Here is a 90,230-nt window from a genome sequence, read left to right as displayed (position 1 = left end):
GCCGCCAGCAGCAACTCAGCCGCGGGCGCGCTCTGGGACTGCGCGGCGAAATGCAGCGGCGTCATGCCTGCCTTGTCTGCCAGGTCCGGATCCGCCCCGCCCGCCAGCGCCTCCCGCAGGCCAGCAACGTCTCCCTGCACGGCGCAGTAATGCACCGCCGATCGACCCATCCAGTCCAGCCCCTGACCCACATCCACCATGGCGCCCATCCTCTCCGAGCTTGACGAAGGAGATAGGGGCCCCCCGAACGGCCGTCGTGCGGTGCTGCGACATCCGCACGGCGGCGTCTTCGAGTACGTCGGCCCGTGACCGTGTGATTCAGCCGTCGTCTTTTCCCGCGACGCGTCTGGGTTTGGTGGCCTGCTTGTGGCGGGCGGGTCGAGTGTAGGGCGCGCCGGTGGCGAGGACGCGTCCCACGTCGTAGTGGGTGGCGGGTTGCCGGTTCTTCGATCGGGGTGGTCGGCCGGGGCCGGGCCGGGTGGTTTTTGGTGCACCGGCTGGTGTGCCGGTCTTCGCGCGCAAGTTCCTGAACCTGCGCCGAACCCTGGCGGGGGTGAGCCTGTTCGGTTCCGCCAGTCGCTCCCACGGTCGGCTGAGATCCCGTGCGAGCGGACGGGCAAGGCGAAGCTGATCGTGTGCGGCCAGGACGAGCCAGGTCCACCGGTCGGCCGCTCCCGAGTCCCGGATCTTGGGCCGGGTCCAGCCCAGTGTCCGCTTCGGCAGGCGGAAGATGTGCTCGACGTCGAACCTGCGCAGGAACGCCTGCCAGCACCTGTCGACATCCTCGGGGCGGGCGTCGGTCCGCGACCACCAGAGCCAGACGGGCTTGTTCACCCCGCCGCTGGGCAGTTTCGCGACCGTCAACCGGATCATGGTGCCCTCGATGATCCGCAGCGGACCTTCGTGGTCGGTCCATGCCGCCCGACGAGTCAAGCGCGGGTGGAGCCGGTCCCACGCCTGCGCGTTCGCAATTCCATACCGGTCGGTGTTGGCCATGGTCACCGCGGCGACTTCGCCCCAGTTATCGGGCCGGCCGAAGACGAACTCACCCCCGTGCTTGGGCGGACGCCCGCCCTGCCGAATCGCGTCCAGCAGTGCGGTCCACGAGGTTCGGCCCGTCTTCAGTGCGGCGACAATCGAGTAGGGCCAGCCGGGCACCATCTGGTGCTTGCCTTCACCCCTGCCGAAGGTGTGACAGAAAGAGCGGTCCGAGCAAGTATCGGCGTCCGGCCGCAGCCATGGTGATACGTCCACGGCCAACACCAGACGGCCGTCTGCCGCCCGAGGCAACACGGGCCTCGCCGACCGTTCCAGCCGGCCCCGCACCGGACAGCTGCCGTCCTCGATGCACCTCGAATGTGGGGCGGCCCGAAGCCCTGGCAGATTTCCTCCACACCCACAACCACTACCGCTGCCATACCGCGCCCGACGGGCATCCACAGATCGTCATCCCCTACGGGAGGGGATCCGAGTCGACGGCCCAGCACGCCGAATCAGCGTCACCTACTCTGATCCACCCGCCGGGTTACGCGGAACGCACTTCTCGGCCGCACCTGAGAAGTCATCTCATTTGGTTGAATCGGCAGACTGTGGGCCCTTGCTGGGGATTAAAGCCCTCAAGGGCAAACGGGTGGCATCAGATCACTCTCGCTGACGGTGTACGTCAGCAGGGGATAGACGAAGTCCGTTTCGTTGTTCTCGCGGCGTCGCAGTCGGTAAAATTCCCGCTTCTGCTCCTCGTCGGCCGACGTGAGGACCACACCCTGTGGAAGGTACGTACGTCCATCACGAAACCGAACGAAAGTCTTTGACGTTCGAAACGTCACACCCAGCCATTGGGTGTCCGCCGGCCGGGCGGGCGCGGCCAAGACGATTTTATGCCTGAGGCGTCGATTCAGGTCGACGGAAAACGCGACGACACTGTTGTGGGCGAGGGGGATCTCGAACTTCTCGCCATCAGACCCCTTCGATTCGAAGACCAGCTTCCTCGGCGGGTTTGCGTCGGGGTGTTGGTAGCAGGAGAAGACGGCGATGAATGACTCGTCGGCCAGATCGAGAGCCTGGTCGGAATGGCTGCCCATGCTGGTGTAGGCGTTCGTGTAGGTCTCGATCAAAGCGTTGTTGAAACCGACCGAAATATCCGCACGCTCCTGGACCTGTCGCGCCAGTCGTTCATGCACCGCCTGGAAGCGCTGCGTCGGGCTGCTGTACCGAGTGGTGGTGCGTACGAGGGGGACACCACCCGTCTCGTCGATCCTGGTGAGCGCAGCGCCTCGCCGACCCTTTCCCACGTCTTCCAGACGAGTCGACGCGGACAGCTCCGCGAAGAGGTTCTCCTCGGTCGGCAAAACGTACGAGAGGATCCCGTCCGGGATCCTAGAGCCGAGGGGCAAGGTAATCTCCCGTGTTCATGCTGAAAGGAAATCTGTCGCCGTAGTCGATGAAGGAGGAGGACCGGTTCTCCTCTGCGTACAGCCTGCGCAGCTCGTCCATGCCGGCCGGCGTGGGAGGCTCCAGCTTCACCGAGGCTCCGGCGGCATCTCCAGCGGCATCTTCGGCGACTTTGAGGAAGGTGTGGCCGTTCTTGTGGACGGCTTCGGTGCTCGAACAGCGCACCACGTACCCCAGGCGCGTCGGGAGCGACTCTGCTCCCAGCGTCGAGGGCCGGACCTCATGCGTGTACAGACGGTTCGTGGACAGCGGCATGAAGAACACGGAGCCGGGGTGGAGAGTCAGGCTGAACTGAGCGGGGAGCGCGCTCCCGTCGCGTTCTTCGGCCGTGTCCTTGAGGCGGAAGTGGAGCTTGGTCAGACCGCTGACGCCCTTCACACCGTGGTCGAAGGCGTCTTCGGCCAGGGGCCGCAGTCCGTCGAGCCGGTCGTAGAAGGTGCAGAAGGCCATGATGCCGTTGACGGGCATGTCCTTGGTCTTGTCGGCGTGGGCCGAGATCTTGGCCTTCGACTGCTTGCGCTCGGCCGTGGCAAGGGTGTTGTGGTAGATCTGGGCGAGGACGTGATTCAGCGGCGCCTGGCCGCGGAAGACGGTGGCCGCCTCGCGGTTCAACTCCTCGACGATGTGCGTGTCGATCGGGCGGAAGTTCTCGGTCGGCCCCGAAAGGTTCGTGGAGCACCGGAGCAGGCGGAAATGCAGTTCGTCCCCGTCTCGCGTGACGGGTGTCAAATAGATTCCGCTGCGATGGGCCGTTCCGGGCTTGGTGGACTCCGTCAGGGACTGGAACGCGTGCTCCGCACGGATCCGCCCGAAGTGATCGGCGTCGGTTTCGAAAAATCGGCGGTAGTACACACCGACGCCGTGTACGCGGAGGGGAACCCGGCCGAGGTCGACGGGGGTCCAGGGTTCGTCGCCGTCCTCGCGGTAGCCGTGGGACAGCTCCCGTATGACGAACACCCGCGCAGCTGTACTCAGTTGGCGACTGCTGACCCTGGACATGTCGCCGCACAGGTAGACGGTCTTCCGCGCGAGGTCGGTCGAACCGGAAGCAAGGTCCTCCGGCGTGACGACGGTCCCGAAGAAGTCCCTGATCGATTCGTCGTCATGCAACAGTGAAGGCGCGACCAGAGTGTTGTTCGCATCGTCGATGCACGCCTCTGCCAGTTCCGTCGTACACATCGAACGGTACCCGCCTTCGCCGACCCTGAGGGCTTCCTCGAAATCGTGGACACGGCAACGGCCCGCACTCTTTCGTTCGCGTTGCGAGACGTGATCGAAAGGGGACGGACCGCTGAACCTTGATCCTCTCACGGTGGCTCGACAGCGGGCAACGGGTTTCGCTGTACGGTGCCGCGCCCGTTCACCTGCACGGCGAGCAGCACCGCCACTCCCCCTCCCCCTTACCGGTCCAGTGCGGCGAGCAACTGGCTCGCGCGCCCGTCCGCCGCGGCGAAGGCGAGGTGGTCGTGATAGTCGCGGGTCTCGACGATCAGGCCGTTCCTGACACGCAGCACTTGGATGTTGGCGGTGCGGAAGGTGCGGCCGGTAGCGGGATACAGGCCCTCGTAGTCGAACTCGGCGATCACCACCTCGGGGTCGCCCGTCTCGTGGACGCGGATGTTCTCGGCACGCAGGCGAATCGCGTCAGAGGCCCCCAGAGCCTCGAAGCGCTTGCGGAGCTCCGCCCGGCCGCGGAGGCGACGAGGGGGAACCGGCGAGAAGACGATCTCCACCTCGGCGTCCTCCGCGTAGAGCTCGGGGAGTTCGCTCCACTTGCCCGCCGAGATGAGGCCCGTCAACTTCCCGAAGATCTCGCGGGGCGTAGCTGGTGCGGACACGGCTGACCTCCATGATCCCGCCGCCTATAATCGGATAGGCGACTCCGGTTCTGACGATACGGATAGGCCACTCCGTTTGTCCAGGCATGGCGAGGCTCACGTGACGACAGAACAGACTCCCCCCGACACGGGCGCGAAGCCCCTTCGCGCCGACGCCCGGCGGAACCGCGCACGGCTGTTGGAGGTCGCCGAGGCGGTCTTCACCGAGCGGGGCACCGGCGCCTCCACGGAGGAGATCGCCCGGGAGGCGAAGGTCGGCATCGCCACCGTGTTCCGGCATTTCCCCACCAAGGAAGCCTTGTTGGAAGCGGTGCTCGTCCGGCGACTGCAACGGCTGGCCGAGGAGGGGCGCCGCCTGCTGACCGAACTCGGGCCGAAGCACGCCCTCTTCGCCTTCTTCGACCTCGTACTGGATCAGTCTCCCGTCAAGAACGCCTTCGCCGCGGCGCTCTCGGATGCGGGAGTCGACGTCCGGGCCGCCACCTCCGAGGCCGGGCGCGCCCTGCGCGAGGTGCTCGTCGCCCTCCTCGACGGAGCCCAGCAGGCCGGCGTGGTGCGACGGGACCTGGAGGTGCCGGAGCTGACGGCGATCCTGGTGGGCACCTGCCGCATGCTGGAGCACCTGGACGGCCACCCGGAGTCCGCGAAGCGCGCCCGAGCGGTCGTCCGTGACGGGCTGAGGGCGCACCCCGGGAGCCGGTGAGGACATCGTCCGCGACGCGGGCCACCGGTTCGACGAGACCGGTCTGACCTGCCTGGATCCTTGCCTCTGCCCGGATTCTTGCCCCCGGCTGGACCCTCGGCGGGGTGCTCGGCTCGGCATCCGGCGACGTGAGAAAGAACTGCCGGGCCGGCGTACTGAGCCGCGGGCAGCGGCCCGACCTTCCTGGGAGGTGTGGTTGATCACCTGGCGCCGGTGCCGCGTTCGACGGCGCCCGACTACCCGACGCGGGCCCCGCCTGGGAGCCTGGTCGGGTGACGGAGACCACCCCTTACGACGCCGACCGTGCCCGATTCACCCGCCAGGCGCTGGCACGCCTGGCCCTGTGCGATCACGCCGCGGCTGTCGCCGATGGCGCGGCGGGCCTGGTCGCCACCGGGAACGACCCCGACACCGGCCCCGGGGGCCGGGTCAGCCAGGCGTTCCAGCTCATCGAACTCGCGGAGCGCGCGTTGGTCTCGGCCGTGACCTACGAGCGGGAGCGGGGCAGTTCCTGGGCGGAGATCGGTCAGTACCTGGGCATCGGTCCGGCGGAAGCGGAGGCACGCTTCGCCGCGGACCTGGAGGGTTGGGCCACGGCCTTCGACGTGCCCTACCGGCTCGACGACACCGGCCGCAAGCGCGTGCCCCAGTTGCCCACCGCCGCCTACGACCCCGTTTCGGCGTGCGGTCGGCTCGACACCTGGGCCAGGAACCGGCTCGTGCTCGTCGACGACAAGCACCCGGTCAGTTCGGGCCTCGTCATGGCGACACCGGAGACGTAGCGCTCCCGGTCACGCCGAGGGCCGTGCTCCGGGGGACCGGCCTCCTCGGTAGCGTGATGGTCCACCGCATGGAGCGACCATGCGCCGGCTGGTCCGTACGAGGGCTTCCGGCGGAAAGTGAATGAGGCTGCTATGAGTGAACCGACGAAGCCCGAGGTCGACCTTCCGGAGGGTGACGCCCCCACCGAGCTGACCGTCCGCGACCTCGTCGTCGGGGACGGGCTCGAGGCGAAGCCGGGCAGGGTGGTCCGGGTTCACTACGTGGGGGTCACCTTCGAGTCCGGGAAGGAGTTCGACGCCTCCTGGGACCGGGACCAGCCGTTCAAGTTCGCCCTGGGCGGTGGCAGGGTCATCAAGGGCTGGGACCGCGGGATCAGAGGGATGAAGGTCGGCGGGCGGCGCGAGATCATCGTTCCCCCGCGCCTCGGTTACGGCGACCAGTCGCCCTCGCCGCTGATTCCGGCGGGCTCGACGCTCGTCTTCGTGGTGGATCTGCTCTCGGTCGCGGTCTGAGGCCCGCTACTGCCCGGCCCGCCGTGCGGGCGGCGGGGCCGGTCGTCCCGGCGCCGTACGAAGACCGCGTGGCAGTCGACGCGACGTACTCCACCACCAGTCGGCGCGATCCCGACGCTCCGGTACGTGACGCGGTCGGCCACCCGACCGTTCCGGGCACGGATCATCGGGTCCCGGGAGGGTGGTGATTCCTACGGTGAAGACATCAGAGGAAGGACACGCACCCTTGCTGGAGCAGCTCAACCAGGCGCTCGACCACATCGAACGCCGCCTCGAGACGGAGGCCGACCGGGAGGTCGACGTCGCCGAAGTCGCCCGGATCGCGATGACGTCGGAGTACCACTTCCGGCGCCTGTTCTCGGCGCTCGCCGGGATGCCGCTCTCCGTGTACGTGCGGCGCCGGCGCATGACGCTCGCCGGGGCCGAGGTGCTGGGCGGGGAGCGGACGCTGCTCGATGTGGCCGTGCGGTACGGGTACGGCTCGGGCGAGGCGTTCGCCCGGGCGTTCCGGTCGGTGCACGGCATCGGACCGGGCGAGGCCCGGCGTACGGGTGCGACGCTCACGGCACAGCCGCGCATGTCCTTCCGTGTCGTCGTCGAAGGGAGCACGACCATGCGGTATCGGATCGTCGAGAAGGAAGCGTTTCGGGTCGTCGGCAGGAAGGCGCGGGTCCCCCTCGTCCACGAGGGGGTCAACGCGGCGGCCGCGGCCCACGTGGAGAGCCTGGACGAGCAGGCGATCGTACGGATGAAGGAGCTGGCCGACGGGGAGCCGGAGGGGGTCCTGTCGGCGGTGGTGCACCTGACCGACAGCCGGGAGGAGGGCGCCGAGGTGGACTACTGGATCGGCGTGGCCACCGGCCCCGAGGCGGCCGCGGAGGAGCTCGACGCGCTCGACGTGCCGGCCGGGACCTGGGCCGTCTTCGACAACCACGGGCCGTATCCGAGCGCCCTCCAGGAGCTGTGGCGGGACGTGTTCACGCAGTGGTTCCCCTCGAACCCGTACGTGAGCCGTCCGGGCCCGGAGCTGCTGCGGACGCAGCCGGTGGAGATCGGCACGGAGACGGACTCCCAGCTGTGGGTCCCGGTCGAACGGGTCGGCAGGAGCGGCGGGGCGTGAAGGGCCGGGCCTGGGCGTCGCCTCCCTGGTGGGAGGCGACGCCCAGGCCCGTGCCGGCGTCCAGGTCCATGCCGACGCGCGGTGCGTGCTTCGGGAGGAGGATGCCGTGCTGGCGCCGCCCGCGTGGCCGCGGCGCCGGTTGATCGACGGGGTTCCGGGTCCGGACCGGTGTTCCCTGGCGGGGCGTGCCCGACGGGTACGGGCCGTGGGGTCAGGGCCTACGATCCGTTTCGCCGAGGGCAGCGGAACGGCATATGGCAGCGGCCCCTCACCCGGTTCCAGGCCTTGGCCGAGGCGATGGATGCGGTCACGCGGGACCTGAACGTCGTTCCGGAGCGAGTTCCACTCCTGTCTCACCGCTCGTTCGGGCGCTCTGTTCGAGCCGGCGGGCGCGGTTCTGTGCGGGGCCTCCAGCGGGGCCGGTCCGGCCTGACCTGACCGTCCTGGGAACGGCGGGTCCTCTGCCTTGCTGATCTTCCGCGTCACGGCGTCGTTCCGGCACGCGCCGCCCGGTCCGCCCAGGCCTTCCGGCAGGCGCCCTAGTTTCCCTCGGCTTCGCCCCTCCGTCCGAGCGGGCGGCGTTGTTCCTCGCGGCCCAGGCCCGGGGACTGGCGCTTGGCGCTCATGCCGCGTTCGTCGTCCGCGGCCTCGCCCCGGCGGCTCTGTTCCGCCTCCTCGGCCTCTCGGCGCGCCTCCGCGTCGCCGCTCTCGCCGACGGCTTCGGAGGGTGTGGTTCGCGGCGGCCTGTCCGCGGGCAGGGTGCGTCGGCGCTCGTGGTGGCCCATGGTCTCCTCCTGTCGCGTGCGGTGTCTCGTGCGGGCCGCCTCCTGCGGAGGGGCCGGCATGGGGAGCTGCTGCCCCTCGCTGTCAGGGTGAAACACCCCGTACGGGGGCCAGTACGAAGGTGTGCCCGGCGGGATCCATGTAGCGGCGCGCATCGGTGCGCCGGTCCGTCCGGGTGCCGTTCTGTTCGGCGGTCACCGGGCGGGCGCCCAGGGAGACCGCTTCGCGCTCGGCCTCGTCGAGCGCGTCGGGAGCGACGACGATCCACAGATGGGCCTGCTGGGAGTCGTCCGGCCTGGGCCAGCTCGGCGGCGCGTGGCCGGGGTCGCGGTGGATGCCCAGGACGATTCCGGTGGCGTCGGAGACCAGCAGGAGGTCGGGGTCTCCACCGCTCGGCTCGACGGTGGCGTCGAGCAGCTCGGCGTAGAAGCGGGCGAGGGGTTCGGGGTCGGTGCTGTCGAGGACGAGGACGGCGGTCTTGGAGACGGTCATAATCTGCGTCTGCCCGCTCACGCCCTTTGCAGACAAGGGGAGTTGTCGTTCTGCCGTCGTCCGGGCGTGGGCGATGCCCGTGACCCCCTCTGGTGAGGGGCGGCTCGACGCGGTGTCTGCGGGACCTGTGAGCATCCGAAGTCGTGCGTATGCGTCGGCGACCCCGGCTCCGGGACCTCTGCGGCTTGCGGTACGGCCGAAGCGTGGCGCGGTGCCGCGTGCACCAGGCTCCGCGTTCACCTCGGTCCGGTGCTCGCCTCCTCGATCTCGACCCGTCGCGCCCTGGCCCCGGCGCAGTCCGGGTCCATGCCGAGTGCCCGGTCCAGGTCCGCGAGCGCCGCGTCGCCGTCCTCCCCCGCCGCCGCGACGGTGCCCGCCCAGCGGCGGGACGCCTCGGGTCCCTCGTCGCAGGCGTCGATGCCGTCGCGCAGGACCGCGGGCAGCGCTTCGCGCGGGTTGGCGCACAGCAGGTGGTACGCCTCCTCCGGGCGCGCCGCCCGCCAGCCCTCCCCGGACCAGCGCAGGTGCCGGGTGAGGCCCCTGCTCCCGGCCTCGTCGGGCCGTGTGGCACCGCGCGAGCCCTTCGTGCGCGGCCCGCCGGCGGTCGGCGGACGTGGTCCGCTGCAGCATCGGAGCCCGTACGACCTCGTGGTACCGCGCCCGGCCGCCGAGGACGTCCACGAACGGCAGGGCCCTCAGCCAGCCGAAGAGGTCCGCGCCGGCCTCGTCGGCCACCGCCCGGAAGCCGTCCGCGTCCAGGTGGCGCGGCAGCGCCCCGGCGAGGGGCGTCGCCCGGCGCACCTGATCGCTCTCCCACTTCAGGAACCGCTCGACCGCCGTCGTGCCGGGTCGTCGACGGCGCCGGCCTGCGCGGCGCTCTCCGCCAGGGTGGAGACCAGGACGGGCAGGCCCCGGGAGAGCCGCAGCACGTCCCGCACCACGGGCTCGGCCACCACCCCCTCGACCGCTCAGGAAGCTGCGGGTCTCCGCCTCGGAGAACGGGGCCAGCGGCAGGTCGACGACGAGGTCGGCCCAGCCGGTCGGCGCCCTCCGCGATCCGGCCGGGATCGAGCGCGCCGGCGAACGGCCCGACGACCGGCAGCATGCCCGGGCCGGTGAGCGCCGCCTGAGCGGTGGCGCGGGCGGCCGGAGAGGGCGCGTCCTGTCCTGTCGGGTCGCCGCCGATGGTGGACTCGGCCCCGTGCCGGCGTTGCCGCGGACGTGGAAGAGGAAGCGGTACGCCGGGTCCTCGGTCCCCAGGGCGAAGTTCCGGCGTTACGTGCCGGGTTCGGCCCCGCGCCCCAGGAACTCGGCGCGCCTGCGTCGCTGGATCAGCTCGCGCATCGACGGTCTCGGGGCGTTCGGGGCAGTGGCCATGCGGCTCAGTCCGGCAGCGGCGACGGCGGTTCCGGCAGGGGACCGTCCGATGTGCGGGGCGGCCGTGCGGCTCCTGCGTGATCTTCCGGCGCGGCAATGGCGGGGGGCGGCGGACGTTGTCCGGCGTCCGGTCAGGCCCGGCAGCCGTACGCGGCGGCCACCTCCTCCAGTCCCTCCGCGCCGCCCTCCGCCCGGGCGAGGAAGAGCACCCGGGCCGGGAGGCCGGCCGCCGCGTACGCGGTGAGACGGTGATGGCCGTCCAGTACCGCGCCGACCAGCCACCGTTCCTCGTGCCGGGCCTCCACGTACCGGTCGTCGATCCAGCCGAGGACCACGGCGGCGGGCCGTTCTCCGGCCGCCAGTGCGGCCGCGTGCCGGGCGACGGTCGTGGGGTCGAGCGCCTCCGGCGGCTGCGAGGGCAGGACGGCGCCGTACGTGCGCGGCACCCGGCCGCCCGGTACGGGCGTGGTGAGTTGGAAGTGCGCGACGCCGGGCCAGTGGTCCTCGGGGCGGTCGTCGTACGCGGAGTCGTCGCCGTCCTCCTCCGCCCGGGTCGCGACACGGCGGTACCACCAGGACCGGGCCGGCTCCGTCACCCGCTCCAGCGGGAGGTCGAGCAGGAGGGCGTGGTAGTGACCGGTCTCCAACTCGCCGAGCACGGGGCTCCATTCGAGGAACAGCGCGGTGTCGAGCCGGTCCAGGGCGGCCAGCCGCCCGCGCATGCGGGCCGCGATCCGGGTCGCCTCCTCGTCCGGCCAGTCCAGCAGCGTCAAACCCAGCTCGCACGTGCCGCAGGACGAGCCGACCCGGTACAGCGGCTTCCGGTCGAACGTCAGCGACCGGTCCCAGCGCGGCCAGGAGGAGCCGGGCGACGGCGGGTCGAAGGCGACCCGGATCCGGCCCGCGCCTCCGTCGACGGAGAACCGGGCCCGCGTCCCGGACCCGACGACGAGGTTCCGCACCGCGACGGGCGCGCGTTCGGTGCGGCCGTCGGCCCAGACGGCGCGTACGGCCGCCGCGTGCTCCGTCCGGCTCGGCCGTTCCGGCAGGAGCGGGTCGCGGCCGGTGAGCCGTACGAGGGCGTGGTGGACGTCGTACACCCGCTCCTCGTCGCTCTCGGCGAGCCGTCGGAGCAGGTGCGGTACGGCGGCGGGGTCGCCCATCAGCTCCAGGGCGACGGTGAACGCCGTGTGGTCGAGGCCGGTCACCTCGGACAGCCGCCCGGCGATCGGTGCCGTCCACTCGCGCGCCCCGAGCCGGCCCAGCGCGAGCGCGGCGCGGCCGCGCGGGGCGGCGGGATCCGACAGCAGGGCGCCGAGGCGCGGCGCGAAGGACAGGTCGCCGGAGAGCCCCATGGCGTCCACGAGTCCGGGCGCGGGCGGGTGGCCGGTGCGAGCCTCTTTCCCGTCGGACGGCGGGGTGGGGTCCGCGTACGCGCGCAACAGTTCGGCCGGCAGCCGCAGCCCGCGTGCCACGGCGGTCCGCAGCAGGTCCCGACGGTCGTCGGCGGGGAACACGGGCTCGGCGAACAGGCGCAGGAGCACCGCGTCGCCGGGATCGCCGAGGGTCCCGAGGAACCGGGTGAGGTACCTGCCGAAGGCGGCCCTGTCCGTGTCCGATCGGTACAGCTCCTCGGCCGCCTCGGCGAGGCGGTCCGGCCGGTCGGTCTTCAGTGCGTGCGGCGCGGACCACGGGTCGTCGGCGCGCAGTGCGGCTCGGAGACGCGCCCGGGCCGTGTCGTGTTCCCCCATGCGGGCAGTATCGGCCACGACCGGGCGGCGCGGCGTCCGGGGTGTGGACGGCGCGTGTTCAGCGAGGCCTGCGCCCGATGGGGCCCGTCAGGTCTCGCACGGGCCGGGCGGGCAGACGGGCAGACGAGCAGACGAGCGTGGGCCGATGCGGCGGTCCCGGCCTGTCGTCGCCTCAGAGGAGGTCCCGGCGGTCGTCCTCGGTCACCGTCGGGGCGACCGGAGGGACGACCATCCGGCGGCGGCGCAGGATGCTCGTGTACACGGCCGTGCCGATGATGCCGACGGCCATGCAGATCAGCCCCACCAGGTCGAGGTTGACCCCGTCCATCTGCCAATCGGTCGCGAACGTGAGGATGGCTCCCACGCCTATCAGGATGATGCAGATTCCCAGACCCACGGTTCCTCCCTTGTCGGATCGAACGGGTTCCGGGTACCCCGCCCCGCCGATCTCATCCCCGGCCGACGGCGGTGGTCGCCGCCGGGTCCTCCGGTGCCACGACGACGGTGTGTGTTTGCCGGGCAGGCTGCCGGTGAGGCGAGAAGGGGTACCGGATTCCATTCACCGACTGGGGAGTCATGGAAAGCTTTGTTCGACTGGCCATCGTCCTCAGCGGCTCGACGCTGGCGGCCCTGACCGTCGGCCGGGCGGCGGACCTCCTCGCGCGGTACGCGGACGCGCGCCGGCCCGACACCCCGCTCTGGGGGTTGTTGAGGCGCTGCCGCACACCGCTGTACGTCGTCCTGTTGTGCGCCGTGTTCCGGTGGTCGTACCGGGCGACGGACTGGGCCCCTCTCCTGGCGCACGCCGAAGCGCTCGACCACCTCCTCCTGTTGTGCCTGATCGGAGGGGGCGCCTGGCTGACGGTCCGCTTCGTCTCGGCCGTCGTCGAGTCCTCGTACGCGCGCTATGCCGGACGCACGCGCAACGCGGCACGGCTGCGTCGCGTCCGTACCCAGGTCACGCTGCTCACGCGGGTGGTGTCGGTGGCCATAGGCGTGATCGCGGCCGCCTTCGCGCTCGTCACCTTCCCCTCCTTCCGGGGGCTCGGCACGTCGCTGCTCGCCTCGGCCGGGATCGTCGGCATCGTCGCGGGCGTCGCGGCGCAGTCGACCCTCGGGAACCTCTTCGCCGGTTTCCAGATCGCCTTCGGCGACATGGTCCGCATCGGCGACACCGTGGTCGTCGACGGGGAGTGGGGCACCGTGGAGGAGGTGACCCTCACCTTCCTCACCGTCCGGACCTGGGACGAGCGCCGGGTCACCCTGCCCGTCTCGTACTTCACCTCCCGCCCCTTCGAGAACTGGTCGCGCGGCGGCAACGAGCTGACGGGGACGGTGTTCGTCCACTGCGACCACTCCACGCCCGTCCCGCTGATGCGCGCCCACCTCCGGGAGTTCCTCGACCTCTGCCCCGGCTGGGACGGCCGGGCGTGGGACCTCGCCGTCACCGACACCTCCCCGACCGGCATCACCGTGCGCGCCCTGGTGACCGCCAAGGACGCGGACGACCTGTGGACGACCCGCTGCGCCGTCCGGGAGGAACTCGTCGCCTGGCTCACGCGGGAACACCCCGCCGCCCTCCCCCGCATCGTCACCGCCCCGGCGGTAGACGCGTCACGGTCCTGACGTGGGTACGCGGACGACGCCCGCCACCTGCTCGACGCGCTCACCGCGCCGTGCCCGGCCGGTGGACCTACGGTGGCGTCATGAGCGACCCGGAGAAGAACAAGGCCACGGCCAAGGCGTTCTACGACCTGATGTTCAACCAGTGCCGCCCCGCCGAAGCCGTCGACCGGTACGTGGGCGCCACGTACATCCAGCACAACCCGCACGTCGGCGACGGCAAGCAGGCCTTCGTCGACTACTTCGAGCGCATGGCCGCCGAGTACCCGGGCAAACACGTCGAGTACAAGCGCGCCTTCGCCGAGGGCGACCACGTCGTCCTGCACTGTCGCCAGATCTGGCCCGACGAGGAGTACGCCGGCATCGACATCTTCCGGTTCGACGCCGACGGCAGGATCGTCGAACACTGGGACGTCCTCCAGGTCGTCCCGTCCGCTTCCCAGAACGACAACACCATGTTCTAGGGGGGTGTCCTGCCGGGTGGTGAGGGCGTCGCGCGTCCGTGGCGAACGGCGGAGTCCCGTCAGGTACGGCGCGGCACTGGGCGGTGCCATCGCCCTGTGCCGCCCCTTCCCGGCTCCGGACGTCCACGCCCCATGAGCGGTGTGACGCCCGTCACGTCGCATGATGTCACGTCTCGGCGATGAGCGGTGTCCTGAGGGCATGACCTCACACAACACGTTCCACAAGGTCGTGGTCCTCGGCGGCGGTTACGCCGGAACGCTCGCGGCCAATCGCCTGCGGACGCGCGACGACGTCGCCGTCACCCTGGTCAATCCGCGCCCGGAGTTCGTCGAACGCATCCGGCTGCACCAGTTCGCGGCCCGTACCGGAGACGCCACGATCGACTACCGCACCCTGCTCGGCAAGGGCATCGAGCTGGTCGTCGACAGCGCCACGCGCATCGACGCCAACACCCGCACGGTACGGCTGGCCTCGGGACGCGCACTGGAGTACGACTACGTGATCTACGCGGTCGGCAGCACCGGGGAGCCCCCCGCGTCGGTGCCCGGCGCGGTCGAGCACGCGGTGTCAATCGCCGAGTTCGAGTCCGCGCGGCGGCTGCGCGCCAGGTTGGACGCGTTGCCCCTCGACGCGCCGGTCACCGTGGTCGGCGGCGGGCTGACCGGCATCGAGACGGCCGCCGAGCTGGTCGAGCGGGGGCGCGCGGTCACGCTGGTGTGCGGCCGTGCCCTGGCGCCGACGTTCAGCGCGTCCGGCCGCCGGTACATCGCCACATGGCTGTCCCGGCACGGTGTTTCCGTGCTCCGGCCCGCCGCGGTGAGCGAGGTGCGGCAGGACGCGGTCGTCCTCGCGGACGGCGGGGTGCGTCCGAGCGCGCTGACCGTCTGGACGGCGGGTTTCGGCGTGCCGGACCTGGCGGCGGCGAGCGGGCTGCGCACCGACGCGCTCGGCCGGCTGCTCACCGACGAGACGCTGACCAGTGTCGACGACGACCGCATCGTCGCGGCCGGCGACGCCGCCGCGCCGTCGGGGCAGCCGCTGCGGATGAGCGGTTACGCCGCCGGGCCGCTCGGGGCGCGGGCAGCCGACACCGTGGTGAGCCGTATCGCGGGCACCGAGCCGGCGGTGATCGACCTGGCCTTCACGGGGGCGTGCGTCAGCCTCGGCCGGCGCGCCGGCATCCGGCAGCTCGCGCGCAAGGACGACACCGCGGTGAATCTCTACATCGGCGGCCGCATGGGTGCGGCGATCAAGGAGGTGACCTGCAGGTTCGTGGTGGCGAAGCGGATCCGCCGCGAGGCGGACAAGCCGGGTTCCATGAGCTGGCCCAAGGGCGGCCCGCGCCCCGCGGGGACGGTCTCCCCCGCGGAAACGGCCTCCTCCGCGGGGGAGGTCGCCTCCCCGTGAGCACCGAGGAACACGCCGAGCGGTTCACCCTGTTGCGGCCGCTGCTGTTCACGATCGTCTACGAGATCCTCGGCTCGGCGACCGAATCCGACGACGTCCTGCAGAACAGCTACCTACGGTGGGCCGAAGTGGACCTCACGACGGTGCGGGACACCAAGTCGTATCTGGCACAGCTGGTGACCCGGCAGGCGCTCAACGCCCTGCGGACCGGCGCGCGGCGCCGCGAGGAGTACGTCGGCCCCTGGCTGCCCGAGCCGTTGCTGCTCGCCGAGGACGACGCCTCGGCCGACGTGCTGCTCGCCGAGTCGGTGTCGATGGCGATGCTCGTGGTGCTCGAAACGCTCTCCCCCGACGAGCGTGCGGTGTTCGTGCTGCGCGAGGTGTTCGGCTTCGAGTTCCGCGACATCGCCACGGCGGTGGGGAAGACCGTGCCGGCGGTACGTCAGGTGGCCCACCGTGCCCGCGAGCACGTCCGGGCGCGGCGCAGGCGCTTCGAACCCGTCGACGCCGCCACGACCGCGCGGATCACCGAGCAGTTCATGGCCGCGGCAGCCACCGGCGACCTGGACGGGCTGCTCTCGCTGCTCGCGCCGGACGTCACCTGGACCGCCGACAGCGGCGGCAAGGCCACCGCGGCGCGCCGTCCGGTGGTCGGCGCGGAGAAGGTGGCCGCGGTCCTCATGAGCCTGTTCCGCCGGGAGCGGCTGGTGGACCTGAGGGTCGAGAGGGTCAACTGCAACAACGCGCCCGCCCTCGTCCTCGGCGGGGAACGTCTGGAAGGCGTCTTCCTGCTCGAGATCGCCGACGGGCGGATCACTCACTTCTACGCCGTCCGCAACCCGGACAAGCTCCTGGCGGTGGCGGTCCCGCGTCGGATCAGCCGATACGCGACGAGCGAGGAGTCGACGTGACCGAGACGCAGGTGGTGGTCGCCGGCGCGGGGCCGACCGGGCTGATGCTCGCGGGCGAGCTCGGACTCGCGGGGGTCGACGTGCTCGTGGTCGAACGCCTCCCGGAGCCCCGCACGAGGGAGTCGCGGGCCGGGGGGCTGCACATCCGCACGCTGGAGGCGCTCGACCAGCGGGGCATCCTCGACCGTTTCCTCGAACGCGGCCGGCGGAGGCGGAACGTGCACTTCTCCGGACTGTGGCTCGACGTGTCCGACGTGCCGACCCGGCACCCGTACCTCCTCGTCATCCCGCAGAGCGAGGTGGAGCGGCTGCTGGCGGAGCGCGCGGCGGAGGTCGGGGTCCGGCTGCGACGCGGCGCCGAGGTGGCGGGGTTCACGCAGGACGGAGGGGGTGTCACGGTGGAGCTCGCCGACGGGTCGCGCGTCCGGGCCGACCACCTCGTCGGCTGCGACGGGGGCCGCAGCACCGTGCGCAGGCTCGCGGGCGTCGACTTCCCCGGCACCCCGGCCACCATGACCGCTCTGCTCGGTGACGTGGAGCTCGCCGAGCCACCCTCCGGCGACATCTTCCAGGAGCGGCGCGAGCACGGCACCTTCTCGGTGCTGTCGTTCGGCCAGGACTGGTTCCGGGTCCTGACCAACGAGTTCGACCATGTCGCCGACCGGGACGAACCGGTGACCCTGGAGGTTCTCCGCGACGCCCTGGTCAAGATCGCCGGCACGGATTACGGGATGCACTCGCCGCGCTGGATCTCCCGGTACGGCGACGCGGCGCGCCAGGCCGGCTCGTACCGCGAAGGGAGGGTCCTCCTCGCCGGCGATGCCGCGCACATCCACTTCCCGGCGGGGGGCCAGGGCCTGAACACGGGCGTGCAGGACGCGGTCAACCTCGGCTGGAAACTCGCCGCGGTCGTCCGCGGCCAGGCCCCGGACCGGTTGCTCGACACCTACCAGTCCGAACGCCACCCGGTGGCCGCCCGCGTCCTGCAGAACACCCGCGCCCAGACGGCACTGTGGCGGGTGGACGCTCACACCTCCGCCCTCCGTGAGGTGCTGGGCGACCTCGTCGGCATCGATCGGGTGCGGCTGCGCCTGGCCGGTATGACCACGGCGACCGACATCAGGTATCCGATGGAGGGGACGGGCGAACTCCTCGGCCGGCGCGTCCCGGACCTCGCCCTCGACCGCGGCCGGGTGTACGACCTGCTGCACTCCGCCCGCGCGGTGCTGCTGGACCTCGCCGGCCATCCGTCGCTCGACGCCGTCGCGGCCGGCTGGGCGGACCGCGTCGATCTCGTCCGCGCCCGTCCCGCCGAGGGCTCCGATCCCGGCGCGGACGCCGTCCTGATCCGTCCCGACGGATACGTCGCCTGGATCACGCGCACCGGCGGGCGGCCGGACCCGGACGCTCTGCGGACCGGTCTGACGAGGTGGTTCGGCCCGGCCGGTCCGCTCGTCGGCGGGTCCGGTCGGCCGCATCAGGCGGCGCCGGACCGGAATCGGTCGGCCAGCCAGCTGCGGTAGTCCGTGAGGGCGAGGTGCGTCCCGTCCGTCGCGGTGAGGGCGTTTCCGGATGCGGCGGCGAAGGGTCCCGCGGTGTCGTCGGTGACCACGGGGCGGCCGTCGCCACGGGCGGCGAGGGTGACCCTGCCGAGTTCGTCCAGGGGGAGGACGTCGGGGCCGGCGACGTCGCGGATGCCGTGGAGGGGGGTGCCGGCGGCGACGTCGGCGACGGCCCGGGCGGCATCGGCGGCGGCCATCGGCTGCAGCGGGGTGGCGGGCAGCCGGACGGTGGTGCCCTCCGTCGTCCAGGACATGATCTCTTCGAGGTATTCGAAGAACTGGGTGGCGCGGACGATGGAGTACGGGACCGGGCCGGTCGCGAACAGTTCCTCCTGGAAGACCTTGGCCCGGTAGTAGCCGAGGTCGGGCACCCGGTCCACGCCGACGACGGACAGCAGGACGGCATGGCGGACGGCGGCCTTCCCGGCGGCGGCGAGGAGGTTGCCCGTCGCGGCCCGGAAGAAGTCGGCGGAGGCGTCGTCGGCCGTGGGCGACTGCGTCGCGTCGATGACGGTGTCGACGCCCTCCAGGGCGGCGGCGAGGCCCTCGCCGGTCAGGAGGTCCACTCCGGTGGAACGGGCGTGGGGGGCCGCTTCGTGCCCGGCCGCCGTGAGGGCTTCCACGATCTTGGAGCCGATCCGTCCGGTTCCGCCGATCACTGCGAACTTCATGTCGCGCCTTCCTGGGGGGGAGTTCGAGGGGTGGTCGTGCAGGGTTTCGGTGCCATGGAGTGCCGTGGGGTGGGGACCGGGACGGTCCTGAGGGATCAGCCGAAGATCGCGGTGGGGTCGCCGGTGTACCAGGTGTTGTCGATGCGGAGCCGGCGGATGACCCAGCGGTCTCCGTCGCGGGCCAGGTCCACGGCGTAGGGGTTCTTCAGCAGCGCGTGGACGGCCGGGTCGGCGACGAGCAGGTGCTGGGCTTCCACCAGGGCGGTCAGCCGGGCGGTGTCGCCGTCGACGGCGATCCGCGCGTTGGTGACCTGGTGGGTGGTGTCCACGCGGCCGGTGAACATGGCCAGGACGGTGGTGACGATGGTGTCGCGTCCGGACATCAGCGGCGGTTCGGCTCCCCACTTGGCGGCGGCCGGGCGGAAGTCCAGCTCGGCGTCGGCGGCGAAGGCCGAGGCGAACAGCTCCTTGTCCTTGAGGTCCTGGCCCAGGGCGAAACGGTGAAGGGCGTCGATGATCTCCGTACGGTCCCGGAGTTCCGCGACGACCGCGGCGGTGTCGTGCGAGGGGGCGGTCAGGGCGCGTTCGTGGGTGACGTACATGATGTTCTCCTGTGCGGGTCAGGGGTCCTTCCGACACCTCTGATCCTGCTGTGGTCCGGACGGGGCATCAATGCGCGCCTACGCAAAGGTCGTTAAGCCCCGGTTGACGATGAAAGGGGTCGGGGATGCTGGAGCGACACGAGCTGGAGGCGTTCCTGACGCTCGCCGAGGAGCTGCACTTCGGCCGCACCGCCGAGCGGCTGCACGTCTCCACGGCCCGGATCAGCCAGACCATCGCCAGGCTGGAGCGCCGGACGGGCGTCCCGCTGTTCCACCGCACCAGCCGCCGGGTGGAACTGTCCTTGGTGGGGCGGCAGATGTACGAGGAGATGCGGCCCGCCTGGTCCCGGATCACCGACGCCTTCGAGCGGGCCGTCGACGCCGGGCGCGGCCTGAGCGGGCTGCTGCGGGTCGCCTTCAACGGACCGGCGGCGGGCCAGCTGCTGGTCGGGGCCACACAGGCGTTCCGTGCCCGGCATCCCGACTGCGAGGTCCAGATCAGGGAAGCGCGCCTGCCGGAGGTCCTGCCGTGGCTGCGCGACGGCGAGGTGGACCTCGCGCTGACCTGCTTTCCGATGGACGGGGAGGGCGTCGTCATGGGGCCGGTCCTGGTGCGGGAGGCACGGATGCTCGCCGTCCCGGCGGGGCATCCGTTCGCCCGCCGCGCGACCGTCTCCGTCGAAGACCTGGCGCGCGTGACCGTGCTGCGGATCCCCGAGGCGCTGCCGGAGCCCCCGCGCCGGGACCGGACGCCGGACCGGGCACCTGACCGGACGCCGGCGGGGAGGCCGATCGCGGGAAGGCCGGTCGTCCCCGGCCCGTCGGCCCGGACGTTCAACGAGGTGCTGACCCTCGTCGGTGCCGGGGAGGGCGTCTTCACCGTCGGCGCCCACGCGAGGCGCTACTTCGCCCGCCCCGACGTCGTCTACGTCCCCTTCGAGGATGCCGAGCCGGTGGAGTGGGGCCTGGTGTGGCTCGCCGACGGCGCGACCGCCCGCGTCCGCGCCTTCGGCGAGGCGGCTCTCGACCTGGTGCAGGCGCCCGCTGCGCCGGTTCCCTGACGGCCCCGAGACCGGCCATCGCTGGAGATTCCGCGGCACCTTCCCTCTTGTGCCTTCGATCCCAAGACGTGGAGGCGCACAGGTGCCTTCGATCGGAACGCTGCCCCGTCACCCGCCGACCGAGACCGATGAGGCCGTCGGTGGGAGCGGCGGCGGCGAGGCGGCCGGGTGAGCGCCGCGCGGTGGACGCACGGCGAGCATCGCGCACAGGGCCGCGAGGGGGATTTCCGCGACCACGGCCATGACGACGGCGGTGGCGAGTTCCGCGCCGGGGGCCGCGGTGGCGAGGTCGACGCAGGCGTCGGCGACGAGCAGCAGCGCCGCGGCGGCCGCGGGCACGCGGTGGCGGTGGTCTCCGTGCAGCAGACGACTGCCGGCGGTGATCAGTGCGGCGGCCTCGAGAGCGTCGAGCGTGACCCAGGCGGCGGCCTCGGCGGGCGGCAGGGTGGCGGCGAGGTAGCCGAGCCAGGGCAGCAGAACGAGGCCCGCGCCCATGAGCACGCGTCCCTGCCGACGGGCGGCGCGGGTCGGGCGGGAGGAGCCGCGGGGCGCGGAGCCGGCCGTGGGGCGGCTGCGGGTGGGGGCGCCGAGGGCGACGTGGGTCATGGCGGAGGTCTCTTCCGGTGTCATGAACCCGGCCGTCGGGCTCGTGATCCACCCTGCGTTTTCCGTCGGCGGAAGTCGGTAACACCACTGTCCGTCCTGGGGTGGTGCTGGTTGCACCCCCTTTCCGGGCAGCGGTTTCATGGCAGGCGGCAGTGGCTGGCGCCTAGTGTTGGATCATGAAGCTCCCGCCCGCGACCCGACGCGCGCTCGGTCGCCTGACCCGCGACACGTCGTTCCTCGCCCTGGGGGTGCCGCTGCATCTCCTCACGGGTTTCCTGCTGTTCATGGTCTACGGCCTCGTCTGGGAGGTCGTCGAGGGGCAGGACGACAGCGCGCCGGTGCTCCTGGGGGTGGCCCTGGTCCTGGTGGTGCCGACCGGGCCCGCGCTGACCGCGGCCCAGCGCCGGCGGTTCCGGCGGCTGCTCGGCATCGAGATCGCCCGTCCGGGATGGCGGCGGCCCTGGCGGCAGTTCGCCTATCACTGCCCGGCGGGGTTGCTGCTCGGCGGGCTCGAAACGCTTCTGCTCGCGGCGCTGTCGACGGGCCTGGCCGCCGCCACGGTGTACGGGTGGGTCTGGGCGGTCCCCCGGCAGTGGCGGATCGACCATCCCGGCTACACCACCCAGGCGTTCTACGTCACCGTGGCCGGTCTCGCCGTGCTCGCCGCCGTCCCCGCCCTCGCCGCTGCCCTGGTCCGCTTCGAGGCGCACCTGGCCCCCGGTCTGCTGGGACCCGACCCGAACGAGGACCTGGCGCGGCGGGTGGCCGATCTCACCGAGAGCCGGGCCGGTGCGGTGGACGCCGCGCATGCCGAACGGCGGCGCATCGAGCGGGATCTGCACGACGGCGCCCAGCAGCGTCTGGTGTCGCTGGCGCTGAATCTGGGCCTGGCCAGGGCGACGCTGAAGGATCTGCCGCCGGAGGCGCTGGAGGTGATCGACGCGGCACACCGGGAGGCGAAGGAGGCGATCGAGGAACTCGACCAGCTCGTCCGCGGGCTGCATCCCGCCGTACTGGACGAGCTGGGGCTGGACGCGGCGCTGTCCGGGCTCGCGGCCCGGGCTCCCCTGCCCGTACGGCTGCGGGTGGATCTGCCGCGGCGGGCGGCCCCCGCCGTCGAGGCGGTCGCGTACTTCGTGGTCTCCGAGGCGCTGACGAACGTGGCCAAGCACGCGCGGGAGGCGACCCGGGCGGAGGTGACGGTCACCCGGCTGGGCGGGATACTGCGCGTGGTGATCGCCGACGACGGTACGGGCGGCGCCGATTCGTCCAAGGGCAGCGGACTCAGGGGGCTCGCCCAGCGCGTGCGGTCCGTGGACGGAACCTTCAGGATGACCAGCCCCGTGGGGGGCCCGACCATGATGAGCGTGGAGCTGCCGTGCCCGACTTGAGCCGTATCGCGTCCGACCCGAACCGTGCGGAGCCGGACGGGAGACGCGTCGTGATCGCCGAGGACTCCGTGCTGCTGCGGACCGGGCTGGTCAAGCTGGTGGAGATGGCGGGATTCGAGGTGGCGGCCGAGACCGGGGACGCGCCGGGGCTGCTGGCCGCGGTCGAGGAACACCGGCCCGACCTCGTGGTGGTGGACGTCCGCATGCCGCCCGGTTTCACGGACGAAGGGGTGCGCGCCGCGCTGTCGATCCGCCGCGACCGGCCGTCGACCGCCGTGCTGTTGCTCTCCCAGTACGTGGAAGAACGCTACGCGGCCGAGCTGCTCGCCGCCCACACCAGCGGGGTCGGCTATCTGCTCAAGCAACGGGTCGTGGACGTGGAGGAGTTCGTCGAGGCCCTGCGGCGCGTGGCGGGCGGGGGCACCGCACTCGATCCGCAGGTCGTCGCCCAGCTGCTGGTGCGGCGGCCGAGCGATCCGCTGGAGCGGCTGACGGCCCGGGAGCGGGAGGTGCTGGCCCTGATGGCCGAGGGGCGTTCCAACGCGGGCATCGCCGACCGGCTCGTGGTCAGCGAGAGCGCGGTCGCCAAGCACATCAACAGCATCCTCGCCAAACTCGACCTCCCCAGGGCGGACGCCGACCACCGCCGCGTACTGGCGGTACTGCGCTTCCTGGGCGTGGCGGACCGCTGATCCCTCCGCTCGTCGGCCCGCAGGGCTCCGGCGTCCCGGCCGTCCCCGTGCGCCGGGTGGCCCCGTGCGTCAGGTGGCCGTGGGCCAGGTGCGCAGCAGGGCGGCGATCCTCCCGGCGGTGCAGGTGGGGTCGAGGAGCAGGTCCTTCAGCGCGAGGGCGTCCTGGCGGGCCGGCTTGACGGGGACGCCGGCCGCTGTGAGGTACATGACGCCGGTCGCGGCGGCGACGGCCAGGTTGGAGCGTTCCAGCCAGCGGCACCGGCCCAGGGTGTGGATCAGGGCGGCGGCCTTGGCGTAGGGGCCGTCGTACACCGGCTGTTCGAGCACCTCGGCCCGGTGGCGGGCGACGGCCGACACCGGGACGCCGTAGTCGTCGGGGGACGGGTCGTCCGCTCCGGCGGCCTCGGCGACCTGCAGGATCCAGGGAACGTCGATGTGCAGTTCCATCAGGCCGCGCGCGTTTCCCGGGACGCCTGCTGGGCCTGCTCGGCCTCGTCGAAGAGCGCCTGGTGTTCGGCCAGGAAGCGGGCGGCCGCGTCCACCGCCCGGGCGCGCAGGCCGCTGGCGTCGTCCTGCACGAGCCGGGCGAGGTAGTCCCCCACGCTCAGCCCCAGGTCGGCGGCGCGCTTCTTCGCGAGTTCCGCCACGTCCTCGTCCACGCGTGCGCCCAACTGTGTCTTCGCCATACCCGCATGGTAACAGCCGTTACCACGCGGGCCAAGGGCCCGGGCCCCCGGCGCGGCCGTCAGGCGTCCGGCGGGTCCGGCTGGTGCTCGTGGACGATCTGCTGGGGGCGGAAGCCCAGGCGGCGGTTGACGGCGAGCATGCGGGTGTTGTCGTCGGCGTCGTCGATCAACCTGTCCATGACCGATCGCTCGGCATCCCTCCCGTAAAGACGCGGGTCAGGTCACCCGCCAGTTGATCACCCGTCGCCGTGTCCGTCCCTCCGGCGCCGCGGGCGTGACCCCGACCGGATCCGTCCCGGGGATCTCCTACGCTGTGAGTGATCGACGGCCTCCGTGCCCGGCCGAGCTGCCTCGTCACCGCCGCACGGAAGGTCCGACCGAACACTCAGGGGGCGGCAGGGGGCATGGACTCCTCCTTCGTCGCGGTGCGAAAGGAATCTCCATGAATCTGCCTGCAACAGGCAGGCGCGTCCTCGTCAGTGGCGCGTCGCGTGGCCTCGGGCGCGCGGTGGCCCAGGCGTTCGCGGCCAACGGCGACCGGGTCGCCGTCCACTTCGGTTCGCGCGCCGAGGACGCGCGCGTGAGCCTGGAGTCCCTCACCGGGACGGGGCACGCGCTGGTCGGCGGCGACCTCGCGAACCCGGCGCAGGCGGCTGCCGTGATGGACATGGCGGCGGAGGGGCTCGGCGGGATCGACGTGTTGGTGAACAACGCGGCGGTGAACTCCCGTCACCCCCTGCCGGAGACCTCGTACGAGGAGTGGGTGGCGGTGTGGCGGCAGCACGTGGAGGTCAACCTGCTCGCCACCGCGAACCTGAGTCATCTCGCCGCCCGGCTCATGATCGAGCAGGGCACGGGAGGCCGGATCGTGAACATCGGTTCCCGTGGCGCCTTCCGGGGCGAGCCCGACCATCCGGCGTACGGGGCGACGAAGGCCGCCGTGCACGCGCTGGGCCAGTCGCTCGCCGTCTCGCTCGCCCCTCACGGCATCGCCGTCGCCTCGGTCGCCCCCGGCTTCTTCGCGACCGAACGCGTCGCTCCGCGCCTGGAGGGACCCGAGGGTGAGGCGATCCGGGGGCAGAGCCCGTTCGGCCGGGTGGGGTCGGCCGAGGAGATCGCGGCGGCGGTGCTCTGGCTCGCCTCCCCCGCCGCCGAATGGTCCTCCGGCACGATCCTCGACCTCAACGGCGCCTCCTACCTGCGCAGTTGACGGTCGCGTACGAGAGCGATCCCGCCTCCCCGACCCGTCCCGTCAGCCCGTCCCGTCAGCCCGCACCGTCGGCCCGCACCGCCTCCCGTCCCGTCGGCCCGCCCGTCGCTGTTCCGGAGCGGCGGGTCGGCGAGGCGGGGGGGGGACACGCCGGTCAGGGGCCCGGTGTGTGGCGGATGACCAGGAGAGCGACGTCGTCGTCGTTGTCCGGGGGGCGTGCGCGGGCGAGGAGTTCGTCCGTGAAGGACTCCAGGGGGCGGTGGATCAGGGAGGCGGCGTGGCGGCTGAGGCCGGTCAGGCCGTCGTCGAGGCCACGGGCCGGGGATTCGACCAGCCCGTCGGTGTAGAGCAGGAGGGTCGCGCCGGGCGGGATCTCGGTCGTCGCGTCGGGGCGGTCCTGGTCGGAGGCGATGCCGAGGAGGACTCCGTGGCCCTCGGTCAGGTAACGGGCGACGCCTTCGTGGGTGACCAGGAGCGGCGGGGGGTGGCCGGCGTTGGTCCAGGACAGCTCGCACCGGCCGTCGCGCTGTGTCATGCGGGCGAAGACCATGGTGGCCAGGGAGACTTCGGCGACGTCCATGGTGGCCCGGTCGAGCCATTCGACGATCTTGCTCGGCGGTTTCTCCTGGGACAGGGCGTAGGCGCGCAGCATGTTCCGCAGCTGGGCCATGCCGGCCGCGGCGTCCAGGTCGTGGCCGACGACGTCGCCGACGGCGAGGGCGGTGGCGCCGTCCGTCAGGGTGAACGCGTCGTACCAGTCGCCGCCCACCTGGGAGGCGTCCGGGGCGGGCAGGTAGCGGGCGGTCATGGTGTGGGCCGGGGTGTAGGGCAGTTTCGGCAGCAGGTGGCGCTGCATGGTCTCGGCGACCTTGCGCTGCCGCTGGTAGAGGCGGGCGTTCTCCAGGGCGAAGCCGGCGCGGCGGGCGATGTCCTCCAGGAGGACGGTGTCGGTCGTGGTGAACGGCTGTGGCTGGTCGGCGCGGCCGAGGGTGAGGGCGCCCAGCACCTCGTGCAGGCTGCGCAGGGGGACCATGACCGCCGAGTGCATGCCGGTCGCCTCGAAGAGGCGCCGCTGCTCGACCGCGATGCCGGAGTCGGGCGACCCCTGGTAGGTCTCGGGGCCGGCGAAGGAGGAGGCGACGCCGCGCAGGGCGCGGGACAGGGGCATCGAGGACTCCTGCGGCACCGGCGGCATCGGCCCCTGGAGGTCGTCCCGGAAGGCCACGCCGCCGTCCTCGGCGTGGGCCACGGCGAAGCGCCACACCTCGTCCCTCTCGCCGATCAGGTCGATGACCGCCCAGTCGGCGAGGCGGGGCAGGACGAGGTCGATCAGGCGGCGCAGCGCCTCGTGGACGTCGAGGGTGGAGGTGAGCAGGGTGGTCGTCTCGGCGAGCAGGGCGAGCCGTTCCAGTTCGGAGAGGTGCGTGCCGGCGAGGGGACGCCGGGCGGGCCGGTCGGCGGGTCTGGTGGAGTGGAAGAGGACGAGCGTGGCGGACGGGCGGGCGTCGAGCCGGCACGGGGTGGCCAGCCACGACACCGGCAGCAGGGTGCCGTCGCCGCGTTCGAACCACTCGCCCTCGCCCTGCTCCGTGCGCTCGGCGAGGGTGCTCTCCCGCATCCGGCACTGGGTCCGCGGCACTCTCGCCCCCGCCGCGGTGCGGTGCAGCAGGTCGTGGGCGTCCTGGCCGAGCAGGGCGGCGGCGGGGCGGCCGAGCAGCTTCTCTCCGAGTCTGTTGACGGCGACGATCAGGCCCTGCTCGTCCGCCAGGTAGGCGCCCGAGCCGAGGGCGTCCAGGGTCGTGGTCACGGCGTCCTGCGGACCGCCCGAGCCCGTCATGGCGTACACCTCCCGTCGTCGGGCCCTCCTTGTTCCTGCGGGTGCCCCCTGGGCGACGGGTGATGCCCGCCGAGGGCCCCGTCCGGGCTGATCGACAGTGCCTTCCGGTACAGGTCCGGGCGGGGCGCGGAGGGGGCGGGCGGGGACGGGCTGCCGCCTCCGGGGAGCCGGGCCGTGCGGAGGCCCTGGTACCGGCCGGGGAGCGGCGGTGCGGAGAGGCGCAGAAGTGTCTTGTGTCCGGTGCTTCTCCTGCAGTGGGGTGTCCCCCATGAAGCCGTCCCCCGTGAAGTCGTTCCCGGTGAAGTCGTTCCCGGTGAAGAAGAGAGGTGTCGCGTCACTGACCGCCGCCCTGACCGTGGCAGCCCTTCTGTCGGCAGGTGTGCCGGAGCAGCGCGCGGTGGCCGCCGAGGCCGGTGCCGGTCGTTCCCCGGCCCTCGCCGGGTCGGCGTTCCTGCGCGGGGTGGACCTGGACACGGTGACGATCCCCGAGCTGCAGGCGCGCATGAAGCGCGGGCACCTGACCTCGTCGGAGCTGACGCGGGCCTATCTCCGCCGGATCGAGGCGATCGATCCGAAGATCGACGCGGTGCTGCGCACCGACCCGACGGCCCTGGGGCAGGCAGCCGCCAGTGACCTCAGGCATCGCCTCGGAAAGGTCCGCGGTCCGCTCGACGGCATTCCCGTCCTGCTGAAGGACAACGTGGACACCCGGGACATGCCGACGACGGCGGGGTCGCTGGCACTGGCCGGAAGGCCGCCCGGCACGGACGCGGAGCTGGTCGGGAGACTACGGGCGGCGGGGGCGGTGGTCCTCGGCAAGGCGAACATGTCCGAGTGGGCCAACTTCCGTGCGGCGAAGCCGACCTCGGGCTGGTCGGCGGTCGGCGGGCAGACGCACAACCCCTACGTCCTGGACCGCAATCCGTGCGGATCGTCCTCCGGTTCGGCCGCCGCCGTCGCCGCCTCGTTGGCGCAGGTGGCCGTCGGCACCGAGACGGACGGCTCCATCGTGTGCCCGGCCGGAATGAACGGCGTCGTCGGCCACAAGCCCAGCCTCGGGCTGGTCAGCCAAGCGGGGATCGTGCCGATCTCCGCCGAGCAGGACACGGCCGGTCCCCTGGCCCGCAACGTCGTCGACGCGGCGATCGCCTTCTCGGTGCTCAGCGGTCACGCCACCACGGACGCCGGCGGCGCCCCCGGCCGCACGGAGGCGTTCCCGCGCCCCGGTTCCCTGCGCGGCAAGCGGATCGGCCTGTGGCGGCTCCCCTCGCTCGGTGCCGACGTGGACGCCCTGATGACCCGGACCGCGGCGCGGCTCCGTGCCGCCGGGGCACAGGTCGTCGAGGTGACACCCCCGTACCAGGACAGGCTCGCCGAGCTCGAGTTCCCTGCCCTGCTGAGCGAGTTCCACCGGGACGTCGACGCCTACCTCGCCTCCCGCAACGGGCCTCGCGACCTCGCCGGCCTGATCGAGTTCAACCGCGCGCATCCGGCCGAGCAGACCTGCTTCGCCGGTCAGGAGCTGTTCGAGCAGGCCCTCGCCGCGCCGTCGACCACGGACCCGCGCTACCGGGCCGTGCGCGCGGAGCTGAAGGACCTGTCCCGTCGTTCCATCGACGAGACCATGGCCGCCCACGACCTGGACGCCATCGCCTCCCCGGCGAACCCGCCCGCCTGGACGACCGACTGCGCGCGGGGCGACAACGACGTGATCCCGTCCTCCACTCCGGCCGCCGTCGCCGGCTACCCCTCGCTGTCCGTACCCGCCGGATTCGTCGGCGAGCTGCCGATCGGGCTGCTCCTGATGGCCGGCGATCGCCAGGACGAGGGCCTGCTGTCGCTGGGGGCCGCGGTCGAGCAGCGGCTCGACGCCCGGCGCGCGCCGCGGTACCTGCCCTCGGTGACGTCTCGCGCCACGGCCGGGAGCTCCCTGGCAGGTCTTGGCGGGGGCTCGCTCGACCTGAGGTGATCAGGTGACCGCGGCGCCCGGACGCGCTCGCCCCGCTGCCCCCGCTGGCCCAGCTGGCCCCACTGGCCCCGGGGAGGAGTTCCACGATGCGCGGTCCGGCGGGGTGGACGGTGGCGATCCGGTGAGGTGGACGGTGGCGCGGTCCTGCCGTACCGGACGGCAGGACCGCGCCACCGTGTGAGCGCGTCCGGCGGCTACTGGACGAACGGCAGGAGCAGGTCCGCCGTCGACTCCGCGTGGATCGTGAACCGCTCCCGCGCCTTCGCCGGATCGCCGTCCTCGATCGCCGCGACGAGCGCGCGGGGCTGCTGGTCCGGCATGCGGCGCGGCTCCACTCCGCCGGGATGGTCCGCGAGGAGCCGGGTCAGCTCGCCCTGGATGCCCTGCTCGGCCTCCAACAGCCGCTGGGATCCGGACAGTTCGGCGATGTACAGGTGCAGTCCGGCGTCCAGGGTGCGAGAGGCCTCCGCGTCGGCGACCGCCTCGACCGTGGCGGCCTCCAGTTCGCGCAGTCTGGCGAGGCTCGCCTCGGAGGCGCGGCGCGCGGCCCGGGCGGACGCCTCTCCGGACACCGCGATCCGCCAGGCCGTCAGCTCCTCGATGTCGGTCCGCGTGTACGGGTGGAGAGCGGTCAGCTCCCGGATCCGGCCGAGGACGTCCGGGACCACGTAGGTGCCGGCGTGGTGTCCGCGCCGGGTCTCGATCAGCCCGTCCTCCCGCAGGACCGCCGTGGCGTGCCGCACGGTCATCACGGCGACCCCGGACATCTCGGCAAGGGCCTTCTCCGGAGGGAAGCGATCGCGTCCGACCAGGATCCGCGCGCCGATGAGCTCGTTGAGCCGCCGCGCGACGGCCTCCGCGGCTCCCGCCGAGCGCACCGGCGCGATGTGCTGCTCCCAGCCCTTGTCGTCCATGAAATCCACCCTCTAGATTTCGCACTTCACCTGCACGTCGCGAGCAGCGGGAGAGCCCATGAGCACGACCGAGCCCACGGCACCGGCGCCCCTCATCGGGATACCCGTGCGCCTCAGCGACGCGCACGCGCCCGGCGCCGACCAGCGCGTCCTCGAGGCGAACCGCGTCTTCGACGACGTCGTCGCGCTGATCCGGGCCGCGGGCGCCGAGCCCGTCCTGTTGCGCCCCTCCTCCGACGGAAGCCCGCCCGACGAGCGGCTCGCCGACTGCCGCGGCTTCGTGGTGCCGGGCGGCGGGGACGTCGACCCGGCCCTGTACGGGGCCGACCCGCGGCACCCCGCGCTGTACGACGTCAATCCCGCGCAGGACCGGCTCGACACGGCCGTCATCCGGTACGCCCTCGACAACCGGCTGCCGCTCCTCGGCATCTGCCGCGGGATGCAGCTGCTGAACGTCCTCCGGGGCGGCACGCTCCACCTCGACCTGCCGAAGACCTCCGTGGAGCACGACCCGCGGAACGGCGAGGAGTGGACCGTCCACGAGGTCGCGCTCTCGGCCGGCAGCGCGGTGGCCCGGGTGTTCGGGCGCGACCGGATACCCGTGTCGTCCGGTCACCACCAGGCCGTCGACCGCGTCGGCGACGGCCTGCGGGTCTCGGCCCGCGCCGACGACGGATGCGTCGAGGCCGTCGAGTCCTCCGCGGGACCCGGGTTCCCGCGCGCCGGCGCGTGGACCCTCGGGGTCCAGTGGCATCCCGAGGCGTCCGTTCCCAGCCCGGAGCTGCGCCTGCCGCTGTTCCGCGCGCTCCTCGAGCAGGTGCGTCCCGGGGTGGAGGCAGGAGCCGGGCCGCGTCCGTGAAGTCCCCTCGTCGGGGACGGATCGCGTGGGGCCGTGCGGTCCGCTCCGCGCGGGAGATGATGGGCGGGAAAGACTGAAGAGCGAGATCAGGAGCTTCCATGGCGAACCGGGTTCACCGCCCCCGTGAGGACGCGGAGGTCGATTTCATCCTCAGGATGAGCGAAGTCCCGGTCCTCGCGTACTTCATCGGGACATGGCCCAAGGCGATCGAACCCAGCCGGGCGATGGACCTCGTCGTCGGTGCCGTCGCCGACGAGTACGCGGGCCGCCTGGCGGCCGTCCGCATCGACATCACGCGCTGTCCGGCCGCGACCGGGCGGTACGGGATCACCGGGGCCTCGTCCTACGTCCTGCTGAAGGAGGGGCAGACGGTGGCGCACGGCACGGGGCCCACGAGCACCGGCGAGATCCGGGAGTTGCTGGAGGGGCTTCTCTGAGAGCCGGGTCCCTCCCGGGGCGGGCGACGGCCCCTGCGCCTTCGCGGGTGCACGGGGGCGCCTCGCCGGGGGGCCTTCCCCCGCGCCGCCGGCCTCGGCGCGTCGGTCTTCGCCGGGGTCCGGGGATCAGAGGCGGGGCCGTACGGGGCCGCGCAGTCGGTTGCCGGTTCCGAGGGGTCGTTGCCGGCCCAGGAATGGATCCACGGTTCGGTGAACTCGGTGCGGCCGAGGTGGCCGCCCCCGTCCCGGTCGAGGCGGTCGAAGACGTCGCCGAGGTCGACGCTCTCGCGGTGCGCGTGCCGACCGGTCGCCGGTGCTCGGCGGAGGAGATACGGCCGTCGACGGTGTCGAAGACGGTCTCGGCGGTCTCCGCGACGACCTCGCGCATCGTGGGCAGCCGGTCCCCACGGCGAGGACCTCGTCCAGGTCGACCCTGCGTCACCGGCGGTGCGCGTGCAGGGTGGTGCGGAGCCGTGCCGCCCAGGCCCTCGGGTGGGTGGTGTTGCCGTTGTGCCCGCCGGGGAACGTGAGGACCGGTCGTTCGAGCAGCGCCCCTAGGCGGTGGGCGGCCCGGTGGTCGAAGACCGTGGGCGGGGTGGTGCGCCCGACGGCCGGCAGGATGCGGGTCCTGGTCGTACGGAGGCGGTCGCGGCAGCCGGGGTCGGTCCGCAGCGTGGTGAACTCCTCGGCGATGAAGCGGGCGAAGTTGCGCCGACGCTGTTCGTCCATCGGCTGCGGGGTCAGGTCGGGCTCCGCGTCCGGGTGGGCCGGGTCGATGCCGACGGACTTCGCGATGGCCGGGAAGGCCGCGGGCAGACCGCCCGTGGCGAACAGGTCCTGCAGCTCGGCCAGTTCGCGGCGGTGGGAGTCGGCTTCCGCGTCGAGCAGCCAGGGTGCGACGGGCTCGTGGGCGATCAGGGTGTCGAGTTGGTCGCCGTGCTCGGCGGCCAGGTGCAGTCCGATCACCGCACCGAAGCTGCAGCCGAGCATGAGGGCGGGGCCGTCGGTCACGTGCGCGAGGAGACGGTGGGCGTCGTCGGCGTGGTCGGCCATGGTGACCGGTCGGTCGGGGTCGTCGGGGGTGCTGCGGGACAGTCCCCGGCGGTCGTAGGTGACCAGGGTGAAGTCGTCGGCCAGGGCGTCGACGAGGTCGGTGGTGCGCCGGGCGTCGCCTTCGCCGCTCTGCGCGATGAGCAGGAGCGGGCCGGTTCCGCGCTGTTCGAAGTGGAGCGCGGCGCCGTCGACGGGCAGCAGGCCGGTGGTCGGCATGGGTTCTCCTTGCGTCGGTGATGCCCTCACGCTAATGCATCACTTCAGATACATCAATATCAATGCATCTGAAGCGATGCATCTTGAGCGATGTACCTTGGTCCGATGAACGGCATGGATCTGGCCCTCCTGGGCCGCACCCTGATGAAGCTCGGCGAAGCCGCCATCCCCACCGAGGGCATCGGCGTCCACGGGACGAGCACGCAGTCGGTGATCATCGTCGCGGCCGACATCAAGGCGCATCCCGGCACGCCCGTCAAGGACATCGCCACGCGGACCGGTTTCCCCCAGAGCAAGGTCTCCGCCTGCGTCGCCCGTCTGCGTGAAGCCGGCGCGGTCGAGACCCGCACCGACCCCGCCGACCGCCGGCGCACCCTCATCGACCCCTCCCCGGCCGTCTCCCCCCGCGTCGCGGAAGTCCGCTCCGCCGACATCGACGGCGTTCTCGTCCGTGTACTGGAGGACCCCGCACGCCTGGAGGAGGTCAAGGCCGCGCTGGGCGTCATCGCCGAACACCTCGGGCCGAGCGCCCTCACGCGCATCGGCGGCTGAATCCGTCGGCGGCCCCGGGCGGGACGCGACCCCCGCCGGTCACTCCACCGGCCAGGTGTGGGCCGGGGCGTTGAGGTGCATGAAGTCGATGTACTGGCCGGTCATACGGCGCAGGGCCGCGGGCCGGTCGAGGTGGGCGATGTCGTGGAGGTGGTGGAACATCTCCGCCTGCCACACCGCGCCGTTGCGGGCCGCCACGCACCGCTGCTCGACGATGCCGAGCAGCGGTTCGCGCCACTGCGCGTCCAGCCCCAGGGCCTCCAGACCCCGGTGGGCGAGCGGAAGGAGTCGGCGCAGGACCAGTTCGGTGGCGGGCACCTGGCCCGTGCCGGGCCAGAAGAGTTCGGCGTCGATGCCGCGCCGGGCCGCCGTGTGCAGGTTCTCCTCGGCGGCCGCGAACGACATCCGGGTCCATACCGGCCGGCCCTCGTCGACCAGGGCGCGGACGAGGCCGTAGTAGAAGGCGCCGTTCGACATCACGTCGGCCACGGTCGGTCCGGCGGGCAGCACCCGGTTCTCGACGCGGAGGTGCGGGACCCCGTCGACGACCGCGTAGACGGGGCGGTTCCAGCGGTAGACCGTGCCGTTGTGCAGGGTGAGTTCGGCCAGGTGGGGGGTCTCGCCGCGGTCGAGGGTCTCCTCGGGGTCCTCGTCCTCGCAGAGCGGCAGGAGCGCCGGGAAGTAGCGGGTGTTCTCCTCGAAGAGGTCGAAGACGCTGGTGATCCAGCGTTCGCCGAACCACACGCGGGGCCGCACTCCCTGGACCTTGATCTCGTCCGGCCGGGTGTCCGTGGTCTGCTCGAACAGCGGGATGCGGGTCTCGCTCCACAGTTCCTTGCCGAAGAGGAAGGGCGAGTTCGCGGCCAGCGCGACCTGGACGCCGGCGATGGCCTGGGCGGCGTTCCAGTACGCGGCGAACTGCTCGGGCGCGACCTGGAGGTGGAACTGGGTGCTGGTGCAGGCCGCTTCGGGCGTGATGGTGTCCGCGTAGGTCCGCAGCCGTTCCACCCCGTCGATCTCGATGAGGAGGTCCTCGCCGCGTGCCGCGAAGATCTGGTCGTTGAGGAGGTGGTAGCGCGGGTTCTCGGACAGCGCGCCCCGGTTCACGTCCTCGCGCTCCAGGGTCGGGAGGGTCCCGATCATGACCAGGTGCGCGCCGATGGCGGCGGCCTTCTCCTCGGCGTGGTTCAGGGCCTTGCGGATCTCCTCCTCCCACGTGTCGGGACCGCCCTCGGTGAGGCGGCGGGGCGGGATGTTGATCTCCAGGTTGAACCGGCCCAGCTCGCTCGACCAGGCCGGGTCGGCGATGGCCTCCAGGACCTCCGAGCCGCGCATGGCGGGCCTGGCGGTCCCGTCGACGAGGTTCAGCTCGATCTCCAGGCCGACCCGCGGCCAGTCCGCGTCGAAGCGCGCCTCGCGCAGCATCCGGGCGAGGACGTCGAGGGAGGCGCGCGTCCTGTCGCGGAAGCGGCGGCGGTCGTCACGCGTGAACGTCAGTGCCGGGACGTCACGGCCCATCGGATCCTCCCGGGGCTCGGCGGCGCGGATCCTCCTTCCTTCAGCGTGCCACCGGGAGACGGGCCGCGCCCGGCGCCGACCGCACCCTCCCCCCGGAGGGAGCGGAAAGGCCAGGTGGGGGCCTGATGCCGCCGGTGCTCCGCCGGATTTCCGGCCCGTCCGCGGCGAGGACGTGCGGCCTCGGCCACGGCGGGTTCCGGCCGCCGTCCTGCCGCCGGAGCCCGTCGGACGGAGACTGGAGGAGGGAGAGCGGCCGGGTGGACGAGCGGGGCTTCCACGTGGCGGCACGAGACGTTTCCCGCGTCTTCACACGGATACACCTTCCAGGTTGACATGCTCACTCCTAACCTGCCGCTTGCACCGCTCCCGTAGTCATCACCCTCAACCGGAGGTAGCCGTGTCCGGCGCGCCCAGGAAACGCCGCACCGCCCTTCTGTCCGCCCTCGGTCTCGCGGCCGCCTCGATCGGCCTGTGGGCCGGCTTCGGCGGCACGTCGCAGGCCCAGGCGGCGGCGACCGTCCCCACCCCCGACCACGTGGTCGTCGTGGTCTTCGAGAACCACGCCTACAGCCAGATCATCGGCAGCTCCAGCGCCCCGTACATCAACTCGTTGAAGAGCGGTGGCGCCAACCTCACCCAGTCGTACGCCGAGACCCACCCCAGCCAGCCCAACTACTTCGCGCTGTTCTCGGGCTCCACCCAGGGCATCACGGACGACTCCTGCTACACGCCGGGCTTCTCCTCCGCGCCGAACCTGGCCTCCGAGCTGATCGCCGCGGGCAAGACCTGGAAGAGCTACAACGAGACGCTTCCCAGCCAGGGATCGACCACGTGCAGCAGCGGCAAGTACGCGCGGAAGCACAACCCGTGGTTCGGCTTCTCGAACGTCCCGACCTCCTCGGCGTACACCATGGCGCAGTTCCCGACCGACTACACCACGCTGCCGCAGGTGTCGTTCGTGATCCCGAACCTGTGCAGCGACATGCACGACTGCTCCGTCGGCACCGGTGACACCTGGCTGAAGAACAACCTGGGCGCCTACGCGACCTGGGCGAAGACCCACAACAGCCTGCTCGTCGTGACCTTCGACGAGGACAACCGGCTCGCCGGCAACAAGATCGCGACCGTCCTGTACGGCCAGCAGGTGGTCCCGGGCTCGACGTCCGCGACCACGTACAACCACTACGACCTGCTCCGCACGATCGAGGACATGTACGGCACCACGCACGCCGGCCAGGCCGCCAACGCGACCCCGATCACCGGCATCTGGACGCCGTGACGTGTACGTAGCGGACAGTCGCAGCAACCCCGCGACGGCCGCGACGGCCGCCGCCCGGGACCTCGGTCCCGGGCGGCGCGCCGCCGTCGCACCGACCGTGCTCGCGCTCGGCACGGTCAGCCTCGTCACGGACGTGTCCTCGGAGATGGTCACGGCCGTGCTGCCGCTCTACCTGGTCGCCGGTCTCGGCCTCTCCCCGCTCGGATTCGGCCTCCTCGACGGCGTGTACAACGGTTTCAGCGCGCTCGTCCGGCTCGTCGGCGGCCATCTCGCCGATCGCGGCGGCCGGCACAAGTCGGTGGCGGTGATCGGCTACGGCCTCTCCGCGCTGTGCAAGCCCCTCCTCCTGGTGGCGGGTTCGCTGCCGCTGATCGGCGCCGTGCTGGCCGCCGACCGCACCGGCAAGGGCCTGCGGACCGCGCCGCGCGACGCGCTGATCTCGCTCGCCTCGCCGGAGGAGTCGCGCGGCCGCGCCTTCGGGGTGCACCGGGCGATGGACACCGCGGGCGCCCTGATCGGCCCCCTGGCCGCCTTCCTGATCCTCCGTCAGGCGACGGACGGTTACGACGCCGTGTTCACGGTCAGCTTCTGCGTGGCCGCGGTCGGCGTGCTCGTCCTGCTGCTCTTCGTACCGTCGCGTCCCCGGCCCCTGGCCGTGCCGCCGGACGGCGCGCCACGTGCCTCGCTCAAGGCCGCGCTCGGGCTGCTCCGGGTTCCCGACGTGCGCCGACTCGCCCTGACCGCGCTTTTGTTGGGGCTCGCCACGGTCAGCGACTCGTTCGTCTACCTGCTGCTGCAGCGGCGGCTCGGCGTCACCGACCACTGGTTCGCGCTGCTGCCGCTCGGCACCGCCGCCGCCTTCCTGCTGCTCGCCGTGCCCCTGGGCCGCCTCGCCGACCGGATCGGCCGCCGACGGGTGTTCCTCGGCGGCCACGGCGCCCTGCTGCTCGTGTACGGGGCGCTGCTCAGCGGCTGGCAGAGCCCGGCGCTCCCCTTTCTGGTCCTGGCGCTGCACGGCGGGTTCTACGCGGCGACCGACGGCGTCCTGATGGCGGCCGCGGCCGACTGCGTACCGGCCGAACTCCGCTCGTCGGGGCTGGCGTTGGTGCAGACGGGGCAGGCGCTCGCGCGGTTCGGCTGCTCGATCGCGTTCGGCGCGGCCTGGACCGCCTGGGGTGACCGCTGGGCGCTCGGGGCGGCGACCACCGTGCTCGCGGTGTGCGCGGCGGCGGCGTTCGTGCTGCGGCCCTCGACCCCGAGCACCGCCACGGCCCCGACCACCGGCACGGTTTCGGAGGAATCACCCGTATGACCCTGCGCACCAAACTGTTCGTCCTGCTCGCGGCGATCGTCGCGTTCGGCGGTGTGGCCGCCGCGTCGCTGCTGCACGCGGCGGACCGGGCCGCCGAGAAGGACCGTCCGCGGGCGGGCGGCCCCGCGATCGACTCCGGGCGGGTCTCGCTCGCGAGCGGCGCCGACCGCCGGATCGTCTTCCGCAACATGGCCTGGGGCCCGCACCGCGACGAGCTGGTCACCGTACCGGCCTCCGCCCCCACCGGCCCGCGCACCGCGTCCGGGGTGAAGTGCCTGCGCTTCCACGCGGCCGGCGGCACCGGGATCTGTCTGCAGGCCGTGCGCGGCGCGGTGGAGGACGGCTACCGGGCGGTCGTCGTCGACTCGGCCCTCCAGGAGCGGGCCCACTACCCGCTGCCCGGCATCCCGACCCGCGCCCGGGTCTCGCCGTCGGGCCGGCTGGTGGCGTGGACGGTGTTCGTCGGCGGTGACTCGTACGCGAGCGCGAGCTTCTCCACCCGTACCGCCGTCCTGGACACGTCGACGGGCCGGCTCACCGCGTCCCTGGAGGAGTTCCGGGTGGTGAAGGACGGCAAGGACCACCACGCCGCCGACACCAACTTCTGGGGGGTCACCTTCTCCCGCGACGACCGGCACTTCTACGCGACCATGGCGACCGGCGGCCGGACCTACCTGGTGCGCGGCGACCTGACGGCCCGTACCGTCACCACGCTCCACGAGAACGTCGAGTGCCCGTCGCTCTCCCCCGACGAGACGCGGATCGTCTACAAGAAGCGCGTCGCGGGCGCCCCCGCCGACGCGCCCTGGCACGAGTACGTCCTCGACCTCTCCACCCTGCGGGAGACCGCGCTCGCCGAGCCCCGCAGCGTCGACGACCAGGCCGTCTGGCTCGACGACCACACGGTCTCCTACTCGCTGCCGGGCGACTACGGCGCCGACCTCTACACCGTCCCGGCCGACGGCTCGGGCTCCCCGAAGCGCCTGCTGACGGCGGCACTGGCCCCGGCGTTCCTGGAGTGACGGGGCGAGGACCGGGGCGGACCCGTCCGGCGCCGAGCCGATCACGACCCGGCTGTCCGGGGCCGTCTCAGTGGTGGCGCGTCCGGAGGGAGCGGAGCGAGCCTAGGGCCGCGCGGGCCGCGTTGGCGCCGGGGGCGCCGTGGACGCCCCCGCCGGGATGAGCGCTGGCCGAGGCGAGGTACAGGCCGCGGACCGGGGTCCGGGGACGACCGCTGCCGGGGAACGGGCGCAGGACGAGCTGCTGGTGGAGCGCCGTGGTGCCCTGGTTGACGGCGCCGCCGACGAGCGCGGGGTTCAGAAGCTCCAGGTCCGGGGGCGCCAGGACGCGGCGGGCCACGATCGCGTCCCGGAAGCCCGGCGCCAGGCGCTCCACGCCCGCTTCGACCCGGGCGGCGAACACCTCCTTCTCGCGTTCGTCCCAGCGGCCCGCGAGGCCGTCCTCGCCCGCGTCGGCCCGGACGGACTGCGGCACGTGCGTGTAGCCCCACGCCGACTCGGTGCCCGCCGGGGAGCGGTCCGGATCCGCCGTGGTCATCTGCCCGAGGATGGTGAAGGGGACGTCCGGCACCCGTCCCGTGGCCAGCTGGGCGGCGAAGCGGGTGAGTTCGTCGACCCCGTCGACGACGTGGACGGTGCCGGCTTCCCGGGCGCCGGCGAAGCTCCACGGGATCGGGCGGGACAGCGCCCAGTCCACCTTGAAGGTCGCGAAGTCCCACTGGAACCGGCGCAGATCGGCGCGGACCGGTGCGGGCAGGTGCCGCCGGTCCACGAGCCGCCCGTACAGGACGGGGGCGGGGACGTCGGCGAGGACCGCCCGTCGTGCGGGGAACCACCCCCCGTCGCCGGTGCGCACGCCGACCGCGCGGCCCTCCCGTACCGACACCTCCGTGACCGTGCGGCCGCAGCGCACTTCGCCGCCCCGCGCGTACAGGCGGGAGACGAGGGCGTCGGTGAGGCCGGCCGCCCCGCCCGCCGGCACCGGGAACCCCTCGTCCTGGCCGAGCATGCACATCAGCCATCCGAAGCCGCCGCCGAGGGCGGACTCCGGGCCGAGGTCGGCGTGCAGGGCGTTCCCCGTGACGAGGAGCCGTCCGCCCTCGCCCGCGAAGTGCTCCTCGCCGAAGCGGCGGGCGGGAAGCAGCATGGTCCGCAGCAGCCGGAGGACGTCCCTCGGCCCGTGCCCGGTCACGAGTCCGAGGCCGTTCCGGACCGGCGGGAAGGGGGTGAACAGGGCGCCGACGAGGTCGTCGCGGTATTCGCTCCACCAGTGGTGGAGGCTTTCCCAGGCGGCGCCGTCGCCCGGCGCGAACGCCTCCAGCGAGGCGGCTGTGCGGTCGAGGTCCCGGCTGAGGAGGGCGCCCCTGCCGTCGGGCAGCGGGTGGGCCACGACGTACGGCGCGTGGCGCCAGCGCAGGCCGTGGCGGTCGAGCCCGAGGCTCCGCACGACGGGGGAGGCCGCCGCGAGCGGGTAGAAGGCGCTGAACAGGTCGTGGACGTAGTCGGGGTGGACGCCCCGGTCGCTCCGTACCGCGCCGCCGGGCACCTCCCGGGCCTCCAGGACGACGACGTGCCAGCCGGCGTCCGCGAGGATGTTGGCCGCCACCAGTCCGTTGGGGCCGGCGCCGACGACCACCGCGTCCGACGCCGTCATGACCGGTCCCGGGCGCCGTTCCCGTCACCGGGGCCCGGGGACGGGTGAGCGTCGTCGGAGCCCGAGGAAGGATGCTCGTCGCCAGGCGCCGGGGACGGACGACCGTCGCCGGAGGCGCCCGCGCGCGGCCGGCCCCGGGCGGAGGCGGTGGCCTCTTCCAACCGGGCCAGCAGGTGCCGGTGCCGCCAGCGCAGGACCAGGTCGGCTCCCGAGTTGTGCCAGCGGGCCGCCGGGCCCCTGAGCGGGTGCTCGTCGACGAGGACCAGGGTGTGGCTGCCCCAGGGCTCGACGAGGAAGGAGATCCGGGCGGAGCCGAGGTGTGTGACCGCCTCCAGCTCGAGCCGGCGGATCGGCTCGCACCGCCGCGAGATCGTCCGCCCGTGGTATGTCCACGGTCCCAGCTTCAGGGTGTAGCCGAGCTCGGCGTCCACGGCGGGCCAGTGGTCGTCCCGCTCCCAAGAATCGTGGGCGCCGACCACCCAGCGCGCGTACCGCTCCCCGTCGCTGAGCACCTCCCAGACTTCCTCGGGCGTCGCTTCCAGGACCCGGTTCCACTGCGCCACATTCCTCAACTCCTTCGGTGGTGCGGGGACGAGCGCCCCCTGGACGGCAGGTGCCGCGTCGCGGTCCGGACGGCGGCCGCCGAGGCCAGCGCGGCCGTGCATCCGGCGACGCGCCGCACGGCCGTACGGGCTCCCGCATGCCGTCCTCCGGCGACCGAGGCGGTCGCGTCCGACGGCTCGTACAGGACGCCCCGTGTGATCGGGGCCGTGCCGGGCGCGTCCAGGTAGACGCGCCCGGTGCGCCACCGGACCAGGCTCCGTACGGTCTCGGGGGCGAGGGCGTGGGCCCAGGGCAGGAGCCGGGATCCGGGCCCTACGTGGACACGGCGGCGCGGCCGGGCCGCGGCGCGCACCACGGCCCGGGCGACCCGCTGCGGAGTGGCGACGGCGGGCAGCGAGCGGAGGCGACGTCCCGTGTGGTTGGCCGCGTGCCGGAAGAACGGCGTGTCGACGCCCGCGGGCAGGATCGTGCACACCGCGACGGCGGTGTCGCCGCTGAGACGCAACTCCTGCCGCAGCACCTCGTCGAGCGTCGCCAGCGCGGCCTTGGACGCGGCGTACGCGCCCATGTACGGCGCCACCACGGCGCCGCCGAGCACCGAGGACACGTCGATCAGGGTCCCGCCGCCCTGTCGGCGCATCACCGGCAGGGCGGCGCGGGCGCCGTGGAAGGCACCCAGCACGTTGGTCTCCCACAGCCGGCGCACATCGGCCGGCGGCACCCGGTCGAGACGTCCCAGGACGCCCACCCCGGCGGCGTTCACCCAGACGTCGATCCGGCCGAACCGGTCCACCGCGGTCCGCGCGACGCGCTCCGTCGCGGCGAAGTCCGTGACGTCGGCGGTGACGGCCACGGCCTCGGCCCGGGGATGCGCCTCCGCGCACCGGGCGGCCACCTGGGCGAGGACGTCGGCGCTGCGGGCGGTCAGGACGAGCCGGGCGCCGCGCGCGGCGAAGGCGGCCGCCGCGGCCCGCCCGATGCCGCTCGACGCGCCCGTGACCACGACGACGGTCCCGGGTCCGGGCTCACGCGTATGTCGGTTCACGGTGGGCGTGTCACCGACATGGGCCGATTCATGCGGCGCTCCCGGACGGTGTTCCCGGATCCGGGAACACCTCACGTGGTTCCTTGTGCACCGTCCGCGACCGCCCGGGCGCCCTCTCCTCCGCCCTGGCGTGTTCCCCAGGGCCGGTCGGCCTGCCGGCACCGGGCGGTTCGCGGGGGGCGGCGGCCCGTGGAGTCAGGACACGGAGACGGGCAGGCACACCACGAGCACGCACAGCTCCGACGGGGAGGTCGAGGCCGGCGGCGTGTCCGGCTGGGTGGCCGGTACCTGGCTCGGGGAGCCGGTGGCATCCGTGGGGGCGGGGGGCTGCGCCGGTGTGTCCGTCGTCCCGGTCGTGCCCGTGCGGGCGGGGGGCGAGGCCGGCGCCGGGGCCGAGGAAGCCGGTGAGGTGTTCCGCGGCTCGGGGGCCGACGGCTCCGTCCGGTGGACGGGGGCGGCGGCATGCGCCCGGGAGACCGGCGGCGTCGTACGGAGGGAGGTCGTGGCGTACTGCCGACGCGACCGGTCGGGCACGGACGACTCGGCCGGCGGCGCGGACGGGACGACCGAGGCGCGGTGGGCGTCGGGCCGTACGGAAGGGGGAGGTGTCGCCTGCTCCGCCCGCTCGTCGACGGCGCCCGCTCCCGGGTCCTGCGGCGCCGTGGCCGCCTGGGCCCGGTCGCCGGACTGCCGGTCCATCCCGCTCACGGCCAGGCCGCCGCCGACGAGCGCGACGGCGGTCGCCACCACGGCCCGGCGCTGGTTCTTCCTCCAGCGGGCGCGCTGGCGGCGCCGTGCCGCCCGTCCCTCCGCCGACGTCGACGCGCCCATGAGCTCCGCCGGCGCGTCGCTTCCGGAGGCTCCTTCCGGGGCGGCGCCTTCCAGGACCGCGCCGACGGGGATCTCGTCGAGGAGCCGAACGTCACCGTCGTGCCATGTGCCCGAGGGAAGGGTGCCCGACGCGGACGCCGCACCCGTCGTCGTTGTGGCCACCGGGGCGGGGACGATGCGACCGCCGGTGGTGGTCGGAGCGATGTCCGGGGCGTAGGCGCCGCAGCCAGGGCACACCAGGGCGCCGTTGAGATGTCGGCGGCACGACGAGCAGTAGTCCATCTCCGTCTTTCGGGGTCGACGTGCCTGCCGCGGGCCCGGGGGACCTACGACACGGTCACGTTTGCAAACGGATTCGAGCGGTCTGCAACGCTAACCAAGCTTTCGAAAGACTGTGCGCAGCCTGTGTGATGCTCCTGTGCAGGATCCCGGGCACCTCGGTCCCGCCTCGACTTGCCCACGAGCGGGTGAGGGGTCGACCACGCGTGCGGACACCGCGTCACGATGCGGCTCTCCGGCCTCCGACCAGCTGAGGCCCTGCCGAAAGGCCCTCCGGTGAACCGTCGTCGTACCTTCGCGGCAGCTGCGAGTACGGCTTCTTCGGCGCCCCCCACCGCCCCGTTCCGGGGCGTTACCACGGGCCCCTCGTCGCCACCGATCGCCACTGAACGCCGTCGACCGCCACTGAACGCCACGACCGACCACGAGGACGCTTTCCGCCCGGGACGAGGACCGCCTTCCTCCCGGGCGGAACCCGTGATCGAACAGCGGCGAGGGGTTAAGGGCGCCCAACCAGGTCAGACGCACGGGCGAAAGGAGTCCCCTTCCAGCGGTTCAGGAGGACGCGATGAGCAATCCCCAGCAACCCGCACAGCGGCGGAGCGGCAAGGGAGCGGGCACGCCGGAGGAAGCCGCGGCCCTCAAGGCGCGGCAGAAGCCGGGAGGCGCGGAGAAGTCCTCGGGGCGCGCCCACGGCACCGACAAGGGAGACCGGGGCGGCGGCGAAGGAGGGGGCACCCCGCCCGATCAGAAGGGCACGGGTGCTTGATCGACGACCCTGACGGCAAGGCCTGCCCCGTCACCCCGCCCCTCGGCGGCCGGGCGGGGCAGAGCTCCGCGGGATCCGCGCTCCGGCCCCGGCGGCCGGTCACCGTGGGCGCTGGTGCTCCGGAACCGTCGCCGCGGGTGCGGAGACCCCGTCGGTACGGGGGACGGCGAGCGTCGCCGGGTGCGCGGTGTGCGTGTCGAGGACGGCGAGCGCCTGGGCGTCGTCGCGGTCGATCAGCCAGTGGAGGGTGGGGCCTTCGAGAAGGTCGGGGCCGTGGCGGGCGAGGAAGGCGAGCGCCCGGAGCACGATCCGTTCGATCACGCCGTGCAGCAGCTCCCGCTTGGAGCGGAAGCGGTGGTGGAACGCCCCGAGGGGACACCCGCCTCGGCGACGACGGCCCGGGGGTGGCCTCGGCGACGCCGTCACGGATCATCACGCGGATCGCGGCCTCGACGAGTTGTTCGCGGCGCCCGTCGGCCGAGTGGCGGGCCCTGCGGTCTCCCTGGGGCGGGGCCGGGCGGTGGATCCGGCAAGCGGGTCGCGGCGACGAGACCGGGAGGGGGGCCGGGTGGTGGGTCTGGCCGGTGCGGGTGAGTGGCTGGCGTGCGCGGGTGGCCGACGTACGCGGGTGGCCGACATACGCGGGTGGCCGACGGTCACAGGAAGGCGTGGCCCTCGCCCCGGTAGGTCGGGACGACGTCGACGATCCGATCGCCCTCGACCAGGTGCAGCTCGTTCACCCGCTCGCACAGTTCACCCGCTTTGGCGTGCCGGAACCACACGCGGTCGCCCAGCCGCAGGGCATCGGCCGCCCGGCCGGTGAGAGGGGTCTGGACCTCGCCCGCGCCTTCGCGGGGCAGCAGCCGCAGCCCCGTCGGCCGGACCGGCAGGGGCAGCCGGTCCGCACCCGCGGGTCCGGAGGCGGTCCAGCCGCCGCCGAGGACGGTCACGTGGCGGACGCCGGGCCTGCGGACGACGGGCAGCACGAAGTGGGCGGCGGGCGACGGCCGGAAACGCCGGTAGTGGTCGAAGAGGCCGGGGGCGTACAGGCCGGACCCGGCCCCGAGTTCGGTCACGGCCGGTTCGGCGGAGGTGGTCTCCAGGCTGCCCGTTCCGCCGCCGTTGACGAACTCCAGGGGTGCCAGGGCCCGTACGGCTCCGACGGCGGCGGCGCGGCGCTCGCGCAGTTCGCGCGTGGAGACGCGCTGCACGAGCCGGACGGCCGCGCGGGCCAGGGCGGGACCGGGCTGGTCGTCGCCGACGCCGGCGATCTGCCCCTCGTACGCCATGAGGCCGACGAGCCGGAACCGTGGCCGGGCGAGCACGGCGAGGGCGAGGTCACGGGTCTGTTCGGGCGAGTGCAGGGGCGAGCGGCGCATGCCGAGGTGAAGGCGTCCGCCGGCCAGGCGGAGGGAGGCGTCGAGGTCGAGGCAGACGCGCAGGGGCGGGCCGTCCGGACCGACGACGGAGGCGATGAGGTCCAGGTGTTCCACGGAGTCGACCATCAGGGTGACGCGCTCCGCGAGCCGCCGGTCGCCCGCCAGGTGCCGCAGGGCGGGGGCGTCGGTCGTCGGGTAGCCGACCAGGACGTCCTCGTGTTCCGCCGCGAGCCACAGGGCCTCGGGGAGGGTGAAGGCCAGGACGCCGGAGAAGCCGGGCAGGCGCAGGACGTCGCCGATCAGGCGACGGCAGCGCAGCGATTTGCTGGCCAGGCGGATCGGCTTGCCGCCGGCCCTGCGCACCATCTGGGCGGCGTTGGCGCGCAGGGCCCCGAGATCGGCGACGGCGAACGGCGGCTGGAGGTCGGCGGTGGCGCGTTGCAGCTCGGGGAAGCTCGCGGGTCGCGGCGCCGGGTTCGCGCTCCGGTCCGTGGGGTGCGTGGTTTCCGTGGCGGGGGTGGAACGTCCCATGGGGTGCGGGCCTTTCTCGGGGCCGGGACCGGGACCGAAGCCGGCTCGGGTGGCGCCCACCTTCTCTTGGACGGTTGTCCGGGTCAAGCGTCCTGAAGGCTTGACTTGGGCGACCCGCCGAGTTCAGGCTTCCGGGGACCGCGACCCCGGCCGCGTGCCGTCGAGCGCGCCGACGAGCACCATCGGCCCCTGCTCGTCGATCCGTCGATCCGTCGATCCGCCGATCCGTCGGCCCGATCAATCCCGTCGAGAGGACTTCCCGCATGACCGAGGTGTGGCGCAACTGGTCCGGCAGCGAGCGGGCCCGCCCCGTTCGCGTCCTGCGGCCGACGCGTACGGAGGAGGTGGCCGCCTCCGTCGCGGAGGCGGCACGGGACGGGCTGAGGGTCAAGGCGGTCGGCTCCGGGCACTCGTTCAGCGGCGTCGCCGTGGCGCCCGGCGTCCAGGTGCGGCTGGACCGCCTGGCCGGTCTGAACTCCGTGGACAGGGAGAGCGGGCTGGTCACGGTGGGGGCCGGGATGCCGCTGTGGCGGCTCGGTCCGCTGCTCGCCTCCCACGGACTGGCCCTGGAGATCATGGGCGACATCGACCGGCAGACCGTCTCGGGTGCCGTCTCGACCGGGACGCACGGCTCGGGGCTGCGCTTCGGCGGCATCGCCACCCAGGTCAGGGCGCTGCAACTGGTCCTGGCCGACGGCTCGGTCGTCCGCTGCTCCGCCGACGAGCGACCCGAGCTGTTCCGGGCCGCGCGGGTCGGCATCGGGGCGCTCGGCGTGGTCACCGAGGTCACGCTCCAGTGCGTCGACCAGTTCGCCCTGCACGCCCGGGACACCGCGATGCCGGTCGCCGAGGTCCTGGACCGGGTCGACGAACTCACGGAGGACAACGACCACTTCGAGTTCTTCTGGTTCCCGCACAGCGAGACCGCGCTGACCCGGCGCTTCCGCCGGCTGCCGGCGGACGCCCCGCTGAAGCCGATCGGCGCCCTGACCCGCCGTGTCGACGAGACGGTCAGCGGTCTCGGCTTCGAGGGCCTGTGCCGGCTCGGCACGGCGGTCCCGGCCCTGGTGCCGCCGATCGCCCGGTTCGCGGCGCGGGCGATGTCCGCGCGCGAGTGGACGGACCTGTCCCCCAGGGTCTTCGCCTCGCCGCGTGACGTCCGCTTCCACGAGGGCGAGTTCGCCGTCCCCCGCGAGCACGCCGTCGACGCGCTCCGGGAGATCAAGCGGTGGATCGACACCACCGGGGAGCGGGTGTCCTTTCCGCTGGAGGTGCGGTTCTCGGCCGCCGACGACATCTGGCTGTCCACCGCGCAGGGGCGGGAGAGCTGTTACATCGCCTTCCACCAGTACCACCGGATGCCGTACCGCCGTTACTTCGAGGCGTGCGAGGACATCCTCGGCTCCTACGGCGGCCGTCCGCACTGGGGCAAGATGCACACGCTCGACGCCGACGCCCTCCGTCCCCGCTACGAACGCTTCGACGACTTCGTCGCCCTGCGCGACGGCCTCGACCCGACCGGGGTCTTCGCCAACCCCTATCTCGACCGTGTCCTGGGGCTCGCCCCCGAGGCCGTACCCGTCCGCGACCGCGTCGGGCTCCCTGCCTGACCGCCGCCGCGCGTCGGCTCCGCCGGCCACCAGACCGCGGGGCCGATGTCCCGGACGAGGGCCGGAACCAGGAGCGACCGGACCACGAGGGTGTCGAGCAGGACGCCGAAGGCCACGATGAAGGCGATCTGGACAAGGAACGCCAGCGGGATGACGCCCAGCGCGGCGAACGTGGCGGCGAGGACGACTCCGGCCGAGGTGATGACCCCGCCCGTGGCGACCAGGCCGCGGCGCACGCCCTCCCGCGTGCCGTGCAGCACCGTCTCCTCGCGCACCCGCGACATGAGGAAGATGTTGTAGTCGACGCCGAGGGCGACCAGGAAGACGAATCCGTACAGGGGGACGGCCGGGTCGGTCCCGGTGAAGCCGAGGACGTGCTCGAACACGAGGGCGGAGACCCCCAGCGTGGCCAGGAAGTTGAGCCCGACCGTCGCCACCAGCAGGACGGGCAGCAGCAAGGAGCGCAGCAGGCCGACGAGGATCACCAGGATGATCGCCAGCACGACGGGGACGATGAGCGCCCTGTCCCGTTCGGCGGTGACCTGGGTGTCGTACCGCTGGGCGGTGTAGCCGCCGACGAGGGCGTCGCCCTCCGGTACGGCGCGCAGGGTGGCGCGGAGGCGCCCGACGGTGTCCTTGGCGGCGTCGGAGTCCGCGGCGTCCGCGAGGGTGACGTCGATCCGGACGCGGCCGTCCGCGACGAGCGGCCGTGCGGTGCCGGGGGCGGCGAAGAGGACGGCGGAGTCGACTCCGTCGACGGCCTGGGCGGCGGCGCGCACCTCCTCGGCGGCCGCCTCGTCGGCGATGACGACGGCGGGGTTGCCCGCGCCGCCGGGGAAGTGCTCGCCCAGTCGCTCCTGGGCGGCGACGGACGGGGCGTCCTTGACGAAGATCTCGTCGAGCGGGACGCCCTTCGAGTCGAGCGCGGGAGAGAAGGCGGCGCAGACGAGGAGGGCGGTGAGGGTGGTGGCCCAGACCTTGCGCGGGGCTCTGTCGACGAGGGCCGCCACCTTGCGCCAGACGGGGTGCGCGTCGTCCCCGGCGGCCGCCTTGGGGCGGGCCGGCCAGTACGCGGCCCGCCCGAGGAGGACCAGGGCGGCGGGGAGGAACGTCACCGCGCTGAGGAAGGCACAGGCGATGCCGATGGCGCCGACGGGGCCGAGCGCCCGGTTGTTGGTGAGGTCGCTGAGCAGCAGGGCGAGCAGACCGAGCGCGACCGTGGCGGCGCTGGCCGCGATCGGGCCGAGGGACTGCTTCAGGGCGGCACGCATGGCCGGCGCCCTGGCCCCGGCGCGGGCGCCGAGTTCTTCCCGGTAGCGGGCGGCCAGCAGGAGGGCGTAGTCCGTCGCGGCGCCGATGACGAGGATGGACAGGATGCCCTGCACCTGGCCGTCGACCCGTACGACGCCCCGGTCGGCCAGGACGTAGACGACGGCACAGGCCAGGGCGAGGGCGAAGACGGCCCCGACGATGATCAGCAGTGGCAGCAGGACGCTCCGGTAGACCAGGAGCAGGATCACCAGGACGGTCACCAGGGCGACGACGAGGAGAAGACCGTCGATGCCGGCGAAGGCGTCGCCCAGATCCGCCTGCGTGGCGGCGGGGCCGGCCAGCCACGTCTCGGTCCCCGGCACGGCGGACGCCGCCGCGTCGACCTTCTCCAGCACGGCGGGCAGCTCGTCACCGAGGTCGGGGCGGAGCTGGACGACGCCGCGCAGGGCCTCGCCGTCCTCGGACGGGAACGCCGGGGAGGGCGCGCCGACCACTCCTTCCGTGCCTCCGAGCGCCGTCAGGGCCTCCGTGGCGGCCGCCCGGGCCGACGGGGCGAGACGCCCCCCGCCCTCCGCCGTCCAGACGACCAGGACCGGCAGGGTCTCCTCCTGGCGGAACGCCTCCTGCTGCCGCAGGACCAGGGTGGACTCCGCGGTGCGGGGCAGGAAGGCCGCCTGGTCGTTGGTCGACACTTCGCCGAGCTTGCCGGCGTAGGGGCCGAGCCCTCCCCCGACGGCGAGCCAGAGGACGAGCACCAGCAGCGGCAGCAGTCTGCTCGCCCACCGCAGGAATGCGGACATGAGGACTCCCCGAGGGTATCTCGACGGTTGATTATCTCAATGATCGAGATAGATTGAAGCACGGACCGGTTCGGACATCGCCGGGGGGACGTACGGGCACGGCGCCCCGGTCGACCACCATGTCTTCCGTACGCCGGTACGGATCGGATGCGGCTCCGGGAAACCCGCGCCCGCCGCCCCGGTGTCCCCTGTATGGCGGCACGGGAGCGGCGCCGGCCGGGTGAACCGCGCCGGGCGGGGTCAGCCGCGGGGAGCGCGCAGCTCGCCGAGTTCCTCGTTCAGGGCGTCCAGATACCGCAGGACGACCGCGAGCTCGTCCTGCGTGAACCGGTCGCGCGCACGATCCGCCGCCTGCGCGAGCGGCAGGAAATGAGCCCGCGCCGCCGCTCGGGCTCCCGGGACGTAGTGGATGCGCACCACGCGCCGGTCGTCGTCGGCCCTGCTGCGACGGATGTGCCCGGCCTTCTCGAGACGGTCGAGGCAGGCGGTCACCGCACCGGAGGTCAGGCCGAGATGCTCCCTCAGCAGTCCGGGAGTGGCCGTGTCGGGGTGGTCGAGGACGAACGAGAGCGCGTGGACGTCGGTGGGGTGCACGTTCTCGGTGGAGGCGAAGTCGTGGACCAGACGGTTCATCTCACCGAGGGTCCGGCGCAGGGCGACCGCGAACTTCCGCGGATCGGCCCCGCTCCCGTCGTCCGCCACGATCGCCCCCACATGCCCGTCATCCACACGGCCAGCCTATGCGGACGCCGGGGGGAACACGGAATCGGCCGTCCTCCGGCCGGTCGCCCGCGGCGTGTGCGAGCCGAACGGGCCCGCCGGTCACCCACGGCGCGCCGGAACGGGCCCGGGGCCTCAGGCCCGCTCCGGCGCGCCGCCGGCCGAGCCGGTGGCGGAACGGTCGAGCGTCGCCGCCTCGATGCGGCCGCCGGGGCCGAGCAGACCGGTCTGGTCGAACGTGGACTCGCTCATGAGACGCGGCAGTTCCCGCCGTGACAGCAGGTCGACAGCGAGGGGGAAGAGCGGGCGCGCCACCTGGGCGAGCCTGAGCCACGGCGGCGCGTAGACGGAAGGAGAGCGGCGGTCGACCCCGTGGGCGAGCCAGGCCGAGACCCGGTCCACCGGGTACACCCGGCGGGCGGGGGCGGGCATGTGTCCCCGCAGCTCCCGGAGGACCGTGTGGCGGTCGGCGTCGCGGATCATGTCGGTGTCGGTCCAGTGCAGGTAGGCCACGCCCACGGCGACGCCCGTGTGGCCCACTTCGGCGCGGAGGGAGCGCGCGAAGGCCTCGGCTCCCGCCTTGGACGCGCAGTAGGCGCTCATCATGGGGGCCGCGCCGAAGGCCGCCGTCGAGGCGATCTGGAGGAAGTAACCGCGCGTGGCGCGCAGCCCGGGAAGGAAGGAACGCGCGGTGATCGCGCTCCCGACGAGGTTGACCTCGACGACACGGCGCCAGGTCTCCGGGTCGGAGCTCTCGAACGGGCCGCCCTCGGCCACGCCGGCGTTGGCGATGACCACCGACGGGGCTCCGAGGTGCCGGGCCACGTCGTCCGAGGCCCGGCGCATGGCGGCGTCGTCGGTGACGTCGACCTCGACGACGTGGCTCTCCGCGGGGAGGGTCGTGGCGACCGCCTCCAGTGTGGCGGCCTCGCGGCCGAGCAGGGCCACGCTCATCCCCCGTTCGGCGAGCCGGTGGGCCAGGCCGGTACCCAGTCCCCGGGCGGCTCCCGTGACGACTGCGGTACGCCCTCGCAGATCCGGTGCATGGTTCATGACGGCCTCCGTGGAAGGGGTGGACGCGGCGCGCCCGGCCCTTCGAGGGGGTGGTCGACCGGTGCGCCCGGACGGGCGGGCGACGGGGATACGTCCGCTCCACGGCGCCTGCCGCCCTACGGGCGCGTCCGTTTCGCGGCGTTTGCCGCCCTCCAGGTACTTCCCTTCGTGACGGTGTTCGGATGCGCGGGATCGCCTTCGTCCGGTGCCGGCGATCACCCGTCGTTCACGGCGTGTCCCGCCGCCTGTCCTCCGTCTCGGCGGTCCGGGCGATGTTCCTGGCCATGCCGCCGAAGACCACGGCGTGGAACGGGGCCACGCTCCACCAGTACGCCTGCCCCGCGAGGCCCCTGGGGTGGAAGAGCGCCCTCTGCCGGTACGACGTCCGGCCCCGTTCGTCCCGGTCGACGGCCATCTCCAGCCACGCGAGCCCCGGCAGGCGCATCTCCGCGCGGAGGCGCAGCAGGCGTCCGCGGTCGATCTCCTCGACGCGCCAGAAGTCCAGCGCGTCACCGACCCGGAGACGCGCCGCGTCCCGGCGTCCCCGGCGCAGCCCCACTCCCCCGACGAGCCGGTCCGCCCATCCCCGGACGGCCCAGGCGAGCGGGAAGGAGTACCAGCCGTTCTCCCCGCCCACCCCCTCGATGACCCGCCACAGCGACTCCGGGCTGGAGTCGACGGTGCGCGACCGTTCGTCGGTGTAGAGGCTGCCGCCCGCCCAGTCCGGGTCGGTCGGCAGCGGGTCGCTCGGCGCCCCGGGCGGCGAGGCGGAGGACCAGCGGGTGGTGACCCGGGCGTCGCGCACGCGGCGGAGGGCCAGCCGGAGGGACTCCTCGAAGGGGACGGGCGCCCCGGGGCCGTCCGGGACGTACCGCGTGATGTCGTTCTCGGTGCGCACCACCTCGTGCCGGAGCGATTCGGTGAGGGGCCGGGCCAGGGAGGCGGGGACGGGGGTGACGAGACCGATCCACTGGCTGGACAGCCGGGGCGTGAGGACCGGTACGGGGACGATCAGGCGTCTGCGGAGCCCGGCGACCTTCGCGTACCGCTCCATCATCTCCCGGTACGTGAGCACGTCGGGGCCGCCGACGTCGAAGGTCCGGTTGACGTCCGGGGGCATGCCGGCGCTCCCCACCAGGTACCGCAGCACGTCGCGGACCGCGATGGGCTGGACCCGGCTGTCGACCCAGCTGGGCGTGACCATGACCGGCAGTCGTTCGGTCAGGTACCGGAGCATCTCGAAGGAGGCCGATCCGGAGCCGATGACGACGGCGGCCCGCAGGACGGTGGTGGGGACGCCCGAGTCGAGGAGGATGCGGCCCACCTCGGTGCGGGAGCGCAGGTGGGGCGAGAGCTCCTCCTCCGGCACTCCGCGCGGGGCCAGTCCGCCCAGGTAGACGATGCGCCGCACCCCGGCGGTGCGGGCTTCGGCGGCGAAGGTGCGGGCGGCGAGCCGGTCGGTGTCCTCGAAGTCCGCCGTCGAACTCATGGAGTGGACGAGGTAGTAGGCGACGTCGACGCCGGCGAGGGCCTCGCGGAGGCTCGCGGCGTCGGTGACGTCCCCGCGCGCGGTCTCCACTCGGTCGGTCCAGGGGAAGTCGCGGAGCTTGTCCGGGTGGCGGGCGAGACAGCGCACCCGGTGGCCGCTGTCGAGCAGCTCCGGCACGAGGCGGCCCCCGATGTAGCCGCTCGCGCCGGTGACCAGGCAGCGGGCGCCTTCGGACGGGGTGGGAGTGTCCATGCGCTGATCCGTTTCACCGTTGGCCGTGGCGTACACGCCCTGCACCGTTTCTTCGTCGCCTTGGGGGCACGCGGATGCGGGACCCGCCCTGCCCCTCGGTTCGCCGACGGGGCGAGCGTGCCTTCCTGAGGTCGACGGAGCGAGCACGCCTTCCGGAAGCCACGGGGCGTGCGCGCCTTCCGGAAGCCGTCGAGGCAAGCGCTCCTGATAACCCTGCGCGCCGCCAGACCCCCCTGTCGCATCGTTTGCGCGTCGCAAGGTGGACGAGACGTCCGATGCGGCTCACGGGATCAGGACGGGCGCCGTGGCACGGCGTCTGGGCGTCTCCCCCACCACGGCGCGGTCCCGGGACCAGCGGTACGGCATCGGCCCCGCCGTGCGCGCAGAGGGACGGCGTCGGCGGTAGCCCCGCAGGGGGGTGCCGACGAGGATGTCCGGCGCGGCCGTGCCCGCCGAGGCGCTGGACGCGGCGGTGCGGCGGTCCGGGCCGGCTGCCGTCGCTCTGGTCACAGGCGAGGTCCACGGTGGACCACTCCCCGGCCCGGCACGTCGCGGCCACGGGCTTCGGGGGGCGGGGACCACGCACCGCGCCCCTCGTCCTTCTCGCGGGCCCGGCCGGCTCGGCCGGACGCCCGCTCCGGGGACGGTGCGCCCCACCGGACTGCGCGAGGCGATCGGCGTGGTAGCCGGGCTGTGCGGAGGGTCGGCCGGGGACGGCGCGGGCTGACCCGGCCTCCTCGGGCGGGAGGAGGGCCCGCTCCGGCCGGACGGGCCGGTCAGCCGTCGGCCGCGGCGAGGGCGAGGCTGTGGCGCATGCGCTGAAGGCCGCGCCGCGCGTGGCTCTTGACCGTGCCCAGGGGCATGCCGGTGCGGTCGGCGATCTGCGTCTGGGTCAGATCGGCGAAGTAGGCGAGTTCCAGGACGTCGCGCTGGACGCGGGGCAGCCTGGCCAGTTCTTCGGTGACGACCATCCGGTCGAGGACCCGGTCGGGCGACCGCTCGGCCGTCCGGGCCTCGTGCTCCAGGGCGGCGCCGAGGGTCGCCGCGAGCTCGGTGCGGCGGGTGCGGGCGGTCAGCGCGTCGGCGATCTTCCGGCGGGTGATGCCGGTGAGCCAGGCCGGCAGGGTGCCGCGCTCGGGGCGGAAGCCGGCCCGCCCGCGCCACGCGGCGACGAACACCTGCTGGGTGACGTCCTCGGCCTCGCGGGGATCCCCCAGCGCCCGTGCCGCCAGGGTGTGGACCAGGCGGCCCCAGCGCCGGTACGCCGCGGCCAGGCAGCGCTCGTCACCGCGGACCAGACCGCGGGCGATCCGGTCGTCGCCGTCTTCGAGCGGCGCGTGGCCGGAGTACGGCTCCGTGGAGCCGCCGCCGAGGTCGCTGGTGATCCGGTGTGCGGTCATGGCGCTTCCTCCTGCGGGTGGCGGCACGGGCGCCCGCCGGGGCGTGCCGTGGTGAGAGCGGCGTCGGGATCCCATCGGCCCCGTACACCCTCACGTTCCGACCGACAGGCCCCTCCGCACAACTCGCATCGTTTCCGCATCGAAACCGATGACGCGCGCCCGGTGCGGGGCGAGGGCCCCGGTCAGACCGTGCCCCGGGCCTGCCGGAAGCGCGTCAGGCCCTCGGAGAGCTCGACCACCGGGTCCGGGTAGTCGAAGACCGCCCGGTCGGGTCCGGTGAGCCGCCAGGGTTCGTGGACGGCCGGTCCGTCGAGGTCGGCGAGCTCCGGAACCCAGCGGCGGACGTAGCTGCCGTCGGGGTCGTACCGTCTGGCCTGCCGCACCGGGTTGAGGACGCGCTGCGGCCTGGTGTCCGTGCCCGTGCCCGCCACCCACTGCCAGTTGAGCTGGTTGTTCGCCACGTCACCGTCCACCAGCAGGGCGAGGAAGTGACGCGCCCCCTCCCTCCAGTCGATGTAGAGCGTCTTCGTCAGGAAGGAGGCGGTGATCAACCGGCCGCGGTTGTGCATCCATCCCTCGTGGGCGAGCTGCCGCATGGCGGCGTCGACGACGGGATAGCCGGTCCGTCCCTCCCGCCAGGCGGCGAGGTCCTCCTCGGCGTCGGCGCCCCGCCTCCAACGGTCCTGACGCGGGCGGTAGTCCGCGGCCGCCGCCTCGGGCCGGGCGGCCAGGACCTGGTGGTGGAAGTCGCGCCAGCACACCTGCCGCACGAAGGCGTCGGCACCCGCGCCGCCCCGCCTCCTCGCCCTGTGCACCGCCTCGGCCGCGGAGACGGCGCCGAAGTGGAGATGGGGCGAGAGGCGGGACGTGACGTCACCCGCCAGGTCGTCGTGGCGCTCCTCGTACGTGTCGGCCTGGTCCGCCAGCCACGAACCGAGCAGCTTGCGCCCCTCGCTCTCCCCTCCCGCGGCGAGGCCCGGCGACACACCGGCGACCGCGGAACGCCGCGGGACGCGCTCGGACCGCACCTCCGAGGGGACGCGCAGCGCCCGGGGGACGGGCAGCGGCGTCCGCAGCGGCTCGGCGGTCCAGCGCTTGTAGTAGGGCGTGAACACGGCGAAGTGATCCCGTCCCTGGGGAAGGACGTCACCGGGTGGAACGACGGTGACGACGCCGTCGTGCACGTACAGCCGACAGCCGTCCTCCTCCAGCGCCCCGCGCAGTCGCGCCTCCCGTGCCCTGGCGAACGCCGTCACACCGGCGGCCATGTGTACCTCGTCGGCGTCCGTCTGCCGCACCAGGGCCCGTACCTCGGACACCGTGTCGCCCTCCCGCACCACGAGGCGACCGCCACGGTCCCGCAGTCCCCGGTCCAGGTCCGCGAGGCAGTCGGCGAGGAAGGCCAGCCGATTGGGGGCCGCGAACCCCGCGCGGTCCACGGCCGGGTCGCGGACGAACAGCGGGACCACTTCCTGTGCCCCTTCGACCGCGGCCCTGAGGGGCGGATGATCGTGAACCCTGAGGTCAGAGGTGTACAGAACGACGGAGACGGTCATCGCGCCCTCCCTGTTCGGCCGCCGACCGCGGGCGCGCCGCGCCGGCGTACTGGTTTTCCCACTCCTGTATCCGCGGTTCCCCCGGGCCTCGGGCGACGGATGCACTCGGGCGCGGCCCGACCGGGCGGAGGACGCCGGGACGGAGGACGCCGAGCCGAGGGGAGCTGGGGCCGAGGGGAGCTGGGGCGGCAGGCCGTACTCTTCCGGCGAAGAGCGAACGGGCCCGCTCTCGCATGCGAGAGCGGGCCCGTCGCCGCGTCCCCGTGCGCGGGCAGGGGACGCGCGGGTCTTGCCCGGTGTTACCCGTTGCCGGGCATGGCCTCAGGTCAGTGGGCGTTGAGGTACTCGAACTCCGCGCCCTCTTCCCAGCCCTTCTCCGAGCACGAGGCGGTGAAGATCGTTCCGTACACGGACGGCACGCCGGCCACCGCACAGTGCGAGGCGAAGGCGGAGCCGCCCTCGGAGAACCTTCCGATCCCGACGCCGTCGTGGGCGAGCGCGGCACCGGCACCGCCGAACAGGATTCCCACGGCCAGGACAGACGCGGCCAGAGAACGCATAGCTACTCCTCATGAGTTCCGAGTGACGTGGCAAAAGTGCCCGTCGCGCGGTCAAACGCCCCCGGGGAGCGACGGGACACCACGTCTCACTCCAATGCCGGACAGCGGATCACGGCGACACGGACCTGCAGAAACGATGCTTTCCAAGGGCCCGTTGAGATCGTCCCCGTCTCCTGCGGGCCGGCGCCCGTCACCCGTGTGCCACGGAGGACCTCCGAGTCGCCTCGAGTCAGGGCGGAGGCCCCCTCCCCCGACCCTCCCGCGCTTCACCGCCCCGCCCCCCGACCGGCGCTGTTAACCTGTGGTGGACGTAGACCGTGTATCGAGGAGTCGCAGACGTGGCGGGTGAAGACGACATCTCCGGGTGAGATCCGGATCTGACGGCCACCGGCCGGCGCTCAGGAGCGCCGCCGAGGTGGTCCGTCTCGTCGTACCCCTTTCCCCGTCTGCCCAGGGCAGAGGACCACGCTCTGCCCTCAGTACTTCCGAGGTCCCTCCATGTCCGACGCCGCCATCGTCTGCTCGAACCTCTCCTTCGCCTGGCCCGACGACACCCCCGTCTTCGAGAACCTGTCCTTCAGCGTGCCCTCCGGCCGTACGGGCCTGGTCGCGCCGAACGGCTCCGGCAAGTCCACCCTGCTCAAGCTGATCGCGGGTGAACTCGCGCCGGCCACCGGCACGGTGTCCGTCGACGGCACCCTCGGCCACCTCCCGCAGAGCCTGCCCCTGACCGGGAACCTCACGGTCGCCGAGGTGCTCGGCATCGCCGAGGTGATCCGCGCCCTGGACGCCGTCGAGTCCGGCGACGTGGCCGAGGAGCACTTCACCACCATCGGCGACGACTGGGACATCGAGGAACGCACCCGCGCCCAGCTCGATCGCCTGGGGCTGGCCCAGCTGTCCCTGGACCGCAGTCTGAGCACGCTCAGCGGCGGCCAGGTGGTCTCCCTCGGCCTCGCCGCCCAGCTGCTCAAGCGCCCGGACGTCCTGCTGCTCGACGAGCCCACCAACAACCTCGACCTGGAGGCCCGCCACAAGCTCTACGACGTGCTGTCGGACTTCAACGGCTGCCTGCTCCTGGTCAGTCACGACCGCGCGCTGCTCGACCGCATGGAGCGCATCGCCGAACTCGGCAGCGATGAACTGCGCCTGTACGGAGGCGACTTCACCGAGTACGAGGAAGCCGTCCGCGCCGAGCGGGAAGCCGCCGAGAAGAACGTGCGCAACGCCGAGCAGGAACTCAAGCGGGAGAAGCGGGAGATGCAGCAGGCCCGCGAGCGCGCCGACCGGCGGGCGAGCAACGCCGCCAAGAACCTCAAGAACGCCGGCCTGCCCCGTATCTTCGCCGGCAACATGAAGCGGGGCGCGCAGGAGTCCGCGGGCCGGGCCGGGCAGATGCACGCCTCCCGGGTCAGCGAGGCCAAGGCACGCCTGGACGAGGCGGGGCGCGCGCTGCGCGAGGAGCAGCGCCTCACCCTGGAGCTTCCCGACACCCGCGTGCCCGCCGGCCGCAACCTGTTCATCGGCGAGGGGATGAGGGTGCGCCTCGGTGACGAGGACGTGTTCGCACCGGGTGGTGTCGACCTGACCGTCCGGGGGCCGGAGCGCATCGCGCTGACCGGCCCCAACGGCGCGGGGAAGACCACCCTGATGCGTCTGATCACCGGCGACCTCGCCCCGGACAGCGGGGAGATCAAGCGCAACGACGGCCGGATCGCCTATCTGTCACAGCGTCTGGACCTGCTGGACCTGGACCTCACGGTGGCGGAGAACTTCGCCGGGTTCGCCCCCTCGCGGCCGGAGGCGGAGCGGATGAACCTGCTCGCCCGCTTCCTCTTCCGGGGCCCCCGGGCCCACCTGCCGGTCGGGGTCCTCTCGGGCGGCGAGCGGCTGCGCGCCACCCTGGCCTGCGTCCTGTGCGCCGAACCGGCCCCTCAGTTGCTGCTGCTCGACGAGCCGACCAACAACCTCGACCTGGTCAGCGCGGGCCAGTTGGAGAGCGCGCTCGACTCCTACCAGGGCGCGTTCCTGGTGGTCAGTCACGACGAGAGGTTCCTCACCGAGATCGGGGTCGACCGGTGGCTGCGGCTGGCCGACGGCAGGCTCGTGGAGAGCGGGGGCCCCGAGGCCTGAACCGGGAGGCAGCGCGGCCACTCGCCCCTGGCCGCGCTGCCTCGGCACGCCCGTGGCGCGCTGGTCGGCGAGCCGTTCCGTCCGCCGCGGTCCGCTGCGGTCCGCCGACGGGAGGAGACCGACTACAGCCCCAGGTCCAGGGCGAGGCACGAGGAGAAGATCCAGGCGCCTTCCGGGTTGTACTCCGCCGTCACCCCCGCGTTCGGCTCGGCCTGCTTCTCCTCGATCATGTGCTCCGGAGGGATGCGCTCGGGAAGCTTGCCGAACCGCTCGTGCCGCGCCATCGCCGCGGGGTCCACCGTGAGTTCCTCGTTCATGACCGGTCTCCGCTTCGTCGCTCGTGGATGTGGATCACGTTCTGCTCACCGAGGGGTGGCCGCGCGGCGTTCCCGATGACGCGGGTGACGACGCCGGGCCGGGAGACGGCGACGGCGTGCGAGGCCGCGACCTCGGTGACCACGGAGCCTCCGTACGAGTGGTCGACGAGGATCTTCGGACCCTTGACGCGGTCGAGCAGACCCCGCAGGGAGGTGCCGTCGCCGTGGGGACCCCGAGGGGGCATGCCGGCACTGGCGGCGCCGTTCGGGGCGAAGGCCCCGAACGCGGCCACCGAGAGGACTGCGGCCGCGGCTCCGGTCGCCGCCCGCCGCTTGCCCGCGCCCTTGCGGTTCGCCACGAGGTCCGTCACGACAAATCCTTTCGACAGCAGAACGACTCGCCGGTGGATCGGCGGGCACACGGGGCGCCGTCACCGGTTTGCATGGTGACCAACTTGACACCCGAAGCGGCACCGGTCAAGACGGTGACGAAATTCAGGACGAACGCCTCCTCCTGGCTACATAACCGGTTTGACCGGTGATACCTTCACGACAGAGAAGCGATCGGTTCCCAACCGCTCGCCAGGACGCGGCGCACACGTCGCGCCGGGCCGTCGCCCGCACGGAGGGTTTCACATGATCAAAAGGCGTACCTTCACCAGGTTCTTGGGGCTCGGTACGGGAGCGGCCGCCGCTTCACTGGCCGGTCTTCAGGAAGTCTCGAACGCCACCGCGTCGAGCCGCGGCGGCGAAGCGCCCCTCGTACCGGCGACCGCTCCGGGCACGCACACCTCCTTCCCCGCCCTCCGGCAGGTCAGGGCCGGCCTGCTGGACGTCGGCTACGCCGAGCTGGGCCCCGCACACGGGCCTGCGGTCATCTGCCTGCACGGCTGGCCGTACGACATCCACAGCTACGTCGACGTGGCTCCCCTGCTGGCGGACCAGGGGTACCGCGTGATCGTGCCGTACCTGCGCGGCCACGGCACGACGCGCTTCCTCTCCCCCCGGACGTTCCGCAACGCCCAGCAGTCGGCGATCGCGCTGGACGTCATCGCGCTCATGGACGCCCTCAGGATCCACAAGGCCGTGATCGCCGGCTTCGACTGGGGCTCGCGGACGGGTGGCATCCTCGCGGCCCTGTGGCCGGAGCGCGTCAAGGCACTGGTGTCGGTCAGCGGCTACCTCATCACCGACCGCTCCATGCAACTGGAGCCGCTCCCGCCTGCCGCCGAGCACACCTGGTGGTACCAGTACTACTTCGCCACCGAGCGCGGCAAGAAGGCCATGGAGCGCGAAGACCTCCGCCGCGACCTGACCCGGCTCGTCTGGGGCCTGGTCTCCCCGACCTGGAACTTCGACGACGCCACCTTCGAGCGCACCGCGGCGGCCTTCGAGAACCCGGACTACGCCGCGATCGTCATCCACAACTACCGCTGGCGGCTGGGCCTCGCCGAAGGCGAGCCCCGCTACGACCGCTACGAGGACGCACTCGCCACGGGCCCGGCCATCGGGGTGCCCGCCCTCACCATCGACCCCCTGCTCGACCCCTTCACCGCACAGCCCGGCGACGGCTCCTCCTACCGCGGCAAGTTCACCGGCCCGTACGAGCACCGCACGCTGCCCGTCGGACACAACGTGCCGCAGGAGGCACCGACGGCCTTCGCCCAGGCCGTCGTGGACGTGGACCGCTTCTAAAGCGTGTGCCGCAAGTGCTCCAGTGACCGGAGTCGGAGATTCTTCGGCAGGTCACCCGGCTTTCGGGTGCGGCCATCAACGGTGTCAGAACGAGCCGCGCCCCGGCCGGGACGGGGCACGGCCACCGGCCGATCGCGTTGGAGAACGGTCACACCCGGTGGATCCGGAGCGGCCACCGCGTGATCATCAGGGGCCGTGCGGACTCCTGAAGATCAGGCTGCGGCCGCGGACCACAGCATGGATGCCGCCCGTCGGCGTGTCCTGTTCGTCCTGGCCATGTCCCGGATCGCGGGCCGGATCGAGAACACCCAGGTCGGCGTTTTCCTCGCCTACGCCTCCACCAGAGGACGGTCGTTGATCGTCCGTCGGCTCTCCTTGCCCGACGCCTCGTGGTCTCAGGAGGCCGAGCGACGCACCCGGACAGGGGTCCCCGACCAGGTCGAGTCTACGACCAAGCCCACTCGATCAGGGGCGGACCACCGCCCGCGCGGATGCCGTGGCCGACCGCCTGCCCGCCTCTGCCTGGCACCGGCCCATCACCCTGGTCATGCTCGCGCTGGCCTTCCCCGCCGCACTCGCCGCCGATGCGCCGCCGGTCAGGGCCGCACAGCCCAACCGGCAGGTACACCGCCGCGGCCGAGGCATCCCCGCCGGGGCGGCGGCCAGGAGACCTGATCTCATACTCCCTCCAGGGAAGTAGGTAACCGCTCAAAACAGTTCGGTGCTGGGTAGCATGCGCAGCGTCATCCATGTGCCAGGGAGTGAACGGTTGTGACCAGCCAACCAGCTGCCACGCTCCGGACGCGGCTCGTCGATCAGGCCGCGTCGGATCTGAAGGAGAACCGTCGACGCCAGCAGGAGCTGGCCGAGAAGATCAGAATGCTGAAGCAGGAGGAAGCCCTCCTCGTCGACATCCTCGAACTCGCCGAACGGTACGAGAGCCTGGCGGAATCCTCACCCCCGTCCGAGGAGGCCCGGAAAGGTCCCGTGACCACCGGGTCCACGTCGCGCAGGGCCTCCTCTTCGCCCTCCACCGGCACTCCCGCGGGGCGGGCGGGGCGAACGGAGAAGCCCGCGAGGACGGCCGCGAAGGAGAGGGCGCGGCAGCCCCTGCTCGGAGACCTCCTGCTGTCCCTGCTCGCCGGCGCGGACGAGCCGCGCCTCGCGAAGGAACTGCGGGACGAGCTGCTGGAGAAGCACCCGGACCGCGATCCCACCCCGCAGGTCGTACGCAACGCCCTGGAGTCGCTCGTGGCCAAGGGGCACATCCGGCGTCACAAACAGCAGCGATCCGTGAGGTACGCCCTCGAGGAATCCGGACGGCGTCGAACCGCCTGACGATCCGTCGGGGCTTCCGGGCGTTCCCGGGCGGCATGGCCCGCATCACGGCATCGAGGGACCGGGACCTCGAAGGGACCACCCCAGCAGTACCCGCACACGTCACCCCACCCATGTCGCGCCACCAGCGTTCTCCGCGCACGTCCGGGACACGATCCACCGGTTCGGCGAGATCGGCTCGGCCTGTCCGAAGCCCGGGTGTGAGCGCGACGGCAGATTCCGGAGGTGCCCGCCCGTCACGTGCGGCCGCCGGAGCGGGCCGGGGCCTCGTACGCCTCCGGGACCGGTTGCCGCTCGGGCTCGCGCTCCGCCCGGCGGACGGCTGCACGCCCCTCGGCGTCTCTGGTGGTGGACAGCACCACGATCATCCACCGCCCGAGGTCTACGGTGGCTCTCCTGTCGGTCACCGAGTCCGACCGCCTCACGCGATGAAAGGTGTGACAAGGCAATGATCGCCGCATATCAGGGTGAACCGGGCTCCAACTCGGCGGCAGCCACGCAGCACCTCTTCCCCGGCATCACGGAGCTGCCCTGCACCAGCTTCGAGCAGGCCCTGGACGCCGTGACGCTCGGCACCGCCGACCTGGCGGTGATCCCGGTGGACAACTCCGCCGCCGGCCGGGTCGCGGACGTGCACCACCTGCTGCCGGAGTCGGGGCTCTTCGTGACCGGCGAGCACTTCCTCGCCATCCGCTTCGACCTGATGGGCCTGCCCGGAGCCACGCTGGACGACATCGAGTGCGTACGCAGCCACGTGCACGCGCTGGGGCAGTGCCGGAAGGTGCTGCGGGAGGGCGGCTGGCGCACGCTCGTCAGCGACGACACGGCGGGGGCCGCCCGTGAGGTGGCGGAGCTCGGCGACGTACGGCACGCGGCGCTGGCCCCGCCCGCCGCGGCCCGGCACTACGGCCTGGAGGTCCTCCGGCCGGAGGTCGAGGACGATCCGGACAACACGACGCGGTTCGTCGTGCTCTCCCGCGAGCCCGCGTTCGCGCCCGTCGGCGAAGGGCCGACGATGACGAGCCTGTTCTTCGCCGTACGGAACATCCCGAGCGCCCTCTACAAGGCGCTGGGCGGCTTCGCCAGCAGCGCGGTCAACCTCACCAAGATCGAGAGCTACCAGAGGGGCGCCGGTCTCAGCCCGAGCCGGTTCTACGTCGAGATCGAGGGGCACCCGGACGAGCCGCAGGTGGCGTTGGCCCTGCACGAGCTGCGTTTCTTCTCCACCGAGGTGCGGGTCCTCGGCGTGTACCCGGCGCATCCGCACCGCCGCAGCGGCGTGACGACCGCCTGACGGTCAGGGCGGGCCCGCGGGGCCATCGGGGCGATCCCCTCCGGGGACGGTGACGGGGCAGGCCGGCACCCTCCTGGACGCGGGCGGCGGGCCGAGCCGACCTCACCGCTCCCCCGCCGAGCCGACCTCCCCGCTCCCCCGGTGCCCCCGCCCCGTCCGCCGGTCAGGCCTCTTCTCGCCGGGGCAGCCGCCAGCCAGGGCGCGGGAAGTGGCAGGTGTATCCGTCCGGGTAGCGCTGCAGGTAGTCCTGGTGCTCGGGCTCGGCCTCCCAGAACGGGCCCGCCGGGGTGACCTCGGTGACCACGGGGCCCGGCCACAGTCCCGAGGCGTCGACGTCGGCGATGGTGTCCTCGGCGATGCGCCGCTGCTCGTCGTCCAGGTAGAACACGGCGGAGCGGTAGCTGTCACCGATGTCGTTGCCCTGCCGGTTCTTCGTGCTCGGATCGTGGATCTGGAAGAAGAACTCCAGCAGGGTCCGGTAGTCGGTCACCGTACGGTCGAAGACGATCTCGACGGCCTCCGCGTGCCCGTCGTGACGGCGGTACGTGGGGTGGGCGAGGTCGCCGCCGCTGTACCCCACCCGCGTCGCCAGCACACCCGGCTGTGCGCGGATGAGTTCCTGCACGCCCCAGAAGCAGCCGCCCGCCAGTACGGCCCTTTCCTCGCTGCCGGCCATCGCCCGTCACCGTCCTCTTCGCTCGTCGCGTCGCCTCGGGCCGGCCTCGGGGGCCGGCCGGTCGGCCCGGGGTGCGTCGCACCGCTGAAGGGTGGACACGCTCCAGACTGACACAGACCTTGGTCACCGGTCAAACAGGTGACGCAACGGAAGGCGCCGCCGGGCCGGTACCGATGCGGTCAGGCCCGGACGGCCTGCTGACGGGCCCGGTAGTTGGCGGCCTTGACCCGGTTGCCGCAGGTTTTCATCGCACACCATTCCCGACGGTGCCCCCGCGAGCGGTCGAGGTAGACCTGCGTGCACTCCGGGCGGGCGCACTCCCGCAGCAGGGCGGCCTCGTCCCCGCCCAGGAGCGGGACCGCCTCGCGGGCCAGCGTCGCCAGCCCCTGCGCGACCGATCCCGTCCGCATGACCCCGTCGGGCCCCAGCCGCAGCGTCACCGGCAGGCCGGAGGCGTGCAGGTTCACCTCCGCGACCGCCTCCGCGGGCAGCGGCCGGGCATCAAGGCGAGCGGCCACCAGGTCGTAGATCGCCTCGCGCAACTGCACGGCGATCACCACGTCCGCCTCGCTCGCACCGGGCGGCAGGGCCACCATCCCCGACTCCACGAACCAGTCGTCCAGGAGACCGGGCGTGGCCAGCTTCTCCAGGGGCGCGTCGTTGCGGCGCGCCCGCAGGGTGCCGACGAAGTCCAGACAGAGCGTCCCGCAGGGAAATGCATGATTCACGTAACCATACTGAACGGTGACAGTGCGCATGGCAAGGCTTGGCCGACCGGCCCTGACCGAGGATCGAGTGCGCTGTCCGGCGCAGTCCATGGGCGAAGGGCCGACTGACGCACCCTTCGGACTCGGTGAAAAAGCTTACGCAGTCGACTGGGGAACCCGCTCCCCTGGCTGCGGCACTCGGAGCTTCGGGATGCGCCCCGTGCCGGTCGAGACCTCTACAGCCGCGCCCGTCGCGAAACCGGGCGGTGCACCTGTCCGGCGGGACGAGCCCCGTCGACCGGTGGCCCACGGGAGCGGAGTCCCGCTGGACTTCATCGGTCAGTTCCCCGTTCCGGGTGAGCCCGGCGAGGAACCGCGGATGGCGTGCCTCTTCCTCTCGACCGCGGATGCCGTACCTCTTCCTCTCGTACGACGACTACGAGACGGGCGGCATCGACGCCGACGACGGGGAGTCCGCGAGGCGGGCATGTCGCTGGTCGAATCCGGTCGCGAGGTGGGGAGTTCCGGCGCCGGCCTCGCCCTGGTCACCGTCGATATTCGCTTGCGCGCCGTCGTCACACGGGTCAGGGTCGCCTCACACCCCGACGGAGGCAGATGAAGATGACCGCGCAGACCCCCCACCTCGACCACGAACTCATCGAGGCCGCGGCCCACGTCGCACGCACTCGCTGCCGGGGCGACAACCACACCATGGCGGCTGCGGCCCGTGCGCAGGACGGTCGGATCGTCACCGCGGTGAACGCCTACCACTTCACCGGCGGCCCCTGCGCGGAGCTGGTTCTTCTTGGTGCGGCAGCCGCCCAGGGCGCCTACGAACTGGACACGATCGTCGCCGTGGGCGACCGCGACCGAGGGGTCGTGCCCCCGTGCGGACGGTGCCGCCAGGTCCTTCTCGACTACTTCCCGGACCTGCGGGTCATCGTCGGGGCAGGCGAGCGGCTCCGGGCCGTTCCCATCGCCGATCTGCTTCCCGAGAGCTACGTCTGGGCCGACCACCAGCTCGACGCCGAGGAAAGCGGGTCACTCAGCACGAGCTGACGCGCCGGACACGTACGGGGGGTGTCGCCTGATGCGGCACTACCTCTGCGGAGGCTCGTCCTGCGGCTTGTCGGAGCCCAGTTGCTCGTTGATCTTCCGCTGGGCCATGTCGACCTGGCTCTGGTACTTGTTCCCGGTCCTCGCGTCGAGCGCGTCGCCGCCCTTCTCGACCCCCTGCCGCGCGGTGTCTTCATGGCCCTTGAGCATGCCCTTGAGCTTGTCGAGCATCGACATGTCTGTCTCCTTCCGGACGATGGCACACCACCCAGCATCCGTTCATTCCCCGAGGTTCGCATCCCAGCGGGGTGGGGCGGCCCGCCGCCTCACGTCCGGGCCCGCGCCGCGCCACGCCGGACCGGCCATGCCATCGGCACGGCCGCCCTCACCCGTGTCGTCGGCGCCCTGGCCCGCTTCGGCGAAGCCCCCGTCGCCTCCGGAGCACCCCCCCCTCGAAGGGTCGGTACGCGGCAGGTGACCCGTCTTTCGGCCATCGCCGACCACGTGCCGTCAAAGACGCCTTGCCGCGCCGACCCGTCCTGTCCGGCGGGCAGCCTTCCGTTGCAGCACGTCGAGAGCCCCTTGCGTCAGGGGCGCGGTAGCAGGGGGTAGTGATTCATGCCGCAGGACACCGTGTTCGACCTGCCCTTCACGCCGGCCGTGAGTCCGGACGCCGAAGGTGCACGGCAGCGCGGTCTGCAGTGGTGCCGGCGTCTTGATCCGGTACGGCATTCCGTCGATCGGCAACGCTTCCTCGCCTGGGACATCGCCGGATTGACGGCGGCCTGGAACCCGCGGGCCACGGGTGGGCGGCTGGACCTGACGGTGGACGCGGTCGTGGTGGCCACGTTTCTGAACGACCAGTTCGACGGCCCTTCGGCCGCCCTGCCGCACCGCGTCGAAGCGGCGTGTCGCGCCTTCACCGAGGTGATCGCGGCCGGGGGTGACGCACCCTCCAGCGCGATCTTCCCGGGCCCGAGGCGGCGGTCGTCGCCCGGTTCGCCGCCTGCATGCGCAGCGCGATGAGCGGCTGTCTGCACTGGAGCCGGACCAGCCTGCGCTACTCCCGCCCGGTGCCCGCGGGAGAGCCCGCCCTCGCCACGGATCTCCTGGCGGAACGCTGACGGGGCCGGCCTCACGCTCTGTGCACCGGTACGGAGGGGAGGGCGCTGCCCCGCCTGGTCCTACCGGTGCTCTGTTCGAGCCAGAAGCGTGGGGCAGGTGAGTGAACTCCCCCGGAGCGGTCACGGACAGTGCGCGCGCTCGGATAGATCTTGGACATCCTCGCCCTGCCCCTCGGGCACCGGAGCGGCGCGGACGAGCCCCGTCCGCGCCGCTCCGGTGCCCGAGGTGATCGCGATCGCCGAACTGGAGGTGCTGATGTCCCCCGCCGACCCCGCTCTCGAAGAACTCGTCCGGGCAGCACACGACCTCGCCGAGGAGGCCGTCGCGTCGCTCGCCTCCAGCGGTGACCTCTGCGTGGCCAGGCTGGGGCAGGCGATCCGGGAGTTGCGGCGCGAGGACTCCGCGCTGCCGGGCGACGAGGTCCAGGACGGTGCGGACGCCATCGACCCCGTCACGCACGACCCGGCGTGGTAGGTCCACCGCCCGCGTGCCCCCTGCCCCCACCCCCGCCCTCGCCCTGTGGTGCTTCGGTGCCACAGCGCCTCAGGGCGAAAGCGATCAGAAACCGAAGGAGTGGCCTTGGACGCGGAGGCGACCCACACGAGAGTCCTCGTCGCCGACCTCGACGGGACCCTGCTGGGCGGTGAACCACGCGACCGGCAGCGGCTGTTCGAGGCCCTGCGGCGGCATCCCGAGATCGTGGTCGTCCTCGCGACCGGACGGAGCCTCGAATCGGTCCGGGACCTGCTCCGCGACGACCCCCTCGTGCCGTCGCCCCGGTGGATCATCGGCGACGTCGGGGCCAGCGTCGTCGACGCCGCCCGCATGACCCGCCTCGACGACCTGGAGGAGCGGCTGCGGGCCGGCTGGCCGGGCGCCGGACCGGTCCGCGAGGCTCTTCGGCGCTTTCCCCGGCTGGTGTACCAGGACGCGCCGCAGGACGGCCGGTGCTCCTTCTACCTGGCGCCCGAGGACCTCGACGACGAGGTGACCGGGGCGGTCGAAGAGCTGGGGTGCTCCTGGTCGTACGCGTCGGGCCGCTTCTTCGACGTGCTTCCCGCCCGGGCGGGCAAGGGGCAGGCGTTGCGTCTGCTGGCCGAAAGGCAGGGCTGGCCCCGGGAGGCCTTGCTCGTGGCGGGGGATTCCCTCAACGACCTCTCCCTCTTCCGACTGGGGGCCCACGGGGTCGTCGTCGGGGGCGCGGAACCGGCGCTGGCCGCGCGGGTGCCCGTCGGCGGCCTGGTCGAGATCTCCGACCTGTCCGGCGCGGCCGCCGTGACGCACGCCCTGCGGCGCCTGGGCTGGCTCGAACGGCGCACGGTGGTCGTCGGCTACCACCGGCCGCCCGTGCACTGGCGGGACGGCCGGTGGCAGGCCCCCTCCAGCCCCAACGGGGTCCTGCCCACCCTGCGGGCGGCGCTCACGGACGAGGGCCTGGACGCCGTGTGGGCGGCGGCCCATGTCGGCGCGACACGGCCTCCCGCCCCAGCCCCCGAACTCACCGGCGACCTGAGCCTGTCACTGCTGCCGGTGACCGAGAACCGCTGGGCCGGCTACTTCCACCGCGTCTGCAAGGAAACCCTGTGGCCCGCCCTGGTGGCCCAGCCGCACCTCATCGAGGACAGGCCCGGCCACTGGCCGGACTACGAGAAGGTCAACGCCGCGTTCGCCGACCACATCAGCTCCCTCGCCGCGACCGGCGCCACGGTCTGGCTGCACGACTACAACCTCTGGCTCGTACCGGAGCTCCTGAAGAGGCGACGCCCCGACGTGACCGTCGGGCTGTTCCACCACACCCCCTTCCCCCACCCGGACGTCTTCGGCCGCATCCCCGCCGCCGACCGGCTGCGCGCGTCCCTCGCCCGGCTGGACTGGGCCGGCTTCCACACCGCCGACTGCGCGGACAACTTCCACCAGGTCCTCACCGGCACCGCGACCGACCTTCCGCGCGTGGGGGTCCACCCCCTCGGCATCGACCACCGGGCCGTCGCCGCCCTCGCCCGCACCCGCCGTCCGCGCCGCGAGGACGAGGCCGTCCAGCTGGTGCTGTCCGTGGAACGCCTCGACTACGCCAAGGCCCCCGTCCACAAGATCCACGCCCTCGCCGCGCTGCTCCACCAGGACCCCGCCCTGCGCGAACGCGTCCGGTTCCGGTTGATCTGCCCGCCTCCCGAGTCGGGCATCCACGCCTACGACACGACCCGCGCGGAACTCGAACAGGCCGTCGCCGCCGTCAACGACCGTTGGAGGACGCCCTCCTGGCAGCCCGTCGAGTACGTCCCCCACAACCTCGACTTCGCCGAGATCGTCGACCACTACCTCGCCGCCGACGTCTTCTGGGTGGCCTCGCTCGCCGACGGCATGAACCTCACCGCCCAGGAATACGTGACCGCGCGCACCGCCACCGCGCGCCCCGGCGTCCTCGTCCTCTCCCGCCACGCGGGCATCGCCCAGCACCTGGCAGGAGCAGCCCTCCTCACCGACCCGCACCAACCCGACGACCTCGTACGCACCCTGCACGAGGCCCTGAGCATGACGGCCGCCCAGCGCCGCCGGCACCTCACCGAGGTCTCGGCCAGGATGCGTTTCCCGGCGCCCGCCGCCTGGGCGCGGAACGTGATCGCCGCGATCCGGGCGGCGCGCCCGGTGCCCGGCGGACTTCCCGAGCCGAGGCGTTGAGCGGCGGCCGTCGCCGGGCGGGCGGCCGTCGCCGTCCTCCTGGTCCCGGCACCTGCCGTCATACTGGTCCGGCACCGGTCGGCTCGGGCGGCGGGTCCCACCGACCGACACCGCTCGGGCCGGAAGGCGGGTGCCCTGTACTCCCACAGGCGCGTTAGGTTAGGCTCACCTTGCTTGCCGCGCGGCTTCGGGCTCCGGTTCCGCAGACGGCAATCCACAGGACCCGAAGGGCAGAGGCAGGGCGCAGGTGAGGGACGGTGACCGGGCTCGCGCGCGCCGCGCCCGCCGAGGCGGGACGCCCATGAGGGCGACGGGCGTACCGGGCTCCGGTCCGGAGATCGGAGCAGGGCGTCGTGGATAGGATCGCGCTCACGGCCGGGGCCCTGTACGCCATCGTCCTGCTCCGTGCCGGAGGGACGTTCGCCGTGGGGTGGCTCGCCGGCGCGGGCGCCCGGCGCAGCAGGTTCGCCGCGCGGATCTCTTCGGCGAGGTTCCGGCGCGCCGAGCGGGCGATCCAGCGGTGGGGCGCTCCCGTGGTGGCCGTCTCCTTCCTGACCGTCGGTTTCCAGACCGCCGCCAACTTCCTCGCGGGCAGCATGCGCATGCCGTTGCCGCGCTACCTCCCCGCCCTGCTCGTGGGCGGGGCGGCCTGGGCGCTGATCTACGCGACCGCGGGGCTCGGCGCGCTCGAAGTGCTGGGGAGGCTCTTCGCCGAACGGCCCGCCCTCCAGGCGTCCGTCGCGGCCGTCCCCCTCCTCGCGGTGTGCGGGACGGTGCTGTACCGCAGGAGAAGGGTGACCCGGTCCTCCGGTGACGCCGCGGCCGAGGAATCGTGAGCCATACCGCGTAGGCGGCCGCCACGGCGGAGAGAGGGACGCCCTCGGCCCGCGGATCCCGCCGGGCGGGATCCGCGGGCCGAGGGCGTGAGCCCCACGATCACCGTCGCCGGTCGGCGGCATCCCTCCCGGGTGGCGGGCCGTGGCTCAGGAGGCGGGCGGGGCGGCCGGGATCCGCAGTCGCGCACGAACCGTGGGACGCTCGCCGGGTCCGGGATTCCGGTGGGCAGGCGCGGCCTCTCGCGGGGCCTCCGACGCGAAACCGAGAGCGTCGAGGAACTTCAGCCCCGGCCGCCAGCCCTCCGCGACGGACGCGATCACCTCGGTGCAGCCGTCCGCGACCAGCGCGCCGATGAGCGCCGATGCGACCGTGCGCCCCAGCCCGTATCGGCGGTACTCGGGGTGGATCAGGAACGACCCGACCGAACAGGCGCCCCGCCCGGGATACTCGCGCACGGCGTCGACGAGCCCGATGATCCGGCCTTCGGCCTCGATCACCAGGATGACCTTGTCCTCGAACTCCGCGCCCTCGGGCAGGTCGTAATACAGGCTCTGGACGTCACCCGGCATGGCGGGCTGACCGAAGGCGTGGCCGAACCAGTCCTCGCAGGCCTCGAACAGACCGAGCACGTCGGGTTCGTCGTCCGGTTCGAGGTCACGGACCCGGAGAGCACGGCCGTCCACTTCGAGATCCAACAGCATGGCGGCCAGTCTATTTCCGGCCGCCGCTCCCCGACATACCGCGGTCCGGGCCGACTTCATCTGCAGCCACCGTCGTCCAGAGCACACAGACTGCCCACGTTTACACATATGGCGTGACTGCGATTACCGTCGAGGCATGCAAGGGGATCGCTCAAGCGATGACGGAAAGGGACGCGCCGTGCCGCCCGCCATGGCCCGGCCGTTGTCCTCGGCGCAGCCGCCGGGCGCCGTGAACTCGCCACGGCGGAACGCGTCAGCGACGCCCCGGTCCGGCGACCGCGTCGGGCCGGGGCGTCGCCCGAACGTCGACCGGGCGGGCATCACCCGCCCGTGAACATGCCCGCCGCTGGAGCCGAACGGCGGAGTACGCCACCACTTGAGGCGACATCGACACGTTCACCCGCTCGCTTGATCCGCTCGCGGGGCGGGCTGCGATCGGAAAGTGCGGTCAGGAGACGCGCTTGAGGGTCCAGGCGTTGTTGTTGAAGCCGGAGTTCGGCCACGCGACGCAGGAGCTGGAGTAGTAGGAGCTGGTCGCGGTCCAGCCGGCGGGGTAGTACGTGGACCCGCACGCCTGGACGACGGTGCCTATGGGCAGGCCGGTGAGCTGCTTGATCTGCTTGATGTTCGGGTTGAAGTTCTGGGTGCCGCAGCTGGCGCTGTAACCCCAGCTGACGTCGACGTAACCCGCCGGGGTGACGGTGCTCGCGCAGGTGGTCGTCACGTCACCGGGGGCCGCCTGGGCGGGCGCGGCGGTGAGGGCGAGCATCGCGGCGGCGGCGAGGGCCAGGGTGGCGGTGCGCAAACGGGTCATGATGGGCTCCTTGGAACGGAAAACGACCAACGGGAAACGACAGCCCGTTTCTACGGTGCGGCCGCGCACCGTAACAGCCGGTTTCCGGTCTCAGAGATCAGGCCACGACGACGGCCGGTCCAGTCAGGAACGTCCCCGGCTCCCGCGCCGGCACACCCCCTCGTCCGGCTCGCGGCCGGCGTCGACATCTCCCTCGGCACCGCCGGTCCGGGCCTTCTTCGGCCGCGCAGCGGCTGTCTGCCGCTGCAAGTGACTGGTCTGTCTCACCGCATGAGGAGGCGCGGCCGGAAGAAGCGCAAAAGCCGTGTCCGCCGGTGCCACCTCTGCGAAACTGATCCCGAGTCGACAGCTGACGGGACATCGGGAAACACAACGCCCGTACGCTGGGCAGAGGTTGGGCGGGTCACCTGCGAGGTGGCCCCGCAGCACACGCTGGGGGCCGCCGGCCTGTCGGGCGCGGACGGGGAGCGGCCCTACCTGGCGGTCACGGTCCCGGTGTCCGTGCGGTTCCCGGCCTCCAGGTACGAGGGTTGCGCCCGAGGTCGTGGCGGGCACCCCGGCCGGGGTCGGGACACGCCCCGTTGTTGACTGCCACAGCGCCGCAGGCACCGACGACGCCTGCACTCTCCGCCGCCCTCACGACCACGCGGTTGTCGCCGGTGTCCGACACGTAGAGGCGGCCCGACGCGTCCCCGACCATGCCCGTCGGCCGTACGAGACCCTCGAAGGGCACGGGTGTCCGGTCGCCTCCTCTCGTGGGCAGGGCGACGACCCGGTTGTTGCCGTGGTCCGACACGTACAGGAGCGCTTGCGCGGAGGTCAGGCCGTCCTGCGACGGGGTCGCGCCCGCCGTCGGCGTGGGCAGCGCGCACAGCGCCACGAGGCCCACCGCGGCGGCGAGCCGACGGGTCCACCGGCACGTGGCACGCCCCTTCGAGGGCGCGGACGTCGCCGTTCCGGGTCTGGCCGTCGTACGCGTCGTGACTCCCCATCGGGTCTGAGCGGCCGGCCCACGGCCGTACCTGCGCCGACCCTGGGAAGTGGCGCCGGAAAACACGGGAACCACGCCACCCGCCCTCCCCCGGGTCACTCCGGTGTTCCGGGCGGACGCATGACGGCGAACTGACGCCGGGCACCGGCCGCCCCCACGGAGTCCCCACACCGCGAGGGCGAAGCACACCTGGCGGCACGGCCTCACCGCCGTCCTGCTGCGCGGTCTCGTCAGTCGAGCAGGACGCCGGGGTTCAGGATGCGGTGGGGATCCAGGGCGTCCTTGGCGGCGCGCAGTGCCAGCGCGAAGGGCTCCGGTCGCTGGAGGTCGTAGCCGGCGCGGTGGTCACGGCCGACGGCGTGGTGGTGCGTGATCGTGGCGCGATGGCGATGCAGGATCTCACCGGCGACGGCCTTGATGTCGTCCCAGACCTCGACCTCGTCGCCGGGTCGGCCGGCGACGGCCACGGTGAAGTAGGGGGCGGCCCCGTCGGGGTAGACGTGGGTCAGGCGGCAGTTGACGGTGGCCGGGTGCCCTGTGATCTTCAGGGCGGCGGCGCCGACCCCGGTGCGGACGGCGTCGATCAAGGCGGGGATCTTGTCCCAGGTGGCGGCGGTCTCGAAGGTCTCGACGACGGCGCCCATGCGCGCCAGGCCGTCACGCAGGTAGGGCATGCGCAGGAACGCCGAACGCCAGGCGCTCACTGCCGAGCCGGCCGAGGCGTCCCGGTCCGCCGGGGGCGCCTCGGCTCGGCCGCTGTGGGCGCGGGCCAGGTCCATCGCGCTCGCGAGGCGGTCGCCGACGGGTCCGGTGGCGGATTCGAAGCCCAGGACCAGGACGGAGGAGCCGTCGCGGGAGGCGCCGGAGAGGAGGGCCTCGCCGGCGTCGAGCAGGCGGCAGTTGGCCGGGGCGAGGTCGGACTGGGCGATGGCGCGCACGGCGTCCAGCGCGCGGTGGAAGTCGGTGAAGGCCACGGACGCGGAGGCCTTGTGGCGGGGGCGTTCCTGCAAGCGCATCCACGCCTCGGTGATGACGCCGAGCGCGCCCTCGGATCCGAGGAAGAGCCGGTCGGGCGACGGGCCCGCGCCGGAGGCGGGCAGGCGCCAGGACGTACCGGCTCCGGCGGGTGTGACCACACGCAGGGACTGCACGAAGTCGTCGATGTGGGTGCGGACGGTGGCGTAGTGGCCGCCGGCCCGGGTGGCCAGCCAGCCGCCGAGGGTGGAGAACTCGAAGCTCTGCGGGAAGTGGCGCAGGGTCAGGCCGTGGGGCCGCAGCTGCTCTTCCAGCACGGGGCCGAGGGCTCCTGCCTGGATGCGAGCCGAGCGGCCGGCGGTGTCGATCTCCAGAACGCGGTCCATCGAGGTCAGGTCGAGCGACAGCACGGCGCGGTGGGCATCGCCGCGGTACTCCACGCCGCCGACCACCGAGGAGCCGCCGCCGAAGGGGATGACGGCCACGTCGTGCTCGCCGGCCCAGTCCAGCAGGTCGGCCACCTCCCGGTCGCCGGTGGGGTGGGCGACGAGGTCGGGGATCCGGCCGGGGCGGGCGCGAAGGGCCCGGATGACGTCGCGGTAGGCCTTGCCCATGGCGTGGGCGGAGCGCGCCCGCGGCTCTCCGGTGACCAGGTGCGCCAGGGAGGGCGGGGGCGTCACGGCGGGTCGGGCGATGGGCAGGTCCGCGATGCGGGGTATCGGCAGCGGGCGGGCCAGGGTGCCCGGGAGGAGGGACCCCATCGCAGCGCATTCGGCGTCGTCGGGGTGGGCGTCGGTATAGCCCCAGCCCCACCAGGAGCGGGTGCGGGCGGAGCGGGGAACGGAGGGGATCGCAGACACGAGAGTGCTCCCGATTGGGGTCCGATTGAACTTACCCATTGGTAAATTACCTTAGGGTAAGATCTGCTTCCATGACAACGCCCTCCTCCAAGGCCGGCACCAAGGGCGTGCCGAGAGCCGACCGCGAACAACAGATCCTGGCCGCGGCCACCGAGGAGTTCGGCCGCCACGGCTACGAGGCGACCACCGTGGCCACCATCGCCGTACGGGTCGGCGTCACCAAGCCGCTGCTCCACCAGTACTTCGGAAGCAAGCAGGGTCTCTACCTCGCCTGCCTCGACCCGATCGGCGACCGGCTGCTGGACGCCATCCGCACCGCCATGGCCGGACACAACACCGACGCGCCGCCCACCCCCCTGCGCGTCCTGAACGCCCTCTTCACCGCACTCGACGGGCAGCGCGAGGCCTGGTTCGTCCTCTACGACCCCACACTGCCGCCCGGCAGCGACGCCGCCCGGCGCGCCGCGCACTACCGCGACGCCGTCGACGGCCTCGCCGCGACCGGCACCGCCGAACTCCTGCGCACAGCCGGAACCACCGACCCACTGGACGCCGACGCCCTCAAACACGCCTGGCGCGGCCTGTGCACCGCTCTGGTCCGCTGGTGGATCAACCACCCCGACCAGTCGCCCGAGGCCATGACCCGGCGCTGTGCCCGGCTCACCGAGGCCGCCCGCGGCATCTTCGCCGACGGCGACGACACGTGAGCCAGACCGGCACCCGCCCTTCCGCTGTCGCGGCCCGCGTTCTGGAACCGTCGATCGTCACGAACGGAGTCGTCAGGTTCGCCGCCGGTGCCGAGACCGGAGTGAAGACCGTCCAGCAGCGCTCCGGCCTCACGACCGAACGCCAGGCACTTGCCCTCACGGACCCCAGCGCAGCCCGGGCCGAGGACACGGCCCGCGGCGGGAGCGCGGCCGGAAACGACCCCGCCGAGGCAGGACGCCGAGGGGACGAGGGGTTCGTGCCGCTCCTGCGCAGAGCCCCCGGCCGGCCGAGCCCGTCTTCCAGACGGCCGGTGGACGGACCTGACCAGCACCGCCGTGTACGCGGCTGATCTGCGACATGCCGCGCCGGTGGCACTCCCCCGACCTCTCGCGGCCGCGGACCAGACCCTGGACGTCGATGCCTCCTTGGCCAGGCGTTCCTGGAGCCGTGGGTTCTTGTCACGGGTCGTGGCCGGGAAGCACCCCTCACGTCACCGGCGGTCCTCGCCGTCGAAGTGAGACGGCCGCCGGCGTGGCGGCCGTCCTGAACGGACTCACCGAAGCCTGGAGGACAACCCGTTCCCCCACGGCGGACAATGGGACTCTCCGGCGGCTCCGGCATCCGCACGATCCGCCGGACAGGACCTCAGGAGGGGAAGCGTGACAGAGACCAGCGACACCCGATCCGCCGACCAGGAGGCACAAGGGGCGTCACGGAGCCGACTGCAGCGCCTGATGCGCCACATCCCCCTGATCGCCCCCTTCCTGCTGTGGGCCGTGCCGTGTTGGGTCCTCCTGCACACCGGCCAGCGCTGGCCGCTCCCCGTCACGTTGATCGGCACCGCGCTCTTCGCCCTCGGCCTGATCGGAATGCCGCTTGCGATGGTGCGCGGCCACGGCCGTCGCCGGCAGGACCGGGCGGCGGTCGTCGGTGACGCGCTGCTGGGCGGCATCTGGGTCCTGTTCACCTGGTCTGTTCTGCTCGGTGTCCTGCTGCGGCCTGTCCTGACCGTGGTCGGTGTCGGTGACGGGCAGGGCCGGGCACGCATCGTCACCTGGGCCGTCCTCTGCACAGCCGCCGTGCTGCTCGCATGGGGGTACGCCGAGGCCCGACGCGTGCCGCGCGTGCGCCGACTCGATGTGCCACTCCCGCGTCTGGGAGCCGGGTTGGACGGCACCCGAGTCGTCCTGATCACCGACACCCACTACGGTCCGCTCGACCGCGCCCGCTGGTCGGCACGGGTCTGCGAGACGGTCAACAGCCTGGAAGCCGATCTGGTGTGCCACACCGGTGACATCGCGGACGGCACGGCCGAGCGCCGTCGCGCCCAGGCCGCTCCCCTGGGCACCGTGCGGGCGACGCGGGCCCGGGTCTACGTCACCGGCAACCACGAGTACTACAGCGAGGCCCAGGGCTGGGTCGACCTGATGGACGAGCTGGGCTGGGAGCCGCTGCGCAACCGTCATCTGCTGCTCGAACGCGGTGGCGACGCCCTCGTGGTCGCAGGTGTCGACGACGTCACCGCCGAGTCCTCCGGGCTGGCGGGTCACCGCGCCCACCTCGCCGGAGCCCTCCGGGGGGCCGATCCCGACCTGCCCGTCCTCCTGCTCGCCCACCAGCCCAAGTTCGTCGACCGGGCGGCGGCCCACGGCATCGACCTCCAGCTCTCCGGCCACACCCACGGCGGCCAGATCTGGCCCTTCCACCACTTGGTCCGCCTCGACCAGCCCGCCGTCGCCGGCCTCAGCCGCCACGGCGCTCGCACCCTCCTCTACACCAGCCGTGGCACCGGCTTCTGGGGCCCGCCCTTCCGCGTCTTCGCCCCCAGCGAGATCACCCTGCTCGTGCTCCGCTCCCCGCAGCGGTCCACCTCGCCGTAAGAATCCCTCACTGCACGAGTCGAGTTCGACCACGAAGCACGTCGCCGCACCGACATCGCCTGGACGATCGCCGAGTACGACGGGCCGGTAGGCAACCGCCTCCGGCACGCCACCATCGCAGCCGGCACTCCCGTCGCGCTGATCCACACGATCCTTCGACACCTCGACGCTCCGCCGCTCCTCGCAGCCGTCGGAGAAGCGCCCGGCGCCCTCCGCGACGCCGGATGGCAGCCGACGAGTCACCTCACCCGCACCATCTGGACCCACGCAACCGGCGCCTTCGCCTTCGAACACGCCCCGCACTCCAAGGCCGACCGATGAACCCCGTGCGGCACAGAACGCATCAGGTCTGTTCGGCGCCTGCCCGACGAACACCGGGCAGGTGCACCACGAGGAGCGTGAAGGCGGCCAGCGCGACGTTCCGGGCAGCGGCGTCCAGGCCGTTCCAGTCGGACGACTGCCACATGGCGAACCACTCGCCGCCGATCGCGAGGAAGCCCATCCCGAAGAGCAGCAGCACCATCACCAGACCCACCGTGCTCGCCGCCCGGGCGCGGTCGTACACGTCGTGACGCAGTCCCGTGATCCAGAGCCGGGTGGCGGCAAGGAGGACAACCGCGGCCAGGGTCTCCCAGACGACGATGGCGACGTAGGCGGCGTTCTGCAGAGTCGGGGATTCGACGGCCCGCCACATCAGGTCGGGGTCCTTGAACGTGGTGTCCATGCTCAGGACGTGCTGGACGAACTGCTGGTTGGTCCCGAAGTCCGTGATGTTCCCGAAGGCGACCAGGGTCATGTAGAGGGCGACGGTCGCCGTCAGCGCGGTCGCCGCGGCGGACGGCGCTCCCAGCCGGAGGAGCCGGTTCCGCCGGGTGTCCGGGGTCGTCTCCTGGGAACGGCTGCCGGAGTCGGTGCCTGTCGGCCGATGTGCCTGTGTCATGGACGTGTCCTCCCTGATCGTCCCGCGAGCGCCTGAGCCACGGGTCCCGTACCGTCCCCTCCCCACTTGCGCGGTCCTCCAGCCGTCCTGCCGCGCGCCGGTCCCTCCGCGCCCTTCACCCACACGGGTGAGCGGGTGGCGAGCCGGGCTGTCTCTCGGCCACGATGCCCGGATGCAGGACGACGAACCGCTGGAAGAGTGGGCGCGTCGACGCGCCGAACGTCGAGCCGCCTCGAAGGGCAAGCGGCGCGCCATGCCGCTCGGAGAGGGCCCTCACCACGGGGCCCACGTCGACCCTGGCGCCCCGAGAGCGATCGAGGAATGGACCGGCGCGGAGTGGTCGGTGGTCGGCGTCGCCGAGAATCTGGCCGTTGCCCAGGCCCTGCTGCATCCGTCGCCCCCTGTACAGGAGAAGCCCGTCGAATGGGACCGCCCCGCACTCGGCAAGGGCCGCGGCCGGCACCGGAAGCCGTCCCCGGCTGATGAGCGTGACCAGTAGGTCTGGGCCCACGGGAGGCCTCTGACGCAGGGGAACCGTCGATCTGTACGGCGCCCAGCCGGCCTTCTCCCGTACGGCCGAGCCACTGACTCGGGCGGGGCCTGCTCCGCGCGGCCCGCCCCATGAGGAGACCGGCCGTCGAACACCGACGCCACGCCGGGCGTCCACGAGGGCGACACGTTCGGGTAGGAGCGGTGGACGTGCTTTCCGACCACCCTCCGACCTGACGCCCACACACATCGTCGCGGTGGGCGCCACGTACGACGCCGAGGCCCGGACCGCCCGCATCATCAGCGACGGCGCCGGCCAGAAGGTGCGCAAACATCCGCGCCGTCCAGGCGGCCGGCGCACACGCCGTAGTGTCGGTGGGGCAGGTGATGACCCCCGGTTTCCGAAACCGGTGACGGTCCGGGCCATGGGGAGCACACCGCCGCTCCACGCCTCTCCACCGAAAGGCCCCGCCCGGACACCACCAGAGCCTCGGGTCTACGCCGACGCGTACGACAGCCGGAAGAGATCCAGTGCCCGCTCCACGTCCTTCTCCGAGCGCAGCTGGACCTCCAGGTCGCCCGTGCCGTGATGGCCCGGCCCCGTCACGTCCCGGGTGAAGCCCGGTACGAGCTCGACCGTGGTCGGCGCGAGCGTCTCCAGTGCGATGTGGTGCTCGCCCGGCATGGTGGAGCGCACGAGGTCGATGGACAGCCGGTGCCCCACACCCCGCCGGGAGAAAACACTCCTCCAGGCTGCGGCCGGCGATGTGCGCCTGCTGCGCACGCTCGAGATCGGCGAGGCTGCGCGGGCCATCACCGGGGCGCTCGGCGCGGAGGTCGTTGCCGTGGTGAAACCGGCGGAGACGCCGGCGATCCTACTGGGGCCGTTCGGCCCCAGCGGGACTCCCGTCCTGGGGACCAGACTGGTGGCGTCGGATCCGGGAGGCCTCCATGAACGCCCGGCCGAGCCACGACGGTCCCTCCTTGTCCACGAAGCGCGCGCCGCTCGCACCGGCCCGTTTCCCATCGCCTGGTTCGGCCGCTGCTGGACGCTGGTTTCCCGGGCGTCGACGTCGTGCCGTGTGGGGCGCTGCGGGCGGTCGAAGCGGCCGCGGAAGCCGGAGGACGAAGTACTGAGGAGATGAGACGTGATGCGTGCTGTGATCGTGTACGAGAGCCTGTTCGGCAACACGCGCGAGATCGCCGACGCGATCGGAGAAGGCCTGAAGGAGGCACACCCGGACGCCGAGGTCGAGTGCGTGGCGGTGGTCGACGCTCTGCCGGAGCGCATCGGCTCCACCGACCTGTTGGTCGTCGGCGGGCCGACCCACATGCGGGGCATGACCACCGGGATGAGCCGGAAGATGGGGCTGAAGGCCGAGCGGCAAGAGGCCGAGAAGGAGGAGCGTTCCTTCGCTCCCGAGGAGGGCGCGGAGGGCCCCGGAGTCCGCGACTGGTTCCACGACACGCTTCCGAAGGCCCACACCGGCACCCACGCCGCCGCGGCCTTCGACACCAGGGCGGACATGCGCCTGGCCGGCGCCGCCGCCGGCGGCATCGCCCGTCGGCTGCGCAGCCACGGCTACGAACTCGTCGCGGAACCGGAGGGCTTCGTCATCGAGGACACCGAGGGCCCGCTGCGCGAGGGCGAGCGGGATCGCGCGAGGGCGTGGGGGGCGGCTCTCCAGGTTGCTTGACCGATCCGTACAGGAACGCCACCGGCAGGGGTGGGGGCTCGTCAGGCAGGCCCCTCTCCCGTGGCGGGGACCGCCGCGCGAAGGCGGTGTGACCTCGTTCCCGTGGAGGTCTCGGCCAAGCGCCCGGAGGCGAGGAGCGGCTGGTCGTGAGTCTTGGGACCCACAGGCGACAGCGGCCGGTGAGGCGGGGACCAGGTCCGCGCACATCCTGGCCGGAGCGCTTGCCCACTCCGGCCGGGGCGAGACGGTTCGGCCACGCCTCGCGCGGGCCGAACGGGGTTCCGAGGGGGCCGTCCGGCCCTCCTCCTCCCTCACGGAACGCGGCCAGACTGGGAGTGGACACCGTAGGTCTTCGCTCCTCTGGGAGAACGGGATGACCGCCTCGCGCTACACCGTCAGCGACGTCATGACCCACACCGCCATCGCCATCGGGCGTGACGCGCCGTACAAGGAGATCGTCGCGCTCATGGACCGCTGGAAGGTGAGCGCCCTGCCCGTCCTGGAGGGCGAGGGACGCGTGATCGGGGTCGTCTCGGAGGCCGATCTGCTGCCGAAGGAGGAGTTCCGTACGGACGAGCCCCGACCGGACGAGTTCGCCGCGGCGTCCAAGGCCGGAGCCGTACGGGCCGGGGAACTCATGTCCAGCCCGGCCGTGACCGTCCATCCCGACGCGACGCTCGCCGAAGCGGCGCGGATCATGGCGACGCGGAGGGTGAAGCGCCTGCCCGTGGTCAACGGCGTCGGGATGCTGGAGGGTGTGGTCAGCCGGAGCGACCTGCTGAAGGTGTTCCTCCGTACGGACGCCGAGATCGAGGAGGACGTCCGCCACTCCGTGCTCGGTGAGCCGGCCGCCCCCGTAGGGCTCGATGTCACGGTCGTGGACGGTGTGGCCACGATCCGCGGGGCGCTCTCCGACAGGTCGCTGGTGCCGCTGGTCGCCCGTGCCGTGCGGGCCGTGGAGGGTGTCGTCGACGTCCGGATGGATCTCGGTACCCCTGAAGAGGCTCCATGACGGACAATCCTTGATGGGGGCGGACACCCACCCGACCGAGCACAGGGGTCGCCATGAACGATCTGCCGGCAGCCACCGCGCCCACCCGGGTCTTCCTCGTCGATGATCACGAGGTCGTCCGCCGGGGCCTTCACGACCTGATCGACGACGAGCCCGACATGGAGGTGGTCGGCGAGGCGTCGACCGCCGAGCAGGCGCTGGCCAGGGGACCTGCGCTGCGGCCCGACGTGGCGGTGCTCGACGTACGGCTGCCCGACGGCGACGGCATCTCCGTGTGCCGGGAACTGCGCTCCCGGATGCCCGGGCTGGCCTGCCTGATGCTGACGTCGTTCGACGACGAGGACGCTCTCCTCGACGCGATCATGGCCGGCGCCGCCGGGTACGTGCTCAAGCAGATCAAGGGGTCCGATCTGGTGTCGGCGGTCCGGACCGTGGCCACCGGCCAGTCGATGCTCGATCCTGCCACCACCGCCCGGCTGATGCGCTCGCTCCGGGACCCGGAGACGGCGAAGCCGCCGGAGGACGAGCGGCTCGCGGTGCTGTCCGAGCGAGAGCGGTCCGTACTCGAACTGATCGGCGAGGGGCTGACCAACCGGCAGATCGCCAAGCGGCTGTACCTGTCCGAGAAGACCGTCAAGAACCACATCTCCCGGCTGCTCGGCAAGCTCGGCGTGGAACGCCGCGTACAGGCCGCCGTCATCGCCGCGCAGGTCCACGAGCACGACGCCGGGAAGGCGTAGTTCAGCCGCGCCCGGTCGGCAGCGGGATCCGCCACTCGAGCACCGTGCCGCTGCCGGGCCCGGTCCGCGCGCGGACCGAGAGAGTGCCCCCCAGCCGCTCGGCCCGTTCGGACATGTTCCGCAGTCCGCTGCGTCTGCCGTCCTGCGGTATGCCGACGCCGTCGTCGCTCACCGTCACCGCCAGGACGCCGTCGTCGGCGACGACCGACACCTCCGCCCGGCGGGCCCGCGCGTGCCGGGCCACGTTGGTGAGGGCTTCACCGAGGACGGCGACGACCTGCTCGGCCGCCTCGGGAGGAACGTCCGTGTCGAGGAGGCCCTCCATGCGCAGGGCGGGAGCGAATCCGAGTGCCGTCGCGGCCTCGTCCACCGCTTTGACCACCTGGTTCCTCAGCTTCGGCGTGGTGCCCGGGGTGTCGTGTTCCCGGAGTCCGAAGATGGTCGACCGGATGATCTTGATGGTGGCGTCCAGATCGTCGATCGCGCGTCCCAGCCGCTCCACCGCCTCCGGGTGTTCGACGAACCGGCGGGCGCTCTGCAGCGTCATCCCGGTCGCGAACAAGCGCTGGATCGCCAGGTCGTGCAGGTCGCGGGCGATCCGGTCCCGGTCCTCCAGGAGGCTCACCTGCTCGGCGTCACGGCGCCGGTCCGCCAGTTCGAGCGCCAGGGCCGCCTGCCCCGCGAATCCGGGGAGGGCCATGACCTCCGATCCTGTGAACGGGGACCGCCCTCGCCCCCGTGCGAGGATCAGCACCCCGCTCAGCCGCTCCTTGGTGCCGACCGTGACGGCCACCGCCGGCCCGAACCCCTTCCACCGTTCGGGCTGCACCCTGATGCTCGGCTCGCTCTCGACGTCGGCCACCGTGACCAGGCCCTCCTGCGCGAGGGCGGCCTCGGCCAGGGTTCCCTCACTGGTCGGCAGGACGACGCCGCGGTGCGCTTCGGCCCCCTCACCGCGGGCGAGCGAGCCCCGCAGTTCACCGCCGATGCCCACCAGGTAGAAGACCCCCATGTCGGCGCCCGCGATGTCGACCGCCTGCTCCAGCATCCCGCCGAGGACCTCGGTCTCCTCCGCCCCGGACAGGAGGGCGCTGGTGAGCTCGGAGCTCGCTGCCAGCCATCGCTGCCTGAGTCGGCCCTCTTCGTACAGGCGGGCGTTCTCGATGGCGATGCCGGCCGCGACGGCCAGCGTCGTCACGACGGCCTCGTCCTCGGCGTCGAAGTCCGCTCTCCCCCGTTTCTCGGTGAGGTAGAGGTTGCCGAACACCTCCTCGCGCACCCGGATGGGCACGCCGAGGAACGAGTGCATGGGCGGGTGGTGGGGCGGGAAGCCGTACGAGGCGGCGTGCTCGGACAACTCGGGGAGTCGCAGCGGTCGGGGATTGCGGATCAGCTCACCGAGCAGTCCGTGCCCGGAGGGCAGGTTGCCGATCCGCGCCCTGAGGTCGTCTCCGATGCCGACGGTGAGGAACTCCGAGAGCTTCTTGTCGTCCCCGATGACGCCCAGAGCGCCGTACTCGGCGTCCACGAGGGTGACGGCCGCCTCCACGATGCCTCTCAGCACCTGGGGCAGGTCGAGTTCCCTGCCCACGGACATGACGGCTTCCAGCAGCCCGTTGAGCCGGTCCCTGGTGCCCCTCACCTCGTCGATGCGTGCTTGGAGCTCGTCGAGGAGTTCGTCGAGTCGCAGCCGCGGAAGCCTGCCGTCCGTCGGCACCGGCCCCTCACCCTCCATCACCACCTCCGGCCACGTCGAACGTACGCTCCTCGCCCGGCGGGCACACATTCACGGTAGTTCCCGTGTTCCGGACGCTCCAGCCGGACGCGTTCCGCGGAAGGCGGTCCGGACGAGTCGCGCGGCGAGGAATCCCGCGGGCGCACAGGCGACGGCCAGGCCGATGCCCGCCCCGCCGAGCGGTTCCGTCTCCAGGACCGAGCTCAGGAAGGGCACGTACAGCGCTGCCGCGGCCAGCAGCGTGGAGGCGAGGACGGACAGGGGAAGAAACGGGTTCTTCCTGGTCAGCAGCCGGGCGCGCAGTCCCAGGACGACGCCGAGCTGCGCGGCGAGGAGGGCGAGGGAGAGGACGCTCTGCCACACCAGGTCCAGCGTCCGGGCGGCGAGCCCCGCACCGAGGGAGGCTGCTGTGACGACGGCGGCGAGGACGAGCAGGCGCTGCCAGGCACCGCCGCCGAGGATGTGCTGGTCCGGTGGGCGCGGCGGTCGTCGCATCGCGCCCGGGGAGGCCGGCTCCGCACCCATGGCGACACCGGTGAGGCCGTGCGTGAGGAGGTTGATCCACAGGATCTGCCCTGCTCGAAGGGGCAGGGGCAGCCCGAGTAGCGGGCCGGTCAGCATGACGAGGATCTCGGCCGCGCCGCCGGCCATCCCGTAGACGAGGAAGCGGCGGATGTTGTCGTAGACGCGCCGCCCCTCGTCGACGGCCGCCACGACCGTCGAGAGCTCGTCGTCGGTGAGGACGAGGTCGGCGGCCTGACGCGCGACCTCCGTTCCGCGCGCGCCCATGGCGACGCCGATGTCGGCCCGGTGCAGGGCGGGGCCGTCGTTGACCCCGTCGCCGGTCATCGCGGTCACCGCCCCCTTGGCACGCCACGCCTCGACGATGTCCAGCTTCTGCTGGGGGTCCGTACGGGCGAAGACCCGCACCGAGGTGAGGTCGGCAACGCGGCCTGCGGCCACGTCCGCGCCCGTGACGACGTGGCCCTCCGCCTCACCGCCGGCCCCCAGGAGCGCGACGTGGGACGCGACCGCCCGGGCCGTCGCCGGATGGTCCCCGGTGATCAGGACGGGGGTGATGCCGGCCGCCCGGCAGGAGGCGAGGGTCGCGGCGGCATGCGGCTTGGGCGGGTCGTCGAGGGCGACGAGACCGAGGAGCGCGAGTCCCGACTCCGCCTCGGTGACCGGGCTCGGGACGTCGTTCCGCACGCCCGATGCCACGGCGAGCACCCGGTATCCCTGGGCGGCCAGGCGCGCGGCCTCCTGGTGGGCCGCCGAGAGCGCCTCCGGGGGGTCAAGCAGAACGGCCGGGTCGAGTACGGCTTCGGGGGCGCCCTTCAGACAGACCAGCACCCCGCCCTCCCCGGTCGCGTGCAGCGTGGTCATGCGCCTGCGGAGGCTGTCGAAGGGCGCTTCTCCGAGCCGGGGACGGGTCGTCGCCGGCTCTGCGGAGTCCGTGCAGCCCGCCTTGGCCGCAGCCGTGAGCAGCGCGGCTTCCATGGGGTCGCCCAGGGCCGTCCAGCGTCCGTCGGAGGCCTTGTCGTCCGCCGGGCGGAGTGTGGCGTCGTTGCACAGGGCGGTCACGGTCAGGAGCTCCGTCAGGGGTTCGAGCTCGTCCGCTTCCGCCGGCCGTCCGTCGACCAGGACCTCGCCCACGGGCTCGTACCCCACGCCCGAGAGGTCGGCGCTCACCTGCGGTGTCCAGACGTGTTGGACGACCATGCGGCCCTCGGTCAGGGTGCCGGTCTTGTCGGTGGCGAGGACGGACACGGAGCCCAGTGTCTCCACGGCGGGAAGCCGTCGCACCAGTGCGTGTCGGGCGACCATGCGCCGGGCCCCGAGGGCGAGGGCCAGGGTGACGACGGCCGGAAGGGATTCGGGGACCGCCGCCACGGCCAGGCTGATGGCGGTGACCGCCATCGTGCCGAGCGGGAGCCCCCGCACCAGGCCGAGGACGAAGACCAGGACGCACAGGGCGAGCGTCAGAGCCGCGAGGACGCGCCCGAGGGCGGCGAGGCGGCGCTGCAGCGGGGTCGGCTCGCGACGTTCGTCGAGCAGGGCCGCGATGCGGCCGAGGGCGCTCGCGGCGCCTGTGGCCGTGACCGTGGCCACGCCCCGGCCTCGTACGACCACCGTGCCCGCGCCCAGCGCCGTACCGGCGTCCTTGTCGACGGGCACGGACTCCCCGGTGAGCATCGACTCGTCCAGCAGCAGGGCGGATGCCTCGGCGAGGTCGGCGTCGGCGGCCACGATGTCGCCCTCACCGACCAGGAGGACGTCACCTGGGACGACCTCCGCCGCCGGGAGCTCGCGGACGGCGCCGTCCCGCCGCACGCGCGCGTGCGGGGCGGTCAGGGCGGAGAGGGCGGCGACGGCGTTGTCGGCACGGATCTCCTGTGCCACGCCGACCGTCGTGTTCACGAGGACGACCATCCCGATGACGATCGCGTCGGGATGGTCGCCGATCGCGAGGGTCAGCACGACGGCTCCGATGAGCACCATGATCAGCGGGTCGGTCAGCTGGGCCAGGACCCGCGTGTGGAGCCGCACGGGCCTTCTCGCGGTCACCTCGTTGGGGCCCGTGTCGGCGAGCCGCCGGGCGGCCTCGTCCCGAGTGAGTCCCCTCGTCTCCCGCACCGGTGCGGAGGCCCGGCCCGGTGCCGACGCCGTCATGGCCCGCTCATCCGGCGGGGACGGTGACCACCGGGCAGTGGGCCCGGTGCAACAGCCCGTGGACGACGGAACCCACGCGCATCCCGGCGTATCCGCCCCGGCCCCGACGGCCGACGACGACGGCCAGGGCGTGTTCGGCCGCGCTCGCGAGCGCCTCGACGGGGGAACCGACGGGGACCTCGTGGGTGAGCCGGACGTCGGGGTACTTCTCCGCCCAGCCCGCGGTGGTCTCCGAGAGCAGGCGGCGCTCGGCGTGGGACAGCGTGTCGGCGCTGTGCAGGGAGAAGACGGGGGGTTGCCAGACGGCGACGGCACGCAGCGCGCAGTGCCGGAGGTCGGCTTCCTCGAAGGCCCAGGCCAGGGCTGCTCGTGATGACTCGCTGCCGTCGACGCCGACCACGAGGTAGGGCGTCTCCCGCGTGACGTGTTCCGCGTCGCCCACGACGACCACTGGGCAGTGCGCCTTCGCGGTGACCGGGACGACCAGGGAGCCGGCGCTCAGGAACTCCGCCGTACGGTTGAGGTGCCGGGAGCCCAGCACGATCATGTGGGCCTCGCGCGACAGACCCGCCAGGGTTCCCGCCGGGAACCCGTCGACAAGGAACGAGGTCGCCTTGACGGCCGGCTGCCGGGCGTGCGCCCAGGCGAGGGCGGCTCGCAGGGTTTCCGTGCCGGCCCGCTGCTGCGCCTGGTGACGGGGGGTGTCGTCGACGTGCTGGGTGTCGTGCCGCGGTGGTACCGCGACCACCAGGCGCAGCCCCCGTCCCCTCAGGTGGGCCTCGTCCGCGGCCCAGGCGAGGGCCATGTGCCAGTCCTTGACCGGGTCGATGCCGACGACGACGTCGCTGCGATCCGTGGTGCTGGTCATGTCGTGCTCCCATGTCCGGGTCCTTGCCGAGGGATGAGCTCCACGGGGCAGTGGGCGTGCTGCAGCAGGGCCAGCGTGATCCGGCCGAGCGTCGGTCCGAGGTGGCCGGGCGATCGCCGACCGCCGATGACCAGAAGGTCGGCGTGGTGCGACGCGTCGACGAGGGCTCCGGGCACGCTGTGGCTCTTCTGGCCCTCCGCCTGCACCGTCAGGTCCGGGAACTCCTCCCGGATCCGGTCCGAGACCGAGGTCAGGACGCGCACGTGAGGACGGGCGTTCCCGTCGCAGCCGTCGCGCGACGCGGCCCGCGAGCCGGTGGCCGACCCCACGTTCCAGATGTGCAGCAGCCGCAGGGGCACCTTCCGCAGCAGGGCTTCGCGAGCCGCCGCACGGGCGCAGTCCACGTCGGCCTCGTCCCGGACCGCCGCGAGGACCGCGCCGGCCTCGACGGGCTCCGCGGCCCCTCGGACCACGACCACGGGCGTGGTGGCGGCGGCCGCGACCTCGAGGCCGACCGATCCGAGCAACAGCGAGGAGAACCCGCCGAGACCCCGGTGTCCGACGACGACCGTTCCGGTCAGGGCGGCGGCCCGCCGCAGGCTGCCAGGGGCCGGGCCGTCGGTGAGTTCCTCGACGACCGCCAGTCCGGGATGTCGCGCTGTGATCGTCTCGGCGGTCCGGTCGAGCAACTCACGCCCTGCTTGCCGACTCCTGACGATCTCCGCCTCGGACAGGAACGGGACCGGCGCGTCCGTGTCCGCCGCGTGAACGAGGCACAGGGTGCTGCCCCTCAGGTCCGCTTCCGCCGCCGCCCACGTCACCGCCGTGTGCGCGGACGGTGATCCGTCGACGCCGACGACGACCCTGCCCGGGCCGGAACGGGCTGCTCCGTTCATCGCTCCTCCCTCCCGGAGGCCGAGGGACCTCTTCCACCCTGGCAGCGGGCTCCGGGTGGCCGGAGGGCCTCTGGGGGCAATGACGGGACCAAAGGTCCCCCTGGCCGGCCGAACGGGTCGCCGAGCCGGCATGACGAGCCCGTTCGGTCCTGAGAATGGACCGTTCGGCCCTCGCAGGTACTCGCACGTCCACCGGATGGTGGTGACGCGGGAAGCACCGTCCGAACCCTCGAACAGGAGGCGCGGCGATGAAGCACATGAAGGTCGGCGGTCTGATGACCGACGACGTGGTCTCCGCCGTCCCCGCGACGTCGTTCAGGGAAGTGGCGAAACTGCTCGCCGAGCACGAGATCAGCGGGGTGCCCGTCGTGGACGACGACGAGCACGTCGTCGGAGTCGTCTCCGAGAGCGACCTGCTGGCCCGCCACGAGCTGACCGCGCGGGACCTGATGACCATGCCGGCCGTCACCGTTCACGCCGAGGAGACGGTGGCGGACGCGGCACGGCTGATGGTCCGCCGCGGAGTCGAGCGCCTTCCCGTCGTCGACGAGGAGGAACGGCTGGTCGGCATCGTGACCCGCCGCGATCTGCTCGGCGTCTACCTCCGCCCGGACGCGGAGATACGGCGCCGCATCCGTGAGGACGTCCTCTCGGACGCCATGGACCTGCCCGGGTACGCGGTGGACGTCCACGTCCTCGACGGCGTGGTGACGCTGGAGGGCCGCGTCCGGGAGCGGAGCCGGGCCCGGATGCTCGTCGGGCTCGCCGAGCGCGTGGACGGCGTCGTCGCCGTCGTGGACCGGCTGTCCTTCACCGAGGACGACACGCGACCCGCGTCTCCCGCCCGGACTCCCCACGACATCTCTTGGTGACCCACCGCAGACAGGACGAACCGTGTCTACCACCACTCTGATCCGACCGCTCGTGACGTCGCTGGTCGAAGACGCCGTCACGGCTCCCTCCATGCACAACGCACAGCCCTGGAAGTTCGTCCACAGGACGGGCTCCGGCGTCATCGAGCTGCACGGTGACCCCTCACGCGCAATGCCGCGCGAGGACCCCGACCAGCGCGCCCTCCATCTCGGCTGCGGCGCCGCCCTGTTCGGCCTGCGCGTCGCCGCCGTGCACCGGGGCCTGCGTCCCGTGGTCCGGTTGCTGCCCCGTCCCGACGATCCCTGGCACCTCGCCGACGTTTCCCTCGACGGCCCCGACGACTCCGACGGTGAACTGGGCGCACTCCACGACGCCCTGTCGCGTCGGCACACCAGCCGCTTCCCCTTCACCGAGGAGCGGATCCCGCCCGAGGTGATCGACGGTCTCCGTGCCGCGGCCTTCCTGGAGGGCTGCCGGCTCGTCGTGCCGGGAGCGTGGCACACCGACACCGTCATGGGCCTCGTCCACACCTCCGAACTGTTCGAGGCGGCGGACGAGGCCGTACGGGCGGAGATCGCCGCCTGGAGGCGCACGGGTGCGGCCGGGGAGGGCCCCGACACCGAGGGCATCCCGGCGTACGCCTTCGGCCCTCGGCAGTACGACGTGACCTCCCCCGTCAGGGACTTCGACGCCCCCCGCCAGGTGCCCGGCCGGGCCTCGGTCCGCTTCGAGAAGAGGCCGCAGATCGCGCTGCTCGGCACGGTCGAGGACACCCCGGAGGAATGGCTGAGGGCCGGCCAGGCCATGCAGCGGGTCCTCCTGCAGGCCACCCTCGACGGCCTCGCCACCTCCCTCATGTCCCAGCCGCTGGAATGGCCCGAACTCCGCTCCGAAGCACGCGATCCCGGCTCGACGACCGGCTTCGTCCACATGGTCTTCCGCCTGGGCTACGGCCCCGGGGGCCGTGCCACGCCGCGCCGTCCGGTCTCCGAGGTGCTCGCCTTCGACTAACCTCCTCGCACGGACGGAGCCGCTCCTCACAGCCGGAACCAACGCTCCTGGCCGGGCGCGACGGTGACCCTCCGGTCACCCGGCAGGAAGACGGCGAGCGGGCCCGCGGACGAAGCGGGTACCCGGACGGCCAGCCGGCCGGGAAGCATCCGCAGGCGCACTCCTCGATGGCGGCCGACGCACAGGGTGAAGGTGAACCTGGGGATCTCCGCCAGCGGCACCGGGGCCACACGAAGTCCCTCCGGCCCCGTTTCCAGGCCGGTGATCCCGCGTTCGACGAGGTCGATCGTGCCCGCCATCGCGCCGAGGTGGACGCCCTCGCCGGTCGTCCCGCCCTGGACGTCGGCCACGTCGGCGAGGAGGGCCTCCTCGCAGTACCGCCAGGCGTCGGCGCCCATCTGCCGGGCGAGCACCCACCCGTGGACGAGGCTGCTGAGCGTCGATCCGTGGCTGGTGCGCCGCAGGTAGTACGAGACGGTCGCACGCCACGTCTCGTCCTCCCACGCGTAGCCGAGCCGGCCGAACAGGCCGTGAAGCTCCTCGGGCCGGAAGAGGTAGCCGAGCATGAGGGTGTCGGCCTGCTTCGACGCCTGGTAGCGGTTGACCGTGTCGCCCTCGGCCTCCAGGATCCGGTCGAGGCGGCGGATGTCGCCGTAGCGGGCGCGATACGCCTCCCAGTCGAGCTCCGCCAGGTCCCCGTAGCCCTCGAACTGGCTCACCACACCCTGGTGGAACGGCACGTGGAGGCGACGGGAGACGTCCTCCCAGCGGTCGAGTTCGCCGTCGTCCAGAGCCAGTTGCTCCCGGAGTTCCGAGCGACGGGCCTCGGTCAGTTCGCCGAGCAGGTCGAGTCCGCGGGCCAGCACCCACGCGGCGGTCACGTTGGTGTAGGCGTTGTCGTCGATGCCGGGCGCCGAGGCGCCGGGATAGGCGTCGTGGTACTCGTCGGGCCCCACCACCCCACGGATGCGGTACCGGCCCGACTCCGGGTCCAAGACGGCGGCCCCGGCCCAGTACCGGGCGACCTCGAGGAGGATCTCGGCCCCGGCGGAGTGGAGGAATCCGAGGTCGCCGGTGGCCTGCG

The 90,230-nt window shown here is 72.8% G+C and carries 86 protein-coding genes and 3 pseudogenes (1 of these 89 only partly in view); 40 read left to right on the top strand and 49 right to left on the bottom strand.

The features are described 5' to 3' along the window. The 5 genes and pseudogenes from ACIGW4_RS20360 to ACIGW4_RS20340 form a co-directional block, all read right to left on the bottom strand. On the bottom strand, positions 1 to 200 hold a 200-nt coding region (locus ACIGW4_RS20360; RefSeq protein ID WP_399582094.1), incomplete at its 3' end, for an ankyrin repeat domain-containing protein. Positions 201 to 318: 118 nt separating this feature from the next. Then, positions 319 to 1,317 (bottom strand): annotated as a pseudogene (locus tag ACIGW4_RS20355) (transposase); the annotation flags it as partial. Between the two features lie 299 nt (positions 1,318 to 1,616). Beyond that, positions 1,617 to 2,393, bottom strand: a complete 777-nt coding sequence (locus ACIGW4_RS20350; protein ID WP_399582091.1) for a hypothetical protein — start codon at positions 2,391 to 2,393, stop codon at positions 1,617 to 1,619. Continuing rightward, positions 2,377 to 3,630 carry a hypothetical protein gene (locus ACIGW4_RS20345; RefSeq protein WP_399582089.1) on the bottom strand — a complete coding sequence of 418 codons (1,254 nt, stop codon included), beginning with the start codon at positions 3,628 to 3,630 and terminating at the stop codon, positions 2,377 to 2,379. Before ACIGW4_RS20345 ends, ACIGW4_RS20350 begins: the two co-directional genes overlap by 17 nt. Positions 3,631 to 3,851: 221 nt before the next feature. After that, positions 3,852 to 4,289: a nuclear transport factor 2 family protein gene (locus ACIGW4_RS20340; RefSeq protein ID WP_398712066.1), complete on the bottom strand. Its 438-nt coding sequence runs from the start codon at positions 4,287 to 4,289 to the stop codon at positions 3,852 to 3,854. 100 nt (positions 4,290 to 4,389) lie between these two features. On the opposite strand from ACIGW4_RS20340, the gene ACIGW4_RS20335 reads away from it, so the two are divergent. The 4 genes from ACIGW4_RS20335 (at position 4,390) to ACIGW4_RS20320 (ending at position 7,407) form a co-directional block, all read left to right on the top strand. Further along, on the top strand, positions 4,390 to 4,992 hold the full coding sequence (locus tag ACIGW4_RS20335; protein ID WP_399582086.1) for a TetR/AcrR family transcriptional regulator: 603 nt from the start codon (positions 4,390 to 4,392) through the stop codon (positions 4,990 to 4,992). A gap of 272 nt (positions 4,993 to 5,264) precedes the next feature. After that, positions 5,265 to 5,774 carry a hypothetical protein gene (locus tag ACIGW4_RS20330; protein ID WP_123457885.1) on the top strand — a complete coding sequence of 170 codons (510 nt, stop codon included), beginning with the start codon at positions 5,265 to 5,267 and terminating at the stop codon, positions 5,772 to 5,774. A 132-nt stretch (positions 5,775 to 5,906) separates the two neighbouring features. Continuing rightward, positions 5,907 to 6,287 (top strand): FKBP-type peptidyl-prolyl cis-trans isomerase, encoded by a 381-nt coding sequence (locus tag ACIGW4_RS20325; protein ID WP_123457886.1) that lies wholly within the window; start codon positions 5,907 to 5,909, stop codon positions 6,285 to 6,287. A 226-nt stretch (positions 6,288 to 6,513) separates the two neighbouring features. Next, positions 6,514 to 7,407, top strand: a complete 894-nt coding sequence (locus ACIGW4_RS20320; protein WP_399582082.1) for a GyrI-like domain-containing protein — start codon at positions 6,514 to 6,516, stop codon at positions 7,405 to 7,407. 539 nt (positions 7,408 to 7,946) lie between these two features. Here ACIGW4_RS20320 and ACIGW4_RS20315 read toward each other — a convergent pair. The 5 genes from ACIGW4_RS20315 to ACIGW4_RS20295 form a co-directional block, all read right to left on the bottom strand. Continuing rightward, complete coding sequence (locus ACIGW4_RS20315) at positions 7,947 to 8,192, bottom strand: hypothetical protein (protein WP_123457888.1); 246 nt, start codon at positions 8,190 to 8,192, stop codon at positions 7,947 to 7,949. An 82-nt stretch (positions 8,193 to 8,274) separates the two neighbouring features. Beyond that, a complete protein-coding gene (locus ACIGW4_RS20310) occupies positions 8,275 to 8,682 on the bottom strand; it encodes a VOC family protein (RefSeq protein ID WP_123457889.1) in 408 nt (135 codons plus the stop codon). A gap of 818 nt (positions 8,683 to 9,500) precedes the next feature. After that, positions 9,501 to 9,635, bottom strand: coding sequence for a hypothetical protein (locus ACIGW4_RS20305; protein ID WP_399582078.1), 135 nt, complete (start codon positions 9,633 to 9,635; stop codon positions 9,501 to 9,503). 555 nt (positions 9,636 to 10,190) lie between these two features. Continuing rightward, positions 10,191 to 11,810, bottom strand: coding sequence for a hypothetical protein (locus tag ACIGW4_RS20300; protein WP_399582075.1), 1,620 nt, complete (start codon positions 11,808 to 11,810; stop codon positions 10,191 to 10,193). A gap of 172 nt (positions 11,811 to 11,982) precedes the next feature. Continuing rightward, positions 11,983 to 12,207 (bottom strand): DUF6458 family protein, encoded by a 225-nt coding sequence (locus tag ACIGW4_RS20295; RefSeq protein WP_123457893.1) that lies wholly within the window; start codon positions 12,205 to 12,207, stop codon positions 11,983 to 11,985. A 179-nt stretch (positions 12,208 to 12,386) separates the two neighbouring features. On the opposite strand from ACIGW4_RS20295, the gene ACIGW4_RS20290 reads away from it, so the two are divergent. The 5 genes from ACIGW4_RS20290 to ACIGW4_RS20270 all read left to right on the top strand — a co-directional run bounded on the left by ACIGW4_RS20290 (position 12,387) and on the right by ACIGW4_RS20270 (position 17,739). Then, positions 12,387 to 13,436, top strand: a complete 1,050-nt coding sequence (locus ACIGW4_RS20290; protein ID WP_398712077.1) for a mechanosensitive ion channel family protein — start codon at positions 12,387 to 12,389, stop codon at positions 13,434 to 13,436. 80 nt (positions 13,437 to 13,516) lie between these two features. After that, the gene (locus ACIGW4_RS20285) at positions 13,517 to 13,897 is read left to right on the top strand and encodes a nuclear transport factor 2 family protein (protein ID WP_359587263.1); all 381 of its coding nucleotides are present in this window, start codon (positions 13,517 to 13,519) and stop codon (positions 13,895 to 13,897) included. A 199-nt stretch (positions 13,898 to 14,096) separates the two neighbouring features. Beyond that, positions 14,097 to 15,305 carry an NAD(P)/FAD-dependent oxidoreductase gene (locus ACIGW4_RS20280; RefSeq protein WP_399582071.1) on the top strand — a complete coding sequence of 403 codons (1,209 nt, stop codon included), beginning with the start codon at positions 14,097 to 14,099 and terminating at the stop codon, positions 15,303 to 15,305. Continuing rightward, positions 15,302 to 16,216: an RNA polymerase sigma factor SigJ gene (gene sigJ, locus ACIGW4_RS20275; RefSeq protein ID WP_123457896.1), complete on the top strand. Its 915-nt coding sequence runs from the start codon at positions 15,302 to 15,304 to the stop codon at positions 16,214 to 16,216. The genes ACIGW4_RS20280 and sigJ overlap by 4 nt, the downstream gene beginning before the upstream one ends. Then, positions 16,213 to 17,739, top strand: a complete 1,527-nt coding sequence (locus tag ACIGW4_RS20270; RefSeq protein WP_399582068.1) for an FAD-dependent monooxygenase — start codon at positions 16,213 to 16,215, stop codon at positions 17,737 to 17,739. The genes sigJ and ACIGW4_RS20270 overlap by 4 nt, the downstream gene beginning before the upstream one ends. On the opposite strand, the gene ACIGW4_RS20265 is transcribed toward ACIGW4_RS20270, so the two are convergent. Together ACIGW4_RS20265 and ACIGW4_RS20260 are read right to left on the bottom strand one after the other, a co-directional pair. Beyond that, positions 17,694 to 18,449 carry an SDR family oxidoreductase gene (locus ACIGW4_RS20265; RefSeq protein ID WP_399582065.1) on the bottom strand — a complete coding sequence of 252 codons (756 nt, stop codon included), beginning with the start codon at positions 18,447 to 18,449 and terminating at the stop codon, positions 17,694 to 17,696. The genes ACIGW4_RS20270 and ACIGW4_RS20265 overlap by 46 nt on opposite strands. A 95-nt stretch (positions 18,450 to 18,544) precedes the next feature. Further along, on the bottom strand, positions 18,545 to 19,051 hold the full coding sequence (locus ACIGW4_RS20260) for a nuclear transport factor 2 family protein (protein ID WP_399582063.1): 507 nt from the start codon (positions 19,049 to 19,051) through the stop codon (positions 18,545 to 18,547). A gap of 125 nt (positions 19,052 to 19,176) precedes the next feature. Between ACIGW4_RS20260 and ACIGW4_RS20255 the strand changes: the two genes are divergently transcribed. Then, positions 19,177 to 20,112: a LysR family transcriptional regulator gene (locus ACIGW4_RS20255; RefSeq protein WP_399582061.1), complete on the top strand. Its 936-nt coding sequence runs from the start codon at positions 19,177 to 19,179 to the stop codon at positions 20,110 to 20,112. 108 nt (positions 20,113 to 20,220) lie between these two features. On the opposite strand, the gene ACIGW4_RS20250 is transcribed toward ACIGW4_RS20255, so the two are convergent. Further along, on the bottom strand, positions 20,221 to 20,718 hold the full coding sequence (locus ACIGW4_RS20250; protein ID WP_399582060.1) for a hypothetical protein: 498 nt from the start codon (positions 20,716 to 20,718) through the stop codon (positions 20,221 to 20,223). Positions 20,719 to 20,894: 176 nt separating this feature from the next. Between ACIGW4_RS20250 and ACIGW4_RS20245 the strand changes: the two genes are divergently transcribed. Both ACIGW4_RS20245 and ACIGW4_RS20240 read left to right on the top strand, forming a co-directional pair. Further along, positions 20,895 to 22,109, top strand: coding sequence for a sensor histidine kinase (locus ACIGW4_RS20245; protein ID WP_399582058.1), 1,215 nt, complete (start codon positions 20,895 to 20,897; stop codon positions 22,107 to 22,109). 50 nt (positions 22,110 to 22,159) lie between these two features. After that, positions 22,160 to 22,801: a response regulator transcription factor gene (locus tag ACIGW4_RS20240; RefSeq protein ID WP_359587357.1), complete on the top strand. Its 642-nt coding sequence runs from the start codon at positions 22,160 to 22,162 to the stop codon at positions 22,799 to 22,801. 69 nt (positions 22,802 to 22,870) lie between these two features. Here ACIGW4_RS20240 and ACIGW4_RS20235 read toward each other — a convergent pair whose 3' ends face one another. Further along, the gene (locus ACIGW4_RS20235; RefSeq protein WP_359587252.1) at positions 22,871 to 23,248 is read right to left on the bottom strand and encodes a fic family toxin-antitoxin system, toxin component; all 378 of its coding nucleotides are present in this window, start codon (positions 23,246 to 23,248) and stop codon (positions 22,871 to 22,873) included. Further along, positions 23,248 to 23,487, bottom strand: a complete 240-nt coding sequence (locus ACIGW4_RS20230) for a hypothetical protein (RefSeq protein WP_123457904.1) — start codon at positions 23,485 to 23,487, stop codon at positions 23,248 to 23,250. Before ACIGW4_RS20230 ends, ACIGW4_RS20235 begins: the two co-directional genes overlap by 1 nt. Before the next feature lie 442 nt (positions 23,488 to 23,929). Here ACIGW4_RS20230 and ACIGW4_RS20225 point away from each other — a divergent pair, with 442 nt between their 5' ends. Further along, positions 23,930 to 24,697, top strand: coding sequence for an SDR family NAD(P)-dependent oxidoreductase (locus ACIGW4_RS20225; protein WP_399582055.1), 768 nt, complete (start codon positions 23,930 to 23,932; stop codon positions 24,695 to 24,697). Between the two features lie 154 nt (positions 24,698 to 24,851). Here ACIGW4_RS20225 and ACIGW4_RS20220 read toward each other — a convergent pair whose 3' ends face one another. Further along, positions 24,852 to 26,534: a SpoIIE family protein phosphatase gene (locus ACIGW4_RS20220; protein WP_399582053.1), complete on the bottom strand. Its 1,683-nt coding sequence runs from the start codon at positions 26,532 to 26,534 to the stop codon at positions 24,852 to 24,854. A gap of 268 nt (positions 26,535 to 26,802) precedes the next feature. Here ACIGW4_RS20220 and ACIGW4_RS20215 point away from each other — a divergent pair, with 268 nt between their 5' ends. Next, positions 26,803 to 28,503 carry an amidase gene (locus ACIGW4_RS20215; RefSeq protein WP_399582050.1) on the top strand — a complete coding sequence of 567 codons (1,701 nt, stop codon included), beginning with the start codon at positions 26,803 to 26,805 and terminating at the stop codon, positions 28,501 to 28,503. A gap of 194 nt (positions 28,504 to 28,697) precedes the next feature. On the opposite strand, the gene ACIGW4_RS20210 is transcribed toward ACIGW4_RS20215, so the two are convergent. Continuing rightward, positions 28,698 to 29,417, bottom strand: a complete 720-nt coding sequence (locus ACIGW4_RS20210; RefSeq protein WP_399582048.1) for a FadR/GntR family transcriptional regulator — start codon at positions 29,415 to 29,417, stop codon at positions 28,698 to 28,700. A 58-nt stretch (positions 29,418 to 29,475) separates the two neighbouring features. Here ACIGW4_RS20210 and ACIGW4_RS20205 point away from each other — a divergent pair, with 58 nt between their 5' ends. Then, positions 29,476 to 30,276: a gamma-glutamyl-gamma-aminobutyrate hydrolase family protein gene (locus ACIGW4_RS20205; RefSeq protein WP_398711384.1), complete on the top strand. Its 801-nt coding sequence runs from the start codon at positions 29,476 to 29,478 to the stop codon at positions 30,274 to 30,276. A 98-nt stretch (positions 30,277 to 30,374) separates the two neighbouring features. Continuing rightward, positions 30,375 to 30,713 (top strand): co-chaperone YbbN, encoded by a 339-nt coding sequence (locus ACIGW4_RS20200; RefSeq protein WP_123457909.1) that lies wholly within the window; start codon positions 30,375 to 30,377, stop codon positions 30,711 to 30,713. A gap of 438 nt (positions 30,714 to 31,151) precedes the next feature. On the opposite strand, the gene ACIGW4_RS20195 is transcribed toward ACIGW4_RS20200, so the two are convergent. Then, entirely contained in the window at positions 31,152 to 31,982 is an 831-nt protein-coding gene (locus tag ACIGW4_RS20195; protein WP_398711382.1) for an alpha/beta fold hydrolase, read from the bottom strand. A 105-nt stretch (positions 31,983 to 32,087) separates the two neighbouring features. On the opposite strand from ACIGW4_RS20195, the gene ACIGW4_RS20190 reads away from it, so the two are divergent. After that, complete coding sequence (locus ACIGW4_RS20190) at positions 32,088 to 32,534, top strand: MarR family winged helix-turn-helix transcriptional regulator (RefSeq protein ID WP_399582044.1); 447 nt, start codon at positions 32,088 to 32,090, stop codon at positions 32,532 to 32,534. A 39-nt stretch (positions 32,535 to 32,573) separates the two neighbouring features. On the opposite strand, the gene ACIGW4_RS20185 is transcribed toward ACIGW4_RS20190, so the two are convergent. Next, a complete protein-coding gene (locus ACIGW4_RS20185; protein ID WP_123457911.1) occupies positions 32,574 to 34,052 on the bottom strand; it encodes a glutamate-cysteine ligase family protein in 1,479 nt (492 codons plus the stop codon). 397 nt (positions 34,053 to 34,449) lie between these two features. On the opposite strand from ACIGW4_RS20185, the gene ACIGW4_RS20180 reads away from it, so the two are divergent. From ACIGW4_RS20180 to ACIGW4_RS20170, 3 genes are read left to right on the top strand one after another with little or no spacing between them, the layout of a single operon-like run. Beyond that, on the top strand, positions 34,450 to 35,331 hold the full coding sequence (locus tag ACIGW4_RS20180) for an alkaline phosphatase family protein (RefSeq protein ID WP_359587244.1): 882 nt from the start codon (positions 34,450 to 34,452) through the stop codon (positions 35,329 to 35,331). Position 35,332: 1 nt separating this feature from the next. Next, complete coding sequence (locus tag ACIGW4_RS20175; RefSeq protein ID WP_399582042.1) at positions 35,333 to 36,643, top strand: MFS transporter; 1,311 nt, start codon at positions 35,333 to 35,335, stop codon at positions 36,641 to 36,643. Next, the gene (locus ACIGW4_RS20170; RefSeq protein WP_399582039.1) at positions 36,640 to 37,665 is read left to right on the top strand and encodes a TolB-like translocation protein; all 1,026 of its coding nucleotides are present in this window, start codon (positions 36,640 to 36,642) and stop codon (positions 37,663 to 37,665) included. Before ACIGW4_RS20175 ends, ACIGW4_RS20170 begins: the two co-directional genes overlap by 4 nt. Positions 37,666 to 37,732: 67 nt before the next feature. Here the strand turns inward: ACIGW4_RS20170 and ACIGW4_RS20165 are convergent, their stop codons facing one another. The 4 genes from ACIGW4_RS20165 to ACIGW4_RS20150 all read right to left on the bottom strand — a co-directional run bounded on the left by ACIGW4_RS20165 (position 37,733) and on the right by ACIGW4_RS20150 (position 41,918). Further along, positions 37,733 to 39,316 carry a phytoene desaturase family protein gene (locus ACIGW4_RS20165; protein ID WP_399582036.1) on the bottom strand — a complete coding sequence of 528 codons (1,584 nt, stop codon included), beginning with the start codon at positions 39,314 to 39,316 and terminating at the stop codon, positions 37,733 to 37,735. Next, positions 39,313 to 39,879, bottom strand: a complete 567-nt coding sequence (locus ACIGW4_RS20160; RefSeq protein ID WP_185094843.1) for an SRPBCC family protein — start codon at positions 39,877 to 39,879, stop codon at positions 39,313 to 39,315. The genes ACIGW4_RS20165 and ACIGW4_RS20160 overlap by 4 nt, the downstream gene beginning before the upstream one ends. Positions 39,880 to 39,884: 5 nt before the next feature. Then, a complete protein-coding gene (locus ACIGW4_RS20155; protein WP_399582034.1) occupies positions 39,885 to 40,925 on the bottom strand; it encodes an SDR family NAD(P)-dependent oxidoreductase in 1,041 nt (346 codons plus the stop codon). Positions 40,926 to 41,120: 195 nt separating this feature from the next. Further along, the gene (locus ACIGW4_RS20150) at positions 41,121 to 41,918 is read right to left on the bottom strand and encodes a hypothetical protein (protein ID WP_399582032.1); all 798 of its coding nucleotides are present in this window, start codon (positions 41,916 to 41,918) and stop codon (positions 41,121 to 41,123) included. A 685-nt stretch (positions 41,919 to 42,603) separates the two neighbouring features. Between ACIGW4_RS20150 and ACIGW4_RS20145 the strand changes: the two genes are divergently transcribed. Then, on the top strand, positions 42,604 to 42,804 hold the full coding sequence (locus ACIGW4_RS20145; protein WP_123457917.1) for a hypothetical protein: 201 nt from the start codon (positions 42,604 to 42,606) through the stop codon (positions 42,802 to 42,804). Between the two features lie 99 nt (positions 42,805 to 42,903). Here the strand turns inward: ACIGW4_RS20145 and ACIGW4_RS20140 are convergent, their stop codons facing one another. Together ACIGW4_RS20140 and ACIGW4_RS20135 are read right to left on the bottom strand one after the other, a co-directional pair. Further along, positions 42,904 to 43,125 carry a hypothetical protein gene (locus ACIGW4_RS20140; protein WP_399582030.1) on the bottom strand — a complete coding sequence of 74 codons (222 nt, stop codon included), beginning with the start codon at positions 43,123 to 43,125 and terminating at the stop codon, positions 42,904 to 42,906. A 335-nt stretch (positions 43,126 to 43,460) separates the two neighbouring features. Next, complete coding sequence (locus ACIGW4_RS20135) at positions 43,461 to 44,714, bottom strand: amino acid deaminase/aldolase (protein ID WP_399582027.1); 1,254 nt, start codon at positions 44,712 to 44,714, stop codon at positions 43,461 to 43,463. A gap of 263 nt (positions 44,715 to 44,977) precedes the next feature. On the opposite strand from ACIGW4_RS20135, the gene ACIGW4_RS20130 reads away from it, so the two are divergent. Further along, positions 44,978 to 46,324: a D-arabinono-1,4-lactone oxidase gene (locus ACIGW4_RS20130; RefSeq protein ID WP_399582025.1), complete on the top strand. Its 1,347-nt coding sequence runs from the start codon at positions 44,978 to 44,980 to the stop codon at positions 46,322 to 46,324. On the opposite strand, the gene ACIGW4_RS20125 is transcribed toward ACIGW4_RS20130, so the two are convergent. The 8 genes from ACIGW4_RS20125 to ACIGW4_RS20090 all read right to left on the bottom strand — a co-directional run bounded on the left by ACIGW4_RS20125 (position 46,252) and on the right by ACIGW4_RS20090 (position 55,426). After that, positions 46,252 to 48,396, bottom strand: a complete 2,145-nt coding sequence (locus ACIGW4_RS20125) for an MMPL family transporter (protein ID WP_398711360.1) — start codon at positions 48,394 to 48,396, stop codon at positions 46,252 to 46,254. The two genes, ACIGW4_RS20130 and ACIGW4_RS20125, sit on opposite strands and share 73 nt — an antisense overlap. Positions 48,397 to 48,636: 240 nt before the next feature. Continuing rightward, positions 48,637 to 49,125: a MarR family winged helix-turn-helix transcriptional regulator gene (locus ACIGW4_RS20120; RefSeq protein WP_398711358.1), complete on the bottom strand. Its 489-nt coding sequence runs from the start codon at positions 49,123 to 49,125 to the stop codon at positions 48,637 to 48,639. Positions 49,126 to 49,251: 126 nt separating this feature from the next. Beyond that, a complete protein-coding gene (locus ACIGW4_RS20115; protein WP_398711356.1) occupies positions 49,252 to 50,169 on the bottom strand; it encodes an SDR family oxidoreductase in 918 nt (305 codons plus the stop codon). A gap of 226 nt (positions 50,170 to 50,395) precedes the next feature. Continuing rightward, on the bottom strand, positions 50,396 to 51,910 hold the full coding sequence (locus tag ACIGW4_RS20110) for an SDR family oxidoreductase (protein WP_359587227.1): 1,515 nt from the start codon (positions 51,908 to 51,910) through the stop codon (positions 50,396 to 50,398). A gap of 282 nt (positions 51,911 to 52,192) precedes the next feature. After that, complete coding sequence (locus ACIGW4_RS20105) at positions 52,193 to 52,420, bottom strand: hypothetical protein (protein ID WP_399582021.1); 228 nt, start codon at positions 52,418 to 52,420, stop codon at positions 52,193 to 52,195. A 266-nt stretch (positions 52,421 to 52,686) separates the two neighbouring features. Next, a complete protein-coding gene (locus ACIGW4_RS20100) occupies positions 52,687 to 53,310 on the bottom strand; it encodes a sigma-70 family RNA polymerase sigma factor (RefSeq protein ID WP_399582019.1) in 624 nt (207 codons plus the stop codon). 182 nt (positions 53,311 to 53,492) lie between these two features. Then, positions 53,493 to 54,866 carry a cryptochrome/photolyase family protein gene (locus ACIGW4_RS20095; RefSeq protein ID WP_398711353.1) on the bottom strand — a complete coding sequence of 458 codons (1,374 nt, stop codon included), beginning with the start codon at positions 54,864 to 54,866 and terminating at the stop codon, positions 53,493 to 53,495. Positions 54,867 to 55,192: 326 nt separating this feature from the next. After that, on the bottom strand, positions 55,193 to 55,426 hold the full coding sequence (locus tag ACIGW4_RS20090; RefSeq protein WP_148086964.1) for a hypothetical protein: 234 nt from the start codon (positions 55,424 to 55,426) through the stop codon (positions 55,193 to 55,195). 498 nt (positions 55,427 to 55,924) lie between these two features. On the opposite strand from ACIGW4_RS20090, the gene abc-f reads away from it, so the two are divergent. Beyond that, positions 55,925 to 57,559 (top strand): ribosomal protection-like ABC-F family protein, encoded by a 1,635-nt coding sequence (gene abc-f, locus ACIGW4_RS20085; RefSeq protein ID WP_398711351.1) that lies wholly within the window; start codon positions 55,925 to 55,927, stop codon positions 57,557 to 57,559. A 122-nt stretch (positions 57,560 to 57,681) separates the two neighbouring features. Here abc-f and ACIGW4_RS20080 read toward each other — a convergent pair whose 3' ends face one another. Further along, positions 57,682 to 57,876, bottom strand: a complete 195-nt coding sequence (locus ACIGW4_RS20080) for a hypothetical protein (RefSeq protein WP_398711349.1) — start codon at positions 57,874 to 57,876, stop codon at positions 57,682 to 57,684. Next, the gene (locus tag ACIGW4_RS20075; RefSeq protein ID WP_399582016.1) at positions 57,873 to 58,247 is read right to left on the bottom strand and encodes a hypothetical protein; all 375 of its coding nucleotides are present in this window, start codon (positions 58,245 to 58,247) and stop codon (positions 57,873 to 57,875) included. The genes ACIGW4_RS20080 and ACIGW4_RS20075 overlap by 4 nt, the downstream gene beginning before the upstream one ends. Before the next feature lie 265 nt (positions 58,248 to 58,512). Between ACIGW4_RS20075 and ACIGW4_RS20070 the strand changes: the two genes are divergently transcribed. Together ACIGW4_RS20070 and ACIGW4_RS20065 are read left to right on the top strand one after the other, a co-directional pair. After that, positions 58,513 to 59,571, top strand: a complete 1,059-nt coding sequence (locus ACIGW4_RS20070; protein ID WP_399582013.1) for an alpha/beta fold hydrolase — start codon at positions 58,513 to 58,515, stop codon at positions 59,569 to 59,571. 771 nt (positions 59,572 to 60,342) lie between these two features. Continuing rightward, complete coding sequence (locus ACIGW4_RS20065) at positions 60,343 to 60,909, top strand: hypothetical protein (RefSeq protein WP_399582011.1); 567 nt, start codon at positions 60,343 to 60,345, stop codon at positions 60,907 to 60,909. A gap of 236 nt (positions 60,910 to 61,145) precedes the next feature. On the opposite strand, the gene ACIGW4_RS20060 is transcribed toward ACIGW4_RS20065, so the two are convergent. After that, positions 61,146 to 61,316: a hypothetical protein gene (locus tag ACIGW4_RS20060; RefSeq protein WP_185094846.1), complete on the bottom strand. Its 171-nt coding sequence runs from the start codon at positions 61,314 to 61,316 to the stop codon at positions 61,146 to 61,148. A 41-nt stretch (positions 61,317 to 61,357) separates the two neighbouring features. On the opposite strand from ACIGW4_RS20060, the gene ACIGW4_RS20055 reads away from it, so the two are divergent. Continuing rightward, the gene (locus tag ACIGW4_RS20055) at positions 61,358 to 62,203 is read left to right on the top strand and encodes a prephenate dehydratase (RefSeq protein ID WP_123457931.1); all 846 of its coding nucleotides are present in this window, start codon (positions 61,358 to 61,360) and stop codon (positions 62,201 to 62,203) included. A gap of 163 nt (positions 62,204 to 62,366) precedes the next feature. Here ACIGW4_RS20055 and msrA read toward each other — a convergent pair whose 3' ends face one another. Beyond that, a complete protein-coding gene (gene msrA / locus ACIGW4_RS20050; protein WP_123457932.1) occupies positions 62,367 to 62,879 on the bottom strand; it encodes a peptide-methionine (S)-S-oxide reductase MsrA in 513 nt (170 codons plus the stop codon). A 179-nt stretch (positions 62,880 to 63,058) separates the two neighbouring features. Continuing rightward, positions 63,059 to 63,607 (bottom strand): ABATE domain-containing protein, encoded by a 549-nt coding sequence (locus tag ACIGW4_RS20045; protein ID WP_123458859.1) that lies wholly within the window; start codon positions 63,605 to 63,607, stop codon positions 63,059 to 63,061. 600 nt (positions 63,608 to 64,207) lie between these two features. Here ACIGW4_RS20045 and ACIGW4_RS20040 point away from each other — a divergent pair. Next, the gene (locus ACIGW4_RS20040; RefSeq protein ID WP_123458860.1) at positions 64,208 to 64,645 is read left to right on the top strand and encodes a cytidine deaminase; all 438 of its coding nucleotides are present in this window, start codon (positions 64,208 to 64,210) and stop codon (positions 64,643 to 64,645) included. Between the two features lie 39 nt (positions 64,646 to 64,684). Here ACIGW4_RS20040 and ACIGW4_RS20035 read toward each other — a convergent pair whose 3' ends face one another. Beyond that, positions 64,685 to 64,879, bottom strand: a complete 195-nt coding sequence (locus tag ACIGW4_RS20035) for an antitoxin (protein WP_123457933.1) — start codon at positions 64,877 to 64,879, stop codon at positions 64,685 to 64,687. A 381-nt stretch (positions 64,880 to 65,260) separates the two neighbouring features. Here ACIGW4_RS20035 and ACIGW4_RS20030 point away from each other — a divergent pair, with 381 nt between their 5' ends. From ACIGW4_RS20030 to ACIGW4_RS20015, 4 genes are all read left to right on the top strand, one after another. After that, positions 65,261 to 65,668, top strand: a complete 408-nt coding sequence (locus tag ACIGW4_RS20030) for a hypothetical protein (RefSeq protein WP_399582008.1) — start codon at positions 65,261 to 65,263, stop codon at positions 65,666 to 65,668. Between the two features lie 324 nt (positions 65,669 to 65,992). Continuing rightward, positions 65,993 to 66,241 carry a hypothetical protein gene (locus ACIGW4_RS20025; protein ID WP_399582006.1) on the top strand — a complete coding sequence of 83 codons (249 nt, stop codon included), beginning with the start codon at positions 65,993 to 65,995 and terminating at the stop codon, positions 66,239 to 66,241. Between the two features lie 99 nt (positions 66,242 to 66,340). Further along, entirely contained in the window at positions 66,341 to 68,446 is a 2,106-nt protein-coding gene (locus ACIGW4_RS20020) for a trehalose-6-phosphate synthase (protein WP_399582003.1), read from the top strand. Positions 68,447 to 68,799: 353 nt separating this feature from the next. Continuing rightward, positions 68,800 to 69,282 carry a DedA family protein gene (locus ACIGW4_RS20015; RefSeq protein WP_399582000.1) on the top strand — a complete coding sequence of 161 codons (483 nt, stop codon included), beginning with the start codon at positions 68,800 to 68,802 and terminating at the stop codon, positions 69,280 to 69,282. A gap of 147 nt (positions 69,283 to 69,429) precedes the next feature. Here ACIGW4_RS20015 and ACIGW4_RS20010 read toward each other — a convergent pair whose 3' ends face one another. From ACIGW4_RS20010 to ACIGW4_RS20000, 3 genes are all read right to left on the bottom strand, one after another. Further along, the gene (locus ACIGW4_RS20010; protein WP_185094847.1) at positions 69,430 to 70,044 is read right to left on the bottom strand and encodes a GNAT family N-acetyltransferase; all 615 of its coding nucleotides are present in this window, start codon (positions 70,042 to 70,044) and stop codon (positions 69,430 to 69,432) included. 388 nt (positions 70,045 to 70,432) lie between these two features. Beyond that, complete coding sequence (locus ACIGW4_RS20005; RefSeq protein ID WP_359587207.1) at positions 70,433 to 70,798, bottom strand: hypothetical protein; 366 nt, start codon at positions 70,796 to 70,798, stop codon at positions 70,433 to 70,435. Between the two features lie 1,221 nt (positions 70,799 to 72,019). Next, positions 72,020 to 73,663, bottom strand: coding sequence for an FAD-binding oxidoreductase (locus ACIGW4_RS20000; protein WP_399581998.1), 1,644 nt, complete (start codon positions 73,661 to 73,663; stop codon positions 72,020 to 72,022). 32 nt (positions 73,664 to 73,695) lie between these two features. On the opposite strand from ACIGW4_RS20000, the gene ACIGW4_RS19995 reads away from it, so the two are divergent. The 3 genes and pseudogenes from ACIGW4_RS19995 to ACIGW4_RS19985 all read left to right on the top strand — a co-directional run. Next, a complete protein-coding gene (locus tag ACIGW4_RS19995; protein ID WP_399581996.1) occupies positions 73,696 to 74,331 on the top strand; it encodes a TetR/AcrR family transcriptional regulator in 636 nt (211 codons plus the stop codon). Positions 74,332 to 74,991: 660 nt separating this feature from the next. Beyond that, entirely contained in the window at positions 74,992 to 76,212 is a 1,221-nt protein-coding gene (locus ACIGW4_RS19990; RefSeq protein WP_399581994.1) for a metallophosphoesterase, read from the top strand. Positions 76,213 to 76,233: 21 nt separating this feature from the next. Beyond that, positions 76,234 to 76,533 (top strand): annotated as a pseudogene (locus tag ACIGW4_RS19985) (hypothetical protein); the annotation flags it as partial. A gap of 22 nt (positions 76,534 to 76,555) precedes the next feature. Here the strand turns inward: ACIGW4_RS19985 and ACIGW4_RS19980 are convergent. Continuing rightward, positions 76,556 to 77,152, bottom strand: coding sequence for a DUF2165 domain-containing protein (locus ACIGW4_RS19980; RefSeq protein WP_399581992.1), 597 nt, complete (start codon positions 77,150 to 77,152; stop codon positions 76,556 to 76,558). A 172-nt stretch (positions 77,153 to 77,324) separates the two neighbouring features. Between ACIGW4_RS19980 and ACIGW4_RS19975 the strand changes: the two genes are divergently transcribed. Next, positions 77,325 to 77,651: a DUF6087 family protein gene (locus ACIGW4_RS19975; protein ID WP_399581990.1), complete on the top strand. Its 327-nt coding sequence runs from the start codon at positions 77,325 to 77,327 to the stop codon at positions 77,649 to 77,651. 486 nt (positions 77,652 to 78,137) lie between these two features. Here ACIGW4_RS19975 and ACIGW4_RS19970 read toward each other — a convergent pair. Continuing rightward, positions 78,138 to 78,287, bottom strand: a pseudogene (locus tag ACIGW4_RS19970) (transporter); the annotation flags it as partial. 505 nt (positions 78,288 to 78,792) lie between these two features. Here ACIGW4_RS19970 and ACIGW4_RS19965 point away from each other — a divergent pair. The 3 genes from ACIGW4_RS19965 to ACIGW4_RS19955 all read left to right on the top strand — a co-directional run bounded on the left by ACIGW4_RS19965 (position 78,793) and on the right by ACIGW4_RS19955 (position 81,090). Continuing rightward, the gene (locus ACIGW4_RS19965; protein ID WP_399581989.1) at positions 78,793 to 79,338 is read left to right on the top strand and encodes a flavodoxin domain-containing protein; all 546 of its coding nucleotides are present in this window, start codon (positions 78,793 to 78,795) and stop codon (positions 79,336 to 79,338) included. Positions 79,339 to 79,711: 373 nt separating this feature from the next. Beyond that, entirely contained in the window at positions 79,712 to 80,350 is a 639-nt protein-coding gene (locus ACIGW4_RS19960) for a CBS domain-containing protein (protein ID WP_399581987.1), read from the top strand. A 53-nt stretch (positions 80,351 to 80,403) separates the two neighbouring features. Continuing rightward, positions 80,404 to 81,090 (top strand): response regulator transcription factor, encoded by a 687-nt coding sequence (locus ACIGW4_RS19955; RefSeq protein WP_123457949.1) that lies wholly within the window; start codon positions 80,404 to 80,406, stop codon positions 81,088 to 81,090. A 1-nt stretch (position 81,091) separates the two neighbouring features. On the opposite strand, the gene ACIGW4_RS19950 is transcribed toward ACIGW4_RS19955, so the two are convergent. From ACIGW4_RS19950 to ACIGW4_RS19935, 4 genes are read right to left on the bottom strand one after another with little or no spacing between them, the layout of a single operon-like run. Next, a complete protein-coding gene (locus ACIGW4_RS19950; RefSeq protein WP_399581985.1) occupies positions 81,092 to 82,825 on the bottom strand; it encodes a GAF domain-containing protein in 1,734 nt (577 codons plus the stop codon). Between the two features lie 51 nt (positions 82,826 to 82,876). Next, positions 82,877 to 85,498 carry a cation-translocating P-type ATPase gene (locus ACIGW4_RS19945; RefSeq protein ID WP_399581983.1) on the bottom strand — a complete coding sequence of 874 codons (2,622 nt, stop codon included), beginning with the start codon at positions 85,496 to 85,498 and terminating at the stop codon, positions 82,877 to 82,879. Positions 85,499 to 85,505: 7 nt separating this feature from the next. Next, positions 85,506 to 86,366, bottom strand: a complete 861-nt coding sequence (locus tag ACIGW4_RS19940; protein ID WP_399581981.1) for a universal stress protein — start codon at positions 86,364 to 86,366, stop codon at positions 85,506 to 85,508. After that, positions 86,363 to 87,262, bottom strand: a complete 900-nt coding sequence (locus ACIGW4_RS19935; protein WP_123457953.1) for a universal stress protein — start codon at positions 87,260 to 87,262, stop codon at positions 86,363 to 86,365. The genes ACIGW4_RS19940 and ACIGW4_RS19935 overlap by 4 nt, the downstream gene beginning before the upstream one ends. 248 nt (positions 87,263 to 87,510) lie before the next feature. On the opposite strand from ACIGW4_RS19935, the gene ACIGW4_RS19930 reads away from it, so the two are divergent. Both ACIGW4_RS19930 and ACIGW4_RS19925 read left to right on the top strand, forming a co-directional pair. Beyond that, positions 87,511 to 88,134 (top strand): CBS domain-containing protein, encoded by a 624-nt coding sequence (locus ACIGW4_RS19930; RefSeq protein ID WP_123457954.1) that lies wholly within the window; start codon positions 87,511 to 87,513, stop codon positions 88,132 to 88,134. A 22-nt stretch (positions 88,135 to 88,156) separates the two neighbouring features. After that, positions 88,157 to 89,146 carry an Acg family FMN-binding oxidoreductase gene (locus ACIGW4_RS19925; protein WP_399581979.1) on the top strand — a complete coding sequence of 330 codons (990 nt, stop codon included), beginning with the start codon at positions 88,157 to 88,159 and terminating at the stop codon, positions 89,144 to 89,146. Between the two features lie 26 nt (positions 89,147 to 89,172). Here the strand turns inward: ACIGW4_RS19925 and ACIGW4_RS19920 are convergent, their stop codons facing one another. Further along, a protein-coding gene (locus tag ACIGW4_RS19920) for a glycoside hydrolase family 65 protein (protein WP_399581976.1) crosses the window boundary here: on the bottom strand, positions 89,173 to 90,230 show its 3' portion. The gene runs 1,333 nt beyond the window's last position; 1,058 of the gene's 2,391 nt are visible here — the last part of the coding sequence; the start codon falls outside the window, past its right edge; it ends in the stop codon at positions 89,173 to 89,175.

The organism is Streptomyces sp. NPDC053513, assembly GCF_044544765.1.
GTDB classification, from domain to species: domain Bacteria; phylum Actinomycetota; class Actinomycetes; order Streptomycetales; family Streptomycetaceae; genus Streptomyces; species Streptomyces litmocidini.
This window is presented reverse-complemented; position numbering and strand designations above follow the sequence as displayed.

Bases quoted from the DNA above. Each gene is read 5' to 3' on its own strand.
- ACIGW4_RS20345 (WP_399582089.1), bottom strand. From the start codon at position 3,630: ATGTGTACGACGGAACTGGCAGAGGCGTGCATCGACGATGCGAACAAC.
- ACIGW4_RS20325 (WP_123457886.1), top strand. From the start codon at position 5,907: ATGAGTGAACCGACGAAGCCCGAGGTCGACCTTCCGGAGGGTGACGCC.
- ACIGW4_RS20315 (WP_123457888.1), bottom strand. From the start codon at position 8,192: ATGGGCCACCACGAGCGCCGACGCACCCTGCCCGCGGACAGGCCGCCG.
- ACIGW4_RS20310 (WP_123457889.1), bottom strand. From the start codon at position 8,682: ATGACCGTCTCCAAGACCGCCGTCCTCGTCCTCGACAGCACCGACCCC.
- ACIGW4_RS20300 (WP_399582075.1), bottom strand. From the start codon at position 11,810: ATGGGGGAACACGACACGGCCCGGGCGCGTCTCCGAGCCGCACTGCGC.
- ACIGW4_RS20290 (WP_398712077.1), top strand. From the start codon at position 12,387: ATGGAAAGCTTTGTTCGACTGGCCATCGTCCTCAGCGGCTCGACGCTG.
- ACIGW4_RS20285 (WP_359587263.1), top strand. From the start codon at position 13,517: ATGAGCGACCCGGAGAAGAACAAGGCCACGGCCAAGGCGTTCTACGAC.
- ACIGW4_RS20280 (WP_399582071.1), top strand. From the start codon at position 14,097: ATGACCTCACACAACACGTTCCACAAGGTCGTGGTCCTCGGCGGCGGT.
- ACIGW4_RS20265 (WP_399582065.1), bottom strand. From the start codon at position 18,449: ATGAAGTTCGCAGTGATCGGCGGAACCGGACGGATCGGCTCCAAGATC.
- ACIGW4_RS20260 (WP_399582063.1), bottom strand. From the start codon at position 19,051: ATGTACGTCACCCACGAACGCGCCCTGACCGCCCCCTCGCACGACACC.
- ACIGW4_RS20255 (WP_399582061.1), top strand. From the start codon at position 19,177: ATGCTGGAGCGACACGAGCTGGAGGCGTTCCTGACGCTCGCCGAGGAG.
- ACIGW4_RS20250 (WP_399582060.1), bottom strand. From the start codon at position 20,718: ATGACCCACGTCGCCCTCGGCGCCCCCACCCGCAGCCGCCCCACGGCC.
- ACIGW4_RS20245 (WP_399582058.1), top strand. From the start codon at position 20,895: ATGAAGCTCCCGCCCGCGACCCGACGCGCGCTCGGTCGCCTGACCCGC.
- ACIGW4_RS20235 (WP_359587252.1), bottom strand. From the start codon at position 23,248: ATGGAACTGCACATCGACGTTCCCTGGATCCTGCAGGTCGCCGAGGCC.
- ACIGW4_RS20230 (WP_123457904.1), bottom strand. From the start codon at position 23,487: ATGGCGAAGACACAGTTGGGCGCACGCGTGGACGAGGACGTGGCGGAA.
- ACIGW4_RS20225 (WP_399582055.1), top strand. From the start codon at position 23,930: ATGAATCTGCCTGCAACAGGCAGGCGCGTCCTCGTCAGTGGCGCGTCG.
- ACIGW4_RS20220 (WP_399582053.1), bottom strand. From the start codon at position 26,534: ATGACGGGCTCGGGCGGTCCGCAGGACGCCGTGACCACGACCCTGGAC.
- ACIGW4_RS20215 (WP_399582050.1), top strand. From the start codon at position 26,803: ATGAAGCCGTCCCCCGTGAAGTCGTTCCCGGTGAAGTCGTTCCCGGTG.
- ACIGW4_RS20210 (WP_399582048.1), bottom strand. From the start codon at position 29,417: ATGGACGACAAGGGCTGGGAGCAGCACATCGCGCCGGTGCGCTCGGCG.
- ACIGW4_RS20205 (WP_398711384.1), top strand. From the start codon at position 29,476: ATGAGCACGACCGAGCCCACGGCACCGGCGCCCCTCATCGGGATACCC.
- ACIGW4_RS20200 (WP_123457909.1), top strand. From the start codon at position 30,375: ATGGCGAACCGGGTTCACCGCCCCCGTGAGGACGCGGAGGTCGATTTC.
- ACIGW4_RS20195 (WP_398711382.1), bottom strand. From the start codon at position 31,982: ATGCCGACCACCGGCCTGCTGCCCGTCGACGGCGCCGCGCTCCACTTC.
- ACIGW4_RS20190 (WP_399582044.1), top strand. From the start codon at position 32,088: ATGAACGGCATGGATCTGGCCCTCCTGGGCCGCACCCTGATGAAGCTC.
- ACIGW4_RS20185 (WP_123457911.1), bottom strand. From the start codon at position 34,052: ATGGGCCGTGACGTCCCGGCACTGACGTTCACGCGTGACGACCGCCGC.
- ACIGW4_RS20170 (WP_399582039.1), top strand. From the start codon at position 36,640: ATGACCCTGCGCACCAAACTGTTCGTCCTGCTCGCGGCGATCGTCGCG.
- ACIGW4_RS20165 (WP_399582036.1), bottom strand. From the start codon at position 39,316: ATGACGGCGTCGGACGCGGTGGTCGTCGGCGCCGGCCCCAACGGACTG.
- ACIGW4_RS20145 (WP_123457917.1), top strand. From the start codon at position 42,604: ATGAGCAATCCCCAGCAACCCGCACAGCGGCGGAGCGGCAAGGGAGCG.
- ACIGW4_RS20135 (WP_399582027.1), bottom strand. From the start codon at position 44,714: ATGGGACGTTCCACCCCCGCCACGGAAACCACGCACCCCACGGACCGG.
- ACIGW4_RS20130 (WP_399582025.1), top strand. From the start codon at position 44,978: ATGACCGAGGTGTGGCGCAACTGGTCCGGCAGCGAGCGGGCCCGCCCC.
- ACIGW4_RS20125 (WP_398711360.1), bottom strand. From the start codon at position 48,396: ATGTCCGCATTCCTGCGGTGGGCGAGCAGACTGCTGCCGCTGCTGGTG.
- ACIGW4_RS20115 (WP_398711356.1), bottom strand. From the start codon at position 50,169: ATGAACCATGCACCGGATCTGCGAGGGCGTACCGCAGTCGTCACGGGA.
- ACIGW4_RS20110 (WP_359587227.1), bottom strand. From the start codon at position 51,910: ATGGACACTCCCACCCCGTCCGAAGGCGCCCGCTGCCTGGTCACCGGC.
- ACIGW4_RS20100 (WP_399582019.1), bottom strand. From the start codon at position 53,310: ATGACCGCACACCGGATCACCAGCGACCTCGGCGGCGGCTCCACGGAG.
- ACIGW4_RS20095 (WP_398711353.1), bottom strand. From the start codon at position 54,866: ATGACCGTCTCCGTCGTTCTGTACACCTCTGACCTCAGGGTTCACGAT.
- ACIGW4_RS20090 (WP_148086964.1), bottom strand. From the start codon at position 55,426: ATGCGTTCTCTGGCCGCGTCTGTCCTGGCCGTGGGAATCCTGTTCGGC.
- abc-f (WP_398711351.1), top strand. From the start codon at position 55,925: ATGTCCGACGCCGCCATCGTCTGCTCGAACCTCTCCTTCGCCTGGCCC.
- ACIGW4_RS20080 (WP_398711349.1), bottom strand. From the start codon at position 57,876: ATGAACGAGGAACTCACGGTGGACCCCGCGGCGATGGCGCGGCACGAG.
- ACIGW4_RS20070 (WP_399582013.1), top strand. From the start codon at position 58,513: ATGATCAAAAGGCGTACCTTCACCAGGTTCTTGGGGCTCGGTACGGGA.
- ACIGW4_RS20055 (WP_123457931.1), top strand. From the start codon at position 61,358: ATGATCGCCGCATATCAGGGTGAACCGGGCTCCAACTCGGCGGCAGCC.
- msrA (WP_123457932.1), bottom strand. From the start codon at position 62,879: ATGGCCGGCAGCGAGGAAAGGGCCGTACTGGCGGGCGGCTGCTTCTGG.
- ACIGW4_RS20040 (WP_123458860.1), top strand. From the start codon at position 64,208: ATGACCGCGCAGACCCCCCACCTCGACCACGAACTCATCGAGGCCGCG.
- ACIGW4_RS20035 (WP_123457933.1), bottom strand. From the start codon at position 64,879: ATGTCGATGCTCGACAAGCTCAAGGGCATGCTCAAGGGCCATGAAGAC.
- ACIGW4_RS20030 (WP_399582008.1), top strand. From the start codon at position 65,261: ATGCCGCAGGACACCGTGTTCGACCTGCCCTTCACGCCGGCCGTGAGT.
- ACIGW4_RS20010 (WP_185094847.1), bottom strand. From the start codon at position 70,044: ATGAAGTCGGCCCGGACCGCGGTATGTCGGGGAGCGGCGGCCGGAAAT.
- ACIGW4_RS20005 (WP_359587207.1), bottom strand. From the start codon at position 70,798: ATGACCCGTTTGCGCACCGCCACCCTGGCCCTCGCCGCCGCCGCGATG.
- ACIGW4_RS20000 (WP_399581998.1), bottom strand. From the start codon at position 73,663: ATGGGTAAGTTCAATCGGACCCCAATCGGGAGCACTCTCGTGTCTGCG.
- ACIGW4_RS19995 (WP_399581996.1), top strand. From the start codon at position 73,696: ATGACAACGCCCTCCTCCAAGGCCGGCACCAAGGGCGTGCCGAGAGCC.
- ACIGW4_RS19980 (WP_399581992.1), bottom strand. From the start codon at position 77,152: ATGACACAGGCACATCGGCCGACAGGCACCGACTCCGGCAGCCGTTCC.
- ACIGW4_RS19975 (WP_399581990.1), top strand. From the start codon at position 77,325: ATGCAGGACGACGAACCGCTGGAAGAGTGGGCGCGTCGACGCGCCGAA.
- ACIGW4_RS19965 (WP_399581989.1), top strand. From the start codon at position 78,793: ATGCGTGCTGTGATCGTGTACGAGAGCCTGTTCGGCAACACGCGCGAG.
- ACIGW4_RS19960 (WP_399581987.1), top strand. From the start codon at position 79,712: ATGACCGCCTCGCGCTACACCGTCAGCGACGTCATGACCCACACCGCC.
- ACIGW4_RS19955 (WP_123457949.1), top strand. From the start codon at position 80,404: ATGAACGATCTGCCGGCAGCCACCGCGCCCACCCGGGTCTTCCTCGTC.
- ACIGW4_RS19950 (WP_399581985.1), bottom strand. From the start codon at position 82,825: ATGGAGGGTGAGGGGCCGGTGCCGACGGACGGCAGGCTTCCGCGGCTG.
- ACIGW4_RS19945 (WP_399581983.1), bottom strand. From the start codon at position 85,498: ATGACGGCGTCGGCACCGGGCCGGGCCTCCGCACCGGTGCGGGAGACG.
- ACIGW4_RS19940 (WP_399581981.1), bottom strand. From the start codon at position 86,366: ATGACCAGCACCACGGATCGCAGCGACGTCGTCGTCGGCATCGACCCG.
- ACIGW4_RS19935 (WP_123457953.1), bottom strand. From the start codon at position 87,262: ATGAACGGAGCAGCCCGTTCCGGCCCGGGCAGGGTCGTCGTCGGCGTC.
- ACIGW4_RS19930 (WP_123457954.1), top strand. From the start codon at position 87,511: ATGAAGCACATGAAGGTCGGCGGTCTGATGACCGACGACGTGGTCTCC.